Source organism: Hymenobacter norwichensis DSM 15439, assembly GCF_000420705.1.
In the GTDB taxonomy this organism is placed as follows: domain Bacteria; phylum Bacteroidota; class Bacteroidia; order Cytophagales; family Hymenobacteraceae; genus Hymenobacter; species Hymenobacter norwichensis.
In genome coordinates this window covers 228,093-336,002 of record NZ_ATVL01000012.1, presented here as the reverse complement: position 1 = coordinate 336,002, position 107,910 = coordinate 228,093, and the positions used below count along the sequence as shown (strand labels likewise).

Annotated in this window: 73 protein-coding genes, 1 tRNA gene and 1 riboswitch (1 of these 75 cut by a window edge); of the genes, 38 read left to right on the top strand and 36 right to left on the bottom strand. The window is 57.2% G+C overall.

All coding sequences use genetic code 11. The features are described from left to right. The first annotated feature begins 35 nt into the window (after nt 1-35). Nucleotides 36-790, top strand: a protein-coding gene (locus G536_RS0124070; RefSeq protein WP_425402139.1) for an IS5 family transposase whose coding sequence is annotated in 2 segments (ribosomal slippage) — nt 36-366 and nt 366-790 — 756 coding nt in all. Because the reading frame shifts where the segments join, the coding sequence is not laid out codon by codon here. A 25-nt stretch (nt 791-815) separates the two neighbouring features. Here the strand turns inward: G536_RS0124070 and G536_RS29660 are convergent. From G536_RS29660 to G536_RS0124015, 11 genes are all read right to left on the bottom strand, one after another. Then, nucleotides 816-3,683 (bottom strand): glycoside hydrolase family 2 protein, encoded by a 2,868-nt coding sequence (locus tag G536_RS29660; RefSeq protein WP_022826171.1) that lies wholly within the window; start codon nt 3,681-3,683, stop codon nt 816-818. Nucleotides 3,684-4,038: 355 nt separating this feature from the next. Continuing rightward, complete coding sequence (locus G536_RS29655) at nt 4,039-5,253, bottom strand: glycoside hydrolase family 88 protein (RefSeq protein ID WP_022826170.1); 1,215 nt, start codon at nt 5,251-5,253, stop codon at nt 4,039-4,041. 264 nt (nt 5,254-5,517) lie between these two features. Next, complete coding sequence (locus G536_RS29650) at nt 5,518-7,170, bottom strand: glycoside hydrolase family 28 protein (protein ID WP_051167085.1); 1,653 nt, start codon at nt 7,168-7,170, stop codon at nt 5,518-5,520. Nucleotides 7,171-7,411: 241 nt separating this feature from the next. Beyond that, on the bottom strand, nt 7,412-9,547 hold the full coding sequence (locus G536_RS0124050) for a hypothetical protein (RefSeq protein WP_022826168.1): 2,136 nt from the start codon (nt 9,545-9,547) through the stop codon (nt 7,412-7,414). Between the two features lie 160 nt (nt 9,548-9,707). Beyond that, nucleotides 9,708-13,133 (bottom strand): DUF4450 domain-containing protein, encoded by a 3,426-nt coding sequence (locus G536_RS0124045; RefSeq protein WP_022826167.1) that lies wholly within the window; start codon nt 13,131-13,133, stop codon nt 9,708-9,710. Between the two features lie 270 nt (nt 13,134-13,403). Beyond that, complete coding sequence (locus G536_RS0124040) at nt 13,404-14,945, bottom strand: RagB/SusD family nutrient uptake outer membrane protein (protein WP_022826166.1); 1,542 nt, start codon at nt 14,943-14,945, stop codon at nt 13,404-13,406. Nucleotides 14,946-15,047: 102 nt separating this feature from the next. Then, nucleotides 15,048-18,260, bottom strand: coding sequence for a SusC/RagA family TonB-linked outer membrane protein (locus G536_RS0124035; protein ID WP_022826165.1), 3,213 nt, complete (start codon nt 18,258-18,260; stop codon nt 15,048-15,050). Nucleotides 18,261-18,533: 273 nt separating this feature from the next. Then, nucleotides 18,534-20,051, bottom strand: coding sequence for a sialate O-acetylesterase (locus tag G536_RS0124030; RefSeq protein ID WP_022826164.1), 1,518 nt, complete (start codon nt 20,049-20,051; stop codon nt 18,534-18,536). A gap of 194 nt (nt 20,052-20,245) precedes the next feature. Continuing rightward, nucleotides 20,246-21,337 (bottom strand): glycoside hydrolase family protein, encoded by a 1,092-nt coding sequence (locus tag G536_RS0124025; RefSeq protein ID WP_022826163.1) that lies wholly within the window; start codon nt 21,335-21,337, stop codon nt 20,246-20,248. Continuing rightward, complete coding sequence (locus tag G536_RS0124020; protein ID WP_022826162.1) at nt 21,338-22,564, bottom strand: oligogalacturonate lyase family protein; 1,227 nt, start codon at nt 22,562-22,564, stop codon at nt 21,338-21,340. Between the two features lie 254 nt (nt 22,565-22,818). Continuing rightward, nucleotides 22,819-23,592 carry a polysaccharide deacetylase family protein gene (locus G536_RS0124015; RefSeq protein WP_051167091.1) on the bottom strand — a complete coding sequence of 258 codons (774 nt, stop codon included), beginning with the start codon at nt 23,590-23,592 and terminating at the stop codon, nt 22,819-22,821. Between the two features lie 292 nt (nt 23,593-23,884). Between G536_RS0124015 and gndA the strand changes: the two genes are divergently transcribed. From gndA to pgl, 3 genes are read left to right on the top strand one after another with little or no spacing between them, the layout of a single operon-like run. After that, on the top strand, nt 23,885-25,384 hold the full coding sequence (gene gndA / locus G536_RS29645; RefSeq protein WP_022826160.1) for an NADP-dependent phosphogluconate dehydrogenase: 1,500 nt from the start codon (nt 23,885-23,887) through the stop codon (nt 25,382-25,384). Between the two features lie 42 nt (nt 25,385-25,426). Next, nucleotides 25,427-26,944 (top strand): glucose-6-phosphate dehydrogenase, encoded by a 1,518-nt coding sequence (gene zwf, locus G536_RS0124005; protein ID WP_022826159.1) that lies wholly within the window; start codon nt 25,427-25,429, stop codon nt 26,942-26,944. After that, a complete protein-coding gene (gene pgl, locus G536_RS0124000; protein ID WP_022826158.1) occupies nt 26,944-27,672 on the top strand; it encodes a 6-phosphogluconolactonase in 729 nt (242 codons plus the stop codon). The genes zwf and pgl overlap by 1 nt, the downstream gene beginning before the upstream one ends. Before the next feature lie 204 nt (nt 27,673-27,876). On the opposite strand, the gene rpiA is transcribed toward pgl, so the two are convergent. The 3 genes from rpiA to G536_RS0123985 all read right to left on the bottom strand — a co-directional run bounded on the left by rpiA (nt 27,877) and on the right by G536_RS0123985 (nt 32,463). Further along, nucleotides 27,877-28,626: a ribose-5-phosphate isomerase RpiA gene (rpiA, locus tag G536_RS29640; RefSeq protein WP_022826157.1), complete on the bottom strand. Its 750-nt coding sequence runs from the start codon at nt 28,624-28,626 to the stop codon at nt 27,877-27,879. Between the two features lie 89 nt (nt 28,627-28,715). Further along, a complete protein-coding gene (locus G536_RS0123990) occupies nt 28,716-30,773 on the bottom strand; it encodes a kojibiose hydrolase (RefSeq protein WP_022826156.1) in 2,058 nt (685 codons plus the stop codon). 61 nt (nt 30,774-30,834) lie between these two features. After that, nucleotides 30,835-32,463, bottom strand: a complete 1,629-nt coding sequence (locus G536_RS0123985; protein ID WP_157530904.1) for a DUF6377 domain-containing protein — start codon at nt 32,461-32,463, stop codon at nt 30,835-30,837. Nucleotides 32,464-33,231: 768 nt separating this feature from the next. Between G536_RS0123985 and G536_RS0123980 the strand changes: the two genes are divergently transcribed. The 12 genes from G536_RS0123980 (at nt 33,232) to G536_RS0123925 (ending at nt 49,313) form a co-directional block, all read left to right on the top strand. Then, complete coding sequence (locus tag G536_RS0123980; protein ID WP_022826154.1) at nt 33,232-34,974, top strand: glycoside hydrolase family 13 protein; 1,743 nt, start codon at nt 33,232-33,234, stop codon at nt 34,972-34,974. A 243-nt stretch (nt 34,975-35,217) separates the two neighbouring features. Then, nucleotides 35,218-38,160: a SusC/RagA family TonB-linked outer membrane protein gene (locus G536_RS0123975; RefSeq protein WP_084708848.1), complete on the top strand. Its 2,943-nt coding sequence runs from the start codon at nt 35,218-35,220 to the stop codon at nt 38,158-38,160. Nucleotides 38,161-38,179: 19 nt separating this feature from the next. Further along, a complete protein-coding gene (locus tag G536_RS0123970; RefSeq protein WP_022826152.1) occupies nt 38,180-39,745 on the top strand; it encodes a RagB/SusD family nutrient uptake outer membrane protein in 1,566 nt (521 codons plus the stop codon). A gap of 485 nt (nt 39,746-40,230) precedes the next feature. Next, nucleotides 40,231-41,112, top strand: a complete 882-nt coding sequence (locus G536_RS0123965; protein WP_022826151.1) for a sugar phosphate isomerase/epimerase family protein — start codon at nt 40,231-40,233, stop codon at nt 41,110-41,112. 50 nt (nt 41,113-41,162) lie between these two features. Beyond that, entirely contained in the window at nt 41,163-42,839 is a 1,677-nt protein-coding gene (locus G536_RS0123960; protein ID WP_022826150.1) for a GMC oxidoreductase, read from the top strand. Between the two features lie 11 nt (nt 42,840-42,850). Beyond that, complete coding sequence (locus tag G536_RS0123955; RefSeq protein WP_022826149.1) at nt 42,851-43,468, top strand: gluconate 2-dehydrogenase subunit 3 family protein; 618 nt, start codon at nt 42,851-42,853, stop codon at nt 43,466-43,468. A 114-nt stretch (nt 43,469-43,582) separates the two neighbouring features. Further along, nucleotides 43,583-44,734, top strand: coding sequence for a Gfo/Idh/MocA family protein (locus G536_RS0123950; RefSeq protein WP_071837809.1), 1,152 nt, complete (start codon nt 43,583-43,585; stop codon nt 44,732-44,734). Between the two features lie 6 nt (nt 44,735-44,740). Beyond that, the gene (locus G536_RS0123945) at nt 44,741-45,793 is read left to right on the top strand and encodes a sugar phosphate isomerase/epimerase family protein (RefSeq protein WP_022826147.1); all 1,053 of its coding nucleotides are present in this window, start codon (nt 44,741-44,743) and stop codon (nt 45,791-45,793) included. A 12-nt stretch (nt 45,794-45,805) separates the two neighbouring features. Continuing rightward, a complete protein-coding gene (locus tag G536_RS0123940; protein WP_022826146.1) occupies nt 45,806-46,276 on the top strand; it encodes a c-type cytochrome in 471 nt (156 codons plus the stop codon). A gap of 64 nt (nt 46,277-46,340) precedes the next feature. Beyond that, nucleotides 46,341-47,597: a nucleoside permease gene (locus G536_RS0123935; protein ID WP_022826145.1), complete on the top strand. Its 1,257-nt coding sequence runs from the start codon at nt 46,341-46,343 to the stop codon at nt 47,595-47,597. Between the two features lie 8 nt (nt 47,598-47,605). Beyond that, on the top strand, nt 47,606-48,493 hold the full coding sequence (locus G536_RS0123930; RefSeq protein ID WP_026880537.1) for a hydroxypyruvate isomerase family protein: 888 nt from the start codon (nt 47,606-47,608) through the stop codon (nt 48,491-48,493). 49 nt (nt 48,494-48,542) lie between these two features. Continuing rightward, entirely contained in the window at nt 48,543-49,313 is a 771-nt protein-coding gene (locus G536_RS0123925) for a 3-keto-disaccharide hydrolase (protein ID WP_026880536.1), read from the top strand. A gap of 33 nt (nt 49,314-49,346) precedes the next feature. Here the strand turns inward: G536_RS0123925 and G536_RS29635 are convergent, their stop codons facing one another. Then, nucleotides 49,347-50,750: a pectate lyase family protein gene (locus G536_RS29635; protein WP_051167084.1), complete on the bottom strand. Its 1,404-nt coding sequence runs from the start codon at nt 50,748-50,750 to the stop codon at nt 49,347-49,349. 571 nt (nt 50,751-51,321) lie between these two features. After that, a complete protein-coding gene (locus tag G536_RS30035) occupies nt 51,322-51,675 on the bottom strand; it encodes a PX domain-containing protein (RefSeq protein WP_245575884.1) in 354 nt (117 codons plus the stop codon). Between the two features lie 312 nt (nt 51,676-51,987). On the opposite strand from G536_RS30035, the gene G536_RS0123910 reads away from it, so the two are divergent. The 5 genes from G536_RS0123910 to G536_RS0123890 all read left to right on the top strand — a co-directional run bounded on the left by G536_RS0123910 (nt 51,988) and on the right by G536_RS0123890 (nt 62,566). Continuing rightward, nucleotides 51,988-52,998, top strand: coding sequence for a hypothetical protein (locus G536_RS0123910; protein ID WP_022826141.1), 1,011 nt, complete (start codon nt 51,988-51,990; stop codon nt 52,996-52,998). 628 nt (nt 52,999-53,626) lie between these two features. Further along, a riboswitch (SAM riboswitch) is annotated at nt 53,627-53,718 on the top strand. Nucleotides 53,719-54,192: 474 nt separating this feature from the next. Then, nucleotides 54,193-57,219, top strand: a complete 3,027-nt coding sequence (locus G536_RS0123905) for a SusC/RagA family TonB-linked outer membrane protein (protein WP_245575883.1) — start codon at nt 54,193-54,195, stop codon at nt 57,217-57,219. A 13-nt stretch (nt 57,220-57,232) separates the two neighbouring features. Continuing rightward, nucleotides 57,233-58,588: a RagB/SusD family nutrient uptake outer membrane protein gene (locus G536_RS0123900; RefSeq protein WP_022826139.1), complete on the top strand. Its 1,356-nt coding sequence runs from the start codon at nt 57,233-57,235 to the stop codon at nt 58,586-58,588. Nucleotides 58,589-58,787: 199 nt separating this feature from the next. Further along, complete coding sequence (locus G536_RS29625) at nt 58,788-61,499, top strand: M14 family zinc carboxypeptidase (protein WP_071837807.1); 2,712 nt, start codon at nt 58,788-58,790, stop codon at nt 61,497-61,499. 536 nt (nt 61,500-62,035) lie between these two features. Next, nucleotides 62,036-62,566 (top strand): hypothetical protein, encoded by a 531-nt coding sequence (locus G536_RS0123890; protein ID WP_211223355.1) that lies wholly within the window; start codon nt 62,036-62,038, stop codon nt 62,564-62,566. An 18-nt stretch (nt 62,567-62,584) separates the two neighbouring features. On the opposite strand, the gene G536_RS0123885 is transcribed toward G536_RS0123890, so the two are convergent. The 8 genes from G536_RS0123885 to G536_RS0123850 all read right to left on the bottom strand — a co-directional run bounded on the left by G536_RS0123885 (nt 62,585) and on the right by G536_RS0123850 (nt 68,727). Beyond that, on the bottom strand, nt 62,585-63,304 hold the full coding sequence (locus G536_RS0123885) for an SIMPL domain-containing protein (RefSeq protein ID WP_022826136.1): 720 nt from the start codon (nt 63,302-63,304) through the stop codon (nt 62,585-62,587). Between the two features lie 131 nt (nt 63,305-63,435). Continuing rightward, complete coding sequence (locus G536_RS0123880) at nt 63,436-63,999, bottom strand: hypothetical protein (protein ID WP_157530902.1); 564 nt, start codon at nt 63,997-63,999, stop codon at nt 63,436-63,438. Nucleotides 64,000-64,032: 33 nt separating this feature from the next. Continuing rightward, nucleotides 64,033-64,851 carry a hypothetical protein gene (locus G536_RS0123875; protein WP_022826134.1) on the bottom strand — a complete coding sequence of 273 codons (819 nt, stop codon included), beginning with the start codon at nt 64,849-64,851 and terminating at the stop codon, nt 64,033-64,035. A gap of 307 nt (nt 64,852-65,158) precedes the next feature. Further along, nucleotides 65,159-65,626, bottom strand: coding sequence for a hypothetical protein (locus tag G536_RS0123870; RefSeq protein WP_022826133.1), 468 nt, complete (start codon nt 65,624-65,626; stop codon nt 65,159-65,161). After that, nucleotides 65,626-66,360 carry a DUF1963 domain-containing protein gene (locus G536_RS0123865; RefSeq protein WP_022826132.1) on the bottom strand — a complete coding sequence of 245 codons (735 nt, stop codon included), beginning with the start codon at nt 66,358-66,360 and terminating at the stop codon, nt 65,626-65,628. The genes G536_RS0123870 and G536_RS0123865 overlap by 1 nt, the downstream gene beginning before the upstream one ends. A 1-nt stretch (nt 66,361) precedes the next feature. Next, a complete protein-coding gene (locus G536_RS0123860) occupies nt 66,362-67,066 on the bottom strand; it encodes a DUF6683 family protein (protein WP_157530900.1) in 705 nt (234 codons plus the stop codon). 30 nt (nt 67,067-67,096) lie between these two features. After that, nucleotides 67,097-67,849 (bottom strand): hypothetical protein, encoded by a 753-nt coding sequence (locus tag G536_RS0123855; protein ID WP_157530898.1) that lies wholly within the window; start codon nt 67,847-67,849, stop codon nt 67,097-67,099. Between the two features lie 802 nt (nt 67,850-68,651). After that, nucleotides 68,652-68,727: transfer RNA gene (locus G536_RS0123850), tRNA-Lys, on the bottom strand. A 61-nt stretch (nt 68,728-68,788) separates the two neighbouring features. Between G536_RS0123850 and G536_RS0123845 the strand changes: the two genes are divergently transcribed. Further along, the gene (locus tag G536_RS0123845) at nt 68,789-69,523 is read left to right on the top strand and encodes an SH3 domain-containing protein (RefSeq protein WP_022826129.1); all 735 of its coding nucleotides are present in this window, start codon (nt 68,789-68,791) and stop codon (nt 69,521-69,523) included. 92 nt (nt 69,524-69,615) lie between these two features. On the opposite strand, the gene G536_RS0123840 is transcribed toward G536_RS0123845, so the two are convergent. Further along, entirely contained in the window at nt 69,616-70,422 is an 807-nt protein-coding gene (locus G536_RS0123840) for an SDR family oxidoreductase (protein WP_022826128.1), read from the bottom strand. Nucleotides 70,423-70,636: 214 nt separating this feature from the next. Between G536_RS0123840 and G536_RS32925 the strand changes: the two genes are divergently transcribed. The 5 genes from G536_RS32925 (at nt 70,637) to G536_RS0123820 (ending at nt 80,123) form a co-directional block, all read left to right on the top strand. Then, entirely contained in the window at nt 70,637-72,880 is a 2,244-nt protein-coding gene (locus G536_RS32925) for a GEVED domain-containing protein (protein ID WP_084708838.1), read from the top strand. Between the two features lie 127 nt (nt 72,881-73,007). After that, nucleotides 73,008-77,732, top strand: coding sequence for a T9SS C-terminal target domain-containing protein (locus tag G536_RS0123830; protein WP_022826126.1), 4,725 nt, complete (start codon nt 73,008-73,010; stop codon nt 77,730-77,732). Between the two features lie 201 nt (nt 77,733-77,933). Continuing rightward, nucleotides 77,934-79,343, top strand: coding sequence for a 23S rRNA (uracil(1939)-C(5))-methyltransferase RlmD (rlmD, locus tag G536_RS0123825; RefSeq protein ID WP_022826125.1), 1,410 nt, complete (start codon nt 77,934-77,936; stop codon nt 79,341-79,343). Nucleotides 79,344-79,347: 4 nt separating this feature from the next. Beyond that, nucleotides 79,348-79,776, top strand: a complete 429-nt coding sequence (locus tag G536_RS32550) for a hypothetical protein (RefSeq protein ID WP_169515157.1) — start codon at nt 79,348-79,350, stop codon at nt 79,774-79,776. Next, on the top strand, nt 79,749-80,123 hold the full coding sequence (locus G536_RS0123820; protein WP_022826124.1) for a hypothetical protein: 375 nt from the start codon (nt 79,749-79,751) through the stop codon (nt 80,121-80,123). Before G536_RS32550 ends, G536_RS0123820 begins: the two co-directional genes overlap by 28 nt. Before the next feature lie 9 nt (nt 80,124-80,132). Here G536_RS0123820 and thiL read toward each other — a convergent pair whose 3' ends face one another. Next, nucleotides 80,133-81,167, bottom strand: a complete 1,035-nt coding sequence (gene thiL, locus G536_RS0123815; RefSeq protein ID WP_022826123.1) for a thiamine-phosphate kinase — start codon at nt 81,165-81,167, stop codon at nt 80,133-80,135. A 339-nt stretch (nt 81,168-81,506) separates the two neighbouring features. Between thiL and G536_RS0123810 the strand changes: the two genes are divergently transcribed. After that, nucleotides 81,507-82,091: a hypothetical protein gene (locus G536_RS0123810; RefSeq protein WP_022826122.1), complete on the top strand. Its 585-nt coding sequence runs from the start codon at nt 81,507-81,509 to the stop codon at nt 82,089-82,091. A 377-nt stretch (nt 82,092-82,468) separates the two neighbouring features. Here the strand turns inward: G536_RS0123810 and G536_RS0123805 are convergent, their stop codons facing one another. Together G536_RS0123805 and G536_RS0123800 are read right to left on the bottom strand one after the other, a co-directional pair. Next, nucleotides 82,469-84,211, bottom strand: a complete 1,743-nt coding sequence (locus G536_RS0123805) for a M3 family oligoendopeptidase (protein ID WP_022826121.1) — start codon at nt 84,209-84,211, stop codon at nt 82,469-82,471. A gap of 50 nt (nt 84,212-84,261) precedes the next feature. Next, nucleotides 84,262-85,371 carry a ferredoxin--NADP reductase gene (locus G536_RS0123800; protein WP_022826120.1) on the bottom strand — a complete coding sequence of 370 codons (1,110 nt, stop codon included), beginning with the start codon at nt 85,369-85,371 and terminating at the stop codon, nt 84,262-84,264. Between the two features lie 254 nt (nt 85,372-85,625). Between G536_RS0123800 and G536_RS0123795 the strand changes: the two genes are divergently transcribed. Then, a complete protein-coding gene (locus G536_RS0123795) occupies nt 85,626-86,312 on the top strand; it encodes a peptidoglycan DD-metalloendopeptidase family protein (RefSeq protein ID WP_022826119.1) in 687 nt (228 codons plus the stop codon). A gap of 338 nt (nt 86,313-86,650) precedes the next feature. On the opposite strand, the gene G536_RS0123785 is transcribed toward G536_RS0123795, so the two are convergent. Next, the gene (locus G536_RS0123785; RefSeq protein ID WP_245575882.1) at nt 86,651-87,799 is read right to left on the bottom strand and encodes an ABC transporter permease; all 1,149 of its coding nucleotides are present in this window, start codon (nt 87,797-87,799) and stop codon (nt 86,651-86,653) included. A 114-nt stretch (nt 87,800-87,913) separates the two neighbouring features. Between G536_RS0123785 and G536_RS0123780 the strand changes: the two genes are divergently transcribed. The 3 genes from G536_RS0123780 to G536_RS0123770 all read left to right on the top strand — a co-directional run bounded on the left by G536_RS0123780 (nt 87,914) and on the right by G536_RS0123770 (nt 90,723). Continuing rightward, nucleotides 87,914-89,158 carry an exo-beta-N-acetylmuramidase NamZ family protein gene (locus G536_RS0123780; protein ID WP_022826116.1) on the top strand — a complete coding sequence of 415 codons (1,245 nt, stop codon included), beginning with the start codon at nt 87,914-87,916 and terminating at the stop codon, nt 89,156-89,158. Nucleotides 89,159-89,233: 75 nt separating this feature from the next. Further along, entirely contained in the window at nt 89,234-90,187 is a 954-nt protein-coding gene (gene fmt / locus G536_RS0123775) for a methionyl-tRNA formyltransferase (RefSeq protein ID WP_022826115.1), read from the top strand. Between the two features lie 50 nt (nt 90,188-90,237). Next, the gene (locus tag G536_RS0123770; protein ID WP_026880534.1) at nt 90,238-90,723 is read left to right on the top strand and encodes a dihydrofolate reductase; all 486 of its coding nucleotides are present in this window, start codon (nt 90,238-90,240) and stop codon (nt 90,721-90,723) included. 109 nt (nt 90,724-90,832) lie between these two features. Here G536_RS0123770 and porU2 read toward each other — a convergent pair whose 3' ends face one another. After that, nucleotides 90,833-95,992: a putative type IX secretion system sortase PorU2 gene (gene porU2, locus G536_RS0123765; protein ID WP_022826113.1), complete on the bottom strand. Its 5,160-nt coding sequence runs from the start codon at nt 95,990-95,992 to the stop codon at nt 90,833-90,835. A 73-nt stretch (nt 95,993-96,065) separates the two neighbouring features. Next, a complete protein-coding gene (locus tag G536_RS0123760) occupies nt 96,066-97,169 on the bottom strand; it encodes a putative type IX sorting system protein PorV2 (RefSeq protein WP_022826112.1) in 1,104 nt (367 codons plus the stop codon). 400 nt (nt 97,170-97,569) lie between these two features. Here G536_RS0123760 and G536_RS0123755 point away from each other — a divergent pair, with 400 nt between their 5' ends. Both G536_RS0123755 and G536_RS0123745 read left to right on the top strand, forming a co-directional pair. After that, entirely contained in the window at nt 97,570-97,932 is a 363-nt protein-coding gene (locus G536_RS0123755) for a PadR family transcriptional regulator (RefSeq protein WP_026880533.1), read from the top strand. Between the two features lie 55 nt (nt 97,933-97,987). Further along, complete coding sequence (locus G536_RS0123745) at nt 97,988-100,651, top strand: PspC domain-containing protein (protein ID WP_022826110.1); 2,664 nt, start codon at nt 97,988-97,990, stop codon at nt 100,649-100,651. Nucleotides 100,652-100,999: 348 nt separating this feature from the next. Here G536_RS0123745 and G536_RS0123740 read toward each other — a convergent pair whose 3' ends face one another. The 4 genes from G536_RS0123740 to mce all read right to left on the bottom strand — a co-directional run bounded on the left by G536_RS0123740 (nt 101,000) and on the right by mce (nt 104,123). Next, nucleotides 101,000-102,418: a CCA tRNA nucleotidyltransferase gene (locus tag G536_RS0123740; RefSeq protein ID WP_022826109.1), complete on the bottom strand. Its 1,419-nt coding sequence runs from the start codon at nt 102,416-102,418 to the stop codon at nt 101,000-101,002. Nucleotides 102,419-102,605: 187 nt separating this feature from the next. Further along, the gene (locus tag G536_RS29620; protein ID WP_022826108.1) at nt 102,606-102,887 is read right to left on the bottom strand and encodes a hypothetical protein; all 282 of its coding nucleotides are present in this window, start codon (nt 102,885-102,887) and stop codon (nt 102,606-102,608) included. Nucleotides 102,888-103,007: 120 nt separating this feature from the next. Further along, nucleotides 103,008-103,586, bottom strand: coding sequence for an L-threonylcarbamoyladenylate synthase (locus G536_RS0123730; protein ID WP_022826107.1), 579 nt, complete (start codon nt 103,584-103,586; stop codon nt 103,008-103,010). 135 nt (nt 103,587-103,721) lie between these two features. Next, the gene (mce, locus tag G536_RS0123725; protein ID WP_022826106.1) at nt 103,722-104,123 is read right to left on the bottom strand and encodes a methylmalonyl-CoA epimerase; all 402 of its coding nucleotides are present in this window, start codon (nt 104,121-104,123) and stop codon (nt 103,722-103,724) included. 168 nt (nt 104,124-104,291) lie between these two features. On the opposite strand from mce, the gene G536_RS0123720 reads away from it, so the two are divergent. The 4 genes from G536_RS0123720 (at nt 104,292) to G536_RS0123705 (ending at nt 106,959) form a co-directional block, all read left to right on the top strand. After that, nucleotides 104,292-105,506: an IscS subfamily cysteine desulfurase gene (locus G536_RS0123720; protein ID WP_022826105.1), complete on the top strand. Its 1,215-nt coding sequence runs from the start codon at nt 104,292-104,294 to the stop codon at nt 105,504-105,506. 96 nt (nt 105,507-105,602) lie between these two features. Beyond that, complete coding sequence (gene iscU / locus G536_RS0123715) at nt 105,603-106,019, top strand: Fe-S cluster assembly scaffold IscU (RefSeq protein WP_022826104.1); 417 nt, start codon at nt 105,603-105,605, stop codon at nt 106,017-106,019. An 81-nt stretch (nt 106,020-106,100) separates the two neighbouring features. After that, the gene (locus G536_RS0123710) at nt 106,101-106,511 is read left to right on the top strand and encodes a hypothetical protein (protein ID WP_022826103.1); all 411 of its coding nucleotides are present in this window, start codon (nt 106,101-106,103) and stop codon (nt 106,509-106,511) included. 121 nt (nt 106,512-106,632) lie between these two features. Then, complete coding sequence (locus G536_RS0123705; RefSeq protein WP_022826102.1) at nt 106,633-106,959, top strand: HesB/IscA family protein; 327 nt, start codon at nt 106,633-106,635, stop codon at nt 106,957-106,959. Between the two features lie 88 nt (nt 106,960-107,047). Here the strand turns inward: G536_RS0123705 and G536_RS31880 are convergent, their stop codons facing one another. Continuing rightward, on the bottom strand, nt 107,048-107,910 hold the 3' portion of the coding sequence (locus G536_RS31880; RefSeq protein WP_084708836.1) for a T9SS type A sorting domain-containing protein. Its footprint extends 535 nt past the window's final position; the window shows 863 of its 1,398 coding nt (coding positions 536-1,398); its start codon lies beyond the right edge, outside the window; it ends in the stop codon at nt 107,048-107,050.

The window sequence follows — 107,910 nt, the reverse complement described above, 5'->3', positions numbered from 1 at the left end:
TAGGAGGTGTTAACAGTAGGTATTATGTTTGGGACATGGACTATTTGTTGACCGATGTGCAGTGGGCGCGGCTTGCGCCGCTGCTGCCAGGGCGAGTCGGCACCAAAGGTGGCCGCGGGCAGGACAACCGCCGGTTTGTGGAAGCGGTGCTGTGGCTAGCCCGTAACGGGTGCCGGTGGCGGGCCTTGCCGGCCGAATGGGGCAACTGGCACACCACGTACACGCGCTTCCAGCGCTGGACCGTTTCGGGCGTGTGGGCCCGGGTGCTGGCGGCCGTGCAACAGGACGACGCGTTGCACACGCTGCTGGTCGACTCGACTACCGTGCGGGCCCACCAGCACGCGAGCGGGGCGCGCAAAAAAACGGGCCGCAAGCCCTCGGACGCAGCCGCGGCGGCTTGACTACCAAACTGCACGTGGTGAGCGATGCCCGCGGCCGGCCCGTGCGCCTGGGCCTGACAGCCGGTCAGCGCCACGACGCTCCGCAGGCCTTGCCGCTGCTCGATGGGCTGGCCCCAGCCTACCTGCTTGCCGACCGGGGCTACGATTCCGACCCGCTCGTAGCCGCCCTGGCGGCCCGCGGCATACACGCCGTGATTCCGCCCCGGCGCAAGCGCCGCCACCCGCGGGCCTACGACGCGGCCCGCTACGCCCAACGCCATTCCGTGGAGCGACTCTTCAGCCGCCTCAAGCAGTTTCGGCGCGTAGCTACTCGGTATGACAAGTTGGATGCGCATTTTCTGGCCTTTGTTCATCTTGCCGCAATCGTCCTCTGGTTACGCGACTGTTAACACTCCCTAGTTAAATGACCTGCTATTAAAACAGCTCGTCCTTGGCCGGAGCCTTGTAAGGTTGCGGGGCAGCGCTGGATTTTGGTAGGCCGAAGAAGAAGTACAAGGTGCGCTTCGAGGGGCCACTAACGTGGTTTAGCTCGCTGTTGGGGCCGAGGTTTTTGGTGTTGGCGTCGATGTTCAAAGCCAGCTTGGTGCCGAGCGGCGGAATAGTTTCCAGGAACGATAGGTTGCCGACGGGCAGCGAGGGGGAAGGCTTCACGCCCGACAAGCCGTAGAAATCAAACAGCCGCACGAACAAACCTTTGTCGGGGCTGGCCACCAGGAACTTGCCTTCCACAGTGTTCATTTCCATCCAGGTGATATCGGCGAAGTAGCCTTTGAACTCGGGGTAAATCCAGGGGGCGGCGCCGGTTTGGGTGTTGTTGTAGGCGTTTTCCCACACGTTTTCGCCCACGCCCTGCATGCGGTTTTTCCAGACGCGGTACGGACCTTTACCGAGCCACTTGGCCCCTAGCACGTAGTTTTCGGGATAGGTGAAGCTGATGCCGGTGAAGGGCAAGTCGCCCTGCGCGGCAAACTCGTAGTCGAGGCGCAGCCAGCCGTTACCGTCCATCTTGTAGCGCATGGTTTTCAAGTCGCCTTGGTAGCTCATTTCCACCACTTCGCCATCAGGCTCGGTGCGGCGTTTTAGGCCGGTGAAGGTGGCGTTGCCGCTCACCAGCACCGGGCCTTTGCCGAAGCTCAACTTGTCGCCGCTGTTGCCTTTCACGTCCTGGATTTCGCCGGTTTTCTTGTTGAAGCTCACTGTGATGCCGGCGGCTTGCAGCGTGAGGGTGCTGTCGGTTTCGGTGGCGGCTACGGCTGGTTGCTTCTCCTTGCCGGGCAGGATGTTGCGGAGCAAGCGGGTGTTGTCGCCAGTTTTCCAGGTCCATTTGTACACCAGGTTTTTCTGCGGGTCATAGGCCGAGAGCACCAGCGCATCATAGTCCTGCCAGTTTTTGGGCAGCTTCAGTTTCAACTCCCCGCGGCCCAGCGGCGCCACGGCCGGCGAAGCGGCGCGGCTTTTTTGCATGGTGGTCGAGCCGGTGAAAACTTCGCCGGGCTGGCGGTAGTTCACCAGTTCCCACTGGAAAAAGCACTCATTGAGGTTGTTGTAGTGGTAGCGGTTCTCCACCGGAATCGTGCCCTTGAACTTGGCGGGCAACTCCTTCATGTCAATCTTGATGGGCGAGAAAATCTCCCGCAGGGCGTAGAAGCTCCCCTCCTTCTCGCGGTGCGGACCTACCACGCCGTCGGGCGCATTCACGCCGTTCACGTCGATGATGTTGTTCTGGTCGGTGCGCACGATGCCTTCATCCACCAAGGCCCACAGGAAGCCCCCGCCGGAGCGTTGCGACTTCCAGTGCAGGTCCCAGAAGTCGGCCAGACCCACGGCAGCGCCACCGTCGTCCTGGGCGTGCAGGAACTCGGTGGGCATGTAAATCAGCGAATCGGCGAGGATTTTCTGGGTGCTGTAGTAGTTCTCGTAGTGGTTGCAGTCGATGCCGTTGAAGGCGTTGCCGGGGCGGTGGTGGGCGTGGATGACGGGGCGGTTCGAGAGGTCATACTTGCCGTAGTCGTCGTCCAATTCCTTATTGGTGCCACCTTCGTTGCCGTTGCTCCAGAAGATGATGCTCGGGTGATTGACATCTTTTATCACCATCTCACGCACCAGCTTCTCCCCTACTTTGGTGCCGTAGGCTTTCTGCCAGCCCGCCAACTCATCGAGCACGTAGAGGCCGAGCGAGTCGCAGAGGTCCAGGAACTTGGCATCGGGCGGGTAGTGCGACATGCGCACGGCGTTCATGTTCATTTCCTTGATGAGCTTCACGTCCATCAAGTGAATCGAGTCGTTGAGGGTGCGGGCCGTTTCGGGCCACCAGCTGTGCCGGTTGATGCCCTTCATTTTCACCTGCGTGCCGTTCACGTAGATGCCCTTGCCGCGCCGGATTTCGATGGTGCGGAACCCGAACTTCTCAGTGGTTTGGTAGAGCGTCTGGCCGCCCGCTTCCAGCCGAATGTTGGTGCGGTACATGTTCGGCTTCTCGGAGTTCCAGAGCAGCGGTTTGCTAACTGTGGTACTGAGCTTCACCAGCGTATCGTTGGCGGCGGCGCGGCCTTGGGCGGTGCCTACCACCTTGCCTTGGGCGTCCAGAATATCAGCCTTCACGTCGGTCGGCTGGCGCAAACCTTTGAGGGCTACATTAACGGCAAACGTACCGTCGGCACGAGCGTTGATGGCGGTGTGCGGAATGAACTGCTTGGGATACGCTTCCAGATACACCGGCCGGAAAATGCCACCGAACACCCAATAATCGGCGAGGCGTTCGGCGTTGTTCACGGTCGGCTCGGCCGACATCTTGCTGACGGTTATTTCCAGTAGGTTGTCTTGGCCGTATTTCAGCTTGTCGGTGAGGTCGTACTTGAAGCGGTAGAACGCGCCCTGGTGAATGGGACCGGCCAACTGGCCGTTCACCTTCACCTCGGTATCCGTCATCGAACCCTCAAACACGATGAATATCTCCTGCCCCTGCCAGGCGGCGGGCACTTTGAACTGGTGCTTGTATTGGCCTTTCTCGTCGGCGAAGCGGAAGTTCTTGCCGTAGGTTTTGTAGTCGCGGCCGTAGTTGTAGCTGCCGAAACCCTGCTGCTCCCAGCTCGAAGGCACCTGAATAGTGGTCCAGGCGCCGCTGCGGCGGCCGCCGGTGCAGTAAAAATCCCAGGTTTTCGTGTGGATGTTGTCGGTGCCGGAGAGGTACTGCACCTGCTTGCGAGCCGACGTTTGGGCAGCGGCCGGCGCGGTCCAGAACAGCGCAGCGCAGGCCAGCCAGGGTAAGAATGTGGTCTTCATGGAAAAGGAAGCGGGAAGCCAGGAGGTGATTTTCGTCCCAACTTACCCCGGAATTTCCCTATCAGTAACCTGTAGTATCCTGCTTTCCAGGAATCGGGTGGGTTTCAGTCGATTTGATTGTATAGGCTGTCTAAATCTCTGTTCGTCATGCAGAGCGCAGCGAAGCATCTCGCTCGAATCATTGAATTGGCTCTGCAACCTCAGCACGCGAGATGCTTCGCTGCGCTCTGCATGACGAACGGAGTTTATTTTGAAGCTCTAGCTTATCCTCTAAATAGTTGACTACTCCCAAAAGTACAAAGGGCCCGCAACGATGAGTTACGGGCCCTTTGTGCGCTGTAGAGACTAGACGCTTCTACTTCTTGCCTTTGGCCATTTCCATTTCCACGCTGGCCATGATGAACGGGCCGACGCCTTTGAAGTCGTTCTTTTTGATGGGCTCACTGAGGTAGTACTCATACGACCCGTCGCGGTATGGGTCGCCACCAAGGCCGCCGACGCTAACAGTGCCGTTCAGGGCCAGTAGGCCGTTGGGCTCGGTGGCTACGAACTCCTTCACGATGCCTTGGTAGCCTTTCTGAGCCGGCGCGGCGAACTTCTTGTCGAGGTAGCCCATGCGCACGCCCTTAGCCAGCGCGTACACGAACATGCAGGAGCCCGAGGTTTCAATGTAGTTGCCTTTGCGGTTGGCCTGGTCGGTTACCTGCCACCACCCGCCAGTTTTCGGGTCCTGGTACTTCACCAGCACCGGCGCTAGGCGCTGCAAATCCTTGATAAGCTGGCCGCGTTGGGGGTGGTCTTTCGGGAAATAGTCGAGCACATCGACCAGGGCCATGGCGTACCAGCCGATGCCGCGGCTCCAGAAGTTGGGCGAGAGGCCGGTGGTTTTGTCGGCCCACTTCTGCTCTTTGCTTTCGTCGTAGCCGTGGTAAAGCAGGCCGGTTTTGGGGTCCACGAGGTGCTTTTCCACTTGCGCGAATTGCAGGGCTACATGGTCGAAGCCGGCGGGCTGGTTGAACAGCTTGCTGTACTCGGCCGAAAATGGCTCAGCCATATACAGGCCATCCAGCCAGATTTGATAGGGGTAGCGCTTCTTGTGCCAGTAGCCGCCTTCCTTGGTAGTGGGCTGGTCTTGCAATTGCTTGTGCAGCAGTTCGGCAGCGCGCTGATACTTCGCTTTATCGAGGCCGGGCTGCTGCATGAGCGTGAGCAGCACGCGGCCCGCGTTGATGTTGTCGAGGTTGTAATCGGCCATCTTGAAGTACTGGATGGACCCGTCGGCAGGCAGCGAGTAGTCCATCGTTTTCACGATGTAGTCGAGGTACTTTTTGTCGCCGGTACGCTGCCACACCCGCTCAATCGACTTCAGCATCAGCCCGTGCTCGTAGCCCCAGCGGGCTGCCCGGTTGCGGCTGGCCGGCACCGAATCGGGGTAGAGCTGCATAAACGAATCGGCCATTTGCTGCGACAACGGCAACGTGGTTTTGGGCTTGGTCTGGGCGTATAAGCCGGAGCTTAGGGTCACCCAAACTGCCACTAGGCAGAAACGCAGCATCACTTGTAGCTTCATATTTATTGGAAATGGATTTAATGGCTCAATACTACGCTGGCAAATACGAAGCCGCTTGTAGCTTTTTGGCTGGATTCAATAGGAAACTAGCAGAATCAACTAGCAATCGACCTTTCTACTCCATCCCTTGACATTCTGAAACACTAAAGGCCGTCATGCAGAGGCGCAGCCGAAGCATCTCGCGTGCTGACGTCAGGATTACCGTTGCAACGTCAGCACGCGAGATGCTTCGCTGCGCTCTGCATGACGTTCAATTTACAGGCGTTAGCGCTTCGACAATGTTACTACCCTTTTCGACACCTTCTCGCCTAGCTCCAATGGTTGCTTGGCTTTCGTGGCGTCGGTGTTTATTAGGCGGACGTTCTTGGCTTTATCGGCGCCGGATACGCGTAACAGCGTGGTAGCGCCGGGGGCGTATTTGATGTTGTCGAGGGTGATGTTCTGGCTGTTGTGCACTTCCATTACAGGGTCGGTGCTGGTGGGCAACAGGGTCACGTTTTTGAGGCTGATGTTGTCGGCTTCGATGCAGACCAGGCCTTTGTCGCTTTTCAGCACGGCGTTTTCGATGCTGATGTCCTTGATGCTCATTTCGGGCAGGCCGCGCACCATGATGCCGGTGCGGGCGCCGTTGCAGGTCACATTTCGGATCTGGATTTTGCGGAACTGCGGCGTGCCTTCATCCACGGGTTTGGCCGGCGACACGGGCCGTTCCTTGGAGCCGGCTACCTGCGGCGTTGGGTCCTTAATCATGTAGTACATGTCGAACAAGATGGCCTCACCGGGAATGTCCTTCATGTCGATGTCCTGAATGAAGATGTTCTCCACGATACCGCCCCGGCCGCGCGTCGTCTTGAAGCGCAGCCCGATGTCGGTGCCTATCATGGTGATGTTGCTCACGTAGAGGTTGCGCGCCCCGCCCGACATTTCACTGCCAATCACGAAGCCGCCGTGGCCGCGGTACACCTTGCAGTTGCGGATGATGAAGTTCTCGGTGGGCATGGCACGTTTGCGCCCCTGCTCGTTGCGGCCCGACTTGATGCAAATAGCGTCGTCGCCGGCGCTGAACGTGCAGCCTTCCACGATGCCGTTTTTGCAGGATTCCAGATCCAGGGCGTCAGTGTTGGGCGTGTAAGGGCCGTTGAGCACGTTGATGTTGCGCACGATTACGTCTTCGCTACGCATGGGATGCACCGTCCAGGCTGGGGAGTTCTGGAACGTGACGCCTTCGAGCAGCAGCCGCTTGCACTGGTCGAGCACCAGAAAATCGGGCCGCAGGTAATCCTTGATTTCCTCGAAATCCTTGATTTCTTTTTTCTCCTCAGTCAACACGCCGCCTTCCTTCACCGTGGTGCCTTTCAGGCTTTGGGCCGAGGGATACCACCGGTCCTGCTTCTCGTTGAGGAAGCCACCCGATGCCACCAGTTGTTTCCACTCCCCTTCCGGCGTACGGCCCTTCTGCACCATCCACCACGCCTCACCGGCCCCGTCGAGGATGCCTGTGCCGGTTATGGCTACGTTTTCCAGGTTCTTACCGTAAATCAGCGCTTGGTTGCGCACGGCGTCGAGGCCTTCCCAGTTGGTTTTGTGGAGTTTGTAGTCGGCGCGGTTGTCGCTAAACTGGACTAGCGCCCCGGTTGCTACGTGCAGGTTCACGTTGCTGCGCATCTCAATCGGGCCGGTTAGCCACTGCCCGCGCGGCACTAGCACCACCCCACCGCCTTTTTGGCTGCATTCGTCTATGGCTTTTTGCAAGGCCGTGGTGTTCGATGTCACGGCATCGGGCACCGCGCCATACTTGGCAATAGAGAAAGTATCAGCGCGGAAAGAGGTGGTTTTCACGGCCGGCAAAGCGGATTGTTGAGCTGCCGCCGCACCCGAAAGCGCGAGTAAGGAAAGGAAGGCGAGTGATTTTATCATGCTAAATACTAGGTGGAACTGGAAGGTTATCGGGGCTAGAGCTAGAAATTGGTGTTAGTTCCCCTCCTTTTTTCAAGGAGGGGTGCCCGAAGGGCGGGGTGGTTAACTAGGATTAGAAACCTAAGGCTAGATGCCGTTCAATTAAACAACGGCTGGACCACCCCGGCCTGCGGCCACCCCTCCTTTCAACAAGGAGGGGAACTAGCTTTCTAGATTCTAATTCCACCCAAGAAGATCTTCTTTAAGGCATCTTGCTCAAGCCTTCCCAGCGCACCTTCCAGCCTTTTGGGATGCCAGGGGTTTCTTCTTTGCAGCCGTCGTAGCCGGCGCACATGAGGGCCACGGCCGACAGCAGACCGCCGTTGCCGGGCAGGTAGATGGGTAGGCGGTCCTCCTGGTAATTGTGGCCGCTGGGCAGGTAGGTGTTCTTTTGCACCTTCATCAACAGGGCGTCCACGGCTTTGTCGGGTAGGCCGAGGCGGGTAGCCGTCATAGAGGTCATGGGGAAGTCCCAGCCCCAGGTTTTGTCCCAGCTCCAATCTTTCCACACCAAATCGAAGGTACGGCGCATGGTGGCGGCATCCACCTGGCCGGTGGCGGGCATCACGCCCAGCGCGCCCAGCACCGAGGGGTGGTCGGTTTTGAACTCGGGGTTGGTGTAGGAATCAGGGGCCGATTCGGTGGCCAGGTACACGCCGCCAGCTTGGGGCAATTTGGAAAGCTTGGCCAGTACTTCGTCCCACTTGGCATTGCGTGGCTGGCCCTGCCGGACGCGCCACTGCTGGGCCGTGGTCAGGGCCCAATTCCAGTATACCAGCTCGAAGGTGGGGTTGAACGTTTCCTCGGCCTTGAACCGCTCCTGCGCCGGAATGACGCCCTTGCCGAGGATGTACCGGTCCTTGTCTTTCTCATAGAACGGGTACGATGCCATGAATTCGGCTGTGGCCGCTACCCGGTCCTGGTACAGCTTGAGCGTAGCGGCATCGGGGTGGGCGCGGTAGGCTTCCTCAGCGAAATAGATGAAGTGCGGCTGCTGCCAAATCAGAAACGCCCCCACCGACGACGGCCCTTCCTGGCCCCAGGGGTCAGTCATTTTCTGCCACCGCACGCCGTCGTAGCCTTGGCGCTGGGCAATCTTGCAGGCTTCGGCGCGCACATCGGGACGGCCATACCAAACAAGGCTCTTCTCCAGTAATTCGGGGCGGCCCCACAGCGCGAAGTGGGCCGAGTGCCACCAGTGCATTTCGAGGTGCGGCCGGCCGTACCAGCTGTTCAGCACCAACCCGGTTTCCTGCGGCGGCTGCGAGCCCGCACCTTGCAAACGGGTCAGGTACTGCGACAAGATGATGCGGCGCTCCAACTCTTTGGCGCGAGGGTCGGTGGTACCGGTGAAGTCTACGGCCCCGCCGCTTTTCCAGAACGTCGGCCACTGCTGCTGGCTGTTGGTGCGAGTAGCGGCAAACGTAGGGGCTACGGCGGCGCGCGGCGCGAAGCGGCAGCCAAACTCTAGTACCGCACCTTGCTTACCGGGCGTGAGGATGAATTCGTGGGCTTGCTCGGCGGTCAGGGTGGCGGGTTGCTGCCAGTTTAGCGCTACCGTGTATTTGGTGGTGTCAAGTTGGTGCGTGAGCAGCGCCGTGCCCTTCTTCGCTTCCGTGATGCTCGATTTGTGCTGGTCGGTATGGGTGTAGTCGGTGCCCATATCGGCCCAGCCGGCGGTAGGCCACGGGAAGCGCAGAGCCACTTTCAACTGCCCGGTTTGCAGCAATTTGGATTCCACACGGGCCGCTACGGCGTCCTGCTGCTGGTGTCCCACCGTCACGACATCCACTGGCACGCCTTCCAGCGTAAAGTGGCTTTTGATTTCGCCGGTCCAGGGGTTGAGGGTTTGCCGGATGTTGCGCAGGTCTTTGATGGTGGCGGGCTTGCCGTTCTTCTTCACCAGCACAAACCCCAGGTTGCCCAGCTGCAAGCGGTGCGGATTGGCCCGCATGAAGTCCACGGCCTCTTTGTTGCCGGCCGTTTTCACCTGCACCGAGTAGCTGACTTTGCGCCCGTTCAGGTCGTAGTCGCGCAAACTCTGCTCGAACTTGTAGCCTTCCTTGTTGGGGAAGCTGTGCCACCCCCACTCCGACTGCGTCCCCAGCGGCACACCTTTCTCATAGTACAGCGGAAACGTCTGCAACCCCGTCACGTCCACGGTGTACGCAAACGCCCCGTTCCCCACCGACACCGACGACAGGGTATCAGTCGTGGTGTTCACCACGGTGTGGCGCTCCACCAGGGCTTTACGGTCGATAGGCGTTTTCTGGGCTAGCAGCGGCTGGGTGAAGCCGAGGAAGAGCAAGCTGGAAAGTAGTTTGGAAGGTGGTAGCATAAGGCGGAAGGATGGTATTTGTTAAATGAACGTCATGCAAAAGCCCGTCATGCAGAGCGCAGCGAAGCATCTCGCCTGCTGCTGTTGGATTAGTAACCTACTGATACCATGCGAGATGCTTCGCTGCGCTCTGCATGACGGGCTGATGTTTAGGTGTTGCTTAATCCCGTGCCAGCGTCACGCTCATCAGGCCAATGACGACATCATTTGATAAGGCGCGTAGCGTGAGACTCTTGAGTTTCTTCTTGGGGTTGAGGGGCAGGTCTAGCACGGTGGCCGCGCCGCCGTCGATGGCGCGGGTGCTGAAGCCTTTAATGCTGGTGTAGCTTGTCGGAGCCTCGCGGGAAAGCTGGCCGGTTTTGAGGTAAAGCCGGTACGGCCGAGGCACGCCGGTAGTGAAGGCGAAACCGTCTTCCAGATAATCCTGCTCGATGGGCCACCAAGTGGTAGGATTGCGCAGCGGCAGGATGTCGGTGGAGTTGTCGGCGTAGGTTATCACCACTTCGCCATTCGTCATTTGGCTTTGCATAGGGTTAGTGGAACCCGCCATCAGCAAGTAGGCGTGGCGCGCTTTACCGCGCAGGGGAAGCGTCTGCGAGTCGGCGTAATTGTCCCACTGCGACACAAACAGGATATTCTTGGCATCAGCCGCGCCAGGCGTACCCAGCGGGATGCCCCCAGGCAGCTGAATTTCGTTTTTTGCGCCGGCTACTTGCCGCAAACCAGCGTCATCAATAACGGCCTGTGTGAGCGGGTAGCACCAGTTGCCGATGCCCTGCGTAGGCAGCTGCAAGGTAGGCCCGACGGGCCGAGGCGAGACGTACTTATTCTGGAAAATCTGCGTGACTTTGTCGTTGAAATACGGCGTCAGGCTCACCTTCTCGTACTTCACTGCTGCCGGAACGCGGTTAGCCGCAACCGGCGGCGTGGGGGCTATTTGCACGTTCAGGGCCAGCGGCGCCCACCACATCAGGTCACCTTGCTGGAGCTGCACGAAAGCTGTGCGGCTGCCCGCGGATCCGGATACCTTCGCCTTCAACCAAGAACCATTATATGCCACCGGCATAACATTACTTAGTACCCGTTGCGGATCGTGAATTCCTTTGAGGAGAGCGTGGCGAAAATACACCGATAATTCCGCGCCAGGCGCGTAGGCTGTGGCTAGCGCGGCGGTATCAGGTGCGTCGCCGGCCCAGCTGATTTGCACCACGTAGTTAGCCGCTGGCTCACTGCTGATTTCGATGACCGGCTGGCCTACCGCCTCAGCTACGTTCTGCCATTTCACCGGTTGGCCGTTTACCGTTACGCTCTGCACGGTGGTGCCACGGGCCGGCATTTTCAGCCGTAGCTTCAGGGGTTTGGCGAAGCGCGGCGTAATGGTGTAAGTTTCCTGCTGGCCCGTCCGGCGGAAGTTGAACGTAACATCCGGTACCTTTAGGGCGGCATCGTTCCAGGCGGCGGGCAGCCCCGGCCGGACCACGAGCGTACCTGCCAGCGCATCGGGCTGAATCCCGAACAAGCCTTCTACCAACGAGCGGGACGCCATGCCAATCGGGTCGGCGAAGTCGCGGTACAGCTCGCCGCGGTGGGCGTCATAAAAGGAAACCTGCTGGAAGTTGCCGGGGCTACTACCCAGATACATGCTTTCCAGCAAGGCGCTTTTCCAGAGCTTGAACGCCTCTTCGGAGCGGCCCGCCTGCCAGTTGGCCAGCGTGGTGTGCAGCACCTCCGCCATAGCCACGTTGTTAATCGACCAATCGTAAGGCTGCCAGTTGGTAGTCGAAAGCAGGTAATAGCCTTCGTCGGGCAGCCCAGCGGCGCGAACCGGAATGTGTGGGATTTCCGCGTCCACGTAGCGTAGCGCCTGGTACGCCTGGAATGGGTCGGGCACTCGCGAGTCGAGAGCATGGTACACGGTCCATAGGCCGGCGGCGGGGTGCAGCTGTTTCAGGCCCAGTGCATCTTGATATTCGGCGTACCAGCCTTTGTCGGACAGCCACAGGCGTTTATCGATGGCCTGCTTGATGGCGGTAGCTTCCTGACGGTATGGGGCTGGATTTTCGCCGAGGCGCTCAGCCAGCTCGGCTGTCAGCTGATTTGCCAGGTAGTTATAGGCCGATGAATGCGTGACGGCACCGCCGCTGTATTGCAAGGCGTCGGAGGCCCAGATGGCGGCGTAGGCGTCGTAGAGGTGGTCGTTGTCGGAGTCGAAGTTGCGCTTCTCCCAGGCCAGGTGGCGTTGCAGGACGGGGTACATTTCCTTGGCGAAGGCCAGGTCGCCGGTCCAGTTGAAGTGGCGCAGCAACTCATCGATGAACACTAGGTTCATGTCGTAGTGGTGGGGCCGGAAGTCGCCGCCGGGATTACGGCTGATGTAGCCGCTGCTGTACACGCTGGTACCCAGCTTCTCCTGGCTGCGGGCCAAGTTCAGGGCCGTATCCATCACCACCGGCCCCGCGGCGGGGCTGGTCAGCTGCGACTTAGCGTAGGCCCGGAAGTGCGTTTGGGCCCGGTCGTGCCAGCCGAGCGGGTCGGCGGTGTAAGCGCCGCGCCAGCCGTTGAGCGGCATCCGCCAGGCAATAGCGCCGTGTAGGTAGCCGGGCTCCTGCCAGATGGCATCGGCAGCTACGCCCAGCGCCCCGCCCAAGGTGTTGATGTACGGGTCGGGCGTAGTGACCTGAATCCGGCTTGCCAGTTGTTGCCGCGCCGCTTCGGCCCGTGCAAAGGCTGCGGGTAGGTCGGTGTACCGCAGCATAGCCGCCGTTTTGGGCACTTGCACCGCGAAGTACAGCGCCTCCCCAGTTTTCACAGGCAAGCTGCCTGCCAGCACGGGCGCATTCGCTTCTTTAGAAGTCAGTAACTGCCCCGGCGACTCTTGTTGCGTGGCATCAGCCACACGCAGTTGGGCACTGGGCGGCACCACTCCTATCAGGTTTCGCTGTTCAATCTGGGCCTTTGTCTCGCCTTCCTTTTTCTTGAGCGGGACGCCGTACGTTAGCTGGAAGGTGTTGCGTTGCAGCTGAAATGTGTTGCCAGTGCAGTACTCCGGCTTCAGGTAGAAGCTGGATTCCGGGTCGGCCCCAATGTCACCGTCGCGGCTGAACTTTTTTCCCGAAACGCCCCCATACGCCCACACCAGCTGCACTTTCCCAGCTGGTACACCTTCAAACTGCGCCTTAATGAGCATGCCTTCGGCATCGGCCATAGCCTGTACTTCCAGCAGCAGCTTACCGGTTCCTAGCAGCGGGTCAGACACTTCATAGAGCATGGCTCCCGGCCGATAGCGGGCTACAATACGGCTGGCTTTGATGAGCCATTTGCTTTGGTTACCGGCTTGCAGCCCAAACTTGAAGTTGCCGCCCATGCCGGGCAGGTACAGAGCAAACTCAGGCAGGTCGCCGGTTTCTACGCGGAAGGCGGTGTTGGTGCCGTACAGGGCGCGGGTGAAACGCTTGGTGCCGTTTTCAATCACGAAGTCGGTACCGTCGGGGCGGTAGCGCAGGGTGCGGGCTTCGTTGTGCCAAAGCGCCTGAGCTGGTGCGGTTGATGGTGTAGGCTGGGCCAGGGCGGGACTGGTTGCCAGCATATTTGCCCACCAAATACCACCAGCCACAAGCCAGCTTGTCTTCGAATTGAAAAAACGCTTATACAGCTTATTTACCACCGGCTTCTCTACTTTGGTTTTTGATGCCGCACCTTGCTTGACACCAAATCAAACTTTCCGAAACACAAGAACGTCATGCCGCCCCTTGGTCGGCATCCTGTACTGTGCGGTTTTCATTTACCACACATCAGAATGCTTCACCGGGCGCAGCATGACGCTCTTTTGCTTTATACTACTGTATACTATTTTTTACTAATAACCTGGATTCTGCTCGTACAACCCGGGAGCTGAGCTGAATTCTACTTGAGGCACCGGTAGCAGCAACAAATCAGCTGTAATAGGGCGCACAATCTTATTGTTGGGCGCGGGCGTGTCTTCGCGCTGAGCCCAGGTGTTCATGGTGGTCAGAGCCAGACCGGAACGCATCAAGTCATTCCAGCGCAGGTTTTCACCGGCAAACTCGCGGCGGCGCTCATCCATAAGGCTTTCCAGCGTGAGGTTGGTGAGGGCGGGCTGGCCAGCGCGGGTGCGTAGCAGCGTCAGCCGGGTGGCGGCGCTGGCGGCAGTCCCCCCTATTCCGCGCACTTCGCACTCGGCTTTCATCATCAGAATGTCGGCGTAGCGCATCACAATGAAGTTGGTAGCCCAGTCGGTGCGGCTGGTACCTTTAGCGGCCACGTTGATGTACTTCTTGAAGAACGGACGAGTATCAGTGACGTTGGCGTTGGTGTAGCCCTGTTGGATGTTCACGGCCCGCCGAGTATCGGTGGCAGCGTAGGCTACGTTGTTGAGGTCATTGGAACAAGGCTTGATTTCCACTGAGCCGGCCGAGTACGGCAGCCCCAGCGAGGTATAGTAGCCATCAGGAGCCACTACGTTCATAAACGACGAGCCCAGGTTGCCGGTGCCAGTGGAAATGTATTGCAAGTCGAAAATCACCTCGGAGTTATTTTCAGCCGTGGGTGAGAAAATGCCAGCGTACGTGCTTTGCAGCGCGTAGCGGGCCGTACCCGTACCCGCAATGATTTCGTCGAGCAATGTATTGGCTTTGTCGTACTCGTTGCTGTTCAGACCGGGGCCGTTGATGCCGTAAGTTGGACCCGATTTGGTGAGGTACATCAGCGCCAGCAGACCCTTGGCGGCACCGGCCGTAACGCGGCCCACGCCCGAAGTAGGCCCCACACCCGTGCCGGTGTAGGCAGTAGGCAGGTTGGCAATGGCCGTGCGCAGGTCCGACTCAATGAGGGCGTACACCGCCGATACTTCGCCGCGCGGGATTTTGGCCACTTCCTGCGGAATCAGTGGCTGGTCGATTACTGGCACCTTGCCGAACTTGCGTACCAGGTCCAGATACATAAACGCCCGGATAAACTTAGCTTCACCCTCGTAACGAGTACGCAACGAGCCCGTTACAGCGCCGTTTTCGGCCAACTGCGCGAGCATGGTGTTAGCCCGGAAAATGGTGGAGTAGTTGCCGGCCCAGGCATCAGCCACGTAGGGGTTGATGACGAGCAGCGCGGCCGAGAAGTTGTTGACAGGGTCCCAGTCGCGCGAGCCGATGGAGCTGACGGCATACATGTTGTCGGAACGCAGCTCCGAAAGAACTACCTCCCGGTCGGGGAAGCCCCGTAGCGAGGCGTACACCGACGACATGGCCTGGTCGAAATCGGCGGCTGTTTTATAGAAGTCCGGTACTGAGCCGGTGGAAATCGGGTTTTGTTCCAGCTCCTTTTCGCAGCTACCTAGGGTTACCAGAGCGCAGGCCAGAGACAGGCCAATGAATATCTTTTTCATGGAGGATTTTATTAGCTAGTAGCTTTTGGCTGCTAGCTGTCAGCTTCCTAAACGTCTTTCCAAAAGAAAGCCAATAGCTAACAGTTCGCAGCTAACAGCTTCTTAGAAAGTGAGGTTGAGGCCAAGAACCAGGGTTTTGGATAGCGGCAGTCCGCCGTAGTCGGAGCCCGACACGAAGGTGCCGGTGTTGCCGGTGTTCAGGGCATCGGGGTTGAGGCCGCCATAGTAGTTGTCGTGCCCGAACCAGTTTTCGGCCGTCACATACACGCGGGCACCCTGCGCCACGCGCTTGTTGATGAGCAAGCCCAAATCGTAACCCAGCGTGATGGTACGCACCCGGTAATAATTGGACGAGTACAGCCAGTCGGTGTTGCGGATGAAGCCGAAGCTGCCGGTGGCTTTGCCTTTCACGCCGTTGCCGGGGTCTTCGTCCGAGAACCACCGGTCGCGCACGTGGCCTAGGGCGTTTTCCTTGTAGCCTACGCTGGTGCGGTCGATGGCACGGCCCAGGGTAGAGTAGATGGAACCGCCGTGCTGGCCCTGCACCAAGAAGCTCAAATCGAAGCCTTTATAACGCAGTGTGTTGGTGATGCCGTAGGTGTAGGTTGGGTTGGGGTTGCCCACTACCTGCCGGTCGTTCACGTCAATCTTGCCGTCGCCGTTGTAGTCTTCGTAGCGTGGGTCGCCGGCGCTCTGGTTGCCGAAGCGAGCTGCGCCGTTATCGATATCAGACTGGCTGAGGATGCCGGTTTGCTTCACCACAAAGATGCTATACACTGGCAAGCCTACTTTCAGGATATTGCTGGGCGTATCGAGGCCGTTGGGTACTTCAATGGTGGCATCACCTGGGCCAAGGTGCACCACTTCGTTCTGGTTGTGGCTCAGGTTGAGCGAGGTCGTCCAGGAGAAAGCGCCTTCCAAGTTGCGGGTGTTCAGCTCCAGTTCCCAGCCTGTGTTGCGCACCTCTCCAATGTTCTGGAGGTTGGTACCGAAGCCCGCGCCCGTCGGAACGGGTACGTTCAAGAGCAAGTCTTGGCTGTTTTTGGTGTAGTAGTCGGCCGAGGCCGTCACGCGGTTTTTCAGAATGCCGAAATCCACCCCGAAGTCCACCGTGCGGTTACGCTCCCATTTCAGCAACTCGTTGCCTACTTTATTGGGAGCCTGGCCCGGCGCGATGAGGCCGCCGAAGGTGTAGTTGTACACGCCCAGCGTAGCAATGCTGCTGTAGTCGCCGATGGTGTTGTTGCCGGAGTAGCCCAAGCTAGCCCGCAGCTTCAGGTCGCTGATGAAGGTAACCGGTTGCAGGAAAGCCTCCTGCGAAATCCGCCAGCCCGCCGAAACGGCCGGGAAAATACCAGCTTGCTCGGCGCGTCCGAAGCGCGATGAGGCGTCGCGGCGCACACTGGCCGAAAGCAAATACTTGCCGTCGAAGGAGTATTGCAAGCGGCTGAAGTAGGATACCAGCGTACTCTGCGACTCGGTAGGGCCGCCGCTCTGCACCAGTACTGCCCCGTTCAGCGTACGGACTTGGCTGTTGACGAAGCCACCCGACGAAGAGGCACTGTTGTTGTCGAGTTTGGCGAAGTTGTAGGAGAAACCACCCAGCACCGAGAAATCGTGCTTACCGATAGTTCTGCCGTAGTTTGCCGTGTTTTCCGTTAGCACGGTCTGGCGGCGGTAGGTGCTATACGAGCCACTGGCCAGCGAAGTAACCAGGTTGCGGGCAGGCGGCGTGTACGATTTCGAGGTCGACTCGTTGTTGTCGAAATTCAGCGTGGAGCGCAGCCGCAGACCGCTGATGGGCTGATACTCACCGAACACGGTGCCCAGCGTCCGGTAGTTGCGGGTGTCGCCCTCGAAGTTCTCGATTACTGCAATGGGGCTAGCGGTGCTCACGCCCCAGCGGTAGGGCTCGTTTTTGCCGTAGCCGGTATACACGCCGGCCGTGTCCTCTACAATCGGGGTTTGCGAGAGCAACTGATGAAAGCGGTTGTCTTTGCCTTCAATACCGGGGTCGGTGGAAACCGAGTAGGTCGGGTTCACGGTCAGGCCGAATTTCAGCTTGTCGCTGGCTTTCACCTCCACATTGGCCCGCACAGTGTAGCGCTTGTAGCCTAGGCCTTTAGCAAAGCCCTGCTGGTCGTTGTAGTTGCCCGACACATAATAGTTTACGTTGTCGGTGGCACCGGAGGCGCTTACTTGGTAGTTTTGGGTTACGCCCGTGCGGTACAGCGCATCCTGCCAGTCCACGTATTGCAAACCAGGGTGGCCAGGGATGGACCACCGGTCATCCAGCATCAGGTCGGGGTTGACGTTGTTGCCGGTCAAACCCAGAATCTGACGCCGCTGGGCGGTAGTTTGGGCCGCAGTGCGCTGAATAGCGCCGGGCGTGGTCGGTGTCGACCTCACCCAGTTGTTGTTGATGATTTCGGTAGCACGGGAGGCCCATTCATCGCCGTTGAGCAAGTCCAGCTTCTTGGCGGCCCGCGAGCCACCAATATAGGTGTTCACGCTGATTTGGGGCTTGCCGGTTTTGCCCCGCTTGGTGGTGATAATCACTACGCCGTTGGCGGCCCGCGAGCCGTAGATGGCAGCCGCGGCGGCATCCTTCAGCACCTCAATCTTCTCGATGTCGTTGGGGTTGATGTTGTCGAGCGGGTTGCCGCTGCCGAAGCGGCCGTTGCTGCTCGCGCCTACACTTTCCAGCGGGAAACCATCAATAACGTAAAGCGGCTCACTACCAGCTGAAATCGAACCGGCGCCGCGCACCTGCACACTGAAAGGCCGGCCGGGCACCCCCGACGTTTGCTTCACAACCACGCCGGCCAACTGCCCCACCAGGGCCTGATCCACACGGGCAATAGGCCGCTCTTCCAGCTTCTCGGCGTTGAAGGAGGCAATAGCGCCCGTTACGTCGGCTTTCTTTTGGGTGCCGTAGCCCACTACCACTACCTCATCAAGGCTTTTGGTGTCTTCAACGAGTTTGAGCGTGAAATTCTCAGCACCCGTAAACTTGCGCTCTTGGGTCTGATAACCAATGAAGCTGAACACCAAGGTACCACCTCCCTCGGGCACGGCCAGCGTGAAGCTGCCATCGGCTCCGGTAGTGGTGCCGCGAGTAGTGCCTTTCACTACCACCGTCACGCCGGGTAGGCCTTCGTTGGTTGCCGACGTGACCCGGCCGGTGATTTGCACATCGGCTACCGTTTTGCTAACGGGCCGCGCCTGAGCGGCTGTAATGCCGGGGCCAGCCAGCAGCAGCAAGGGCAGGCAGGCTACCAACTGGCCGCGCCGCCATGTGTAGTTGTTGTTCATATAGAAGGTGAGTGTGGGAAAATTTTAAAACGAAAGGCGAGATGAAAATCCCAGCTTATTTCAAAAGTATTTCCTTACTCACTTCCAACTGTCCTGTACCGTACCGCTTTTGCCCTGGCGGAACATATTTTTCCTAGAATATACTCTCAGTGGACCAACAACCTTAGTTTACACCCAATCAATCAACGAGTTAATGAGCCACTCGCCAGAAACAAGCTGAGCACTAGCTATTCGCTTATTCTGTTTGCTGCTGGCCACTGCTCACTATAGCAGCTACCTTTTCCCTTGAGTGGACGTAGGCCACTGGTCAGTACGGAACGGGGAGGCGGGCAAGCCAGCGCCGTTGTACAGATTAGGTTCCGGCGCACTGCTCCACCCAAAACGCACGGCTACCGGCTGCTTCACTTTGTCGCTCCATACTACCACGGTCTTGCCCTCAATCTGGGCCTGCGCCGGCACGAATACGCTGTCGGGGCCAGCCACGGAAAACTTGCGCAACGGTCCGCCTTGGGCTTGCAGGCCGTCGGCGTATTTGAATTGGAGACGGACCTTGTTGTTTTCCACCTTCATAGCCTCGTAGATGGGGCCGGAATACGGCAGCTTGGCTTGACCATACTCGTGGCTGAGTGCCCACAGCGCCAACCGGTGCCCCACCACTTGCTTGTTGCGCGGGTGAATATCGAGTGAGTCGCCGGCGTCGGTAATGACGGCCATGCCGGTGTGGGGCACGGTTTGCATGGTGAGCAGTTGGGCTTCGCGAATTTCGGGATTCTGGCTGCGGTGGGGCGCAATCTGCACGAAATAAAACGGCAGGTTGGGCTGCTGCCAGTCCTGGCGCCAGTTGGTAATCATGGCCGGGAACAGCTTGCGGTACTGGTAGGCCCGCTCGGCGTTGTTTTCGCCTTGGTACCAGATAACGCCGCGCAGTGTGTACGGTTCCAGGCCTTTAATCATGCCGTTGTAGAGCTTGTACGGCGACTTATTGCTGGTAGCACTCAGCGGCTCAACGGGCTTGGGACTGGTGGCTTGCGGATTCACTTCGTGCTCCTGCTTCCAGGCGGCCAGGGCAGTTTCGTAGGCGGGGCGCTGGGTGAGGCCCTGCTCGTAGCGGGTCAGAATGGACTGGAAGTCCGGGTCCTTCTCCAGCACGTCTTTGCGGGTCCAAGATTCGGCTGGCGTACCGCCCCACGACGAATGAATGAGGCCGATGGGCACGCCGGTTTTCTCGTGAATCTCCTGCCCGAAGAAGTACGCCACTGCCGAAAAGTTACCCACCGTTTCGGGGCTGCACACTGCCCACGAGCCCTGCACGTCGCGCTGGGGCGTATCGGCCACTTTCTGCACCACCGTGAACATCCGGATTTTGGGGTAGTTAGCTTTCGGAATGACTTCTGCCGCGTTGATGATGCCGGTGTAGGAACCACTATTCGGGCGCTTGGTCACCGGGAAATTCATATTCGACTGTCCCGAGCACAGCCATACCTCCCCTAGTAGCACGTTGTTGATGGTGAGTTGGTTGTTGCCTTGCACTTTAATGACATATGGCCCGCCGGCTTTGCCAGTAGGCACGCGCACCAGCCAGTTGCCGTCCTTATCGGCCACCACTTTGCGCGGTACTTTCTGCCAGCCTACCGTCACGGTTACGGCCTCGCCCGGTGCGGCCCAGCCCCAGAGCGCCACGTCGGTTTTCTGTTGCAACACCATGTTGTCGGTCATCAGGGCCGGCAGGGTTACGTCGGCATAAGAGGCAAACGGAGTAAGCAGGAATAGTAAGGACAGCTTGTGGCGCATGTTGAAACGGTAAGGAAGAGAGAATGAGAAAACAGAGAATATAAGAACGTCATGCAGAGCGCAGCGAAGCATCTCACCTGCTGACGTATGAATAAGCATTGCAACATCAGCACGCGAGATGCTTCGCTCCACTCTGCATGACGTTCTTCCACTCAACTATTATCGTTTATTGAGCAGCAAGCACGATTCAGGCATCAGGTAATGCGGAATACATATGCGGAGGCGGTCATGCTGCTTCCGCCTTGGGAGGCGCCGAACAGGTATTCGGGTTTGCCGTTGCGCATCAGGAGTTGGGGGCGTTCTAGGCGGCCGTAGCGTTTCAGGTTTTTGGGAGCGGGTGGCTCCTGCACGCTGTATTCGCGCAGGGGCAGATAGGCCACTTTCGGAAACTCCCACTCCTTGCCGTCCCTGGATTCCAGATACAGCCCGACTTCGTGGTTGTAGACCCCCATGTCGCGGGCCAGCATCTTGAAGCGGTTGTCTTCGCGCCACACAAAGGCGTCCTCGAATTGCTTGTTGTGGCCTTGCTTGGAGAAGTCGATGACCGGGTTGCCGGCGTACTTCACGTAGGGGCCCTCTAGCTTCTCGGCCACGGCTAGGCCGTACTTGCGGTTGCCCCGGATGGTGGGGTCGGTGGCCGTGAGGTAGTCCTGGGTGTTCCACGATTTGTAGTACAGCCAATATTGCCCGTTGGGGTGCTTGATGAAGGCCGGATTGGTGGTGCAATGGTCGTCCCAGGCGCCTGGGTCGCCGGGCAACAGCAGGGGCTGGTCGGGGCGCTGCCAGGGGCCGCTGAGCGAATCGGCGGTGGCTAGGCCGATGCGCTTGGTATCAGTTTTACCGTTGGAGTTACCCATGAAAAACAGGCAGTACTTGCCATCCACGAACTGAATGCTGGGGTTGTGGCAGGTGGTGGCGTCCCAAAAGCCCGGCCCACGCGGCGCCAGCACGGTTTCCTGGTACTCGAACGGCCCGGTGGGCAAATCGGCTACGGCGTGGGCAATTTCCGAGCTGTTGAGCCAGCCGCCCATGCCTTTCGCCTTGGGCCAGCGCGAGAAGAATACGTGCACCTTGCCATCGGGCCCATAAATGGGACTGTTGCACCACACGTACCAGTCGGGCAGTTCCAGGGCCCGGCCCATCGGCTTCAGGTGCTTGCTGAACTTCGACAAGCTGCCTTTCGGCAAATCGAGCAGCCGACCGGCTTGGTAGCCGGTTATGGCCCCCGCCGCCCGCGCAAACGGCGCCAGTACCAGCCCCGCCAGAAACTCTCGTCTACTTACCATCTACAAGGCCGCTTTGGCAATTTCCACTGCGTACACCTGGCTTTCCCCCTCGAAGTTGGCGCGGAAGATGATCCACTTCTCATCAGGCGAGAAGTGCACATTGGGCTCCAGCGCGTACTCGTGCTGCTTCATATTCACGAGCTTCTCCGACTTGAACTTAAGCCCTTCGGGCCGCAGCAGATAAATCCATTTACCATCGGGGGCTTTGGCTACGGCGGTTTCGTTGCCCCCGTCGCCGGCAAACAGCTGCTGGCTGGGCGAAATCGTGTAGTGCACCGACCATTCGTTGCGCTCCAGCTGGCACTGCCGCTCATTGCCGGTTTTCAGGTCGGTGCCGGTTACGTAGAACGTGGCGCCGCGCGGCAACTGCTGATCGTACCAGATGGTTTTGCCATCGGGACTAAACCACTCGTGGCCAGCAATTTCCATGTTCATTGTGCGCTTGTGCACCAGCTTCACTTCCTTGGTTTGGGTGTTGATGGTCCAGATGCGGTCCACTTTATGCCAGGGGCCTTCGTGGCAGAACATGAGCAGCTGCGGATCGGTGGGCGAAAACTGCACGTGGTTCAGCCAGGCTTTGTCGGTGAAAATCTTAGTCAGCTGCCCGTTCTGCACGTTCACGCTGAACAAAGTGCGCGGCAGCTTGGACTCGTAGATGCGGTTGAAATAGTCGCTCTTGGCCGGGTACTTCTTGGAAATTTCTTTTTCCTCGTCCGTTGACCAAGCCCCGCCCAGTTGGGTTTCGTCGGCGTTGAGGGTGGTGATGGTGGCCCTGAAATCAGCGGGGAATACGTAAATCAGGCGGGTCTTTTTGGTGTCGATATGGGTGGCGTACACCGAGTCGCCGGTTTGGTAGAGCACCTCCCGCCGCTTGGGCGCCACTATTTCGCCGCTCACTTGCGCAAAGGCGCGGGTCAGGGGCTCACTCTTCTTGGTTTTCAGGTTCACCGTGTACAGCTGCTTGCCCTGGGGGCTGTTGTGGTAGTACACCATCTTGTCGCCCTCCCGTTTGCGCTGCTTCACGAAGGGGTTGTTGTGGAAGTAGAAGCTGGCATTACTGCCGCTCAGCGGGGTCAGGCGCACGATGCGGTGACCAGTGGCTTCGTCAATCCACTCGGCGGCGGCCATGGGTTTCTGCGAGCCGGTAGCCAGGGTTGGTTGCGCCTGCGCACTTAACCCAAAGTGCAGCAAGCCGCTAAGGACGGTTAGGGCGAAGGGTGTTTTCATAGGGCGGGGAATTGGTTGGAAAGGTTAGCAGAAAGCAAGTAAGCGTTTCAAAAGTCAAGGTTAGAAATCTAGTTCCCCTCCTCAGATGAGGAGGGGTTAGGGGTGGTTGAAAGTCTAGAGTTAGAAACTAGAATTAGCTACCGTTAAACGAGAGGTCAACCACCCCTAACCCCTCCTCATCTGAGGAGGGGAACTAGCTTCTAGCTCTCTAATTCTGAATTTCAGCTAACACTATCACTAAAGATTCTACAATCTCATTTCAGTTGCTCGTACTTCGGCTGAATAGTGCGGCGCGCCTCCTGCACGTTCACGTAGCGGGCCAGGTCGCGCAGGGCAATAACCTGGTAGTGGTTGTCGTGCAGGTACTTCAGGTATTCCTCGAACAGCGCCGGCGGGGTCGTCACCCAGTCGTGGGCGTAATCGGGTACGCCGTGCACGGTGAGTACCACAATGCGGCCGTTGCGGGCCTGCTGCACCACGGCTTTGATGTCGAGCTTGTCGGCAATGGCGGTGCTGAAGCTCGGAATCAGCAGCGGGTGGTCGGTGGTGGGGTCGTAGGGGCGGCGGCCCCCGGCGCGGGCGAACTGGTAGCTTTGCGCCTCCAGCACTGGCAGCGCCGTGGGGTGCGTGTCGTAGCCGGGGTAGGCGAAGGTGGTAGGTTTAGGAATCCTATAAGTGGCGCACCGCTGCTCTATCGAATCTAGTTCGGCCTCGAATTGCGCAGGCGTCAGCTTGTTGACGTGCCGATGCGTGAGCGTGTGGTTGGCCACCTCGAAACCAGCCTGATCCAGCTGCGCCATCTGGGGCCAGCTCATGTACTTGGTTTTGTCGGCGAAATCGGGCCGAAACTCACACACGAAGAACGTGCCGCCGAAGCCGTACTTCTTCAGTAGCGGCGCTACTACCGTAGCGTGGCTCACGGCGGCATCATCGAAGGTGAGCACCACCAACTTGTCGGGAATGGGTTGCCGAAGCACCTGGGCGCTGGCGGGCACCACCGCCGGGCCGCCCCACAGAGCGGCCAACAAGGAAAAGAAGCTTGAAAGAATCCGCGGCACGGTCACTGAAAACGGCAGGTGGAAGGCATATCCAAGAAAGCAACCGAATAGCCGCTAACCGTCCTGTACTCTTCGGTGCTAGTGTGGGCCGCGCTACCGCTCAGCTAGGACCTTAATTCGTTTCCTTCTAAACAATGACGGTATTATAACAGTAGAACTCAGTTCTATTCAATAAAGGCGTGTACCTTTTGGCGCTCCTGATCTTTTCTTCTGCTTTCAACACCCGTCGGGCACTCCCCGACCACTAAACCCAGTGACTACAATGAGCGCAACGCCAACCAACTACTCGTTCGGCATGATTGGCCTCGGAACGATGGGCCGCAACCTCCTTCTCAACCTCGCCGACCACGATTTTGCGGTGGCCGGCTACGACAAAGACGCCAGCAAAGTGCAGCTGCTGGGCGAAGAAGGCGAAGGCCTACCCGTGCAGGGCTTTTCCACCCTCCCCGAGTTTATTCAGAGCCTAGCAACGCCCCGCTCCATTATGATGCTGGTGCCCGCCGGCAAAATCGTGGACAGCGTTATCGACGAGCTACGGCCGTTGCTCAGCCAAGGCGACATCATCATCGACGGCGGCAACTCCCATTTCACCGACACCGAGCGGCGCGATAAGGCGCTGGAAGCCGAGGGCCTGCACTTCTTTGGCATGGGTATTTCGGGCGGTGAAGAAGGTGCCCGTTTCGGCCCGAGCATGATGCCCGGCGGCGACAAGCAAGCCTACGAAACCATGCGGCCGATGCTGGAAGCCGTAGCTGCCAAGGTAGATGGTGCGCCCTGCGTGACCTACATCGGGCCGGGCGCGGCGGGCCACTTCGTGAAGATGGTGCACAATGGCATCGAGTACGGCTTGATGCAGCTGATTGCCGAAACCTACGAAGTCCTGAAAAAAGGCTTGAAGATGGACAACGAGGCCATTGGGCAGGTATTTGCCAAGTGGAACGAGGGCCGCTTGCAGTCCTTCCTCATCGACATCACCAAGGACATCTTCAAGTATATAGCGCCCGATACCGACCACCTGCTGCTCGACGATATCAAGGACGAGGCCCGCTCGAAAGGCACCGGCAAATGGACCTCCCAGATTGCCATGGACCTCACCGCGCCCATCCCAACCATCGATACAGCCGTGTCGATGCGCGACGCTTCGCGCTTCAAGGCGCTACGGGAGCAGCTGGCCGGCCTGTACAGCCAGAACGACGATACCGGGCTGGACGTGAACCAGGAAGAATTCCTGGCCAGCCTGGAGCAGGCGTTCTACTTCAGCATGATGATCAGCTACGCCCAGGGCATGCACATGCTGGCGAAGGCCTCAGAGGAGTATGGCTACGAGTTGAAACTGGATGAAATTGCCAAAATCTGGCGCGGCGGCTGCATCATCCGCTCCAGCTTCTTGAACGACATTTTCAACGCTTACCAAAGCACACCCGACCTTGCGCACCTGCTGCTCGATGAGCAAGTACAGCGCTTGGTGCAGGAAGTGGTACCCGGTGCCCGCACTGTGGTAGGTGCGGCCGTAGCCGCCGGCATTGCCGTTCCCGGCTACGCTTCGGCGCTCAGTTATTTCGATATTTTCCGCAGCGCCCGGATGCCTTCCAACCTCATTCAGGCCCAGCGCGACTTTTTCGGGGCGCACACATACGAGTTGATCGGGCACGAAGGCGTGTTCCACACTCAGTGGACGCCAAAGCACGAAGATGCTGAAAACAAAGAAGATGCGCAGGTGGAAGAAGGCAAAAACGAGGAACCCGTAACGCCCAACAAGTAGGTTCTCCTTCGCACCCGTCATCTGTCAAGCAACTCAACAGGCATGAATACCAACGAGAAAATCCAGCCGACCATCTTCGTCATTTTTGGCGGCACCGGCGACCTGAACGCGCGCAAGCTGGCACCGGCCCTCTATAATCTGTACCTAGAAGGCTGGCTGCCCAAGCAGTTCTCCATCATCGGCACGGGCCGCACCAAGCTCAAGGACGAAGAGTTTCGCGCCAATCTGCTGAAGGATATCAACCAATTTTCGCGCAGCGGCAAGGTGAAGCCCGAGCAGTGGGACATCTTCTCCCAGAGCTTGTTTTACCAGGCTTCCGACTTGAACGACGCCGAAACCTACAAGGAATTCGGTGTCCGGATTCAGCAGCACGAAACCGAGTGGCACACCCGCGCCAACGTGATTTACTACCTGGCGGTGGCGCCCAATTTCTTCCCCATCATTGCCGAAAACCTGGCCAAGAGCAAGCTCACCAAGGATGCGGAGCGTACCCGCATTGTGATTGAGAAGCCGTTTGGGCACGATTTAGAATCGGCGAAGTCGTTGAACCAGCTCCTAACGCGCATCTTCAACGAGCGGCAGATTTACCGCATCGACCATTACCTGGGCAAGGAAACCGTGCAGAACATCATGGCGTTCCGGTTTGCCAACGCCATCCTGGAGCCCACCTGGAACCGCAACTATATCGACCACGTGCAGATTTCGGTGACCGAGCAGCTCGGGGCCGGTGAGCGGGCCGGCTACTACGACGGTTCCGGCGCCCTGCGCGACATGATTCAGAACCACCTGTTGCAGCTGCTGTGCATTGTGGCCATGGAGCCGCCCATCAGCTTCAACGCTGAGGAAGTGCGCAACCGCAAAGTGGACGTAATGCGCGCCATGCGCCGGTTTTCGCCCGAAGATGTGCGCCTTTCTACGGTGCGCGGGCAGTACGGCAGCGGCTGGATTGAGGGCAAGGAAGTGCCCGGCTACCGCGACGAGCTGGGCTCGGAATCCAACACCGAAACCTTCGCGGCGGTGAAGTTTTTCGTGGATAACTGGCGCTGGCAAGGCGTACCGTTCTACCTGCGCACTGGCAAGCGTATGCACCAGTCGGCCTCCGTTATTACCATTCAGTTCAAGGATGTGCCGCACTTCATGTTCCCGGCCGAGGCGGCCGACAATATCAGCCACAACCGCCTCATCATCAGCATTCAGCCCGAAATGAGCATCCGGTTGCAGGTGCAAGCCAAGCGCCCCGGCTTGGATATGGTACTGAACACCGTGGACATGGTGTTCGACTACAAAGGCACCTACACCAACCAAGCGCCGGAAGCCTACGAAACGCTGCTGCTCGATACCATGCTCGGCGACCAAACGCTGTTCATGCGCGGCGACCAAGTGGAAGAAGCCTGGGACCTGATTATGCCGATTCTGAACACCTGGCAGAACCGCAAGAGCCTCAACTTCCCTAACTACTCGGCCGACTCGTGGGGTCCCGAATCGGCGGAAGCCCTTATTGCGCGTGACGGTTTCCACTGGTTCACGCTTCCGCTTATCAACAAGAAAAAACCGGCCTAATGAAGCTTCATATTTCTCCGGTTACCACCGAGGTTCTGCACGAACTAGCCACCTATTTCGTAGCAACCGGCCAGCAGGCCATTGCCGCGCACAGCCGGTTTACGGTGGCACTATCGGGGGGCAGCTCGCCCAAGAAACTCTATGAGTTGCTGGCATCCGAGGCGTTCAAAAGCCAACTGGACTGGACCAAAGTGTACTTCTTCTTCGGCGATGAGCGCAACGTGCCGCACACCGACCCGCAGAGCAACTACCTCATGGCCAAAACCGCGCTGTTCGAGCCCCTGCAAATTGGCTCGTCCCAGACGTTTCCGGTGGATACCAGCCTACCGCCGGTGCAAGCCGCCGTGGCCTACACCAAGGACATCAACCAGCACTTCGGCAACGATACCGCCCGATTCGACTTGGTACTACTCGGCCTCGGCGACAATTCGCACACTGCCTCACTATTCCCCCACACGCCCGTGCTCCACGACGAGTCGGTGGGGGCGAAAGAGGTGTATGTGGAGGAGCTACAAGCCGACCGGATTACGCTGACGGCTCCGCTCATCAACCAAGCACAAGCCATTGCCTTCTTGGTTTTCGGGAAAGACAAAGCCGAAGCCGTGAAGCACATCCTCGAGGACCCGCGCAACATCGAAGAATACCCCGCGCAGCTCATCGCGCCAGCTAGCGGAGAGCTGCATTGGTTTCTGGATGCCGCTGCCGCTTCTAAGTTGGAGCAGAAGTAGTAGAGGTATAAGCCAAAAAAGGGCCCTTACTCCTGAGAGTAAGGGCCCTTTTTATTTATAAAGTACTCTCTTATCTGGCCGGCATGCAGAGGCGGAGCCGAAGCATCTCGCCTGCTGATGTACGATTACTAACTCAACGATGCCACGCGAGATGCTTCGGCGCCGCCTCTGCATGACGTTATTACTTACCGCCGTTTGTCTACCTCACGGTAACTCCGTGAAATCAGAAGCAAGCTGTGGCTCCACGCCTGCCCGCAGCACCTCTACCCGATCCTCACGCACGACTAAAGCCGCTTTGGCTATGCCAAGGAACAAGCCGTGCTCCACGATACCGGGAATCGTGATAAGCTGACTGGCTAATTTCTGCACGTCATTCAACTGTCCGAAATGGCAGTCAACCAGCTGGTTTTTCTGATCAGAAAGTACTTGCTTGCTGGGGTCTTGCCGGTCCATACGCACTACGGGGTTGCCGCCCAGGGCAGCCACGGCGTCCAGCACCCACGGCAGGGCAAACGGCACCACTTCTAGCGGCAGCGGGAACTTGCCCAACTGCGCCACCGCCTTCGACGAATCAGCCACGACCAGCATGTAGTCGGAAGCCGTAGCTATTATCTTTTCCCGCAGCAATGCCCCTCCCCCACCTTTAATTAGGTTGAGCTGCGGGTCCAGCTCATCGGCTCCGTCCACCGTCAAATCGAAGCGCAGGCCTCGGCGGGGCTCCACCAGCGGGATGCCTACTTGGCGGGCCAGGTTTTCGCTAGCTAATGAAGTGGCTGTGCCCTGAATGCGCAACTCACCGGCGCGTACTTTCTCCCCTAGCTGCGTGATGAAATGGGCGGCGGTGCTGCCGGTACCCAAGCCCACTAGCATCCCGTCGCGCACCCATCGCATGGCAGCGCGGGCGGCGTGTTGTTTTTCCTGGTCGAGGTGGTCGGTGTTGGGAGTTGAAGCCATGGAGTGCGGAAGTAACGCTCGTGGGGTGGTACGCCAAGGCAAAGCGCAACGCCAGAACTACTGCCGTTGCGCTTCGCTCTGCCTGCTTACTAGCGCCCCACCGAATAGGTTTTGCGCTGCACCCCTACCCCCGTTATTTTCACCGACTGCCAATTGGTGGGCAGCGTGGTTTTGCGCTGTACAATACCCGTTGGGGTAATATCGAGTCCGCCAAAACCCATCATCACCGCTTGTAGCACGCCGCCGGCGCCAGTAGCAAAGTAAGGATTGGTACCGCCTTTGGTTTCGGCAATGACGCGGAAAGGCGGCAGCAGGTTGGGCACATAGGCATCTTCAAAGAAGTGCTGCGCCTTGGCCCCGTCGCCTAGGCGGGCATAAAGCAACGAGAAAATGGCCTGCGTCATGGCGGGAGTGCCTTCGTTGGGCACGCGCGTTTCATAGTACGTTAGGTCTTTGCGGATTTGGGCGGGGCTGGTGACGGTCTTCAGCGGATAGGCCAGCAGGTTTACGTCGCCCTGTTTAATACCCTCGCCGTGGTAGGTGGCGTGCTCCTGGGTGGTGCCGTCGGGCAAATGCAGAATGGGAATGTTCTGGGCGACTTGCAGCCAGTCGGGGTTGGCGCGCAAGCCTAGCAGTTTGGCAGCATCGGTGGCAGCTTGCAGATTGGCTTGGGCGGCGGCGTTGGTAAAGGCATCGTTGTCTACATTCTCGGCCCACTCATCGGACGCTACCACGTTCTTGATGTCGTAGTGGCCGGGGCCGTTGCGCTCCACCCGGCTGGCCCAGAAGTCGGCGGTGGCGGAGAGGATCGGCCAGCCTTTCTCGCGTAGCCACTCCTTGTCCTGGGTCACGCAGTAGTACTGCCACGCGGCTAGTGCCACGCAGGCCGAAATGTGGTGCTCGAACGGTCCGCTCAAGGCCCACACCGGCGTTTCCTCTACGCCGGTATCGGCGCTTTCCCAAGGATACATGGCACCCTTGTAGCCGTGCGCAAAGGCGTTGCGGCGGGCCATGTCGAGGCGCTGAAATCGGTACTCTACCAACGACTTCGCAATATCCGGGTGCAGCACCAGCAAGGCCGGGAACATCCATAAGTCGGAATCCCAGAACACGTGCCCGTTGTAGCCCAGCCCCGAAAGCCCCATCGGTGAGGACGAATACTCGGTGCCGGCCCGCGAGAAGCTGTACAAGTGGTAGAGCATGCTGTGCACGTCTTGCTGGGCCTGCGCGTCGCCGGTTATTTGGATGTCGCTGCGCCACAAGTCCTGCCAGGCTTTGGCGTGAAAGTCAAGCAGCCGTTGCCGCCCTTCCAGGCGGGCGAAAATAGTCAGGCGCTCAGCTTCATTGAGCGGGTCAGGGTGGTGGGCGGAGGTGATGGATGAGCCTGCCACAGCGTAGGCGTACTTCTGCCCTGCCTTCAAGCTCCGGCTGAACTTGATGAGGTGCATGTTGTTGTCCCACATTTCGTGGATGATGCGCGGCTCCTGCCCGTGCGGCTCCTCGAACAGAAAGCTGTTGCTGGCACAAAGCAGCAGCTTGCCAGTGGGGCTTTTGGCCGACGACGTGAGCAAACTCAGCGTGGTATGTGGTCGGTCGATTTCGTTGTAGTAGTTCTGCACATCGCGCAGGGCATCAGGGGCTTCCATCACACTGGCGGCCGTGAGAGCCACGTCCCTTTTGGCCGTGATGGACACATCGAGCAGCACCGTGAACGGCAAGTGGCGCAGGGCGTAATACGTGTAGCTGATGCTGGCTTTGTCTTGGTAGTCGAAAGTGGTGGTGAGTGAGGCACGCTGCATATCCAACTGCTGCCGGAAGTTGGTGGCATCCTGCGCATTGAGGCGGTGGCCGTCCACTTCCAGGTACATATTCAGCAGGTTGAAGCTGTTGAGGAAATTGCTGACCCGCCCCCGGCCGTACTGGTCGTAGGCCCCAGCCAGCACCACGTTCTTTACCTGAAACGGCACCGGCGCCGATACAATGCCCAGCATACCGTTGGCCACCGTCACGCCGTAATAGTTACTGGGTTCGATTTTATCGGCGGTGATGCGCCAGGGGTCGGGCGTTTGGGCAGTCAGAGGGTGAACACCAGCTAGCAGCCACACCAGTAAAGCAAGGGGCAGGCCGCACCGAAAGGAAGCAAGCATACGGACGCAAAGAAAAGATGACGGGCAACAGCCCAACTTGATGATTTTCAGCCAACAGATACTAGCCGACGGACGCAGCGGCGGCTTCCCAGGCCGTTTCCCAGTCTTCGGTGGGTGTGGCCTGAATGGCCAGAATACGTGCCTCAAAGGCTTCGTTGGGCACGAAGGAGCGGTTTTTTACCCGCGTTTTGTAGGCGTACACCGTATGGATGGAGTAGCCTAGCACCCGACTAATCTGCTCACTATCGGCAATGCCCAGCCGGATCAGCGCAAATATGCGTAACTCGGTGTTAAGCAATTGATCCTCTGATAGAACTATTCTATCCGCTTCCGCAAACAAAGCATTGAAGTCCGTCACGAAGTTAGGAAACAGCCGCACGAACACCGTGTCGAAGCCCTTGAACAGGTTAGTGCGCTCCTCTTTGATGTCAATGTCCTCAACCAAGCGTTGCGCCGTAGCAGCCTGCTTGGTTTTCAGCAGCGTACTGAGTTTGCGCTGCAAGTCTTCCAGCTGATTGACGTAGCGCGAAGAGTTGCTAAAGTAGTAACCAATGTACTCTTCCTTGATATGATTGGCTTCGTTTAGCCCCCGGTTCAGTTCTTGGAGCTTGGTGTTGAGCTGGTGCTGCGTGTAATTGGCTTCCTGTAGCTTGCTGTTGTTGACGTGCAACTCCTGGTTGGTGGTGGCTAGCAATTGCCCGGCTTTGCGCAGACGCCGCAGTTGCAGATAAATCACCAGCGCCAAGCCTAGCACCAATGCTGCCAACAACCCAATAGCCCAGGCCGAGCTGCGAGCCTGCTGCCGCTGGCTTTCCACCAAGCTTATCTTCTGCCCATCAATAAGAGCGGCAATCGACGACATTTGCAACTGCCGTTGGCGGGCACGATAGAACACCGCCATTTCCTTGGCCGCGTTGATATAGGTATAAGCCCGTTGCAGCTCGCCTTTCTGGTAGCAGTACGTTGAGACGCTGAAAAGGGCAATACCCTCCTTAGTGGCTGACCTGATATCATTTATAGCCGCTAACGTCATCAATTCTAGCGCCTTATCGTGCTGCCCGGCCCTTTCAAAAATCAAAGCCAACGAGCTGGCCGACATAGCCACTTGGTGCGGAGTCAAGGACAAGCCTTGCATTTGGTTATAAGCGGCAATACCGGCGCGCAAGTCGTTTTTCTGGCGGGCTTGAAATATCCGTTGGTTGAGGTAGATGTATGAACCAGCCGGTTCGTGCCGGGCCACCGTGTCGGCATAGGCGTAGGCTTTGGCTTTATAGAACGGCTGGAAGTAGCCATCTTGGTCGTATTCAGCTAGTTCTACAGATACGATACTGTAGACTTCATAATACTCGGCTTGGTATTGGGGCTCTAGCTGTCGAACATTGATGACTTCCAACGTATCGAAGGCATCTTTGAACAGACCAGCTGAGCGGAGGGTGTGCGCTAGTTTGGTACGGGCTGTTTGCAGCTTCGCCGGGTCGCGCAGTTGCCGGGCCAGCTTGTTGAGCTTCAGACTGTAAGCAAAGGCCGAGTCGTATTTAAACACCTGATACTCATCGCAAATCAGCAGCACCGCACTGAAACTGGCGGCTTTATCCTGCTGATTGGCGACCAGGGCAGCTTTCAGCCTGGTGAGGCGCTCAAGCCGCTGTTGGTCGTAGAGGTGCTGCTGGGTTAGGGTACGGTCAAGCACTTGCAGCAAGCTGTCTGTCCGCCCTCCCCAAGCCAAGGTTGGCAGCATCCACAGTAGCAAGCTGTAAATCCCAGAAAACCAAAATACTCTTGGCATAGGCAGCAACAACACGAACTGGATTAGTGAGTAGGCAATTACTAACTATTATTTAACACACAAGTTACCATTTTACTCTTGTTAAGCTCAACATAGCTTGGTCTGTTTCAAGCTCATGGGTAGCAAGGATAGCAAATCACTTTAGTAAGTGAGACCATAGAACATATCATATTTTGTTTTTCAGTTGATTTCTATCATTTGTTCTGAAGCCAGTATGATTGGTTATCTGAAATGTACTAGTTCAATAAAATTGTATCGAAACTCCAACCAACAGTGATTTGATAAGAGAATCTGAACAATAAAAGACACCTACATACTTAATAATAGCCTGATATTTTACAGCATATATTTAGATACAAAATACTGAAAATCAGTTGCTTAATTGTAGTATGTACTAATATTTTTTCTAATAAGGCCAATGCTGATTTCCAAAAGAAACGGTAAGCTGATTCTTTTGCTACATCTGATTCGCAAACGTTTGCGATACTAAGATACAGTGTCGATTGGTTTAGCCCTTCTATTGCCCATTAGTCATTCATCAAGGCACAGTAGAGTACTCAGTTATACTTCTCTTTTAGGCTTGAATGCGTGCATCGCTGAATTGCTATTAGCAGTGGCTCCCCGCTTTTTCTTTGTATGAAAAACCTGTATTGTCTATTATCTGCGTTATTGATGTTACTGCTGGCTGCCTGTCAGCAGGGCACCAAGACGGAAACTGCTGCCACCACGGCAGTTGGAGCCGGCGCAGATACCGAGGCAGTCAGCAAAAAGCCCGGCTGGTGGAAGGAAACAGTGGTATACCAACTCTATCCGCGCAGTTTCCAGGATAGCAACGGCGACGGAATAGGCGACTTAAAAGGTATTATTTCGCGTCTTGATTACTTGAAAAGTATCGGTGTGGGTACAGTTTGGCTGAACCCAATTTACGCCTCTCCTAACGACGACAACGGCTACGATATATCTGATTACCGGCAGATTATGCCGGAATTTGGCACCATGCAGGACTTCGACGCACTGCTCAAAGGCCTGCACCAGCGCGGCATCAAGCTGGTGATGGACTTGGTGGTCAATCATAGCTCCGACGAGCACGAATGGTTTAAACAGGCGCGCAACTCCCGCACCAGCCCGTACCGCGACTATTACTACTGGTGGCCCGCCGAAAAGGGCACGCCACCAGCGCGTTACAGCACTTTCGATGTGAAGCGCAACGCCTGGCAGTATGATTCGCTCACTAAGGCCTACTACCTGCACATCTTCTCGCGCAAGCAGCCCGACCTGAACTGGAACAATCCCAAGCTCCGCCAGGAGGTGCATAACATTATGCGCTTCTGGCTGGACAAGGGCATCGATGGTTTTCGGATGGACGCCTTCCAGTTTGTGGCCAAAGACCCCGCGTTTCCGCCCATGCCGGGCCTCAATGACCAGAACTTCGCCAATGCCTACAACCACGGCCCCCACCTGCATGAGTACCTCCAGGAAATCAACCGCGAGGTGCTTAGCAAGTACAACGTGATGAGCGTGGCCGAAGGCGCGGGCCGCAACGTCACGGAAGCCATGCTGTTCGTGGACCCCGCCCGCAAGGAATTGGACATGACCTACCACTTCGAAGGCACCGGTGTAGGCAGCAGCTCTGACACTTATCAGCTTACCGAACTCAAGCGCGTCTTCACGAAATGGGACAGCACGTTCGCCCAGAAAGGCTGGCAGGCTCTCGACCTGGGCAACCACGACCAGCCCCGGATGGTGAGCAAGTTCGGCGACGACCGGCCGGCCTTTCGCACCTACTCGGCGCAGCTGCTGAACACGTTTCTGCTGACCATGCGCGGCACACCCTATTGCTACAACGGCGACGAGCTGGGCATGACCAACATCCGGTTCGACAACATGGCCGACTACCGCGACGTGGCGGCACTCAACGGCTACGCACTGGTGCGCAGCCAGGGCGGCAACCAAGCCGCTTATATCAAGCAGCTCCAGCGCTTCTCGCGCGACAACAGCCGAACCCCTTTTCAGTGGAATGCCATCGCCAACGCGGGCTTCACCACTGGCACGCCCTGGCTGAAAATCAACCCCAACTACCTCACCATCAATCAGGCGGCGGAGGAAAAAGACTCCAGCTCGGTGCTGAACCACTTCCGCCGGGCCATCCAACTGCGCGACAAGCACAAAGTGCTGGTGTACGGCCAATACCGGCTGCTCGACCCGGCCAATCCTCACATCTACGCCTACACTCGCACCCAAGGCAACGACAAAGTGCTGGTGGCGCTCAACTTCTCTTCCGAGAAGCGCACCTGGGCCCTGCCCACCGGCTTGGTCCCGACTGGTACGCCTTGGCTCAACAACTACCCTACCACGCCCAGTGGCTCTTCCTTCGAGCTACAGCCCTGGCAGGCCGTGGTAATGCCGCTGCTGTAGAAATAACCACCCCTTCTATCCATTGCACTGATTTTCGTTCTTGCTCAGCCCGCTTTGTTGCTTACCTCGAAATCGTTTGCGTGAAGTCAATACAGCTACTGAACCCTTTCAACATTCCCATCTTTTCATTCTCCTTGTATGAGCTACAAACGGTACACTTCAACTGAGTACTCGCCAGTAAGAGTCGTTGCTGACAGGCCACATTGGCTGAAAGTGGCACTGGCTCCTATTGTCGTGATGAGCATGCTCCCCTCTCTGGGCCAAGCTCAAACCACTCGCCCGGTATCAGGCAAAGTGGTTGATGCACAGTCGGCGGGCCTGCCTGGTGTGACGGTGGTTGTGACGGGTACCACCGTAGGCGCCAGCACCAGCGGCGACGGTAGTTTCGAGCTGCAAGTGCCGGCTACGGCTACCACCCTCACGGTTTCCTACGTAGGCTACGCCTCGCAGCAAGTCAACATCACCGGCAAGTCGTCGGTGCAGGTGACGCTGAAAGAGGATGCGCAGTCGCTGAGCGAAGTAGTGGTAGTGGGCTACGGTACAGCGCGCAAGCAGGACGTAACCGGTGCCGTGGCCGTAATTGGTGAGAAGGACTTCAACAAGGGCACGTTCACGTCGCCGGACCAACTGCTGCAAGGCCGTGTGTCGGGGGTACAAGTGGGCAACAACAGCGGCCAGCCCGGCGGCCCGACTACCATCCGCATTCGAGGAAACTCGGCCGTAACAGGCTCAGGACAGCCACTTTATGTGGTAGACGGCGTACCCCTCGATGGCCGTACAGCACGGCCCGGTCTGGCCGCCTCAGCCGACGTGGGAGCGGGTGCCGACAGTAACCCGCTCAACTTCCTCAACCCCGATGATATTGAGACCTTTACGGTACTGAAAGATGCCTCGGCCACCGCTATTTACGGCTCTCGTGCTGCCTATGGGGTAGTGCTCATTACCACCAAAAAAGGCAACTCCGGCGCCCCCGTGCTGAGCGTGGGTGTATCGGGTGGCTTCTCGAAGCTGCTGCGCCGGCCTGAGTTTCTCAACGCCAGCCAGTACCGGGAAGCCATTGGCTACTACGGAGCGCCGGCCAGCAACGATAAAGGCGGCGACGTAGACGCGCTAGACGAAATTCTGCGCACCGGCTACCTTCAGAACTACAACGTAGCCATGAGCGGCGGCGGCGAAACCGGCCGTTACCGTCTCTCACTCGGCTACCTCGACCAGGATGGTATCGTCAACAAAACCGGTTTCAAGAAGTACAGCGCCAATCTGTCCACCAACCTGCAATTTCTGGAAAGCAAAAAACTGGGCGTTGATGTGAACATTGCCACCAGCCAGTTCCGCGAACAGCTGGCCAACATCACCACCGACGCCGGCTTCCGGGGCAGCCTCATTGGGCAGGCCCTGCAATGGAACCCCACGCAGCCATTGCGCAACCCTGATGGCTCGCTCTTCATTCAGTCCGGCGACGTGGTGAACCCCCTCGCGGCCCAAGAGCTATACGACGATAACTCGCGGGTGAACACCATACTGGCCAGCATCGCGCCTTCGTATAAGTTCGCCGACTGGCTTAATTACCGGATGCTGCTGAGCGTGAACTATAACTCCGGCGAGCGACGCACGTCCATCAACCAGCGCCTGATCAACTACCCCGGTATTGAAAATCAGGGCTTTGCGAGCATTAGCAACAACGAACTGACCACGCAGCAAATGGTCCACACGCTGAACTTCAATAAAACCGTTGCTACCGACCTGAACCTGAATGCTGTGGTGGGCTACGAGTATACGAAGTTCATCAACTTGGGCTCCAGCATAAGCGCCTACGGCAACCCGGCTACGGGAGGCTTCGGAAACTTTGGCCTCGACTATACCAACTACATCCAGTCTTCGGCCACCGGCTCACGCACCATTTCATCGTTCAGGGACCCTAGTTCAGCGCTGCAATCCTTTTTTGGCCGGGCTATTTTCAACTACAAGGACCGCTACGTGCTGACCGGCACCCTGCGCCGCGACGAAAGCAGCAAGTTCGGCGCCAACGAGCGAGTAGGTTACTTCCCTTCGTTTGCCTTCGCCTGGGACCTGAGCCAGGAGTCCTTCTTCCCAGCGGAGAAGCTCACCCAACTCAAACTGCGGACCGGCTACGGCCTCACCGGCAACCAGGAATTCCCGGCGGGTGCCGCCCAGGACCGCTTCGAGATTCGCGACAACGGAGCACAGATCCCGCTTAACAGCCGTAACGAGAACTTGAAATGGCAGGCCGACCGCCAGTTCAACGTGGGCATCGACATTGGAGCGTTTGAGAACCGCCTCACCTTCACCGCGGACTATTTCAATAAAACCACCAGCGACATCCTGTTCCCAACTGTGCCGGGCCAGCCCGCGCCGCAGGTACAGGCCATCTTCTGGGACAACCTCGACGGTAAAATTGTGAACAAAGGGGTGGAAATGTCGTTGGGCACCACACTCGTGCGCAACGATAAGGTGGAGGTCGGCTTTAACGCCAACGCCACTTTCATCCGCAACGAAGTGAAAGACCTAGTTGGAGCCGACATTATAACCGGCGCTATCAACGGGCAGGGGTTGTCGGGGTCTACCTCGCAGCTTATCCGCAGCGGTTATCCACTGAACGCCTTCTTCCTGCCTCGCTACAACGGCCTGAATGAACAGGGCCTGTCGAACCCAGTAGACCTGGCAAACCTCGTTTATGCCGGCAGTCCTAACCCCCGTACGCTGCTGGGTTTGAGCGCCAATGCCCGCTACGGCAAACTTTCGTTGGTTGCCAACATGACCGGCGTATTCGGTCAGTACATCTACAACAACACGCTTAATGCAGTAGGCAACGTGGGGCAGATTGGGGCTGGCAAAAACATTGCCCTCTCCACCTTCGAGAACCCCATTAAGGAGTCGATTGGCAACCCGGCGGCAGCTACTACGCGCTACCTTGAGAAAGGCAACTACCTGAAAATGTCGAACTTGACGCTAGCCTACGCCTTCGGCAATGTGGGTAGCGTTGTGAAAGGGGCCCGCGTGTACATCACAGGTCAGAACCTGTTTGTGATTACCAAATACGATGGGTTTGATCCGGAAATCAACACGGTGAAGCGCAGTGCCAACCAGGTGCCTTCGGTTGGGATTGACTACCTGCCCTACCCTAGCGCCCGCACCTTCACGCTTGGTGTCAACTTCAACCTGTAATCTCTAACTTATTCCCACCATGAAATACGCTAAGATTGCCAGTGCCATTACGTTGCTGACTTTGTTGCAAGGTGCTACTAGCTGTGATGTTGATGAAACATTGCAAGGTCAGCTCTCCCTAGACCAAATTCCGCGCGGCGACCCGGCGGCCCTGCTCCAGGGGGTATACAACGCCCAGCGCGACCCTATTCAAGGCTGCGTGAGTGTATTTGCCCTCGAAGAAGTATCAACTGACGCGCGCATTATGCCCACCCGCGGGCCAGACTGGGACGACAACGGCAAGTGGCGGGCCCTATTCAACCACACCTGGGACCCCAACAACGAGCGGGTACGCGACACGTTCAACCAGCTGGAAGGTATCATCTTCGCTTCCACTGACCTGTTGCGCTTCGACCCCACGCAGCAGCAGCAAGCTGAATCCCGGTTTCTGCGGGCCTGGGCCACGTACCTCCTCCTCGACCTTTACGACCAAGTGCTGTACCGGGAGCCAGGCGAGCCGCTGAACGAGCCCGCCAAAGTGCGCCAAGGCTCTGAGGCGCTCAACTACATTGTGAGTGAGCTTACCGCCATTCAGAATAACCTGCCCGACGCTCCCGTTAGTAAAGCTACCAAGGATGCCGCTCGGGTGCTGCTGATGAAGTGCTACCTCAACAAAGGAGTGTACGCCAACCGGCAGTCGCCCACCTTCGCGGCGGCCGACATGAACCAAGTAATTGCACTGGCCGACCAGATTATCAATAGCAACAAGTACTCATTCACCACCAACTACTTCGACAACTTTGCGCCCAACAACGGTGCAATTGGCCGGGAAAACATCTTCACGCAGGAAAACACGTTCGGCAACAGCGGCCCCACGCGCGACTTCTGGAAGTTTATTTCGCACTACAACATGCGGCCTGTAGACGGCTACAATGGCCCGGCTACCACTGCTGGGTTCTACGACTTGTTTGAAGCAACCGACAAGCGCCGGGGAGTGGCGTACGATATCAGTGGCGGCCCCGCTAACCCCGGCCGCCGCATCAACGTGGGCTTCCTGGCTGGCCAGCAGTACAATCTCCTTACTGATGCTCCGCTCACTACCCGTGGCGGTGCTCCATTGTCTTTCACCAGGGATATCAACCTCTCCGAAACCGGTTCCGACCTCGAAGCCAAAGGCATTCGGCCCAACAAATATCCGGTTGACTATGTGAGCGAAGGCAAAGGTGGTAACGGGTGCGAAAATGACCACGTGACCTTCCGGCTAGCCGATGTGCTTCTGATGAAAGCCGAAGCTATTCTGCGCGGTGGCACGGCCACCAGCGCCGGCACGTACGGCGCTACCCCGTTGGCTATTGTTAACTCGGTACGCACTCATCCTTCGCGCGGTGCCAGCGCCCTGACCAACCTCACGCTGGACGTACTGCTCGATGAGCGGGGCCGGGAGCTATACGGCGAGTCGTGGCGGCGGCAGGATATGGTTCGGTTCGGCAAGTTTCTGCTAGCTCGCAAAGACAAGCCCCTGAGTGACCCAAAGTATTTGGTTTACCCAGTGCCGAAAAATCAGGTAGATATTAACCGGAACATCACTCAGAATCCTGGCTACTAATTGTAGCTTACTTGAACTACCTGACAGTAGCAGTTAGCCTATGGCTGGCTGCTACTGCTGGTACTAGGCAAAAGAGTAGCACTATATAGAAGCCTCTGCATTATTTATACCCCAGATTAGTGCTTGGCATCTTCCGGAAATAAAACGTTCGGCTCTTCGCCCTAGTGATAGTTGTTTTTTAGGTGAGTCGCTTCATCAAGCAGTCCGATACAAGCAACTGATTATGAGCTAAGAATACTCAGTACTCATGTGTGCGCTAGGTGTATAAGTACCCACTCACCACAAGGTTAAATCACAACAATAACTAAGAAAAAGCTTGCATTGGCAGAGCAAGCAACGATACCTTGGGTAACTCAACTGCTGCATCCACACACATTTTAAGTTGTCTTCTTGATTGTAAGGGCTTTTAAAACAGGCTACAACTGCCTGCTACAGCCTACTGCCACTTACAGCACAACTTCTCTCTCTTCCACCCTTTCCGCCTTATGACCTCCCGCCGTTCCTTTGCCAAGTCCGCCGCTCTTTTTTCTGCGGGGGTACTGACCTCGCCTGCTCTCTTCGCCAAAGGCCAAACGGATATTGGCTTGCAGCTCTACACCCTGCGCGACGCCATGCAGAAAGACCCCATGGGCACACTGGTTCGCGTAGCTAAGATGGGCTATACTACGGTGGAAGGAGCTACCTACACCGGTAGCGGTTTGTTCTACGGCATGGCACCCGCGGCCTTTGCTAAGGAACTGAAAAAGACAGGCCTGACCATGCCAAGCAGCCATTATCGGCTGGGCGAAGAACTATACGAAGGCAAAGCCACGGAAGGCACCATGCTGCACGGTTGGGACAAAGCCGTGGACGATGCCGCGCAAGTGGGCGTGAAATACATGGTGTGCGCCTACCTCTCGGAATCCGAGCGGGGTGGCCTCGACCACTATAAGTACGTAGCTGACCAACTCAACAAGGCCGGTGAGCGGTGCAAGAAGGCTGGCATTCAGCTTTGCTACCACAACCACGACTTCGAGTTTATGGCGCAGGATGGCAAAATGCCTTACGACCTGCTGCTAACCACCGACAAGGAACTGGTAAAGATGGAGCTAGACCTGTATTGGGCCACCAAAGCCGGCCAAGACCCAGTGGAGCTGTTCAAGAAGCACCCCGGCCGCTTCCCGCTGTGGCATGTCAAGGATATGGACAAAACGCCCGCCCGTAACTTCACTGAAGTCGGCAATGGCTCCATTGACTTCAAACGCATTTTCGCGCAGAGCAAGCTCTCAGGCATGAAGTACTTCTTCGTGGAGCAAGACCAAACGCCCGGCTCCCCTTTCGACAGCATCCAGAAGAGCATCACGCATATCAAGCGGACGTTGGTATAGCCTGCTGGCACCACGGCCCTACCCTATCTTTCCTAATCCCACCGTATTTCATGGAAAAGAACACGTATGACGCCATCGTCATTGGCTCCGGCATTTCGGGCGGCATGGCGGCTAAAGAGCTGACCGAGAAAGGCCTGAAGACCATTATGCTGGAGCGGGGCCGCAACATAGAACACGTCAAAGACTACGTGAATGCCAACAAAAACCCGTGGGAGTTACCTCACCGGGGCGGCAAAACGCAGCAGATGATCAAGGACTATCCGGTGCTCGGGCGCGACTACACGCTGAATGAGAGCAACCTGGATTACTGGGTCAATGAAAAGGAAAGCCCTTATAAGGAAGACAAGCCCTTCGACTGGTTCCGGGGCTACCACGTGGGTGGCCGCTCCCTGATGTGGGGCCGCCAGTCGTACCGCTTGAGCGACTACGACTTCACGGCCAACGCCAAGGACGGTATTGCCGTGGACTGGCCAATTCGCTACGAGGACCTAGCTCCGTGGTACAGCCGCGTAGAGAAGTTTGCTGGTATCAGTGGCTCGCGTGAGAACCTGCCTCAGCTGCCCGATGGCGATTTTATGCCACCTATGGAAATGAACGTGGTGGAGAAGGACGTGGCGGCCCGCATCAAGAAAAACTACGAGCACCGCCGCATGATTATCGGGCGGACGGCCAATATCACCCAGCCGCATAACAACCGCGTGAACTGCCAGTACCGCAACAAATGCTGGCTGGGCTGCCCATTTGGGGCGTACTTCAGCACGCAGTCGGCTACACTGCCGGCGGCCGTTGCTACCGGCAACCTTACGTTGCGGCCGTTTTCCATCGTTACCAAAATCCTCTACGACAAGGACACCAAGCGTGCCAAGGGCGTGGAAGTGCTGGACGCGGAAACCAACCAAACCTACGAGTACTTCGCCAAGGTGATTTTCCTGAACGCCTCGGCGCTCAACTCAGCGTGGGTGTTGATGAACTCGGCTACCGACGTGTGGCCCGAGGGCCTGGGCAGCAGCAGCGGCGAACTAGGCCACAACCTAATGGACCACCACTTTCGGGCGGGTGCACACGGCGACATGCCGGGCTACGAAGACAAATACGTGTACGGCCGCCGTGCCAACGGCATCTACATTCCGCGCTACCGCAACCTGTTCGGCGACAAGCGCGACTACATCCGGGGCTTCGGCTACCAGGGCAGCGCCGGCCGCGAAGGCTGGAGCCGCGACATTGCCGAAATGAGCATCGGCGGCGACTACAAGGACGCCCTGACCGAACCCGGTAAGTGGACGATGGGCATCACCGGCTTCGGCGAAACCCTACCCTACCACGACAATCGCACTTACCTCTCGAAAACCGACAAGGACAAGTGGGGCCTGCCAATTCTGGTAATGGATGCTACCATCCGCGAAAACGAGCAGAAAATGCGCATCGACATGATGGAAGATGCCAAGGAGATGCTGGAAAAAGCCGGCCTCGAAAACGTGAAGACCTACAACAACGGCTACGTGTTGGGTGGCGGTATTCATGAAATGGGCACCGCTCGCATGGGCCGCGACCCCAAAACCTCGGTGCTCAACAAGCACAACCAAGTGTGGGACGCCCCGAACGTGTACGTAACCGATGGTGCGGCCATGACTTCAGCCGCTTGCCAGAATCCTTCGCTCACTTATATGGCCCTCACGGCCCGCGCCGTGGATCATGCCGTGAGCGAAATGAAAAAGCAAAACATCTAACCTTGCCGACCATGAATAGAAGAGACGCAATGGCCCGGGTGGCCCTCATCATGGGCGGTGCCCTCATCAGCGGCGACTATCTGCTGAGCGGCTGCACCACCGATACCGACAACAAAAAGGAAACCGCCAAAACAAAATCGGCAGATAAGGCCCCACCTAAGCTGGCTGAAGTACTGGACGCCAAGCAAATCAGCTTTATGAACGAGGTGGGCGAAACGATTCTGCCCGCCACTAAAACGCCCGGCGCTAAGGCTGCCGATGTAGGCAGCTTTATGGCCGTGATGGTGCGCGACTGCTACACGCCCAAGGACCAGAAAATCTTTATTGAAGGCCTCACCAAACTCGATGAGGCAGCCAAAAAGCAAGGCGGCAAAGACTTCCTGTCCTTGGACGCCGCCCAGCGTACCAAGTTGCTTACCGCCCTCGACGCCGAGCAGAAGCAGTACAGCAAAACCAAAACACTGGAGCAGCCCAACCACTACTTCCGCATGTTCAAGGAGCTGACGCTACTCGGCTTTTTCACCTCCGAGCCGGGCGCCACCAAGGCCCTCCGCTATAACCCCGTACCCGGCAAATACGACGGCGATGTACCGTATAAGAAAGGCGACCGTGCCTGGGCTACCACTTAGCCTCCTGCGAAGGCTGCTGGCTATTGAACCACTTCTGTAGAAACGAAGTAGAAAAGCTAATAGCCAGCAGCTGACAGCTGTCTAAAAGGGCTGAATAACCACAACACGTACCGCATGAAATTACGATTGGGCATGATTGGTGGGGGGCAGGGCTCCTTCATTGGAGCGGTGCACCGCATAGCGGCCTCCCTGGATGGCCTATACGAACTGGTAGCCGGTGCCTTCAGCAGCAACCCCGACACTTCCCGGGCCACCGGCCAAGAGCTTGGCTTAGCCCCCGACCGAGTGTATGCGTCCTACCAAGAGCTGGTGGAGCAAGAAGCTCAGCGGCCGGCAAATGAGCGGGTCCAGGTTATCAGCATTGTGACGCCCAACCACTTGCACTTCGCGCCCGCCAAGCTGGCTTTGGAACATGGCTTCGATGTTGTGCTGGACAAGCCGATGACGTTTTCGTTGGCCGAAGCGCAGGAACTGGCCGACGTGCTGAAATCCACTGGCCGCAAGCTGTGCCTGACGCATACCTACACCGGTTACCCCATCCTTAAGGAGGCCCGCCATCTGGTAGCTTCTGGGGCGCTGGGTACAGTGCGCAAAGTGTACGTGGAGTATCCGCAGGGCTGGTTGAGTACGCCCGAGGAAAGCGGCGAGAACAAGCAGGCTGCCTGGCGCACCGACCCCGCCCGTAGCGGCATAGCCGGTGCCATGGGCGACATTGGCACCCACGCTTTCAACCTGCTCGAATATGTGAGCGGCCTGCACGTAACGGAACTATGCGCCGACATCAACACCGTAGTGCCCAACCGTCGCCTCGATGACGACGGGGCTGTGCTACTCAAGCTCGGCGACGCAGCTAGTGGCGTACTGGTAGCTACTCAGGTGGCGGCCGGCGAGGAAAACAACCTGCGCCTGCGCATCTATGGCGAGAAAGGCGGCCTCGACTGGCAGCAGGCCGACGCCAACACGCTGCTGGTGAAATGGCTGGACCGCCCCGCCGAAGTGCGCCGTACGGGCGCAGCCTACCTCAGCGCCGCCGCCCGCCACAACAGCCGCATCCCACCAGGCCACCCCGAGGGTTACCTGGAGGCCTTCGCCAACCTCTACCGCAACTTCGCCCTGACATTATTGGCGGAGCAGGGCGGCCCATCGGCTCCACCCGAAGCCCAGGATTACCCAAGCATCGAGGAAGGATTGCGGGGCATGGCTTTCATTGAAAACGTTATTGCCTCGGGCCAGTCTGAGCGGAAGTGGACCAAATTCACCGTGTAAAAGCGTATGAAAACCATCAAAGGACCGGGCATTTTTCTGGCGCAGTTCATCGGCGACCAAGCCCCCTTCAACAACCTGGAAAGCATCTGCGCCTGGGCTAGCAGCCAAGGCTACAAAGGCGTGCAGCTGCCTACCACTGACAGCCGCTTCATCGACCTCAAACTAGCCGCCGAAAGCCAAACCTACGCCGACGAGCTGAAAGGCAAAGTGCAGGCCGCTGGCCTGGAAATCACCGAGCTGTCGACGCATTTGCAGGGACAGTTGGTGGCCGTGAATCCGGTGTATGACCAACTGTTTGATGGGTTTGCGCCCGAAGCCGTACGCGGCAACCCCGTTGCTCGCCAGCAATGGGCGGTGCAGCAACTTACGTATGCCGCTAAGGCCTCGCGGCGACTGGGTCTCACAGCACACGCCACGTTCAGCGGGGCGTTGCTGTGGCCCTACATGTATCCGTGGCCCCAGCGCCCTGCTGGGCTGGTTGATGATGGTTTTGCCGAGCTAGGCCGGCGCTGGCGGCCTATTCTGGATGAGTTTGATGCTTGTGGGGTAGATGTGTGCTACGAAATCCACGCTGGCGAAGACCTGCACGATGGCATCAGCTACGAGCGGTTCCTGACGGAAGTGAACGACCATCCGCGCGCTTGCCTGCTTTACGACCCCTCGCACTTCGTGCTGCAGTGCCTGGATTACCTGGAGTACATCGACATCTACCACGAGCGGATTCGGGCGTTTCACGTCAAGGATGCTGAGTTCAACCCCAGCGGGCGGCAGGGCGTGTACGGCGGCTACCAAGACTGGGTGAATCGCGCCGGCCGCTTCCGCTCCCTCGGGGATGGGCAGGTTGATTTCAAGGCCATTTTCAGCAAAATGGCGCAGTACGACTACCCTGGCTGGGCTGTGCTGGAGTGGGAATGCGCCCTCAAACATCCCGAAGACGGTGCCCGCGAAGGTGCCCCATTCATTCAGAACCACATCATTCACGTCACCGATAAGGCCTTCGACGATTTTGCCGCTTCCGGCATCGACCAATCCCTTAACCAGAAGATCCTCGGTCTTTAATTACCACCTTCCATGAAAAAGGCGTTTCTTTTCCTGCTGTGCGGGCCCCTGCTCTTCTCCTGTGGCTCCGACTCCGATACCAAAAAGGCGAAAGAAGAATACACTCTGGCTGAAGCAACCGAGCCACCCCAGGACAGCGTTACGAACTCCAACCTCAGCGCCGTAGCCCGGCAGCCGCAGGTGGACACCAACGCCACCAAAATCGGCACGACGCCCGTGGGCACCCCGTCGGAAACCGGGGCCAAGCTGATTGCCGCCTCTGACTGCGCCAGCTGCCACCGCGAAAACGAGAAGCTGATTGGTCCTGCTTATCAGGACGTTGCCAAGAAATACCCCAACACGGTTGCCAACGTGAACATGCTGGCCAAGAAAATCATCACCGGTGGCAAAGGCAACTGGGGAGAAATCCCGATGACACCCCACCCCGCCCTCTCCGAAAAGGACACGCAGGAAATGGCTCGCTATATCCTGGCGCTGAAGTAGAGTCTTCTGTCATTCCGACGCTCGACTACGTACCCCTCCCCTATACTTCCAACCCCACCTGCTTATGACTGCTTCTATCCGTATCAAGCTGTCCATCATGATGTTCCTGGAGTTTTTCATCTGGGGCGCATGGTTCGTGACGCTGGGCACGTACCTGCTGCGCAACCTGGGCGCCTCGGGTACCCAAGTGGGCGTGGCCTTCCTGACGCAGTCTATCGGGGCCATTGTAGCGCCCTTTATCATCGGCCTGATTGCCGACCGTTTTTTCTCGGCGCAGAAGATTTTGGGGGTGCTGCACTTGGCGGGCGCGCTGCTGCTCTGGCGGGCTTCTTCGGCCCCAGACTTCGGCAGCTTCTACCCCAACATCCTCACCTACATGGTGTTGTACATGCCCACGCTGGCGTTGGTTAATTCCATTAGCTTCCGGCAGATGCAGAATCCGCAGAAAGAGTTTGCGCCGATTCGGGTACTGGGCACGCTAGGCTGGATTGTAGCGGGCCTCACCATTGGCTGGCTGAATTGGGAACAGACCAACAGCCTACAGGCCACCTTCCTGATGGCTGCTGGGGCTTCGGCATTGCTGGGCGTGTTCAGCTTTACGCTGCCCGCCACGCCGCCCGTCAAGCAAGGTACCTCAACTTCGATTGGTGACCTGCTCGGCCTCGATGCCATTGGCTTGCTGCGCAACCGCTCCTACCTGATCTTCTTCCTGGCGTCCATTGCCATCTGCATCCCACTGGCCTTCTATTACGGCTTCACCAATCCCTTCCTCAACGAAGTGGGCATGAAGTCGGCGGCGGGCGTACAGAGCTTGGGACAGGTATCGGAGTTGCTGTTTATGCTGGCTATTCCGCTGTTTTTCAGCAAGCTGGGCGTGAAGAAGATGCTGGCTATTGGCATGGCCGCCTGGGTGTTGCGCTACGTATTCTTCGCGTACGGCGACGGCCTCGGCAACTATTGGATGCTGATTGCCGGCATTGTGCTGCACGGCGTCTGCTACGACTTCTTCTTCGTAACGGGCCAGATTTACACCGACAATCTGGCCGGGGAACGGTTCAAAAGCTCGGCCCAAGGCTTCATCACGCTGGCCACCTACGGTGTGGGCATGCTGATTGGCACCTTGCTATCGGGCCGCATTTTCGATGCGTACCAGACCACCCCTACCACCCACGACTGGCGCATGATCTGGCTGATTCCAGCCGGTATTGCGGTGGCGGTGCTGCTGGCGTTCCTGGCGTTTTTCCGGGACCAAAAGGAGCCACAAACCGCGCCCGCAGAAGCTATTCAGGACCCAGCCACTCCTTTATCACAAGCTGTTTAACTTTCCGCATGACAAATTGGAATCGTCGATCAGCCTTGAAGGGCATGGTAACTGGGGCCGTGGCGGCCACCACGCTGGGCGTATCGGCAGCAAGCGCCTCGGATGAAACACAAGTAATTCGCGCTATGCCCTTGAAAAACAATATCAAACATTCGGTATGCCGCTGGTGCTTCGGGAAGATGTCAGTAGAGGAACTGTGCGTTGCTGCCAAAGGCATGGGCATCAAAGGCATTGACCTGGTAGGTCCGGCCGACTGGCCCACGCTCAAAAAGCACGGGCTGGATTCGCCCATGTGCAACGGCGCCGAAATCAACCTCACCGACGGCTTCAACGACCCCAAGTTTCATGCGCAGCTGCAAAAGCAGTACGCCGACATGATTCCGAAAGTGGCCCAAGCCGGCTACACCAACCTGATTTGCTTTAGCGGCAACCGCCGGGGCATGTCGGACGAAACCGGCTGGAAAAACTGCGTGGAGGGTCTGAAACCGCTCATGCCGTTGGCCGCCAAGCACAAAGTGGTGCTGGTAATGGAACTGCTCAACAGCAAAATCGACCACAAAGACTACCAGTGCGACCGGACGTGGTGGGGCGCGGAACTAGCCAAAAAGCTGGGCTCCGAGAACTTCAAGCTGCTCTACGATATCTACCACATGCAGATCGACGAAGGCGACGTCATCCGTAACCTCAGCGAGTACCACCCCTACATTGCCCACTACCACACGGCCGGCGTGCCAGGCCGCCACGAGCTAGACGACGCGCAGGAGCTGAACTACCCTGCTATTATGCGGGCCATTGTAAAAACCGGCTTCAAAGGCTTCGTAGCCCAGGAATTCATCCCGCGCCAACCCGACGGCCTCGCCTCGTTGCGCCAAGCCGTGCAGCTCTGCGACGTGTAGACACTACCTGCGCCGCCTCTTTTTTCTTCGCTCCCTAGCCTCTCCCACCATGAAATCCGCTGTCTTTGCTCTTTCTTCGCTCCTAAGCTTTTCCGCCATGGCGCAAACCCCACAAACCGGCAAACCCGAGGATACGGAGGTCTGGAAACCCGTTCCGAAAGTGGTAACCGCCACTGGCGTTTTCACCCCGCCGCCCTCCGACGCGGTAGTGCTTTTCAACGGCAAAGACCTCAGCCAGTGGGTATCGGTAGAGGACCGCAACAAGCCCGCCGGCTGGAAAGTGGCCGATGGGCTACTAACGGTGGACAAGAAGACCGGCAACATCGAAACCAAGCAGAAATTCACCAACTACCAGCTGCACCTAGAGTGGCGAGTGCCGGCCACCATTGCGGGCACCGGGCAGGTACGCGGCAACAGCGGCGTGTTTCTAGCCTCATTGGGCAAAGGTGACCTAGGCTATGAGTTGCAGATTCTGGACTCCTATCAGAACGCCACCTACGTAAACGGCATGGCCGGCAGCATCTACAAGCAGCTCATTCCACTGGCCAATCCCACCCAGAAACCTGGCCAGTGGCAATCATACGACGTAGCCTGGACGGCACCCACCTTCAACGCTGATGGTACGTTGCTGACACCGGCCCGCGTGACGGTGTTTTTCAATGGGGTGCTGGTGCAGAACAACGTACAGCTTAAAGGCGCCACCCTCTACATCGGCGCACCCAGTTACCAGGCCCATGGCCCCTCTCCTATCAAGCTCCAGTCGCACGGCGACCCAAGTGAGCCTATCAGCTACCGCAACATCTGGGTGCGGGAATTATAGGCGACGTACTGACTCCAGCTGTTCTGGGCTGAGCTAGCGACGTGTGGGTTTAGTAGCTGGCTTCACTTTGTCGGTACTAATACTCCCTGCGGCTAAGCTATTCAGATACTCTTCGAGTTGAGTGTAGCCACTAGGCGTGGTGCCGTTGCGGTCGGCAGCGTTGTCGGGGTTTAAGCTATGCGCTTTTTCCCAAGCATCCGGCATCCCATCATGGTCGGTGTCCGTGGGCGCGGGGCCACCTTTGTACTCAGGCCATCCTCCTACATCAGCTTGCGAGTCGATGATACCTTGGTGCAGACCGTAGGTGGCACTGCCGCCAGGGCTGCTACCGGTAGCCTTGCCGGTGCGAGTTTCCTGCACAATGCGTGCATCCACGGCATCGCGCACGGGTACGGTGGCCCCGGCACCGGCCAGCACCGCCCGATACGCGGCCTCGGCCGTTTCAGTAGTGATGGGCGCTAAATTAGGCGTGAGGGCGGCTTGCCGGAAGCGGGCAAAATTCACGGCTGTGGCCGGGTAGTAGTGTAGCCGGATACCCTTCCAGTTGTCGGCCGTGACTTTGGGGTAGCCCGCATCATAGTTGCCAGCGGCATACACGGTGCCTACGGGCTTGTCGGGGTTGAAAGCATCGTACGTCTGATAGACGTCGAAGATGACGGCGGCGCGGGCAGCGGGGGTGGCCGGACCGCCTTTATAGTAGTTGTTTACCATGTTGAGCTGTGCTGTACCGCCCTTAATGTTCAACTCGTTGCCATAGGCCGCATTCATGTCGCCCCAGTTGTAAATCACGTTGTTGCGGTAGTCCACTACGGCCGTGGTATCGTGGGCGCGGGCGCCGTTGAAGCGGATGGCGCGGCTGTGGTGGTGCGCAACCAGGTTGTGGTGGTAGGAGGCGTACTGCCCGCCCCATACCCCCCCGTAACCGTGGTCACCTTTCCCATTGAACGACGAGTTCAAACTCTCGCTCACCACACACCACTGCACCGTCGAGTACTTATTGTCGTAGAACGTCGCCGCTTCTTCAATCGACCAGCTCATGGAGCAGTGGTCCACAATGAAGTTCTGGCAGTTCTCTAGGTTCAGGCCATACACCCCCGATGTGTTGGCTCCCGATAGATTACCGGGCCGGGAACGGAGGTAACGCACAATGATATTGCTGCCGTGCAACTTGAAGGTGTAGTTTTTCAGGCAGATACCGTCGCCGGGTGCCGTCTGGCCGGCAATGGTAACGTTGGAGCGGTTGGGCTTAAGTGTCGATTTCAGCTCGATAATGCCGCCCACCCGAAACACGATGGTTAGCGGCTCACCAGGAAACTGCGTAAACGCGTCGCGGAAGCTGCCCGGCCCGGCGTCGTTGAGATTGGTGACTTCCACTACCTGCCCGCCCCTGCCGCCGGTAGCCAACCGGCCAAAGCCCTCAGCACCCGGAAAGGCCACAAGTTGTGCATGCGCCGGAACAGCTACTGAAGCGCCCAAAAACACCCAGAAAGGAACGATACAGCGGGTACGTGTGCGGGCTGAGAACATAAAGATGTGTACTGATCAAGAAAGCGTTTGCTACAGCATTGCCATACGTAGCTTGCTTGCTAAACTATAGTAGAAACCAAAGTTTGCAGAAGCACTGAATGGCCCAGCAATTTCTCTCATAAACTTACCCTCATAGGTATAGCATCTTAGCTGCTTTGTGCCCCCAATTACCACATGCATAATCCCAACCAACAAACACTGGGGTTACGGCATGCAAACCAGGTTATGATAATCCCTTTAAGGCTACTCTTCCTTCCTCGTCTTGTTGAATGTGCCCAGTGCTACCGGCCACTGTAACGAAACTGAATAGCCTTAGCAGAGAGCAAACCGGGACGCCGCAGCACACGGGCGAATCATTGGTTCTACCAGAATATGCGCAGGTTTAGCGGCGACAACTAACTGCAATGCCTGCGTTCAAGGCTGAGGCAAAAACAGAAGGCTACCCTGAATCAAGGAGGAAAAAGCGGTAGCTGCATCCTCCTCACTGTCCACTCAACATCAGCACAGAAAGAGCTTCTCCTGCACCAACCAGCCCGACGCAGCACCGATGTAACGCCGCGGAAGATAGCACACTATGAGGGGCTAGCGTATCGCTAAACAACTGAACGTAGCCCGCCAGCAACTCCTGTTGCATCGCACTCATTTCTTCGCTGCCCGACAAGGCCGCCTTTACGGCCTGCCATTCTCCTGCCGTGTCCACCGAGCAGTGAATATAGGCTTTTGCGAGTACGTCCGCCGTATCACGCAAATTTTGCTGTACACGCATTAGTGCTTCTTGCAATGCTTGTAGCTGCTGCTCATCCAGTAATTTATAGAGCGCATTCAGTAGCCCCAAACGAGTACTGAAATGCTCGTAGGGAATGGGCTTCGAGACACCAGCTCGGATTGCTAAGTAACCTAGTGTTAGGCGGTCAGCACCTTTCTTTTGAATTACAAATATCTCATTATCAAGCAGTTTTACCTACACTCTGCCTTTGATAATCTACCAGCACTGCGCTGAGGGATTTTTGCATCCGAAGCGTGAACCATATTCAGGTTATCTGATTCCGATAACAACTAATATACCTACCAAAAGTAAGTTACTTTTGGTAACTTACCTGCAGTAGCTTATGTTTGTCAAAAATATTCATTAACCACTTGCATCATTATGACACAACAACCCATTCTTGTAGTTGGTGGCTCTGGTATCGTTGGCCGCTGGGTAGCTCGCCTCCTGCACGACGCACATCCTGAGATACCCTTACTACTAGGCGGCCGCGACCTTGCAAAAGCGCAAGAAGCCGCAGCCGCAGTACCAAGTGCCGAAGGCATTGCACTTAATCTCGCCGCCGAAGACTTAGGCTTGGGTCAACGCTCAGTGAGTGCTGTGGTTGTCTTATTTACGGACCATCGCCTTGCTGCGCTTCGGTTTGCTCAGACCCGCGGCATCCCACACCTAAGCATCTCGGCGGGCATCTCCGAGATGGGACCCGAGGTAGCGGCTTATGTGCACCAGCCGCAGGCTGCCCCTGTTGTATTGGGCACAGAATGGCTGGTCGGCGCTACCACTATTCCCACGCTGAAATTCGCCCAAGTATTCGGCCGGGTCCACTCCATCACGATTGGGGCGTTGCTGGATGAGCAAGACGTTACGGGCCCAGCCGGCTACACTGACTTTGAGCGCCAAAACAAGATTATGCCCGCAGCGCTTGTCCGGCGCGATGGAGCCTTTGTCTGGCAAATGGACGAGGCCAACACCACCATTCGCGCTGTGGATGGCACCGAGCAAAAAGCTGATACGTTTTCCTTCTATGACGTCCTCGGCCTGGCCACGGCGACTGGTGCGCCGAATGTGCAGTTTAAGCTGGCGTTTGGCATCAGTTCTTCCCGCCGTCAAGGCAAGCCGATGTCCACGGAAATACTCATCGACCTTGCTGGGGAAGACCACGCAGGGCAGCCGCTACACACCCGACACGCGGTAGTGCATCCGCAAGGACAAATGCCGCTGACGGGCCTAGGCATTACTCTGCTGTTGGAGCGGTTGCTCGGGCTAGACGGCCGGCCGGCGGTCCAGCCTGGGCTTTATTTCCCGTACCAGCTCCTAGAGCCCAGCACGTATTTAACCCGCTTTCAGCAGATTGGTGGCCAAATATTGACGCTAGAGGTAGCGCCGGAGTAGGAATTGTCTCAACCATTCCTTTGCCCCTAACCCAATAACGACTTTAGTGGAGTGTCACCTCTTTCTATTCCGCCAACAACAATTTCCTCCACATCTACTCGTCGCACTCAGTGCCGTGGCTAAGCATTGGAGATTTAGCAAGTTCTCGACTGCTCTCGCGTGGCAATTGATCAACCTGCCCGCGATTCCGCTTTGCTTTACAAATCATCCTGGCCCGCCGAAACAATGACGCTTCTCACGGCGCTGACTGGGCTGCCAGCAGAGTTACCCTTGCTACATCAGCCCTAGAAGCTGCTGACCCCAAAGACGGATTGACCAGCTTCTAGGGCTGTTTAATTGTTTGTTCGGCAGTAATTTTCACATACTGCGCACCCCCCATACCTTTAATAATCTAATACCCGTTTTCGCTAGGTGTCGCGCTGAATATGTTGCAAATGACCTATTTGGACTATTTGACTGAGCTATTAGGAAAGCTACTGACTCGTTCAACTTCAATTAAAGCACGGCGTACATCAATTAAGTACAAAATTTTACTATACTGGATTGCACTCGGAATAAAAATTTGGATTTCTAAAAAACCCTGCATTACATTTGCAATATCAATTCTTTCCAATAAAGTAAAGGATTGTTTTTATACAGAGGCGCGGAGAGACAGGCTCGATGAACCGCCGACAACCCCCGGAACATCCGGAACGGTGCCAAGTCCTGACCATATAAAAACAACATTGCCGTGAGCACCTTCACCTTTCTTGCCGCCCCATCTGCCACTTGTGCTGCTTTGTCGCAGGCTTGTTGTGGCTTGCTGCGTCCGACTGTCTGTATGCGGATGACAGGTATGAGCTGCTAAGGACCGGGTATTCCCTTCTCTCCTTCTTGTTTGCTTAGGTAACCGCAGGCTATAGCACGCCTGGCAATTACCCTGCGCATGGACACCTGTATGTCCTGCCGGCTTTGCGCTGCCCGTTCCAACGAGCTGCCTGCACAATAGCCAAATGCTTTTTAGCATCATCACCTATCCTTTTTACTGCTGGTTTTCATCGAGTTACTCGTTGGATTATACCCACCTGTGTGCCTTTTGGGCCGTGAAATGGGAACGGGAGTTAGTCGCGACTCAGTGAAAATGCGGCTGCCAGTATTGCTTTCCTGATGCGCCATCGCGCACGGAGTTCATTCGCCACTACACTCATTTTTCATATGAAATTATCTACTCTTGGGGCGGTGCCCATGGCTTTGCTGAGCCTAGCCAGCACGAGTTTAGCTCAAACCACTCTCGTACAAACCGTGACGGGTACCATCCTCGATGCCGCCGACCGCACTCCATTGCCAGGTGTTACGGTGGTAGTGAAAGGCACCACGGTAGGCGCTTCTTCGGACTCCAACGGCCAGTTCACGCTGAACCTACCGGCGGGCAATAACACGTTGGTAATTAGCGCCGTGGGCTACGTAAGCCAGACGGCAACTGCCACGTCGGGCACCGTGAGCGTTGCGTTGAAATCCGACGTGAAGCAGCTCTCGGAAGTGGTAGTGACGGGTTACAGCGAGCAGAACCGCAAAACCCTGACCAGCGCCATTAGCTCGGTGAAGGGCGACGACTTGCGCGACATTCCGGCGGCCAGCCCCGACCAACTCTTGCAGGGCAAAGCGCCGGGCGTGCAGGTATCGGCCAACTCGGGCGTGCCGGGCGGGGGCGTGTTTATCCGCATCCGGGGCAGCAACTCCGTGAATGCCAGCAACGACCCGCTGTACGTGGTGGATGGGGTGTTTATCAACAACAGCAACCTGATTGCAACGGGCCTCGGCAACCAAGTGGCGTCCAATCCGCTGGCCGATTTGAACCCGCAGGATATCGAGAGCATGGAAATCCTAAAGGACGCCAATGCTACGGCCATTTACGGCTCGCGCGGCGCCAACGGGGTGGTGCTGATTCGGACCAAGCGCGGCAAATCTGGCGACAAAACCCGCATCACCTTCAACACTTACCACGCCGTTTCGAAAGCGCCCAAAGAGTTTGATTTGGTAACTGGTTCGGAGCTGGCAACGCTGGAAAACGAGCGGTTTCTGAATGACGGCGGCAACCCGGCGTTGCTGCCGTACCGCTCGGTAGCGTCGGGTGGTCGTGGCCTGCCGGAAGAGCAGCAAACCTACGACCGGCTGAAGGACGTGTTCCGCACGGCCCAAACCCAGAGCTACGAGTTGTCGGCGGCCGGGGGCTCCGAGAAAACGCAGTTCTATATCGGAGCAGGCTATTTCAAGCAGGAAGCCATTGCCCGACCCACTGATTTCGACCGATTCAGCTTGCGCGTCAACCTCGATAACTCGGTGAGTGACAAGCTGCGCATTGGAACGAGCACCGCCCTGACGCGCACGCACCGCAACGTGAGCAGCAACGACAACAACCCGGTGGGCGTCATCAACTCGGCGTTATATCCGCGCACCAATCTGCCGGTATACAACCCCGATGGCTCGTACGCCAAGTATGGCTCCTTCGACAACCACCAGGCCCTCATCGACAACCTCAACAACGACGCGGTGGGCACCCGCGGCATCTCGAACGTGTACGGCGAGTACCGTTTGCGCAAGAACCTAACCTTGCGCAGCAGTTGGAGCATCGACTTCAATGAGATGTACGAAAACAACTTCAACAACACGTTGATTCTGGCCGGGCAGCCGCGCGGCACCGCCACTTCCTACCTCTCGCGTGACATCACCTTGCTCAACGAGCAGACCCTGAACTACAGCGTGGATTTCGGGGAAACCCATTCGTTGCAGGCACTGGTGGGCAATACCATCCAGAAAAACACCTTCCAGCGCACCTCTCTGTTCGGCCAGCAGTTCCCGAGCAACGAGCTAACCAGCATTGCCTCGGCGGCCACCCAAACGGGCTCGTCGGCTCGCTCGGAGGCTGGGTTGCTGTCGTATTTCGGGAAGGCAACTTACAGCTTCAAGCAGCGCTACACCGCCGACTTTAGCGTGCGGGCCGATGCTTCCTCGCGCTTCGGGGCCGACCAGCGCTGGGGCTACTTCCCGGCGGTGGGGCTGGGCTGGCGCTTAGGCGAAGAGAATTTCGTTAAAGACCTGAACGTGTTTCAGGAGCTGAAGCTGCGGGTCAGCGTGGGCAGAACCGGCAACCAGGCCGGCATCAGCGACTTTGCGGCGCTGGGACTGGTGCAGGGCGGGGCCAACTACCTCGACCTGCCGGGCACCACGCCGTTGCAGCTCGCCAACCCCAACCTGAGCTGGGAATCGACTAGGCAGTGGAACGTGGGCTTGGACGCGGCCGTGCTGCAAAACCGGCTGCAACTGGAGCTGAACTACTACGACAAATCCACCTCGGGTTTGCTGCTGAACGTGCCGGTGCCGCGCAAAACCGGCTTTGCCTCGGTAGTGGAAAACTACGGCGCGGTGAGCAACAAGGGCGTGGAAGTGCAGCTGACCGCCAACTGGTTGCCTAAGGGCGCGGTGCAGTGGAGCACCACCTTCAACCTGGCCCGCAACGTGAACCGCATCGAGAAGCTGGCCGCCCCGATTACGGCCGGCTCACGCGACATTTTCCGGCTGGAAGAAGGCGCGCCGCTGTACTCGTTCTGGCTCTACCACCAAACCGGCGTGAACCCCGAGAATGGCAACGCCGAGTATGAGGACGTGAATGGCGATGGGCAACTATCGGTGGCCGACCGCAAGCTGGTGGGCAATGCCTGGCCCGATTACTTCGGGGGCGTAACCAACTCGGTGAGCTACAAAGGCTTTGATTTTGGGTTCCTGCTGAACTTCGAGCAGGGCGCGAAAATCATGAACATGAACCGCTTCTTTCTGGTGCACGGCGGTACGCAAAGCAACATCGGCTACCTGCGCGAGCAGCTGGACCGTTGGCAGCAGCCCGGCGACATCACCGACGTGCCGCGCCTGACCACCAACGCGGCCAGCAACAACTACGGCGGCGTGGTGCAGAACCTGAGCGACCGGTACCTGGAAGATGGCTCGTTTCTGCGGTTGCGCACCCTCACGCTGGGCTACACGGTGCCCAAGGAAGTGGTGGGCCGGGCGCATTTGAACTCGCTACGAGTGTACGTGCAGGCTGCCAACCTCTTCACCATCACGCCCTACTCTGGCCTCGACCCGGAAATCAACTCGCAGAGTGGGGTGCAAAACAGCAAAAACATCGACTGGGCCACGGTGCCCCAGCCCCGCACTTTCCAGGTGGGCGTAACGGTCGGATTCTAAGCCTTTATCTAAGATGAATAAGAACCTATACCGCCTTCTTTTTGCGTTCAGCGTGGCTGCGGCTACAACCGGCTTAACGGGTTGCAACGACCTGCTAGATCCTACGCCCGTGCAGCAACTCCCCGCCGACCGTGCCATTACCGATGCCGGTAGTGCGCGCTCGGCCACCATTGGGGCCTACGACCGGGTGCAGGCTTATTACCAGTTGAACTGGCCGGTGCTCGGCTTTTTGCCCGGCGAAGACGTGCGCTTCAACGGCACGCTCAACCAGTTCCTACAAATCGACCAGAACCAGCTCAGTGCCGACAACGTGCTGATTACCGAAGCCTGGACCCAGATGTACCAGGCCGTTAACGGGGCCAACAACGTTATTGCGGCGGTGCCCGGCGTGAATGACCCGCTGCTAACAGCCGCCGAAAAAAACCAATTGCTGGGCGAAGCCTACTTCCTGCGGGCCCTAGTGTATTTTGATTTGGGCCGGGGCTGGGGCGGCGTACCGCTGGTGCTGACGCCTACCCGCGGCAAAGAAAACGGCCAGGGTATCCGCCGGAGCACCCTCGCCCAAACCTACGACCAAGTGCTGGCCGACTTGAACGAGGCCGAAACTCTGCTGCCCGAAGCCGCCACCCGCAACCGGGCCGTGAAGGCCACCACCCGCGCCCTGCGCGCCCGCCTGCACCTCTACCGCCAGCAATGGACGGACGCCGAAGCGGCGGCTACGCTGGTAATTGGCAACGCCAATTACGGCTTGGTGACGCCCTACCGCACTTTTTCAACGGCGCCCTTCCTGAGCCGGGAATCCATTTTCGAGCTGACTTTCAGCAACTCCGACGCTAACAGCATGTGGAACAACTGGTTCCCGAGCGCGCTGGGCGGCCAGTTCAACTTCCAGCCGGTGCCGGCCGCCATTACGCAACTCAACGACCCGGCGGTGGGCGGCAACCGCTCCGCTTTGCTGGCTACCACCACCATTGCCGGCACCTCCACCACCTACGGCAACCTCTACAGCCGTTCGGCCCAGCGCGACGACCCTAGCTATGTGCTGCGCCTGGCCGAGCAGTACCTGATTCGGGCCGAAGCCCGCGCCAAACAAGGCAAGCTCACCGACGCCCTAGCCGATTTGAACGCCGTGCGCAGCCGCGCCGGAGTACCCGCCAGCACCGCCGCCAGCGCCGAAGCCTTGCTCTTAGCCATCGAAAACGAGCGGCGCATCGAGTTTGCCTTCGAGGCGGACCGGTGGTTCAACCTGGTGCGTACCGGCCGGGCCGGCGCGGTGCTCGGCGTCACGGATCAGCGCCGCTGGCTGTTCCCGATTCCGTTCAACGACTTGGTAGCCGACCCAGACTTGGAGCAGAATCCGGGCTATTAAGCCAGTAAGGGTTCAGGAAATAATTTCCTGTAGCCACCACAGTAACCGTCATGCTGAGCTTGCCGAAGCATCTCTCCCGCTTCGTTGCCATGACACTGTTCGGGAGAGATGCTTCGGCAAGCTCAGCATGACGGCCTCTCGAATTTCGATATAGAGAACTTCTTCATTTACACTTGCCAGTCCTTCGACTTCCATTTTTATGTTAAAACCATACTTCTCTGCTGCCCTTCTCGCGCTTGGCTTGGGCCTGACGCTGGCGCCAGCCACGGCCCAGACTGCCGGTTCCATTGCCTATTACTTCCCTAAAGCGTCGGCTGGCTCCTTCGATCCGGCCATTCCTACCCCCGAGCAGTTTTTGGGCTACCCAATTGGCTCGCACTACACCCGCACCGACCAGATTGTAGCCTACCTGCGCGAGTTGGACCGGGTGTCGGATAAAGTGAGTTTGCGGGTGCTGGGTAAGACATTTGAGGAGCGGCCCCAAGTGGTAGCCACCATTACGTCGGTAGAGCACCAGCAGAACTTAACCAAGCTGCAAGCCGAGCGCAAAGGCTTGGTAGACCCGTCGCTGCCGGCGCCCGATTATGGTAAGCTGCCGGTGGTGATTAGCCTGAACTACGGGGTGCACGGCAACGAAAGCTCTAGCTCGGAAGCTGCGCTGCTCACGGCCTATTACCTCACGGCATCCACCGCGCCCGAAACCAAGCAGTGGCTCGACCAAGCGGTTATTACCATCGACCCGCTGGAAAACCCTGATGGGCGCGACCGGGCTTCCCATTGGTTCGATCAGAACAAGTCGTGGCCCCCAGTAACCGATCCGCTGGACCGGGAGCACAATGAAGCTTGGCCCAATGGCCGTACCAACCACTTCTACACCGACCTCAACCGCGACTGGCTGGCGCTGACCCAGCCGGAAAGCCGGGCCCGGATGGCGTTCTTCCACGAGTGGTACCCCAACGTGATGATTGATTTTCACGAAATGGGCACCAGCAGCACCTACTATTTCGAGCCTACCAAGCCGCTGAGCACCGAAAACGACCTCATTCCAAGGGCCACCTACGAAGTGCTGAACGTGCACCTGGCCAAATACCACGCCCAGGCCCTCGACCAGCTTGGCGCGTTGTACTGGACCAAAGAGCAGTTCGATAATCTGTCGCCTATTTACGGCTCTACGTATCCCGATTTTCAGGGGGGCGTGGGCGTGACGTTTGAGGTGGGCAGCTCTCGCGGAATAGCGCAGGAAGGCGGCAACGGCGTGGTGAAGTTCCCGTTCACCATTCGCAACCACGTGGCCACCGGCTTGGCTACCGTGCGCGGAGCGGTGGAGGAGCGGGAACTGTACCTACGCCACCAGCGCGAGTTTTTCAGCTCGGCCCTAACGGCAGCGGGCAAGTTCCCGACCAAAGCCTACGTGTTCGGCAACGCCCAGGACCCTACGCTTACTAACCGGTTCGTGGAACTGCTGCTGCAACACAAGATTCGGGTGCACGAACTCGGCAAAACGGTAACGCTCGACAAGCAGACTTTCGAGCAGGGTAAGGCCTACGTGGTGCCCGCCGCGCAGCCTCAGTACCGCATTGTGCACTCGTTATTCGAGGAGGTTACCGCCTTCCATGATAGTATCTTCTACGACGTAACCGGTTGGAGCCAGGCCCAGGCCTACGGGCTGCCGCTGTCCAAGCAGAAAAACACTAGCCTCGTGCAGGGCACGCCCGTAACGGCCGCAAAAACCTTGGCCGGCACCGTCAATGGCGGCGCCAGCAGCTATGCTTACTTGCTGCCTTGGTCCAACTATAACGCGCCGAAAGCCTTGGTGGCGTTGCAGCAAGCTGGAATCATCGTGAAAACCGCCTTCAAACCCTTCCGTGCCGGTACCACTGCCCAGCCCATCGACTTTGGGTACGGCTCCTTGGTGGTACCGGTGGCCACGCAAAAGCTGCCCGCCGATTCGGTGTTTCAGATTGTGAGCCGGGTGAGCCGGCAGGCGCAAGTGACGTTTACCAGCGTGAACACCGGCTTCAGCGTAGGCGGTATTGATTTGGGGTCCAATAATGTACGTGCCGTGCCGGAAGTGAAAGCGGCATTGCTGGTTGGTGCCGGTACCAACGTAGCCGAAGTGGGCGAAGCGTGGTTCGTGGCCAGCCAGCATTTGGGTTTACCATTGAGCCGCATCGAGCTAAGCAACGTGGGCCGCGCCCCGCTGAGCCGCTACAGCAGCTTGGTGCTGGTGGGCGGTAGCTATGCGGCCCTAGACAAAGCTGCCGTTGATAAAATCCGGCGCTGGGTGACGGACGGTGGCACACTCATCACGCTCAAGAACGCCTCGGAGTGGGCCATCAAGCAGGGCATCGTGAAGGAGAAACTCCTAATTCCGGCCAACGGCGGCTGGGCCGACACCACGGCTTTTGCCGTGGCCGTAGCCGAAGCCACCCCACCCACCCCGAAGGCCACTCAACGCCCCAAGAAAAGCGAATTGCCCTTCGCCAAGCGCGTCGACTTCGTGGAGCAGGAGCAGGAAGGTACCCGCGCTATTGCCGGTTCAATCTACAAAGCCACCGTGGACCCCACCAACCCAATTGGGTTCGGGTTGGCCAGTCGGCAGCTGTTCATCTTCCGCAACGGCACCACCTTCCTACGCCCTAGTCGCAACCCCTACGCCACGGTGGTGCAGTACACGCCTACGCCGTTGGTAAGTGGCTACGTGTCGAAAGCCAACCTGCGGCAAATCAGCAATTCGGCGGCTGTGGTGGTCAGCAAAGCGGGCACCGGCCGGGTTATCCTCTTCGCCGACAATCCCAACTTCCGGCACTACTGGCACGGCACGGACCGCCTCTTCACCAACGCCCTGCTGTTAGGTCCGCTGCTCAACCTGCCCGAAGGCCCCTCCATCGTAGCGGCCGAAGAAGAGTAACATCCCAATAATCAGGGCCTTTTCTGGCAATAACACCACGCAGCTCCCGTGCCGCTTTATCCGGATTTGTTGTTCTGGGCAAGGCCGCACGGGGCTGTGTGTATGTAGGCAAATGCGCGTGCTATTTAACGGCTGGCTTACCGTTGTAGCGGGTGATTGACGTTTTGGGGTCAGCCTGCTGCTTGAGGTAGGCTGTGAGCAGATACTCCGAAAATAAATTTTCGGAGTATACCTTGCCGCTGCTGTGAAAATACCTATCGGCGCACCGGCTACGTAGCCGACCCAACGGCCGACACCCAAGCCTCGGCGGGCCTCAGCTTCGCGGAGCTGGAAAAGCTGAAAGCTTTGCGTGAGGTGGCCCGCAACCCCAGCGGCCTCGGCCCCTACTAATCCAGCCGAACAGCTACACAAGCTCAAGCAACTGCTGGATGCGGGTATCGTTACGGCCGAGTAATTTACGACCACGAAGGAGTGGCTAGATAAATGGTAGCGCCGGTCACCACACCTCAGACAGGTAGTACCACCATTCTACGACTTTGATAACCATGCTACTGCGAAAAGAACTGGAGCCGCAATTCGACGTTGCCGAGCAGCTGTACCCCGAAGTTTATGCAGCCCTTGTGGACTACACCGCTTTCTGTGATGCACATGGCGACGAGGACAACGCCGAAAATGACAAGCTGATGATCAAGCTACAGACGCTAACCGGCAAAGACTTGGCAGGCGTTAACCTGTGGGAGTGGTGGGAAGAAGACGGAGCAGAAAACCTGGCCTTCGCCATCAGCCTACCCAGCCCACAAAAAGTTACTAACATCACGCTCAGTGAATTAACTGAGTTAGTGCAAAGAGCACAGGGGTTTACAAAGCCCGCTAGTACTGCTACCGGTTTTCAGGCTGCCTTCTACAACACGGTGGTTTTCTCTATCAGATATTTCCACCAGCTTCTGGCGCTCAACTTCAAGGCGTACAGTCACAAGCTGTTTCAGCGAAATAAGGATAGCCAGGGAAATTACTTTGAGTATTCGACCACCGAAATAGTGGCGAAACTCTGGAATGAAAAAGCTTAACCAAGCGCGTATTCGAGTTTATTCCAGCGCCGACGACAAGCTGCATTGGCTATCGAAACGCAGCAGCTCGGGGCTCATCTTGAAGCCCTGGCCGCCGAAGCTTTTGCTGTACAGTTCAATATTGGCCGAGGGTTGGTAGCCGTTGGTATTACTGCTTTCGGGGCTGGAATTGTCCCTGGCTTCCAGCACCTCGCCGCGCTTCACGTGCAGGGCAGCGCACATTTTGTCGGCGGCTTTCACGGCATCGGCCAGAGCTAGCACGCTGGCTTCGTGGCGCAGGCTGTCGGCCTGGCTATGGCCATAGTTCAGGTCCTTGATGCGGCTGATGGGCGTGGCCAGCAACTGTTCCAGGTACGGTGAGAGTTGGCGCAGGTCGTTGATGCGCACCGTAACCGACTGGGTGGAATTGAAGCCGGCAAAAACTTCCTTGCCCTTCACGTAGGTGAATTCCTTGTTGGAGGAAGTGCTGCTCACGCGCACATCGTCGCGGCCCGGCGCGTAGCGCTTCGAGAGGGTCAGCACCTGGTCTACTACCCGCTGCACTTCGGCCACGGCATCCTTGAGGCGGGGGCGCGTGAAGGCGGCATCCACCGTCAGTTCGGCATAGTCGGGATACACCGTAACGTGGCCGTAGCCCATGCTATGCACCTGGCGCGGAGCGGTGACGGAGGGGCCAGACTGGCAGGCACTCAGCCCTAGCAGTACAGTGAAAACAGCAGCAGTAACAGAGCGAAGCATAGGCAGCAATAACGTAAGGATACGGGTGCGAATGTAGGGAAAGCGCCAAACTGACTAGTGACGACGGCGAAGGCGCGGGTACGTGTATTGTTGGGGTTAGGCATGTGGCAGGACTACTAGCTAGTCCGCGCTTATTGGCCCGCGGCGTTGTATTGTTCGGGTGAGGTGGTTTTGAAGCTGACCTTAGCGCCCTCGCTGTTCATGAAATCCTGAGGCACCACCGAACTAGTGCGGCGGTACGTTTCATCGGCCGATACGCCTTGGCCGAAACCACATTCGCTATAGCCCCGCTCGGTTTCTACCACCACCTTTTCGGCGGAAAAAGCCAGGCGCAGGCGGCAGCCCAATGAGTCGTATTCTTCCTTGAATGCGCAGTGCCCCACGCCCTGGCGTATTACGGCCCGCTGGTACAGTTGCCCCAGGTGAAAAGCAGGCGGCCCGTTGCTCACATCCAGCGCTAGCAGCACCGTCGAATCCGACTCAGGATATACCAGAAGCGTGCCGCCCGCCTGCTCCCTCGTAGTGTCACCCCAGTTGTATTCGCCGGCGTAGGCGGCGGTTTGCAGCGTAGTACGAGGCGCGTTAGCAGGCGCCGCTGGGGGCATAGCGGCTGATTTTTCGGCGGGGTTGGTGGTTTCGGTGCAGGCTCCCATCGCAACCAACAGCAGGCTAAGGCAGATAGATAAACGAATCATGAAAAGAAAATTAATGGCTAGCGAATAGCTTGGCTAGGGCTGCTCAGTAAGTTCCAGTTCGACGTACGTAACCTTAACCTGTTCAGCTGCTCTTGCTACGTCGGCATTCGGATCGACGTCGGCGTGAGCCCGTTGCAGCACTACATGGCGGGCATCGCGCCAACGGGCGGCGCGCGGCCCCCAGGCCGTCAGGTCGCGGGACCAGAGAAGTTTTGGAGCGCCGCTGCCACAATTGTAAACACTCAGATTGGTGGGGGTGCCGCCGCTAATTACGTCCTCGCATATACTGAGTAAGTAGCGGCCATCGGGCGAGATGCTAGGCGCGCCCAGTAGGTTAGTGCGACGGCCCGTACGCTGATCGACAAGTAACACGCCCGAGCCTTCGTCGGTGGCCACGTCAACCACCCATTGATGGGCCTGCGGCAGGGTACCCCAATAATAGTAAGCGTTGTCGTTGCCCTCGGGTCCATCGGGCGAGGGTACGGGCGTCAGCGTAACGGCGGGGCCCTGGGCGGGGCGCAGCACTAGCTGCTCGCCCTGGCGCTGCACCCGGCCATCGGTGGGCAGTGGGGCGTCGGATACAGTCGATTGGTTTTCCTGGTCAGTGGGGCGGGTGGGCAGCGGGCCGGCGGGTAGCTTCGCAAATTCGGCCGCGGTGCTTGGCCGCAGGCGCAATACACCCACCTGGCGGCCCAACGAATCGGCTACATGCAGGGTATCGGTGGGGCTGGCCTGGGCGGCAGTGGTTGAGGCGCTGGCGGGTGCGGCGGAGGCAGCCGGGTTACTGGCAGGTGTATCGGGTTGGCAGCTGGCCAGTAACAGTAGCAGAGCCGGGCTCAGGTACGATTTCATAGTATATTGGGGTTACTGGAGCCGTAGAGAGTCAGTTGGTTGGCTCGTTACAGCTGGCTTAGATCCTTGGATTTTGAGGGCGGTATAATAGTTGGTGCTAGGTATCGTCGAAATCTAAGCCGGGACTCATTTAATTGTTGCCGAAGGGCTATTGAACAAACATAGCTAACCCGTCAGCAATCATGGGCTGGAAAGCAGCATAGAGAAACAATTGAGTTGCTAAACTTAACGCAGGCCAAGAGCTGGTTACACCCTCCATCGGTGCTAACGTGCACAACAAAACATTGTGTTCCGGCTAATGGTCGCCTTACACGCTGGGCTGTAGCGTTTGGATGGTGTGCTGAATCACGGCGTCCATAGCGGCTTTGCGGGCGGCCGGATACTGCCAGATAAAAACGGTGAGCATGTAGTTCTTAATCACCGTCCGCTCGTAGAAAATCCGGCCCTTCACCTTACCGGATAGCACGTAGCCAGTGCGCGTAGTTTGGTCGAGAGTGAAAGTAGCGTGCTTTTCCTGCCAGTCTTCACGCGCCACTTGCCGGCGCTTATTTAAGCCATCATCCTCGGCCGCGTAACCCGCAAATACGATAAGCACCGTCTGCCCGTCAGGCGACAGGAAGCGGCGGCCGTCGCCGTTTTCCGGCTCGGGCTGGGGTTTCATATCAGCCAGATAGTCAATGTAGTAGCCGAACCGCTGGTTGTGGTAGGTTTTGTAGGTGGGCGGCGCCAGGTTGATCAGCGCCAGCCCGCTACTTAAGAGCAACAGCTTGTTCATCAGCAGCTTTGCAGTTGAAAGGAAATGGTGGCCGGGTCGTCGCCATCGACGCAGAAATAGAGCAAGCCGGAGTCGCCCCAGACAAAGTCCTCGGTGCTATCGAATTGCAGCCAGAACGTGCCCGTGGGGTAAGCGCCCTGCAGCCACTGCGCATAGCCACCCACCCAGGAGCCCAAGTCGGGCTCGCCGGCCAGTTCGGTTACGGCTGCGTTGTAGGCTTTGCGCCAGTTTTTGGGCCTTATCTGCTCGCTCAGCTCCTGCAACTCGGGCGCAATATCGGCCAGTTCATCATCGTCGGGCAGCGAGGCCACGGCCTGGGTGCGAATGTAGCTGAAGCCGATGGGCGGTAGCGCGGCCGGGCGCGGCACCTGAACCAGCAACTCGGGGCGAATAACCGGGTAGGTTTTCAGGCGGAAGTCGCGCGGGTCGCCGTCATCATAAGGCAACTCGCCCCAGTGGTAGTTCTGGTAAAACTGCACCACCTGCGCCTCGAATGGCCACGGCATGGCCCCGTCGGGGTTCACAAGTTGGAAAATCAGTTCCAGCGGCTGGCCGGTATCGGGGTTGGTAGGCCAAGTTTCGCCCTGCTCAAAGTATGGGTCGCCACCGATGTGCGAGAGCAGCTGCGTAGCCACCGGGCGCTCAATAGGCTCAATCAGCAGTTGTTGCTTGGTGCGCAGCAGCGCCCGCAGCCGGGTACGAAGTTCCTCGGCTAATTTTGTTTCTTCTTGCATATCAGCGCTTCACCAAGCCCTGGCCCGTGAGTTTGAATTGAGCCAGGTCGAAGTGATATTGAGTTTTGAAGTTGGTAGCTACGTCCTGCCGAAAACCCGGCAGCTGCCCGCCCTTGATGGCCGCCTGCCAACCAGCAAACAGCACGGCGGTTTGTAGCTTGAAACCTTCCCCAGTTTGAGCCGCCGTACCGGAAGCTGTTAGCTTGGGGGCCAGCAGTGGGGCCACCTGGGCGCGTACGCCTCGGGCCACCGGCACCGTAATGGCATTGCCATCCTGCACGTTATTTACTACCATCCAGTTCATAAGAATATAGGCCGCTAAGGCGTCGGCCGCGTCGTTGTTGCGCAGGCTGCTGCCCTTGATGATGCCTTCATACACCTGGTTATAGTCGGCTTTGCCGGGACCAAAGGCCCTTTCCAGCACCTTCGCGTCGGCCGGGCGCTGGGTTTGCAAACCCTGTGCGGCGTTGCGCACCGTTTGCTGGCGCAGAGCAGTTGTGGGTGTGTAACCGAACGAGCCTACTGCCTGTTTTGCTTTGCTACGCGCAGGAGTAGAACTGGTTTCCCGCGCCGCATCCATCACCGCTTCCTCGCCAGCATAGATGCCCATACCGGTCATGTCAATGGCACCCGCTTGGGCATGGGCAGTCGGCATAACCGTTAGGCTAACAAGCAGAACGGATGCCATTTGCAACAGTCGTTTCATGAGAAGCAGATTGGGTAAGCTCCTGATTCGCTATTTGCTTGTAAGCCCTTGGCTGGTGAGCTTATACTGGCTCAGGTCCATGCCATATTGGTTTTTGAACAGGTTCTTGATGCCTTGCTGATAAGCCCCCAGCTTGCCTTCTTTAATAGCAGACTGCCAGCCTCCGTGCACCACCACCGTTTGTAGCTTCATTTCCTCGCCCACTTGCGCAGCGCGGGCGCGGGCCTGCGTATTGGCAGCCAGAGCTGGCGCTATCTGGGCCCGCATTCCCTGCGCCATCGACGCAGTGACGGCATTGTCGTCGGTTACGTTATTGACTATCATCCAGCCTAGTATCATGTACGAAGCCAGCACGTCGGTTGCGTCGTTTTCGCGCAACCCCACGTCTTTCGTCAGGTCCCGGTAAATCTTGCTGTAATCATACTTACCGGGGCCAAAATTGGCTGCAATGGACTGCGCAGCCGGCGGATTACTGGTTTTCAACCGATTGATATAGCCCTGCACTATCTGCTGGCGCAAAGCGGGCGTAGGTGTGTACGCTGTACTGACGCTAGCTCCCGACCGAGTGGCCGTGGTGCTACGCCGAGCAGTACCACCCGCGTTATTGCGCTCTATTGCCTTATCCATCACCGACTTGTTGATGGCTCCATTGGTAATAACGCTGATGTTGCTGTTGTACGTCTCCATGATGAGGTCCGGCGACATTTGGGCGCGGGCCTCTGGCGAGGCAAGCAGCACCGCTACCAGCAGGCCACCACAGTAGAAAAACTGACGCGTTTTCATGAGCATTAGGGTGAATGTTTCTGTTCTCGGGCATCATTCAACTACATAGGAGCCAGATCTATATTCATCCGGGTGCATACGCCGCCACTAAGACTCCGTTCGGTAATGAATAGCCGCACCGCACGCCGCGGCGGATGGCTGGCCACCGGGCCAAAGCCGGCAAGTTTGTGGAGGCGTCGTCTAAGATCATAGGCGAAGCAGAAAAAGGCCGCGCAGTGGAGCAACACGCCGGAAGCAGCGGCATAGGCTCAAAACTACCAAGCCTACGTACGAGCTAGCCCCTGTTTAGTTGATGCAGGCTAGCTTTGTTCTGCTCCAAGACTGCGTGCCTGAACAGACAGTTTTCACGCTTTGTCTTTTAGGTCAATATACCTGGCCATTCACCCGCTGTACCACCTACCCGACCTCTCTAACGCAGTTTTTGGACCTCACCTGCTGGGCATACTTGTACCTACAGCGCTACTATTAGGGCCCATACTACTTGCAACAAACACCCTGAAGCTTGCAGCCAGCCGCACGCCAGAGCGCAATACGGTCTGGGGCATAGCAGGTCTATATTTTACTACTTAGGGTGGATGCGTGGCCGCGCTGCACAACACACCTGAGCTCCTCGCCATTGGGCATAGTAACCTGTGCCTAAAGCCACTAATTGCAGAACCAGGCGAACAACACCACCTGCGCCTGGATCGGTCGAACTTACCACCAACGCCTTCTTAGCTATCGATTCAGCACAGATCCATAGTTCCACTCGCAGACCCCACCAACAAAAAAAACCTCGTTTGCAGGTTGCAAACGAGGTTTTTGGTGATCCCGCTGGGATTCGAACCCAGGACCCGTACATTAAAAGTGTACTGCTCTACCAGCTGAGCTACAGAATCAGTTACTTTGCAATCAAACGTGTCTGATTTGCTAATGGTGGCACAAAAGTAGCCGGCCAGTTTGTACGCTCCAAATATTTTGCTGAAAAAGCTCTTCCTTTTTTTTCTAATCTGGTTCGGATTTTTCCAACCAACTACTGCCCAAAAAGTTAGCACCGAGCTAGTGCGGGCCGATTCAGCTTTCGATGCGGGAGCTTACCAATTGGCTTACCGCTATTACCGTGGGTTGATACGGCAGGAAGACGTAGCATCACCGCGGGTCTTGCTACGCATGGCGTATGTGCAGGAAGGATTGGGGCACTACCCGGCCGCGCTTTACTATCTGAATATGGCTCTAGCCCGACAGCCCCGCCTTGCAACGTGGCGAAAAATGGCCGATTTAGCTCGCACGCAGCGCCTCACCGGCTACCCCGAAACCTGGCAGCAGGATTTGCAACTCACTTTTCGGCGTTACTATTATTTGGGGTTGCAGGCACTACTAATTGGGGCCGTGGTGGGCGGCACGCTGTTAATAATACGGCGGCAACACATAACCCGGGGCTGGTGGGTAACCTACAGCGTGTATCTATTGCTGACAGGGGTATACCTTAACTTGCTGGGCACTGAACGCGCTGCACTGGTTATGCAGCCGCGAGCAGCTCTGATGGCTGGCCCCAGCGCCGGCGCCGCGTGGCTCACCACCACCACCGCCGGCGACCGACTAGTAGTACTGGGCCAGCAGGATACGTGGTACCAAGTACAATGGCAAGGCCAGGAAGCTTACATCCGTACCCAGGATTTACTGCTGGTGGAGTAAGTAACAGGTAATAAGCAACGGGGTGCACCGGCAGTTTCATCATCTGTTGTTTGCTCCCCTGCGTTATCACTTGTCACCTACTTGCCTCTTTATTACACTTCAAAATCCTTCTCCTCTTTGCGGAAATGGCTTAGCACTAACTTGTCGGTTAGGCTGGGGAGCCATTTATTGAGGAACACCGTGAGCTTGCCTTGGCTGGTCAGCACCAAGTCGCGGCGGCGGTTACGGACGGCTTCTAGGATGTAGCCAGCCACTTCTTCGCTGCTCATCATCTTCTGCTCGTCGCGCGGCGACTCGCCTTGTACCGACCCATCGGCGGCCAGGGCTACGCTACGGATGTTGGAAGCCGTGAAGCCAGGGCAAGCTAGCAGTACGTGTACGCCTTGGGGCAGTAGCTCAGTGCGCAAAGCCTCCAAAAAGCCGTGCATAGCGAACTTGGAGGCCGAATAGCCCGTGCGGCCCGGCAGGCCTCTGTAACCGGCAATGCTGCTGATGCCTACCACTGAGCCCTTGCTAGCTAATAAATGTGGCAGCGCAAACTTGGTGGTATAAACGGTGCCAAAGAAGTTGGTTTGCATCAGGCGCTCAATCACTCCCAGCTCTACATCTTGAAACCGGGCGCGCATGCTGATGCCAGCGTTGTTGAGCAGCACATCCAACTGGCCGAAGGCACGGATGGCTTCGGCTACGGCACGCTCGGAGTCGGCGGCTACACCCACATCGGCGCGGACGGTGTGGCACTGGATACCAAGGCCGGCTAATTGCTGAGCGGTTTCGCGCAGGCGGGTTTCGTCGCGGCCAGTGACTACTACGCGTGCTCCAGCCTGCCCAAACGCCACCGCGCAGGCGCGGCCAATTCCGGAAGTACCCCCGGTGATAAAAACTACTTTGTCTTTCATGCTAAACAGAGAGTGACTGCCTGATTAAAGGCCAACCAGCAAAACTACCGATTCCAAAAATGGTCGTCGATATTCAGCGAGAATCCGTCGATAAATTCCTTGCCATGATCAATACACTCATATATTGTATTTTTTATGTAGAGATCTGCATTACGTTGCTGCACCGTCCCTACATTCCACGCTTTGGCACCTCTCTCCTCACTATTGCATCCTTATGATTCAACGTTTACTTTTTCGGCGCCACGTGGCAGCTCTGCGGCTGGGCACTTTCTTCCTTCTTTGGAGCTTGCTGCTGACCCCACTGGCAGCCTGGGCGCAGTGCCCGCCGGCTACCAGTGCATGTATGCCCGGCCCGGCTCCCAGTTCCAGCTTTCCTTTCGGAATGGGCATTCTGAACGTAACGCTGAACACCATCAACAACACTACCCCAGGGGTGCAAGATGGCTATCGAGACTATTCCTGCACGCTAGGTACCACACTGACTGTTGGCCAGAACTATACTATCAGTGTGCGCACCAACACCAGCGCCGACGAAACGGTGCGGGTATGGTTGGATTTGAACAATGACGGTACGCTGAACCCCACCACCGAGCTGATTTTCTCGTCGAATTCCACCCGGCTGCATACTGGCACTATCTCGCTGCCGGCTGGTACCGTGTTGGGTACGCGGCTACGGCTGCGAGTGGCCTCCGACTGGGAAAATTCGCCGGTGCCAACCCCCTGCTCCACACCGCAATACTCGCAAACCGAGGATTATTCGGTAACAGTAGTGGCTAACACGGCAGCGCCCGTTGCCGACTTTATGGCCGACCAGACCCTGACTTGCTCGGGCTGCGTGCAATTCACCGACCAGTCGCAGAACGCGCCCACTAGCTGGCTCTGGAACTTCGGCGACAACACCACTAGCACTTTGCGCAACCCCAACCACTGCTATATCACGGCCGGTACTTATACAGTCACGCTGACTGCCACCAACACCATCGGCGCCAACGTGCGCACCCGCACCAATTACATTGTGTACAATAACGTGGTGCCGGTAGCGGCCACCTGCTCGCCGGCCACCACGGCCTATTGCTGCGACTATGGCATTACGCGGTTTATGCTAGGCACCATTTCCAAGACCTCGCTGGACGGGCAGGCGGGCTACGAGGATTTCACCTGCGGCAGCCGCACCCAACTCACCGAGGGCGTGCCCACCACCATCAGTATCACCACGGGCGGCACCACGGCGCACGATACCCGCGTGTGGCTGGATTTGAACAATGACGGCGCTTTCACGGCCAATGAGCTGCTGTACACCGCTTTGAACCGCGTGAACCCAATTGGCAACCTGACCGTACCGGGCTCGGCCCCGAAAAACGTACCGCTGCGCCTGCGGGTGCTGGCCGATTTTGTAGGCGGCTCCAGCGGCCCCTGCACCAGCCCCCAACTTGGGCAGATTGAAGACTACACCGTGACGGTGCTGCCGAACACCAACCCACCGGTAGCGGCCTTCACTTCCGATTACGTGCTGGGCGAGTGCCAGAACCCGGTGCAGTTCACCGACCAGTCGCTAAATGCGCCTACCAGCTGGCTCTGGAACTTCGGCGACGGTTCCACCAGCACTCAACAGAACCCGGTGCACCAGTACACCACGGCCGGAGTGTTCAACGTAACGCTCACCGCTACCAACGCTTTCGGTAGCAACGTATCGACCCGCAACGGCTATGTGGCGCTGATGCAGCCCTGTGTAACGTACTGCGCGGCTACTGGCACCACGCCCAACATCTGGCTGACCAATGTGGCCGTGCGACGTAGCACCTTCACTGACCTTACCAACACTAGCACCGCTTCGGCAGGGGGCTACGGTAATTACGTGAACCAAGTGGTGAGCATGTATCAAGGCCAGACCACCGAGCTCAGTGCCACCGTGAATGCCAACCTCCAGCACATATTGTGGGCTTGGATTGACTGGAACCGCAACGGCACCTTTGAAACCAGTGAGCAGGTAATGAACGGCATCACGACGGCCACCGTACTGGCCAGCTCCATTGCCGTGCCTACCACCACGGCCACCCTGGGGTTAACCCGAATGCGGGTGATGGTGCGGCTCAACAACCTGCCCACTCCCACGGCCTGCCAAATCAACCAGTCGAATTCAGAAACCGAAGACTACTCGGTGTTGGTACGTAGGCCGCTGAGTACGGCCGAAGCCCGTAGCTTACCCAACCTGTCTGTATATCCCAACCCTACAACTGACGGCCACCTCCGCCTCCGCCAGCCTGACCCAGCAGCGGCAGGCACCTACGCTGTGCGCGTTGATAATGTACTGGGGGCCGCGGTGCATAATACCGCCGTGCGCCTGAGCCCTAATCAGGATGCTGAGTTGAACCTGTCGGGGCTGCCCCACGGCTTGTACCTGGTGCGCCTACAAGCCCCCGATGGCACGGTAGCCGTGCGCCGCGTGGAAATCCAATAGGTGATTGATGGATTGCTTGTCGATGGTTGATGGGCTGATGGATTACTATCCTAAATCAGCCCATCAACCATCGACAAGCAACTCAACCCTACCAATAACCAGCCCCCAACAATTCCCTCCCTTCTATATGCACCAAACTTTACTCCGAGCCTTATTTCTGCTGCTGCTCTTTATGGGGCTGCGTCCAGGGTCGGCGGTGGCTTCCCACCTGCTGGGCGGCGAAATGACCTATCAGTATCTGGATGCCAACGGACCAACCGGCAACCAATTCCGCTACCGCATTACGGTTTTTATTTATCTGAACACCGAATGCCCGGTGCCGGGCAGCCCGTCCCAAACGGTATCAAACGTGCCGGATGGGCGCTGCAACATCTTTCTCAACATCTATAATAAGACCAACGGGCAGCGCATCGTCAGCAACCAGGGTACCCAAAGTTTTCCGTGCATCCAGACCTCCTGCGGCAGTGGCGTGAGCCAGCCCGACCAGCAGCCGGCGGGCACGTTTCGGCTGCCACGGGTGTCCAACCCCAACATCACACCACCGCTGCCCGGTGGGTGTAGCATTCCGGCCGGTACGGTACCACCCGTGCGCTTGGCCCGCTACGAGGCCATTGTAAACCTGCCCGTTTCGGTTGGGGGCTACTACGCGGTGTACAGCGACGGTACGCGCAACTTCAACATCGACAACCTCAGCAACCCCAGTAACCAGAACCAGACGCTATACGTGGAAATGGCCGGTCCGCTGCTGCCCAACTCCTCCCCTACCTTCTCGGATACGGCCGTGGTGGTTATCTGCCAGGGCGACACCAGCATCCTGGTCAACAACGCCGTGGACCCCGACGGTGACCGACTGATTTACTCGTTCAGCACACCCTACAACGCCAGCCAAATTAACGGGCCCACGTTCACGCCGCCCCCGCCCAGCGTCACGTACGCGCCGGGCTTCTCGTTTACCAACCCGTTCGGCACCGGCGCTGGCAACTATGCTTTTCTAAATGCCAGCAACGGTATCAGCCGTTATGCCACGTCCAGGGTGGGGCGGTTTGTGGTGGCAGTGGAAGTGAAGGAGTACCGCCGCATCAATGGCAGCGAGGTGCTTATCGGCTCGACCCGGCGCGAAATTCAGTTGGTGTCGCGCACCTGTCAACCCAACCGCTCTCCGCAGTTTACGCCGGCTTCGGTGGCCACACGCACCTTTACTATCGAGGAAGGGCAACCCCTCGCGTTCAACCTAGCGGCCACCGACCTAGATGGCAACCCTATTAATCTCAGGGCCAATAGTGTATTGCTCGATGGATCGGGACCGTTCAATGCCAGCTTCGGCGGCAACCAGGGCACGGTGCTGCCGGGGGCGCCCACGGGCAGCGTAACGCTGCAAGGCACGGGCGGCAATGTCAGCGGGCAGTTCGTGTTCACCAGCCAGTGCGGCAACGCCCGCAGCACCCCCTACGATGTAGTAATAACCGCCTCCGACGTGGCCTGCGGGTCAAAAACGGTAGCCGAAGTGTTTCAGATTCTAGTAACCAAAGCGGCTGGCCCGTCCAGCATTGCCGGTGATGCCGTTATCTGCGACCGGACCTTGCCCCGCTCGTACACGGCCGGGGGTACTACGCCCGCTTCCTACCTCTGGACCGTGCGCGGCGGTACCATTCAGGGTTCCAGCACCGGCAATACGGTGCAGGTACTTTGGAACGGCTCCGGGGCAGGCCGCGTGACGGTACGGGGCATATCGGCGCTGGGCTGCCCCACCGATTCGGTGTCGAACACCATTGACGTGCTGCCCGCTGGGGCGCTAGTAGTGAATCCGGCCAACAATACCATCTGCCAGGGCGCTTCCACTACGCTCACGGCCTCGGGCGGCACCACCTACACCTGGACCAGCAGCACCGGCCAAACCTTCACCGGGGCCACTATTACGGTCAGCCCCACCGCTACTACCACCTACACGGTTTCCACTTCCGACGGCATCTGTACCACCACCCGCACCGTAACCGTGACAGTGAACACCCAGGCCGTAGCCAACGCTGGCCCCGATGCCGTTGCCTGCTCGGGCGTGGGCACCACTCTCGGTTCGGCCGGGCTGACGGGCTATACCTACAGTTGGAGCCCGGCTTCCGGCCTGAGTAGCTCCACCGCCGCGCAGCCAACTTTCCTGCTGATCAACACCGGCACCACGCCCCAAACCTATACTTACGTAGTGACGGCCACCACCGCCGCCGGCTGTATTGCGCGTGATACGGTGAGTGTGCTGGTGAACCCCGCGGCCGTAGCACAAGCCGGCCTCGACCGGGTGTTTTGCTCGGGCAGCACAGCGTCGTTGGGCAACTCAGCTAGCATCGTGGCAGGCAGTACGTATGTGTGGAGCCCAGCCACCGGCCTGAGCACCCCCACGGCAGCCACCACCAACGTCACGCTGAGTAACACCACCTCGGCTCCTATTGTCAACCAGTATATCCTGACGGTAACCACCAGCAACGGCTGCGTGAACCGGGACACGGTGCGCGTGACAGTGAATCCGGCCGCCGTGGCCACTGCCGGCCTCGACCGAGCCACCTGCTCGGGCGTGGCTACCACACTGGGGACGGCAGCGCTAACGGGCTATACCTATAGTTGGAGCCCCGCCACGGGCCTCAGCGGCGCCACGGCCGCCAACCCGACCCTGACGCAACTCAATACGGGCGCTACACCGCAGGTGCTTACCTATACCGTCACGGCCACCACCGCCGCGGGCTGCACCACTACCAGCACCGTGCGCGTAACCGTAAACCCCGCCGCCGTGGCCAATGCCGGCCCCGACGCTACCCTTTGTGATGGGAAGCGCACCACGCTGGGCACTGCGGCCCTGACCGGCTACACCTATCAGTGGAGCCCAGCCACCAACCTCAGCAGCGCCACAGTTGCCCGGCCGGTATTCACGGGGGTGAATACCACCCAAACTCCACTTATCCTGACTTATGTACTAACGGCCACTACGGCCCAGAACTGCGTAGGGCGCGACACGGTGCGCATCACCGTGAATCCGCGGCCGTTGGCCGACAGCATCCAGGGTACGGCTTCGGTGTGCCCGACGGCGCAGGGCATTGCGTATACCATCCGAAATCCGCGCGGCACGGCCTACCAGTGGCTGGTCACGGGCGGCACGCTGGCCAGCGGCCAGGGCACGGCGGCTATTACCGTGAACTGGGGTACAGCCACTACCACGGCTAGCGTGAAAGCCTTTCAGCTGAACTCGTTTGGCTGCTCCTCTGATACTATCAGCTTCCCGGTACGCGTGAACCAACTGCTCGTGACGCAACGGCCCACGGGTCCGCTGAGCGTGTGCCTAGCAGATGGTCCCTTCACGTATCAGACCCTGCTTACCAACGGCTCGACCTATGGCTGGCAGATTGTGGGTGGTACGCAAGTGAGTTCCAGCCAGAATACAGTGCAGGTGAACTTCACGCGGGCCGGCATTGCCAAGCTCGTCGTGACGGAATCGAGCAACCCGGCCGGTGGGCGCTGCCTGGGCCAGAGCGATACGCTCTACGTGACGGTGCGGCCTTCTCCGGCCACTAATTTGCTGATTAGTGGCCCCAGCCGCGCCTGCGCTAGTCCGCAATCATCAGTGAATTTCTCACTGCCAGGCAGTGCCAACTCCACCTACGCCTGGACCGTGAATGGCGTACCACAAGCCGCGCCATCGGGCACCCTGCCAGTAGCTACCACCACGCCGGGCACTTATGTTATTACGGTGCGCGAAACCAATACCAGCAACTGCGCCGGCCGGCTGTATTCCACTTCGCTCACCGTAGTTCCGGCCTTGGTTATCACCGGGCCGGCCAGCTACTGCCCCGAAACCCGTACCAACCTCACCTACACGGTAGGGCCATCGTCACTACTGATTGGTTACCGCTGGATTGTAGCGGGTGGTACCATTGTGAGCGGGCAGCGCACCGGTACTATTCAGGTGAGCTTCCCGGCGGGTACTACGCCGGCCACCATTTCGGTGACAGATACGGCCAGCGCCGGGTGTAGCGCCTCCTTCACGGTTCGGCCTGATAATGCCAGCGTGGCCCTGGCCGTGGCTTCGGTGGGTCCGCAGAACGACCGGCAGGTGGTACTTGCCCTCAACGTGCCCAACAATACCGGCAATACCAACCGCGTGAATATCCTGCGCCGGCCCGCCGGTAACACGGGCGCCTTCACCAACGTGGGCAACGTGGCCAACACCACTACCACCTTCACCGACAGCGGCGTGGATGCTGACGCCAGCGCCTACGACTACCGCCTCGACCTCACCAACGCCTGCGGCACCGTGCTCAGCAGCACTCAGCACACTACCATCCGTACCCAAGCCACAGCCACGGAAGGCGGCGCGGGCCGGGACGAAGGCAAAGTAACCGTAACATGGAACCCGTACGTAGGCTTCCCGGTGCGCGAATACCAAGTGTTCCGCACCCCCGACAACGGCCCCGAAACCCTGCTGCAAACTGTACCAGCCGGCACTACCAGCCTCACGTTAGCCACCGGCAGCGCGGGCTTCAACCAGTGCTTTCGGGTGCAGGCCGTCGGTACGGTCGGCACGCTGGTTTCGTCATCGAATGTGGCCTGCGTGGAGTTTGCCAACGACCTGGCATTCTACAACGTGGTAACCCCGAACGGTGATGGCCTCAACGACCAGTTCATCATCAAGAATGTGGAGCTGTACAACGGTACTCTCACCGTATTCAATCGCTGGGGCAAGGAAGTGTACAAAGGCAGCAACTACCGCAACACCTACGACGGCGTTAACTCCCCAGCCGGGGTTTACTACTACCAGTTCCAGCTAGCCGGTGGCCGCTCGTACAAAGGCTGGTTTGAGGTGGTGAAATAGGAACGCGGATTTTGCAGATTGACGCGGACTCATCGGATTTCAGTAACGATTCTACTTCTTTGCTTTTACCTGCTTCAACAAACAAAAAGCCTCACTTAGTGAGGCTTTTTGTTTCAGACCGAGTTTCCTGCCAAGACAATAGTCCACAAAATCCGATGAATCCGCGTCGATCTGCAAAATCCGCGTTCTACCTTTGCCATTGTGAATAAAGCTGCTAAAAATATCCCGCCGCAGGACCTGCGCGAAGTGAAGATTCAGGACATGGTGGCCGAGGGCAAATGCCTAGTGCGCGTCAACAACCTGGTTATTTTCGTGACCCACGTAGCTCCCGGCGACGTGGTGGACTTGCGCATCAGCAAGTCGCGCAAGAACTACCTGGAGGCCGTTCCTACCAAGTTTCATACCTACTCGGAGCTGCGGGTGCAGCCGTTTTGCGAGCATTTCGGGACCTGTGGGGGCTGCAAATGGCAGCATCTGGGCTACGAAACGCAGCTGCAATTCAAGCACCAGCAGGTGACGGATACGTTGCAGCGCATTGGCAAGGTGGCCCTGCCCGAAATCCAGCCTATCCTGCCGTCGCCCGACCAGACTTATTACCGTAACAAGCTGGAATATACCTTCAGCCACAACGGCTGGCTCACCAACGAGCAAATCAGCTCCGGTGAAAACTACGAGCGGCGCGTGCTGGGCTTCCACACACCCGCCCGCTTCGACAAGATTCTGGACGTCAACCATTGCTGGCTTCAGCCCGACCCTAGCAACCAGATTCGGCTGGCCGTGCGCGACTACGCCCGCGAGCATGACCTGCCGTTCAACAACCTCGTCACGCAGCAAGGCTTCCTGCGCAACCTCATCATCCGGACCGCCAACAGCGGCGACCTGATGGTAATTTTGCAGTGCTACTACGCCCACGACGCCCTGATTCCGCTGCTGGATTATCTGCATGAGCGGTTCCCGCAAATCACCTCGCTCAACTACGTGCTCAACGACAAGGGCAACGAAACCTTCCACGACCTGGAGGTGGTGTGCTACAAAGGCGAGCCATACATCCACGAGGAAATGGAAGGTTTGCGGTTCCGCGTCGGCCCGAAATCGTTCTACCAGACCAATTCGGAAGGCGCCTACAACCTCTACAAAGTAGCCCGCGACTTCGCTCAGCTCACCGGCAACGAGCTGGTGTACGACCTTTACACCGGGGCCGGCACCATCGCCAATTTCGTGGCCCGCCAGGCCAGGCACGTGGTGGGCGTGGAGTACGTGGAGCAGGCCGTAGCCGACGCCCGCGTAAACTCGCAAATCAACGGCACTACCAACACCGAGTTCTTCGCCGGCGATATGAAAGATGTGCTCAGCGCCGAGTTCATTGAGCAGCACGGCCGCCCCGACGTGGTCATCACCGATCCGCCCCGCGCCGGCATGCACGAAGACGTGGTGCGCCGCCTGCTGGAAATGCGCGCGCCCCGCATCGTGTACGTCAGCTGCAACCCCGGCACCCAAGCCCGCGACTTAGAGCTACTTGATGAAGCTTATAAGGTGACGCGCGTGCAGCCGGTAGATATGTTCCCGCACACCCACCATGTAGAGAATGTGGTGGCGCTGGAACTGCGGTAATATTATGAAAAGTTATACCCTAGCTTCCACACTCGCATTGTTGGTAGGCTGGGGTGTAGCTATGCTTTTTCATAGCTTTTTCTCACTGGCAACTGGCGGTAATTTGAAAAGTGCTGATACTATTGTTGTGGCGTTCTGGTCATTCTTATTTACGATGCTGGCTAATGGACTCTTCATTCAATGTCCAGAGAAATACATCAGTCGGTATTGTCGTTCACATTCTCGAATCACCTTCTTATTTTTCTCAATAGCTTATGCAGTAATAGCCTTCACTATAATTATTGGCTGGCTTTTTCTGAGCACAGATTTTTGGGTAGTATATATTGATGCTGCCCTTATCGGATTAGGATACGGTATATGCTTTCCACGTTTTTGGAAACATTCCATCCCAAATAACCCCACCCCATGGACTACGCCAACGACCCTGAACTGAATGGCAAATACCTCGGTACCATCACCAAGGATTTCGCCGCCGTTTCTGATACCATCATGGAAGCCTCTTCCCAGGTGCGGAAGATGGACATTTCCAAATACCCGATTTTCGTGTTTGCCCGCCAGGAAGTGCCGCTCGGCAGCCTGCTCATCAATGCCGACGACCTGAATCTGGAGTGGCATGTCTTCGCCTCGTTTCTGGAGCTGTTCGTGCAGCAGGGCATCATCAGCCCAGAGGGCATCGAAGCCTTCCAGAGCACCTACCGCGACGCCGACGAATACTGCTGCCTGTTCGTGCTGGACAAGGAGTTCACCAACTTCGTGTATATCCCCTACCCGGAAGACTAACGTCAATTTTTAACTCTCAAAGTGATTGAATCCCTGGGCCCGCAACGGAATGGGTTGGCCAGATTTGGTGATAAGGTTGGCGCCTTCGCTCTTCTCCACCATGTGGCCGATAATGGTGATGTCGGGGTGGTTTTTGATTTTGTCGTGGGCGGAAAGCGGGACAGTGAAGAGCAGCTCGTAGTCTTCGCCGCCGTTGAGCATGCACATGATGGGGTCGAGGTTGAATTCTTCGGCTACTTCCAGGGTAGGATTGGCAATGGGCAGGTTTTCGGTGAATACCCGCGCGCCAGTGCCGCTAGCCTGGCAGAGGTGCAGCACCTCGGAAGCCAGCCCGTCGGAAATATCAATCATACTGGTGGGCACCACGCCCAGGTCGCGCAGTTCGTGCACCACATCCATGCGAGCCTCGGGGCGAAGCTGGCGCTGGAGCACGTAAGGGTATTTGGCCAGTTCAGGCTGGGTTTCAGGATCGGCCTGCCAGGCTTGCTTTTCACGCTCCAGCACCTGCAACCCTAAGTAAGCGCCGCCTAAATCGCCGGTCACGCAGAGCAGGTCGTTGGGGCCGGCTCCGCTGCGGCGCACGGCCTCACCGGCGGCTACTTGGCCCAGCGCCGTGATACTGATGGTGAGGCCGCCGCGGCTAGCGGTAGTGTCGCCACCCACAATGTCCACGTCGTAGGCCTCACAGGCCAAGCGCATGCCTTCGTACAGTTCTTCCACGGCTTCCACCGAAAACCGGGCCGGTACGCTTAGGGCTACAACTAGCTGGGTAGGCGTGGCGTTCATGGCCGCTACGTCCGACACATTGACGGCCACCGCTTTGTACCCCAGATGCTTGAGCGGGCAGAATGTAAGGTCGAAATGTACGCCTTCCACCAGCATATCGGTGCTGACGACCAGCTCGTGGCCGGCGGGTGGGGCCAGAATAGCAGCATCGTCGCCGATGCCGAGCTTGCTGCTGGGCTGGCGCAGGGTGATAGTGTCCTGAATGCGGCGGATAAGGCCGAACTCTCCTACGGTATCAAGAGGCGTGATGTCGCTCATAAACTATGCTGGTTGCGCTAATGGGGTTGTGGGCTGGGTATCTATTTTGAATGCGGCGCGTGGCTGGGCGGCGGTACGCAGGGCGGCAAAGGTACGCAAGCCATAGATTGAGTTGATGGCCTGCCGGCAATCCGGTTGCGGGCCATCAGACACAACGCAGAGGTTTCCGGGCAGGTTCGTTCGGCTATCTTCGGCGTTTGCTGTTATACGCGGGCACTATTGGCCTTTGGTTGTACGTTGATTTCGGGAAGTGTACGCGCCACTCTATCCAGTGAGTTCGTATAATTCTGGGCCTGACCTGCTTTCTTTGTTTATCCACTGAATTAACCCCTGAACTTCGTGCTCAAACATTCCTCCTGGCTGGTCATACTGCTCGCCTTCGCCACCCTGGCCGCCTGCAACCGCACCCCCAAAGCCTTCGACCCCGCCTCAGCCACGGCCGCCAAAGAGCAGCTTGATGTGCTGCGCGACACCGTTGACACCCGTTGGACGCAGATGATGGCCAGCGACGACGCCAAAATAACGGCTACCAGCCAGATTCTAAATGAGCTGGAGCGCACCCCTGGAGCCGATAAACAGCAGCTTCAGCAATTAGCTGCCGCCAATAACCGCTTCAAAAAACTACGCTACCAGCAGCTCTCCATGCAATCAGCCGACATTGACCGGTACGATGCTGCGCAGGACTCTTTGCTAGGCGTGCTACGGACGGTGGTTACAACTAATGCTGGGGCCAGCGCCACGGTGCAGAATACCTTCGAAACCATTGGGCAATACGATGGGCAGGTAGCCGGCTACCGCGTGCAGTACGATCGGGCCGCTAAGCAGTTCAATAACTACCTCCAGCTGCACCAAACCGAGCTGCAAACACTGGGCGGCAAGTACAAGCAATTGGCCCCGCTCCCACTGTTTGAGATACCGCAGTAAGGCATTCTAAACCCAGATAATAACGGCCGCCCAAGCAAGATTTGGACGGCCGTTATTATTTTAATCATCTGACTATCAACAATAAAAATATTTTATTTATTTCGATGCAACCGAACACCCCACAATAAGCTCTTCTTTGTAGCAACCGTGGCTACCGCGCTGTTGGTTGCTTTGGTTGAGTTGGTTGTGGAAAGGCGACTGGAATTTTCCGGCCGCTTTTTTTACGCTTATTGCGCTAATATTGCTTAGCTCCCGAATTACTAGTAGAGCCCAGGATAAGCCATTTGTGAACCATATAGAAAGAGGGCCTGCTCCATCGGAAGCAGGCCCTCTTTCTATATGGTTCACAAATGGCTTATCCTGGGCTCTACTTTCCGCTAGAGCTTAGCCATTTCCTCGCGCACAAAGTCGGCGAGGGTGCGCAGGTACTCGGTACTGAAATCGAAGCGAATACCGGCGGCGGCGTAGATTTCGCCAATTGGGGCGGTATAGCCTAGCGCCAAAGCGCGCTTGTAGGCAGCCAGCCCTTCCTGTGGATTCTGGCGGTAGTTGCGCCATACGGCAATAGCACCGAGCTGCGCCATAGCGTATTCGATGTAGTAGAACGGCACTTCGTAGAGGTGCAACTGTTTCTGCCACAAATAGGGTTTGAAGCCTTCCAGCCCTTTCCAGCTTACCGTGCGCTGGTTGAACTCGTCGAAAATGGTGGTCCAGCGCTGGTGGCGCTCCGCTTCGGTGTGCTGCGGATTCTCGTACACCCAATGCTGAAACTTGTCGATGGTGGCCACCCAGGGGAAGGTTTCCAGCACGCTTTCCAGATGCGTTTTTTTGGCGCGGCGCAGGTCGTCGGGGTTAGTGAAGAACACGTCCCAATGGTCCATGCTCATCAGTTCCATGCTCATCGAAGCCAGCTCGGCTACCTCGGATGGCGGGTGCTTGTCGGCGCCCAGCGGCAGATTGCGCGTAAGGAAGGAATGTACCGCATGGCCACCTTCGTGTAGCATGGTTACTACGTCGCGCAGAGAGCTGGTGGCATTCATGAAGATGAATGGCACGCCGGTTTCGTCGAGCGGATAATTGTAGCCGCCTGGAGCTTTGCCCTTGCGCGACTCCAAATCCAGCTGACCCATTTGGCGCATGGTGCGCAGACAGTCACCGAGGTAAGAATCGAGACTCTGAAAGACGGTAATGGTTTTTTCCAACAGCTCCTCCCCCGTTTCAAACGGCCGCAACGGTGCCTTCCCCGAAACGTCCACGTCCAGGTCCCAGGGGCGCAGCTCGGCCAGACCCAGATCCTGCCGCCGTTCCAAGTCCAAGTCGTTAATGAGCGGCACTACAGTTTCGCGGATGGCTTTATGGAAATCAAAACAATCCTGCGGAGTGTAGTCAAAGCGACCCAACGCAGCAAACATATAGTCGCGGAAGTTGGCGAAACCGGCATTCAGGGCCATCTGGTGGCGCAGGGCTACCAACTCCGTAAACAGCAGATCCAGCACTTCAGCATCGCGCAGGCGGCGGGCCTGAATAGAACGGTATGCTTCTTCCCGCACCGCGCGGTCAGGGCTTTTCAGGCGGTCAGCGGCACGCGGCAATGTCATTTCCTCGCCGTCGATGGTCACCGTCATGGCGCCGGCCAGCGCCGAATACTGCTGTTGCTTGGTGCTGATTTCAGTTTTGAGCGGAATATTTTCGGGCCGGTAGATTTGCAGGGCCTGCCGCACTGAACGCAGAAACACGCGGTATTTTTGCGGATCCAGCTCGGGCAGAAAGTCCGAGCTCATCATCTTTTCATTTAGGGCGTGGTCGTAGGGAGCTACGTTAGGCTCAACCGCACTTACAAAAAACTGAAACCGGGCCGCACTTTGCTCGTCTTGCGTATCGCAGGTCATACGGATATAACGCCAAGCCAGATCTTCACTCAGCGCCGCTTCCAGCTCCGACCGGTCGAGTAGCCAACGCTCCAGCTCCGCGCCGGAGGTAATGGTTCGCTCACGCAGTTCTGCGAAGAAAGGCTCCAGCGACTCCCAGGCCGTGACATTGAAGTCTTCGGGCAGGTACTGCCGTGGCGGCCGTTGCGTATCGGTAGCCGAAGCAGCCTGCAATTCTGTTGAATTCATCATAAGCTAGGAGATACGGAAAATGCCCAGGTCGGGGCGAACAAGTGGGCGTTTTAATCGATTTCGATTACCACGTCGCTGGTAAGTGGGTGCGCCACGCACACCAGCACGTAGCCCTGTTTCAATTCCGAGTCAGAAAGGCCTTCGCGCTCATCCAAGTGCACCTTGCCGGAGAGGCATTTGCCCCGGCAGGCCGTGCACAGTCCGGCCTGGCAGGAATACGGCAAATCGATGTCTAAATCAAGGGCCGCCTCCAGAATGGTCTGTTCGGGGGCCACTTCAATCTGGTATTCCGAACCCTCATAATTGACGGTAACGGTGCGGGTTTTCAGTTGGCCATCGTCGTCGGCCGTGGATACGTCGCCGTGACCATTGGGCTGCGCGGCAGCCGTTTCCTGCGTTTCGGCAGCAGCCACGAAACTCTCGCGCCGAATATTACCGGCCGGTACGCCCAGTAGCTCCAACGCTGATTTGGCTTCCAGCATCAGGCCATCGGGGCCACAGAGGTAGTACTCGGCCTGTGCCGCCGGAAACTGATGGCGTTGTTCCAGAATGCGCAACAGCATAGTCCGGTTCAGGCGCCCTACGTGCTGATGCGCAGCCACTGGGCCGGTAGGCTGGCTGTACACGTGCTCCACCTGGAAACGGCCAGCGTACTGAGCTTCCAACTGCTTGAGTTGCTCCCGGAAAATAACGGAAGCCTCGTTGCGGTTGCCGTACACCAACAGCACGTGGCTTTGGGGCTCTTCGCGCAGTACGGCTTTCAGCATGCTCATCAGCGGCGTAATACCCGAGCCGGCGCCTACTAGCACCAACGAACGGGCTGTTTTGGGGCTGGTTTTAATCACGAAATTACCCAGCGGCGCCATGGCTTCCAGTTGCTGCCCTACACGCACGGTATCCAGCAGGTAGTTGCTCACCAGTCCGCCCGTCACGCGCTTCACCGTCACCGACAGCCGTGGTGCCTCGCTGGGCGTGCTGCTGAGCGAATAGGCACGCCGCTCTTTTTTACCGCCGGGTCCGCAAGGCAAAATCAGGGTCAGAAACTGACCGGCTTCACTGGGCAGGGTTTGGCGGTTGGGGTGCTCAAGGTGAATCGTAACAGCGTCGTCGGTTTCCTGGGTTAATTCGACGACGTTGAGGAAAAGGTACGGAGTGCTCATTGGTGGCGCTGAAACTGGGCTTGGATACGAGTAACGAAGGAAATAACAACCAGGCTGCCCCCCACAGGGTTTAGCCGGGCTGCAAAGTACGGGAATCTATTACGGATGCTTTAGCTTGCAACCATCTACGTATTGTGTAAAAAATTGTCCTGCGCCGGATTGCCATAGCGTATCGGGGCGGCCCGGTACGCCGTATGCCCCGCGTGCACTGGGCTGGTTACACCCGGTTTTCTCTCCCGACACCTGCTTTATTTATGCTTGCCGAACTCCTCGAACGTCATCAGCACGAGTTTCACGCCATTCTACCCGTTGATTTGAACGCGCCCGACGTGGCTCGCCTGGATTTCACGGCCAACAACCCCCTAGTGCGCGACGCCGATCTGCGCGATACGGCCGCTTTTGAGGCGCTGGTGGGTGAACTGCTGGCCGCGCAGGAGGCGCACATCGGAGTGGGTGGTTACCTCGAAAACCGGGTTATCTACCGGCGCAGCCCCGGCCTGTTCGGCGACCCAGCCGTGCCTGCCCGCTCTTTGCATCTGGGCGTAGATGTGTGGCTGCGCGCCGGTACGCCCGTGTTGGCCCCACTCGACGCCGTGGTGCATAGCGTGCAAGACAACGACAATTTTGGCGACTATGGCCCCACGGTAATCCTGGAGCATCAGCTGGAAGGCGAAACATTCTACACCCTCTACGGCCATCTCACCCGCCGCGAAACCGCGTTGCTACGGCCAGGTATGGCTATTGAAAAAGGTCAGACTTTCACAGAAGTCGGCCCCGCCCCCGAAAACGGCGACTGGCCACCGCACTTACACTTCCAGGTTATTGCCGATATGCTCGGCCTCATTGGCGACTTCCCCGGCGTGGCGTTGCCTGAAGAACAGGAAAAGTGGACCGCCCTTTGCCCCGACCCCAACCTGATTTTACAGAGCCGGTGGCTGTAATATTTAGCCTAATGCGCCAAGCACAAGTGCTATTAGGCCTACTCCTAGCAGCCCTCCTACAAACTCAACAACTCCTATTCCTATTATAATCAGGGCAGCTAATTTGCCCAAGAAGAAAGACTGACCAGGTTTTCGGCGGCGGAATACTTCAAACAATCCTGTCCCAACAGCCAACAACCCACACGGTGCCAAACTCAGCAGGAAAAGCACCCAAAACTTCATGTCTGGGTCGGCAACGACTACCTGTTCAACGACGAATGCAAGTAGAAAAACGGCGGGTAGGCTGATGGCGCCCAATGCAACCCACACAGCTCTGCTTAACCTCACTAGCTACCGTGCTAATCAAACTTAATGGCGGCAACAGGCTTAATGCGCGAAATCAGGTAGGTGGGAATCAGAACGGCCAGCAGAGAGGTGGCGAAGGTGGCTATGTTGAGCAGCACAATCATAGCAAGGTCCCAATGCACTGGCACCCGGTCCATGTAGTAGTTCTCGGGGTCGAGGGGAATCAGGTGAGTGTAGTATTGTATCGCACAGAAACCCAGGCCGACAAGGTTGCCAAACAGCATCCCACGGAGCGTTAGGCTGATGCCGCGGAAGAAGAACATGCTGCGGATTTGCCGGTCGGTGGCTCCAATGGCTTTCAGGATGCCAATCATGTTGGTGCGCTCCAGAATCATGATGAAAATGGTAGCAACCATGTTGAACGTGGCCACGAAGATGATGAGCAGCAAGAAAATAACCACGTTGCGGTTAAGCAGTTGCAGCCAATCAAAAAGCTGCGCGTACTGGTCGGTAATCTTGTCGAGCTTGAGGTCGTAGCGCAGGTTCTCGTACATATCCTCCGCCACCGGGTCGAGGCGGTTGAAGTTCTTGAGCACCACTTCTACCCCACCCACCAAGGAGTCGGGCCAGGCGTTTAGCTGCCGAATCTGCCGCAAGTCGCCGATAACGTACACATCATCAAACTCATCCAACCCAGTCTGGTAGATGCCGCTCACCCGAAACGGCCGGACGCGAGGCGGATTCTGGATGAAGTAGAACAGCGTTTTGTCGCCCACTTTCAGGCGCAGCTTGTCGGCTACCTTGCGCGAAATCAGGATGTCGTTGGAGGCCGCCGAATCGGGGAAAGTCAGAAACTGACCAGCTACCAGGTTCTGGCGCATTGGCGAGCGGCTGTCCTCTTCGGATATCCCTTTGAGTACCACGCCCAGCACTTCATCCTTGGTTTTGATGATGGCTGTTTTGCGGGCGAAAGGCTGCACCGACTGCACCTGCGGAAACCGGTGCAGTTCCTCAATTAGGCCCGGGCCACCAATGGGCTCAATCTCAATGGAGTTGTTGGTGTCGTATTTGCTAACCGTGAGGTGCGAGCCGAACGAGAAAATCTTGCTTTGAATCTCGTTGCGGAAGCCTTCCAAAATGGCAAACGACACTATCATCACCGCCAGCCCGAGGGCAATGCTGATGATGGCTATCTTTGTCACCGACGAAGTAAAAGACCCCGAGTCGGCTCCGTCAATCTTGTGGGATATGTACCGCGAGACGTTCACTGCCGTAAAGCTACATGTCTACGGCCAGTTTCCTAGCTTCGTTTCCTGATGCTTCTACCCAACTTCTCCAGCCTACTCGGCCTGACCCTCTTGCTGTCCGACTGCGCTACTACAGCGCCGGCCACCACTACCGCCCCCCCATCTGTAGTGGTCAGCTCGGCCCCACAGGTAGTCACTGACGCCCTCCCGGCTGCGCCAACGCTACGGGTGGGGGCCGAACAATTTGCGCAGTACCTACCGCAGCTTAAAGGCAAGCGCGTGGGGCTAGTAGTCAACCAGACGGCCCGCGTGGGCAAGGCTTACCTGGTTGATACGCTGCTGGCGCAGGGTGTAGGCGTGAAGGTAATTTTCGGGCCGGAGCACGGTTTCCGGGGCGAAGCCGCCGATGGCGCCACCATCAAAGACGGCAAAGATGCCCGCAGCGGTCTGCCCGTGCGCTCGTTGTACGGCGCCACCAAAAAGCCCACGCCCGAAATGCTGGCCGACGTGGACGTGTTGGTATTCGACATTCAGGACGTAGGCACTCGGTTCTACACATTCATCAGCACGATGCACTACGTGATGGAAGCTGCCGCCGAGCAGGGCAAAGAAGTGGTAGTGCTGGACCGCCCCAACCCCAACGGCTGGTACGTAGATGGCCCGGTGCTGGAGCCCGCGCACAAGTCGTTTGTGGGCATGCACCCCATTCCCATCGTGCACGGCCTGACCGTGGGCGAGCTGGCGAAGATGATAAACGGCGAGAAATGGCTGGCCGGAGGCAAGCAGTGCCGCCTGACGGTGATACCCGTGGCGGGCTACACACATACCACGCGCTATGCACTACCCATTGCTCCGTCGCCGAACCTGCCCAACCCACATTCGGTGGCTCTCTACCCCACGGTGTGCATGATGGAAGGCACCGACGTAAGCGTAGGCCGCGGCACGGCCATGCCGTTTGAGGTGATTGGGGCGCCCACTCAGCCGGCCTCCCGGCCATTCAGCTTCACGCCCAAACCCAATGCCGGCTCCCCCATACCACCCCAAAATGGCAAGCTCTGCTATGGCCTCGACCTGCGTGAAACCGGCAACAACGTAGGCTTTTCACTGAAATATCTACTGGGTTTCTATCAGCAGAGCACTGCCAAAGACAAGTTCTTCGGCAAGTACTTCGAGCAGCTCTCGGGCACGTCGGCGCTGCGGCAGCAAATTATTGCTGGCAAGTCGGAGGCAGAAATACGGAAGTCGTGGGAGCCAGCTTTAGGGCAGTATAAGGTGCTGCGGAAAAAGTATCTGCTGTATCCAGACTTCAATTGATTTGCAGACGCTTCTGGCCCGCATAAAACGCAGACCGTTCTGTGTTTTATGCGGGCTAAAAACTTATAAAACGACATGCTGAAAATAGTTTTCATGGGCACCCCCGAATTTGCGGTGCCGACGCTGGAATCCTTGCTCAGCTGGGACGGTTGCCAGGTAGTGGCGGTGGTAACAGCACCCGACAAGCCAGCAGGCCGCGGACGGCAGCTCGCCGAATCGGCGGTGAAGCAGGCGGCGCTACGGCACGGCTTGCCGGTGTTGCAGCCCACTAACTTAAAGTCGCCGGAGTTTCAGGAAGAGCTGCGCAGCTACGCGGCCGATTTGCAGGTGGTGGTGGCGTTTCGAATGCTGCCGGAGGCGGTGTGGAACATGCCGCCCAAGGGGAGCATAAACATTCACGCGTCGTTGCTGCCGCAGTACCGAGGCGCGGCGCCCATCAACTGGGCCCTCATCCACGGCGAAACGGAAACCGGCGTTACGTCCTTCTTTCTACGCCACGAAATTGATACCGGCGACCTGATTTTTCAGGACGTAGTACTCATCACGGCCGAAGATGATTTCGGGACGCTGTACGAGAAGTTGAAAACCACCGGCGCCCAGCTGGCCTTGCGCACTGTGCAGGCTATTGCGGCCGGCACCGCACCCAGCCTGCCCCAAGCGGAGAGCCCCACGTTGCGCGCGGCCCCCAAAATTCAGAAGGAAACAGGCCGCCTCGATTTCAACCAGCCGGCTACGGTACTGGCCAACTTGGTGCGTGGCCTCGCCCCTATTCCTACGGCCTTCACCCAACTGCCCGATGGCCGCACGCTGAAGGTTTTCAAGGCCCAGCCCTTCGACGACGAGGAATCCAGCGGCCCCGACTCGGGTAATGTGGGCCGCTGGTATTCCGATGGCCGTAGCTACCTGCGCGTGCAAACCGCCAACGGCCTACTTGATTTGCTGGATGTGCAACTGGAAGGCAAAAAGCGCATGACGGTAGCGGAGTTTCTACGCGGCTTCAAAACCGATTCGCTGACAGTTACGGGCTGAAAACGCAGCCGTTGACAACTAACAAGCAGCAACTCAACAACCAACAATACATGCTTGCATTCGTAGTCGCCACCGCCGAAAACCGGGTTATCGGGCGCGACAATCAGCTCATCTGGCATCTGCCCGCCGATTTGAAGCACTTCAAACAGCTCACCCAGGGTCATCCCGTTGTGATGGGCCGCCGCACCTACGAGAGCATCGGCCGGCCGCTGCCTAACCGTACTAACATTGTGGTGACTCGGCAAACGGACTGGCAGGTAGAAGGCTGCGAAACGGCGCATTCGGTACCGGCCGCGCTGGAACGGGCCGCGCAGCTCGACGAGGAGGTGTTTGTAATTGGCGGCGCCGAAATCTACCAGCAGGCGCTATCCGCCGCCGACACCATCTATCTGACCGAAGTACACCACACGTTTGAAGGCGACGTAATGTTTCCGGAGCTAAACCACGCTGTGTGGCGCGAGGAGTCCCGCCAGCGCCACGAACCCGACGACAAGCACGCCTACCCCTTCAGCTTCGTTACGCTGAAAAGAAGATAATTCTCGCCTGTTATTATTCATAAGCGCAGAACAACAGCCAGCCGACAAGCAAAAGCCCTTGCCATTCATGAATGACAAGGGCTTTTTTTGAAGTTGAATCTGAGAACGACTAACGCAGCAGTACAATCTTACCCCAGTCTTTCTTGAATGCTTGGTCGCCGGCGGTGGCGCGGCGCTTGAACTTGTCCTGCGGGTCGTCGAGCATTACGCGGTACAGATAAGTGCCGTTGGCCAGCCGGTCGCCGAACTGGTCGGTGCCGTCCCAGGCGTATTCGCTGATGTTGTTACCGATGCGTAGGGGTCCTAGCTCGGCCATCATGATTTCCCGCACCACCCGGCCAGTCAGCGTCAATACCTGAATCTTCATGTTGCGCGGTGGCTCGGTACCAGTCAGCGTAAATACGAACCGGGTTTTGCTGGTAACCGGATTCGGATATGGGTAAATGTTGCTGATAGTCGACTCGTTGATGACCTCGAACGTGATACGGTACGGCTCGGCCGCAGCAGCTTTACCAGTAGCATCCCGGCCCTGCACCTCTAGCGTGTAGATGCCATTATCAAGCGGCATATTCTGCCCCATCCGTAATTCTAATTGGGCCGTGCCTTTCGTCGAGTCGGAAGAGAAGCGCACGTTGCTGCCGTTTAGGTCGATTCGGCTGGTAGTTTGGTTGGGACCGGTCAGCAGCACATCAAAGTTGCTGGTTCCCTGAATCCGGCGCAGACGGTCATCATCGCGCAGTTGCACCGTAACCGTAGGAGCCGGGGATACAATATCGCCGTTGAGAATATGCAGGCCATCGAAGGCGACATCCAGCGTGGGCGGCACGTTGCGGTCATCCACCCGGAAGGCATCTAGCACCAGTTCATTGTTGAATGCGTACAGCTCAGGTAAGGGCCGGGGGCCGGGGTTGACTACCACGTTGCCGGTCAGGCTGCCGGTCAGGCCTACCACGTTCACTTTGGCATCGAAGCTAACTTGGCTGTTAGCCTGCAAGGCCCCGCCCGGTACGTCAACTAGAGCTTCTTTTACTGTATTGCTCTCGTTACGCAGCAGAATCCGGGCTTTCATTGGGCCGCTGAAGTTGATGGACGACACGTTTTGGAACACCACTGGTACCGTTACGAAGCCTGTTTCGTTGGCCTGCCGTGCTAGCGTAGCTGGGTCGTAAGCGGAAGCAGGAGTAGCCAAGTCACGACGTACAATGCCTTCCGGCACGCCCTGATAAGTTACCAGCCACTGCTTCAACTGAGGCGCAGTGCGGTTGAGCGTATCGCGCAATTCCAGCACCAACTGCAGATACGGATACTGCTGGGCCGAAATGTTGGACAGCGCTAGGTTGCGGCTTGTTACGTTAGCGTCGAGAACCCGCTCCACGTTCAGCGTATCTATACCAATCAGCTTCAGGGTGTACTGGTCGGTAGCCTCAGGGGTGCGTACGGTGTGGTAGAGGTTCTGCCACTGTTGGGCCGGCCCGATGCGAGTAGACGTAATGCTGCCGCTGCCGGTCCGGGTTAGCAGGGCCGCATTCAGCGTAATTACTTGGTTGATGCTAGGGGTTGGGTTAGTGGGGTCAGCAGTTACTTCGCGCACTACCCGTGGGTTGGGCCCTTTCTGTACCAATAGCGCATACGGCTCCCCATCCTGCAAAGTATTGATGCGCGTTGCTCCTAAAGCCGTGAAGGCAGCTTTCAAAGAAGCCGGGAACGAGGAGTAGTTCACCTTGTTCATCGAAATCAACGCCACGTAGTCGCCGGGGCGCACATTGGTCAGCAAAGACTGGAGCTGCGCTTGCCGGGTAGGCGTGTTGAGGTGGTCGGTAGTGTTGTTGGGGTCAGCCGAGGCAAAATGATAATAGCGCAGGTTGCCCTGACCGCAGGAGTCATAGCCTCCCGCTACGTTGCGCACGGGTTGCAGGGTACGGCCATCGAACACGGCCACCATCATGTTGGGTTTGTTGGGTCCGCAGTTGGCTACATAAGGAGAAACTGAAGTGCTAATGCCGTCCGTTAGTGTATTGAACGTTTGTCCGGCACCGGTACCGCCGCCGCGGGTTGTCAGAGCTATTGGTTCACTTATATCCTCAAAGTCCCAGCGGCCCGACGGGGCTGCGATGCTCACACCAGCTAGCTGGTCGCGTCGGAACTGCCCATGATGGCTCTGCGACCAGCCTCCAGTGGTATTCTGAATCACGCGGAACGAGCTGGTAGCCCACTCCGGACTCTCATCTCCTACCGGCGTTTGGAAACGTAGGCGCCAGTACCACACTACACTGTCGCGCCCAGCTAGGGTTGGCAGAGTCGGCCGCCAGTCGGGCACCAGCGTGGTGGTAATGGTGCGCGTCTGTTTAATAGGGCTGGCACTGCTGAACGTAGGCACCGTATCTAGCTCCATTTCATACACCCTTGAGGCCCCGCGCGGGTCGTTGGTTTGGCCAACTAAGCGTAAGTTGGTAACGGGTACAATGGCAAACTCCAGAGGCCACACCGTCCGGACACCACCTTGCAGAAAGTTGAAGTTGATTTGTCCGGTGTTGTTGGTTTCACTTAGTTCAGCCACCTGGTTGCGGTAGTCGAGCGCTACTTCGAAACGGTTATCTCCGAACACATTCCCGGCGTTGGGCAGCACGAACGTATAGGTGCTGTCGTGCCAGGCCTGACGGACGGTGTACGTTGTAATATTAGGTACGCGGCCAGTAGCCACTGGGTAGGTACGGGTGATACGGACCTCCACTGGGTCGTAGGTGATTTTACCGGGGTTACTTATGCGCACCAGCAGCTTGAAATCGGGCGAAGAAGCTTGAATTGGATTCGGACCGTTAGGCTGGAGCTGTAAGTCAGCGTTGCTGGTAATGAAATCAGGGCGCTCAGGAGCGTACAGCCGCAACGCCGGGTCACCGAGCCACGTGTTCATCATGGCCAGAGCTATAGTTGAGCCGCCGCCGCCGTTCGCAATCAGCATGCGCCGGTTTGCTTCAGCCTGTAGGACTGGAATCGGCTTACCATACCAAGCCGGCTCATTGAAAGCCACTTTATAAAATTCAGTGCTGAAGGCGTCGAGGTCGTATGTGAAAGCTTCATCGGAAGCTGCCATAAAGCCTACTGCCCCTTTATTCTCCGCGAAAATCCAGTTTTCCGATACTGTTTTCGTGCTGTTGTTGCGGTCAACGGCGTTGGCAGCGCATCCATTTAGCAAGAACACTGGGTATTTGCCGGGGTTGTTGTAGCCTTTTCCCGGGTCACTGGGGTCACCGAAGTTGAGGTCGAATGTAGAGGTAGAGCCGTGCCCAAAATACGTAACCAAGGAAACGCCTGCATTTACTTCCGGCGCAATGGTCATGTTCACGGGCAAGTTGGTTCCTCCGGAGAGACGGCGCCGATAAGTATTTACAACGGTTCCTCCAAACAGCGGTTTCTCGGCCAGCCGCTTGTATTTATCGAGGTAGCCCTCGAATTCCAACTGCTGATTTACTCCATCTCCCCCGCCTAGGTGAACCACATTTTTGCGCCACGGTTCCGCGCCTAAAGCTTCGTGCGTTTTCAGCTTATCAAGGTACCGAATGATTTCCTGCGGGCTGGTAGCAGGCAGGCGGCCGGTGGGCATACGGGCAGTATACTGGTTGTTTTCCCAGTTGGCCGAGAGAAAATTGTCGGAACCACTACGCGTGGTGCTAGGTACTAGGTCGAGCGGAGAGCCTTGCCGCCGTTCGGCTACAATGAGCCCTTTGCCTAGTATCAGCAGATAGTTGGTTTGTGCAGCGGGCGAGTTGGCCAATTCCCAACGCACAAAATTGCGCATGGCCCCCACTGATTTCTCACCGTAATGGAACTGGTTGTAAAGCTGCTCTGAGGTTACTACCACGGTATCATAGCGGCCACCCTGATTGGAGGCGCGGTAGCTGGCATAGGCTCGCACCGCGTCCACGCCATTCACGGGGCGCATCAGGATGGAATGCGTGATGATTAAGAAGTTGGTAGCGGCTGCATTTAGGGTCCGGAACTGCACCCGCGTGGCGGGCCGGGGCACTACGGCTAGCGCCTCATCGGCTAGGAGCAGACGACGCGTTTGGCTGGCGGTGGCACTCGGGAAGCTGTAGCCACGCTGCTGACCGGCCAAGGCAATACCTTCCACCCGTTGCATATTATAAATGTCGGTCAGGTCGAAGCCGCGCACGGTAGCGGGAAGGCTATCTACCGCATAATATGCCGGTCCTGCCAGAGTGGAATCGTTGCGGAAGGCCATCTGCTTCATGCCGGCGCGCCAACGGCTATTCTGCGGAAACGTGTAGCGCACGTAACCAACACGGTAGCCGTACCGCTGACTGGAAATGCGAGGGCCTGTGTCGCGGGAAATGGTATAAATGGTGCCCGCGGTGCTTACATCGGAATTTTGAAGCGTGTACCGAACCGTCCGCTTTTCGTAGCCATTAAATGAAACCGAGCCCAGTACCCGCTCAGTGTTGGTACCAGGTTGCACCACCACCACGGTGATGGTGTGCGGGCCGCTCCAAGAACCTACAAACAGCAGCTCAACCTGGGGCTGCGTAGTGGCCGTACGGGAGGCCGCCCACATGGAGTCAACGAACATACCAGCCCCCGGCTGGTAGCCAGAAACGCCGCCATGCGGAAAAGACAGAAACCCTTCCCCCGGCTCCCCCCAAGGCTGATAAGTATTGGTCCCAAGTTCGTCGTTTACATACGCAAACTGCCCCGGGTCTGGCAAGTTGCCACCAGTCCGGCCCGAGAATACTGCCTGCCGTTGGGCCAGCCGAACGGCGTGTGGCTGAGCAGTAGGCGTGGTAGCTACGGCCGTCATGCGCTTACCATTCGTAGTAGCCGACCACGTTAGGAAGTACGCAGCCGTGTCGGTGTAGAGGCTGTATAGGTCGTGGGGCTGAGCGGCGGCCCCGCCTTTGTAGATGGCCTGGTCGAGTTTGCCGTCGTTGCGCTGGCCGTAGAACTCGAAAAAGGTGGTAGCATCAAGCGTAGACTGGTTGCCGCCAGCGTAGATGGCCAACTCCCGACCGCGCCGCCATAGCTGAATGCGTTGCGGATTCACACCGCTGACACCCGCTTGCGCCAGATACTGCTGGTCGATGCGGTAGAGGGCGTCTTTGGTGACTTTAATTTTATAGTACTGCTGGCCGGGCACTATCCACTCGTTGCCATACGTCGCCGTGGTTTGCGCTGCCACCGGAGCTGCCATAAGTAGCCAGCCGAGCAGCACTCCGCACAAGCCCAGAAGCTGTGTAGTGTAGTATCGTTTTTCCATAAAAGTATCTTTTGCTGATTACTGGTGGCTAGCTGATTATTTTGGCAAATAGCTAGCTGCTAGTATTCCATAATTACTTGATGCCGTAGCCTAGCGAGACGATGATGTTGTTGGTTTGCGTACGACCACCTAGCTTTTCAATGGCTAATTGCGACAGTGCAACGTCCAGACGCAAGCCACTCAGTGCAACTCCTACACCCAGGCTAGGCTGCACTTTCCACTGCTCACTACCCGTGAAGCTCTGAATTTGCTGCACGTTGCTAACCCCACCTCGCAGGTAGGCCACATTCTTATAGCCTATTTCCAGGCCCGCACGCGGATCAACGCTAACCAGCTTACTAGAAACCAACGTATTACGCTGGCCATCAGTGGTTATTTCCAAATCTACAGCAGCCAGGGCCGTAAACTCACCAGGCAGTTTCACCAGGCGGCCAACACCCAGCACAAAAGTGGGCAAAGTAATTTCGGTTCGGTTGGTTGGAATGTCATCGAGCGGGGCACCGGGCGTGGGCTTCAATTCGTCGGCATTGATGGACCAGGAGTTATAGGTGGTGGTGATGTCGCGGGCCATCAGGCCGAGGCGCCAGTTGCCTTTATCGTACTGCACGCCTGCATCAATCCCGAAGCCCCAGGCATCAGCAAATTCACCGATGTTGCGGTAGATAATCTTGGCATTGGCCCCGAATTTAAGGCCTTCCACATTTCCAATTTTGCGGGCGTATGACAGCAACACCCCGTAATCGGCCACCGAGAAGTAACGGATTTTCGAGTAGTCAATGTAGCCGAACTCATTGATTAAGTCCCGAGTATCAGCAATATCATCAACGCCTACACGCACGGCACTGATGCCAATGGCACTCTGGTCGTCGAGGGGCATGGAGAAGGCTGCGTAGTCGTTCTTAACGATGCCCGAGAACAGCTCGGAGTGCATCAGCACCGCATCGTATTTGGCCTTCTGGCTGAGCAAGCCGGCCGGATTCCAGTAGCCAGCTGTAGCATCTTGGGCAAGACTAACTTGCACTTTACCCATACCTAGAGCCCGTGCACCCACCCCTATATTCAGGAATTCGTTGCTATACTTAGGCGTTTTATCTTGGGCTTGCGCGACTGTAGAGGCTGAAAACAGCAAGCCAGCCGAGCCGAAAAATAGCGTAACAGTACGGAAGAGGTTCTTCATAGAGAAATGCGCTAAAAACGAGTAATCCGCTTTCCAACGCAAGGTACTACTTATTAGTGCGTCGTGCCCGAAAAGTCCCTGCAAATTCCCTGCTACTCTTGTGGAAACCAGCTGCTAAGCCTTTACTAGCGCAGTAGTAGAACCCTCCCTTCCTAAGACTCAAATGAGCGCCTCCGGCAAGCTTGTAGCAGCTGATTTACTCAGCAGTAATTGGCTCTTAACACAGTTTCACTTCTATCCGAGGCTTAGCATGACAATGCATCAATACTTAAAAAATGGTCCTATCGCCTGAAAACAGGCTTTTCTGGCTTCTATAAAAAATATTTGAAACAGTACCTTGCGTCACATAGTACCTTTTATTATCTTTGATCTATTCTTCACCGACTACCGCCTCAAGCCCATGAAAGTAGAGAACACCCAAGTGCAGATGCGGAAGGGAATTCTGGAATTCTGCATCCTGGAGATTATCGCCCGCGGCGAGGTTTACGCGTCCGACATGCTCGAAGAACTCACCCAAGCCCGCATGATTGTGGTGGAGGGGACGCTCTACCCGCTGCTTACGCGCCTCAAAAATGCCGGCCTGCTCGATTATACCTGGAAGGAATCGACGAGTGGCCCGCCGCGCAAGTACTACACCCTCACCGAAGGCGGGCAGGACTTCCTGCAACAGCTGCGCCTGACCTGGGAGGAAGTACAGGACTCCATCCGCATCATCCGCCAAAAGCCTTCCGCCAACGGGAGCAGCCTGCCGGTTCCGCTTTAATATCCGGCCCTCTTCTTCTCCCGATTTTTTCCGACTAGTTGCAGCACTGACTGAGATGAAAAAGAACATCAGCATCAACCTCCAAGGCATCATCTTCCACATCGAGGAAGACGGCTACGAAGTTCTGAGCCGCTATTTGGCGGAAGTGAAAGCCCACTTCAGCGGCTACCGCGGGCACGAGGAAATTGTGGCCGACATTGAAAGCCGCATTGCCGAGCTGTTTGCCGCTCGCCTGTCTGGCACCAAGCAGGTAATTTCGCTGGACGACGTGCAGGCCATGACCACCAAAATGGGCCGCGTGAGTGACTTCCAGAGCGCCGACGAGGCCGAGGATGACGACGAGCTGCTGGCCGATGCCGTAGCCAGTGGCACCGCGGCCGGTACGTACTCCAAAGCCGGCCTTGGCGACCCCGACGGCCCCTTCGGTAAGAAAGGCGCTTTCGGCCCCGAGGGTACCTTTGGCAAGAAAGGTGCTTTTGGTCCTGATGGACCGCTGGGCACCGGCACCGACCCTGCCACTCCCAAGCAGATGTACCGCGACATGGCCCACCGCAAGGTGGCGGGCGTAGCGGCGGGTGTAGCACAGTATTTCAATGTCAATCCGCTCTGGGTTCGGCTGGGGTTGCTGGTACTGCTATTGGCTGTGCCCGCCATGTTCGATAATACTAGCTTGAACAACTTCGGTGAGCGGGTAGCAGGCATCACAGTGCTGGCCTATATCATCCTGTGGGTTGTGCTGCCTAAGCGCTACGATGCCACCGACCCGGAAACCGACCCCGCGTTCAAGAAGCTATACCGCGACACCGACAACGGCAAAGTAGGTGGTGTATCAGCGGGCCTGGCGGCGTACCTGCGGGTGGACGTGGTGGTGGTACGGATTGCGTTTCTGCTGCTGCTCATTGCCGGCAGTTTGGGCTTCTGGCTCTACATCATCCTGTGGATTCTCTTGCCGGAGGCCAAAACGGCCTCCGACAAGCTCCGTATGCGCGGCGACGCCGTGACGCTTTCGGCCCTGGATGAAAACCTGCGCAACAACCCTTACGCCGCCGGCTCGGAGGCGGGTCCCGTGAACAACCGCCCTGTGGGTACTTTCTTGGAGGATTCCTTCAGCAACGTGCGCCCTATCATTAACTCCATCGGCTCCCTGATTCGGGTGGTGGCCGGGGGCATCCTTACCCTCACTGGCTTCGGCATTCTGCTTACCATTGTTATTGCCTTGGGCGTGGGACTGGGCGTCATCTCCTCGTCCGACGACCTGGACTTCGGCCCCTTGCAGCCCTTCTTGCTCTTCAATGATATTTCGGTGTGGGCCGTACTGTCCTTCTTTCTGGTAACAGCCGTACCCGCTCTGGCCCTGCTGCTGACGGGTGTAGGCATGCTGTTGCGCCGCACTGTGCTGAGCCGTACGGCCTCGCTCACGCTGCTGGGGTTGTGGCTGCTGGGTATCGTGGGTAGCTCGGTGGCCGCCATTCGGGTGGGTCGCGAATTTCAGCGCGAAGAGGAAATCACCCAGACCACCAACCTGAGTGGCCTGAGTAGCTCCCGCCTGATGCTGGAGCGCCGCCAGCTCAACAGCGGTGAATGGGTAGATCTGGACCTAGTGGGCATCGACAGCACGCAGGCTCCCCGCCTGGAGCGCATCATCTCGGCCAAAGGCTCCTCCGACTCCATTGCCCGCCGCAATGCGGCCACCACCACCCTACACACGCTGCGCATCCTCAACGACTCAACGCTGAGTGTAGATGACCACTTCAACTACCAGCCCAGCGCCAAGTTCCGCGGCCAGGACATGCGTCTACGGTTGCTGTTGCCCCAAGGCCGCACCTTCCGCATGACGGAAACCTTTGCCAACTGGCTGAATGAGGAGGACTACCTAAATAACCGGGCCCCTGAACACCCCGAGAATTTCGTATTCCGCATGAAGGGCAATAAGGTGGAGTGCGTGAACTGCCAAGAAGCCGACTTGCGCGGCCCCAATGATGAGGATGCCTCTAACGATGAGGACGAGGACCGCACTGATATCAACCTGGATTTCGGCACCTCTTCCACATTTAGTACCGATGAGTCGTCGTATGGTAGTGGCCGCCGCTCTTTCGACGGAGACAGCTTCGATAAAGTAACCGTGACAGGCCCGTTCCAGGTGGTTATCCGGGCTAATAGCAACCATTCGGTGCGGGCCGCAGGCAGTGAGGCTGACCTGAGCGACATTGTGGTGGAGCGCAACGGCGACGAGTTAGTGGTGCGGCCCCGCCGCAAAAACTTCACGGGCTCCAACTGGCGCAGCTACAAGAAGATTCTGATTACCATCGAAACGCCCGAACTCAACAAGCTGGAACTGGTGGGAGCTACCCAGGCAATTGTGAGTGGGTTCAGCAACGGCGACCTGGCCGTGGAACAAGCTGGTGCCAGCCTGCTACGCCTAGACGGCCGGTTCAATAACCTCGATTTAGACTTGGCCGGGGGCTGCCGCGCCATTCTGGCAGGCCGTGCCGACGACCTGAACGTAAGCGGGGCCGCGGGCTGCGAACTAGCCGCTGCCGACTTCACGGCCGCCCGCGCCGACATCAGTATGGTTGGGGCCAGCAAGGCCCGCCTGCGGGTAACAGAGCGCCTGGAAGCCAATGCTGTAGGTGCTAGCGTAATTGAGTACAGCGGCAAGCCAACCGAAGTTAGCAAGGATGCGGTGGGTGCTTCGCGAGTGGAACCAGTGGATGAATAAATTAGTGAGCCCTTACTTCACTAATTCCACATGTACCGTACATATATTTGTCACTGAAGATTTAATTATCATTACCAGGCAACGGTACAAGTTTCATCTGCATCTATGCTGTTGATGAATTGAAAAAAGAGGGTCTAAATTTTTCTGGTGAGTGAAAGGCCGACCCCTCGAGGAAGCTCTTTTACTGGTCGTGCTGCAACCGACCAGTGAGAGGCTTCCTCAATTTTTTTCAAGCAATTGAGTAGCTGAGTGCGTTAGTTTGAAAGTTGCGCCGGATGTGAAAAGCAAAAGGGTTGTCATGCTGCGCACAGCATGACAACCCTTTTTTTGCCTTACTCAAATACTAAACTATTCTGCTACTCTTTCCAGCCCCTTCTGCTGACCTAGCGCCAGCAGAAGCGCAAAGGCCTCGTCGTACTCGTTGCGCACTTTGCCTTCCAGAATGGCTTCCAGCAACGCCTCTTTCAACTCTCCTACCTCCCGGCTGGGCTTAAGGCCGAACGTTGCCATGATAATTTCGCCGGTAATAACGGGCTTGAAGTTGCGCAGGTGGTCCTTCTCCTCCACCTCTTTCAGCTTCTGCTCCACCACATCGAAGTTGCGTAGGTAGCGGTTTTTCCGGTCGTAGTCTTTGCTGGTGATGTCGGCACGGCACAGCAGCATCAGTCGGTCGATATCGTCGCCGGCCTCGAACAGCAGGCGCCGCACCGCCGAGTCCGTCACGATTTCCTTGGATAACACGATGGGCCGCAGATGCAGCCGCACTAGCTTTTGCACCTGGCGCATTTCCTCGCCCAGAGGCAGCTTCAGGTCGGTAAAGATGCCAGGAACCCAGCGCGCACCTTTGTCTTCGTGCCCGTGGAAAGTCCAGCCCACGCGCTTGTCGTAGCGCTTGGTGGCAGGCTTGGCAATGTCGTGCAGGATAGCTGCCCAACGCAGCCACAGGTCGCCACCGGCTGTTACCACGTTATCGAGCACTTGCAGCGTGTGGTAGAAATTGTCCTTGTGCGCGTGCTGCCCAACTTTCTCCACCCCGTAGAGCTGCGCCATCTTTGGAAAAATAAGCTGGAGCAAGCCGCACTGAAACAGCAGCTTGAAGCCGTAGCTCGGCTTCGGAGCCATAATAATCTTGTTCAGCTCAGTGGTAATGCGCTCCTGCGACACAATCTTGATGCGCTCCTTGTTGCGGGCCAGCGCGTCAAACGTGTCGGGCTCGATATCGAAATCCAGTTGGGTGGCAAACCGAATGGCGCGCAGCATCCGCAGTGGGTCATCGGAGAAGGTGATGTCGGGGTCAAGAGGCGTGCGGATGGTGCGGCGCTGCAAGTCGCCCATGCCGTCGTAGCGGTCCACTAGGGCCCCAAAATCAGCGGGGTTGAGGCTGATACCAAGGGCATTGATGGTGAAGTCGCGCCGGGCTAGGTCTTCTTCCAACGTACCGGCTTCCACTTCCGGCTTGCGACTTTCGGCCCGGTAGCTTTCCTTGCGGGCGCCAACAAATTCCACTTCTATTTCCGGTGTTGGCAGCATAGCCGTTCCGAAGTTCTTGAATACCGTTACGCGGGGCCGACCGGGCAACTTACGGCCTACTTCCTGTGCCAGCCGGATTCCGTCGCCCACGCATACCACATCCACGTCCTTGCTTTCGCGCTCCAATGCTAGGTCGCGCACGAAGCCCCCAATCACATAAGCTGGGTAGCCTAGCTCGCCAGCAGCTTCGGCAATGGTGCGGAATAAAGGAAGGTCGGGTAGTTGCGGGGTTTTCATACATCGGTAATTATGCAGCAAAGGTACTCCGCAACTCGCATTGCGTGGAACCTAAGCGTTTTGCTTGGCGCAGGCACCGTATTAGGTCCGATACCAACAGTGCCCACTTTTCTGCCTCTAAGGCAATAAAAAACTCCCCCGGCATGAGTGCCAGGGGAGTTTCTGTAAGCTTATAAGCAGAGCGAAATTACTGCTTAGCAGGGGTTTCTTCTACCAGTTTGTCGGCGGGCTGGTTGCGTACGGTGGCCGTGTCGCCAGCTTCTGGAGCTACTTCCGATTTCACTTCGGCAGCGGCATTGTCGGTGGCATTTTCTACAGCATCACCAGCTTTATCAGTGGCGTTAGCAGCGTCGGTGGCGGCGCTTTCGGCAGTAGCTTCTGCGTTTTCTTGGGTTTTCTCCGAGCAAGAAGTCAGAGCGAAAGGAGCAAAAGCGGCCAGAACAAGCAGGGATTTAACAGAGAATTTCATAGTCGAAGTCGAATGTTTTTGTGGAAGATTCTCTGTTTATACCTCGCTGTACTGGAAAGTAACCCACCTGCTGTCAGATTCTCTTCCCTACCTCTAGGCTCTGACCCACTACGGATGAGGTTAATCTCGCAGCACTTCCATCTCGCCGTCGTCCAGTACGCGCACCACCCGAGAAGGAGTAGTGCGGCTGGTTTCATCCTGCCGCCAATGCACTACGTAGTCGGCGCCACGCACTAGCGCAGTATTTACTTCAGCATACAGCCCCGGTGTTGGCTCACCACTCAGGTTAGCCGACGTCGAAACCAAGCCGTGGCCCAAGCGCCGTACTACTTTGTGACAAAACTCGTCATCGAGCACCACTCGCAACCCAATGGTACCATCGGCAGCTAGCAAGCTGGGCGCTAAGTGGCGGCTACCCGGCACCACGTAGGTAGTGGGCTTCGACTGCGCGGCCAGTAGTTTTGACAGGTGCGGCGGCACCACCTTGGCATAGCGCGCAAACATCACCTCGTCGGCCACCAGCACAATGCACGATTTCTCCGGCGGCCGCTGCTTCAGCTTGTACAGGCGCTCTACGGCAGGCGGCACCTCGGCGTCGCAGCCTAGCCCCCACACCGTATCAGTAGGGTACAGAATGACTTGCTGCAACAACAGCGCATCCACGGCGGCATCCACTTCCTGACGAAAAAAATTGCTCATACTTTAGAAGTTGATTGTTAGATGTTGGTTGTCGATTACTGATGCTTAAACTATTACGACAGCAAAGAGCTCTTTTTTAGAAAGTCTCTACCCCCCTCTTCTATTTGCAGCCAGTAGCCATTGGCAATCAACAACTCAAATACTTTGGCAAAGCTCCACCAATACGCCGTTGGCGCTTTTCGGATGCACGAAACACACCAGCTTGTTGTCGGCCCCGCGCTTAGGTTCTTCGTTGAGTAGCACAAAGCCAGCCGCGCGCAGCCGCTCCATTTCCGCTCTAATATCTTCTACCTCGAACGCCATGTGATGAATACCTTCCGGTTTTTTGGCCAGATATTTTGTAATGGCGCTATCGGGCGAAGTGCCCGCTAGCAATTCCACCTTCGAACCGCCCACCTGAAAAAACACGGTATCCACGGCTTCACTGGCTACATGCTCGCGCTTATAGGGTTCCTGCCCTAGCAGTACCGTGTATAGTTTGGTGGCAGCTTCCAGGTCTTGCACGGCCACGCCTATATGTTCCAGATTCGTTAGCATAAGCACGGTGGCAGATATAGCGCTGCTTCTTTGGATTTGTTCTACTTTTGCAGGACCAAAGTAAAACCAGTTCGCGGATTTTTGTGTTCTATCTGCAAATGAATAGCCTCTGGTTTTCTTTGGTACCCTTTGATTTCCAGATTTCCTTTGAAACCTGCTTAACGCGCCATGCTCAAGCTACCTATTTACCTCGATAACAACGCAACTACGCCCCTCGATCCGCGGGTGCTGGAAGCTATGATGCCGTACCTGACCGAGGTATTTGGCAATGCAGCTTCGCGTAACCACCCATTCGGTTGGGCTGCGGAAGAAGCAGTTGACTACTCGCGCGACCAAATTGCGGCGCTTATCAACTGTGACCCCAAAGAAATCATCTTCACTTCCGGTGCTACCGAGTCCGACAACTTGGGTATCAAAGGGGTGTTCGAGATGTATTCCCAGAAGGGCAACCATATTATCACAGCTACCACTGAGCACAAAGCGGTACTTGATACGTGTAAGCACATTGAGAAGCTCGGTGGCCGCGTGACGTACCTGCCTGTTAATTCAGAAGGCCTCATCAGCCTCGAAGAGTTGGAAGCCGCCATGACGCCCCAGACAATTCTGGTAACTATCATGTATGGCAACAATGAAACCGGCACTATCCAGCCCATCCGTGAAATTGCTGCCATTGCACACAAGCACGGCGCGCTCTTTATGAGTGATGCGACCCAAGCAGTAGGTAAAATTCCAGTGGACGTTATTGCTGATGGCATCGACCTGATGGCTTTCACGGCACACAAAATGTACGGTCCAAAAGGGGTTGGCGCTTTGTATGTTCGGCGCAAAAACCCACGGGTTAAAGTAACTGCCCAAATGGACGGTGGTGGCCATGAGCGGGGTATGCGCTCCGGCACTTTGAACGTACCTGGCATTGTAGGCTTGGGCAAAGCTTGTGAACTGGCCCGCCTGGAAATGGTAGCCGACACTGAGCGCCTTAGCAAGATGCGGGACCGGCTGGAGCGTGAATTACTGACGCTGGAAGAAAGTTATGTGAACGGGTCACGTGAGCATCGTCTGCCGCACGTAGCCAACATTTCTTTCACCTACGTAGAAGGCGAAGGCCTAATGATGGGAGTGAAAGACCTAGCTGTTTCGTCGGGTTCGGCCTGTACCTCAGCTTCTTTGGAACCTTCTTACGTATTGAAAGCACTCGGCTTGAGCGACGATTTGGCCCATAGCTCTTTGCGCTTTGGTCTGAGCCGTTTCACAACCGACGAGCAAATCGATTACGCTATCAACCACGTAAAAGAAGCCGTGACCAAACTGCGCGAAATGTCGCCTCTATGGGAGATGTTCAAAGAGGGCATCGACCTGAGCAAGATTGAGTGGGCTGAGCATTAATAGTTAGAGCTTGCAACTGGGAGCTAAGCATATTGCATTAGTTCTCAGTATAGGTTCTGAGTCGTAAAATCTGACATCTAATTTCCTTAAAAAGCCATGGCTTACTCCGATAAAGTAATCGACCATTACAGCAATCCTCGCAACGTAGGTACGCTGGACAAAAGCAAAAAGAACGTCGGTACCGGCTTGGTAGGTGCCCCTGAGTGTGGTGACGTAATGCGCCTGCAAATCGAGGTTGACGAAATCACCAATACTATCACCGACGCTAAATTCAAGACGTTTGGCTGTGGCTCTGCTATTGCATCTTCGTCGTTGGCTACGGAATGGCTAAAAGGCAAGACGGTAGACGAGGCGTTGGCTATTGACAACATGGAGATTGTGGAAGAGTTGGCTTTGCCGCCGGTGAAAATCCACTGTTCAGTGCTTGCTGAGGATGCCATCAAGTCGGCTATCAATGACTACCGCGTGAAAAACGGTATGCCAGCGTTGGAAGAAGCCAAGTCGCATCACTAAACTTTAAGTAATTGGCTGCTGGCTGTTAGCTTTCTCAGTACAAAAGCTAACAGCCAGCAGCCAATTGCTAACAGCTTAGAAATGGACGTTTCTGCTTCCGACATCCACGTTGAAAGTGCCCGTATTCAGCAACAGATTGAACGGCACTTGGGAATGGGTCAGGGCAGTTTATTGTTCGAGTTTCGGCAACTAGACGGCCAGACGCGGCTAGACCTGATTACGGTGAATCCGCGCCATCAGCAAAGTTTCCTGTTTCGCTACGAAGTAGGCTACGACCGGCTGGATGTGCTGCGTAAGATGCTAGTGTATGTGCAGCGCTACCGTGATACGGAAAGCTCCTACACCATTCAGTGGCGGGCCCGCGGCGAGAAAGAACTGCAAACCTCGTATTTCCGCGCTCATAACGCATACGAGGCCCTTGACAAGCTCTATTACGGCCGCGACTTGAACATAATTACCGTATTCAGCGTGGTGCTGAATCCATCCTCTTAAGTTTAGTTATTGAAGATTCTAGGGCCTTAGCGGTTTGATTCTTTGCTCCGAAATAGATCAATCAGCAGCGACAGAATAGCATCTAGGCTCACAAATCTTTGAGCTCCTAAGCATCAAAATCATGATTACCGTTTCAGATAAAGCCAAGGAAAAAGTTGAGAGGCTCATGCACGACGCGGAGCTTGACGCAACATATCGGCTGCGGGCCTCAGTGGCGGGCGGTGGTTGTTCGGGCCTGAGCTACAAGCTTGACTTCGACAATGAGGTAAAGCCCATGGACCAAGAGTTCGAGGACAAAGGCGTGCGGGTAGTGGTAGATATGAAAAGCTTCCTCTATCTGGCCGGCACTGAGCTTAATTTCTCGGATGGCCTCAATGGCAAGGGCTTTTACTTCGACAACCCCAACGCCTCCCGCACCTGTGGTTGCGGCGAAAGTTTCTCGGTATAGCCTAGCGCTTACACCAAGCCATAAAAAACAGCGCCCCGCTCTTAATTGATAAGAGCGGGGCGCTGTTTTTTATGGCTTGATGTAAAGTTTATTGTTCACGCATGAAGCGCTGTACAATGCGTCCAGCAGCTGATTGCAGTTCCAGAAAGTAAGCACCTGTACGCAACGATTGCATATCTACAGCACTGCCGCCTTGTGCATCGCCCATGAGTACAGTCTGACCAAGCGTATTGAGCACGCGGTACTTCACGGCACCCAGAGCGGCGTTCAGGGTCACTTGGCCGGTAGTGGGATTCGGAAAGAAAGCACCAGCCGTGAGGTTCTCTTTATGCCGCACAGTAGCTACCGGCGAGAAAGACTCAGTACCATCAATGTCGAGTTGGCGGAGGCGGTAGTAGCTTAGGCCGCCTAAGGGCTGCTCATCGAGCCACTCGTAGCTGTGACTCCGGCTGCTGGTACCCTGTCCTGCTACACGGCCAATCGTTTTGAATTCATTAGGGGTGCTGCTTCGCTGAATTTCGAAGGCTGCATTATTCTTTTCAGAAGCCGTGGCCCATTTTAGCTGTGTGCCTTTCTCAAAAGCTTCAGCCGTGAAGCTTTTTAGTTCAACGGGAAGTGGAGCGCTACTGCTGATTACTACATCGTCAATTACCCAGCGACTGTTATTACTAGAGCTAGATAAAGTAATTCTAACAGTAGCATTGGTTAGTGAGGGGTTCGACAGGTTTATTCGTACAGTGCTGTAATTGACAGTAGTTTGAGGACCAGATCCAGCTATCAGAACCTGATCAGGTGATCCATCGCCGTCATAAGCCCCTAAACTTGCACTTGGCCCATTAGAGAAACCGAACGAGTTGTTTGAACTTGGTATTAGCTCAAAAGTATCATAAAAAGTTGCTCCCTGATCAGGGCTTATAGCCACTCTTACGTAATCACCTAAACTAACTCCAC

Coding starts and splice junctions, on each gene's coding strand:
- pgl (WP_022826158.1), top strand. CDS start 26,944: ATGAAGCTTCATATTTCTCCGGTTACCACCGAGGTTCTGCACGAACTA.
- G536_RS29650 (WP_051167085.1), bottom strand. CDS start 7,170: ATGATAAAATCACTCGCCTTCCTTTCCTTACTCGCGCTTTCGGGTGCG.
- mce (WP_022826106.1), bottom strand. CDS start 104,123: ATGCTAACGAATCTGGAACATATAGGCGTGGCCGTGCAAGACCTGGAA.
- G536_RS0123720 (WP_022826105.1), top strand. CDS start 104,292: ATGCTCAAGCTACCTATTTACCTCGATAACAACGCAACTACGCCCCTC.
- G536_RS0123770 (WP_026880534.1), top strand. CDS start 90,238: ATGCTTGCATTCGTAGTCGCCACCGCCGAAAACCGGGTTATCGGGCGC.
- G536_RS0123885 (WP_022826136.1), bottom strand. CDS start 63,304: ATGCTTCGCTCTGTTACTGCTGCTGTTTTCACTGTACTGCTAGGGCTG.
- G536_RS0124020 (WP_022826162.1), bottom strand. CDS start 22,564: ATGAAAACACCCTTCGCCCTAACCGTCCTTAGCGGCTTGCTGCACTTT.
- G536_RS0123705 (WP_022826102.1), top strand. CDS start 106,633: ATGATTACCGTTTCAGATAAAGCCAAGGAAAAAGTTGAGAGGCTCATG.
- G536_RS0123935 (WP_022826145.1), top strand. CDS start 46,341: ATGACTGCTTCTATCCGTATCAAGCTGTCCATCATGATGTTCCTGGAG.
- G536_RS0123760 (WP_022826112.1), bottom strand. CDS start 97,169: ATGAAGAACCTCTTCCGTACTGTTACGCTATTTTTCGGCTCGGCTGGC.
- iscU (WP_022826104.1), top strand. CDS start 105,603: ATGGCTTACTCCGATAAAGTAATCGACCATTACAGCAATCCTCGCAAC.
- G536_RS0123900 (WP_022826139.1), top strand. CDS start 57,233: ATGAATAAGAACCTATACCGCCTTCTTTTTGCGTTCAGCGTGGCTGCG.
- G536_RS0123945 (WP_022826147.1), top strand. CDS start 44,741: ATGAAAACCATCAAAGGACCGGGCATTTTTCTGGCGCAGTTCATCGGC.
- G536_RS29660 (WP_022826171.1), bottom strand. CDS start 3,683: ATGAAGACCACATTCTTACCCTGGCTGGCCTGCGCTGCGCTGTTCTGG.
- G536_RS0123970 (WP_022826152.1), top strand. CDS start 38,180: ATGAAATACGCTAAGATTGCCAGTGCCATTACGTTGCTGACTTTGTTG.
- G536_RS0124040 (WP_022826166.1), bottom strand. CDS start 14,945: ATGAAAAAGATATTCATTGGCCTGTCTCTGGCCTGCGCTCTGGTAACC.
- G536_RS0123880 (WP_157530902.1), bottom strand. CDS start 63,999: ATGATTCGTTTATCTATCTGCCTTAGCCTGCTGTTGGTTGCGATGGGA.
- G536_RS0123965 (WP_022826151.1), top strand. CDS start 40,231: ATGACCTCCCGCCGTTCCTTTGCCAAGTCCGCCGCTCTTTTTTCTGCG.
- G536_RS0123795 (WP_022826119.1), top strand. CDS start 85,626: ATGCTTGCCGAACTCCTCGAACGTCATCAGCACGAGTTTCACGCCATT.
- G536_RS0123905 (WP_245575883.1), top strand. CDS start 54,193: ATGAAATTATCTACTCTTGGGGCGGTGCCCATGGCTTTGCTGAGCCTA.
- G536_RS0123930 (WP_026880537.1), top strand. CDS start 47,606: ATGACAAATTGGAATCGTCGATCAGCCTTGAAGGGCATGGTAACTGGG.
- G536_RS29620 (WP_022826108.1), bottom strand. CDS start 102,887: ATGAAATTCTCTGTTAAATCCCTGCTTGTTCTGGCCGCTTTTGCTCCT.
- rpiA (WP_022826157.1), bottom strand. CDS start 28,626: ATGGCTTCAACTCCCAACACCGACCACCTCGACCAGGAAAAACAACAC.
- G536_RS0123875 (WP_022826134.1), bottom strand. CDS start 64,851: ATGAAATCGTACCTGAGCCCGGCTCTGCTACTGTTACTGGCCAGCTGC.
- G536_RS32550 (WP_169515157.1), top strand. CDS start 79,348: ATGAAAAGTTATACCCTAGCTTCCACACTCGCATTGTTGGTAGGCTGG.
- G536_RS0123740 (WP_022826109.1), bottom strand. CDS start 102,418: ATGAAAACCCCGCAACTACCCGACCTTCCTTTATTCCGCACCATTGCC.
- G536_RS0124050 (WP_022826168.1), bottom strand. CDS start 9,547: ATGCTACCACCTTCCAAACTACTTTCCAGCTTGCTCTTCCTCGGCTTC.
- G536_RS0123860 (WP_157530900.1), bottom strand. CDS start 67,066: ATGAAACGACTGTTGCAAATGGCATCCGTTCTGCTTGTTAGCCTAACG.
- G536_RS0123910 (WP_022826141.1), top strand. CDS start 51,988: ATGACACAACAACCCATTCTTGTAGTTGGTGGCTCTGGTATCGTTGGC.
- G536_RS0123870 (WP_022826133.1), bottom strand. CDS start 65,626: ATGAACAAGCTGTTGCTCTTAAGTAGCGGGCTGGCGCTGATCAACCTG.
- zwf (WP_022826159.1), top strand. CDS start 25,427: ATGAATACCAACGAGAAAATCCAGCCGACCATCTTCGTCATTTTTGGC.
- G536_RS0123830 (WP_022826126.1), top strand. CDS start 73,008: ATGCACCAAACTTTACTCCGAGCCTTATTTCTGCTGCTGCTCTTTATG.
- G536_RS0123990 (WP_022826156.1), bottom strand. CDS start 30,773: ATGCTTGCTTCCTTTCGGTGCGGCCTGCCCCTTGCTTTACTGGTGTGG.
- G536_RS0123805 (WP_022826121.1), bottom strand. CDS start 84,211: ATGATGAATTCAACAGAATTGCAGGCTGCTTCGGCTACCGATACGCAA.
- G536_RS0124045 (WP_022826167.1), bottom strand. CDS start 13,133: ATGCTGGCAACCAGTCCCGCCCTGGCCCAGCCTACACCATCAACCGCA.
- G536_RS0123800 (WP_022826120.1), bottom strand. CDS start 85,371: ATGAGCACTCCGTACCTTTTCCTCAACGTCGTCGAATTAACCCAGGAA.
- G536_RS0124035 (WP_022826165.1), bottom strand. CDS start 18,260: ATGAACAACAACTACACATGGCGGCGCGGCCAGTTGGTAGCCTGCCTG.
- gndA (WP_022826160.1), top strand. CDS start 23,885: ATGAGCGCAACGCCAACCAACTACTCGTTCGGCATGATTGGCCTCGGA.
- G536_RS32925 (WP_084708838.1), top strand. CDS start 70,637: ATGATTCAACGTTTACTTTTTCGGCGCCACGTGGCAGCTCTGCGGCTG.
- G536_RS0123950 (WP_071837809.1), top strand. CDS start 43,583: ATGAAATTACGATTGGGCATGATTGGTGGGGGGCAGGGCTCCTTCATT.
- G536_RS0123960 (WP_022826150.1), top strand. CDS start 41,163: ATGGAAAAGAACACGTATGACGCCATCGTCATTGGCTCCGGCATTTCG.
- G536_RS0123820 (WP_022826124.1), top strand. CDS start 79,749: ATGGACTACGCCAACGACCCTGAACTGAATGGCAAATACCTCGGTACC.
- G536_RS0123855 (WP_157530898.1), bottom strand. CDS start 67,849: ATGAAAACGCGTCAGTTTTTCTACTGTGGTGGCCTGCTGGTAGCGGTG.
- thiL (WP_022826123.1), bottom strand. CDS start 81,167: ATGAGCGACATCACGCCTCTTGATACCGTAGGAGAGTTCGGCCTTATC.
- G536_RS29625 (WP_071837807.1), top strand. CDS start 58,788: ATGTTAAAACCATACTTCTCTGCTGCCCTTCTCGCGCTTGGCTTGGGC.
- porU2 (WP_022826113.1), bottom strand. CDS start 95,992: ATGGAAAAACGATACTACACTACACAGCTTCTGGGCTTGTGCGGAGTG.
- G536_RS0124025 (WP_022826163.1), bottom strand. CDS start 21,337: ATGGTAAGTAGACGAGAGTTTCTGGCGGGGCTGGTACTGGCGCCGTTT.
- G536_RS0124030 (WP_022826164.1), bottom strand. CDS start 20,051: ATGCGCCACAAGCTGTCCTTACTATTCCTGCTTACTCCGTTTGCCTCT.
- fmt (WP_022826115.1), top strand. CDS start 89,234: ATGCTGAAAATAGTTTTCATGGGCACCCCCGAATTTGCGGTGCCGACG.
- G536_RS0123975 (WP_084708848.1), top strand. CDS start 35,218: ATGCTCCCCTCTCTGGGCCAAGCTCAAACCACTCGCCCGGTATCAGGC.
- G536_RS29655 (WP_022826170.1), bottom strand. CDS start 5,253: ATGAAGCTACAAGTGATGCTGCGTTTCTGCCTAGTGGCAGTTTGGGTG.
- G536_RS0123730 (WP_022826107.1), bottom strand. CDS start 103,586: ATGAGCAATTTTTTTCGTCAGGAAGTGGATGCCGCCGTGGATGCGCTG.
- G536_RS0123865 (WP_022826132.1), bottom strand. CDS start 66,360: ATGCAAGAAGAAACAAAATTAGCCGAGGAACTTCGTACCCGGCTGCGG.
- G536_RS0123940 (WP_022826146.1), top strand. CDS start 45,806: ATGAAAAAGGCGTTTCTTTTCCTGCTGTGCGGGCCCCTGCTCTTCTCC.
- G536_RS0123955 (WP_022826149.1), top strand. CDS start 42,851: ATGAATAGAAGAGACGCAATGGCCCGGGTGGCCCTCATCATGGGCGGT.
- G536_RS0123745 (WP_022826110.1), top strand. CDS start 97,988: ATGAAAAAGAACATCAGCATCAACCTCCAAGGCATCATCTTCCACATC.
- G536_RS0123925 (WP_026880536.1), top strand. CDS start 48,543: ATGAAATCCGCTGTCTTTGCTCTTTCTTCGCTCCTAAGCTTTTCCGCC.
- G536_RS0123755 (WP_026880533.1), top strand. CDS start 97,570: ATGAAAGTAGAGAACACCCAAGTGCAGATGCGGAAGGGAATTCTGGAA.
- G536_RS0123980 (WP_022826154.1), top strand. CDS start 33,232: ATGTTACTGCTGGCTGCCTGTCAGCAGGGCACCAAGACGGAAACTGCT.
- G536_RS0123780 (WP_022826116.1), top strand. CDS start 87,914: ATGCTTCTACCCAACTTCTCCAGCCTACTCGGCCTGACCCTCTTGCTG.
- G536_RS0123710 (WP_022826103.1), top strand. CDS start 106,101: ATGGACGTTTCTGCTTCCGACATCCACGTTGAAAGTGCCCGTATTCAG.
- G536_RS0123840 (WP_022826128.1), bottom strand. CDS start 70,422: ATGAAAGACAAAGTAGTTTTTATCACCGGGGGTACTTCCGGAATTGGC.